The sequence below is a fragment of the Streptomyces sp. NPDC001816 genome (assembly GCF_042892235.1).
Taxonomy (GTDB): domain Bacteria; phylum Actinomycetota; class Actinomycetes; order Streptomycetales; family Streptomycetaceae; genus Streptomyces.
On sequence record NZ_JBIATY010000020.1, the window covers coordinates 1 to 113,360 of the forward strand.

Sequence of the window (113,360 nt, forward strand, 5' to 3'; positions counted from 1 at the left end):
CCCGGACGCCGTGTCATCGGCCCCCCCCCCCCCGTGCCCCGCCGGGACATCCCCCTCTGGCCGCCCCACCCGGGGGGGGGCCCTGCCGACGCGCGTCGGCAGGGCCCCACCGGGCTCCTGAGGGCGGTCTCCCGCCCGTCCTCACACGGCCACGGGGCCGGTGCCGCCGAGCAGCGCGGACGCGGTGTGGAGGAGAGTGGGTCCACCCTCGCCCACGGGCGCGCCCTCGGGGCGGTCGTGGCAGGTGAAGCCGAGACGCGTCATCGCCCGCACGACCTCGCCGGCGGTGAAGTCACGGGGGTCCTGTCGCGTGACGACCCGGCCCACCTGCTTGACGGGGTAGCGGCGGCGGCCGATGGTCACGGACGCCCCCGTGACGAGCTCGGGCCTGACGCCCTTCATCGAGGCCAACACCCCGGTCCTGGTCAGGTCGAACGGGTACCGGGCGATGACACAGCGCATGATGCCTCACAGGGGAGAAGTCGCGGGGAGAAGGAGAACGGGCCGCCCGGGGCGAGACGGATCAGCACGCGAGGGCGGGTACGCCCGGAACCCGGCCGTACTCACCGACGCCGCCCGAGCGGCCGCCAGGTGAGGGCAGTGGTTCGTCGAGGACGTCCCGCAGACGGATCCGGTCCGTGTACGCGGAACTGTCGCGGAGAACGGCGAGCCGGAGCCGGGTGACCAAGCCTGTGCTCTCGTCGTCCCCGTCGCACACGGTCAGGTACTCGACCCGGGCACCCGCCATGACGGCCAGAGCCACCTCGACGGTCATGTCGTCACATACCCGAGGCCAGTGCCCTTCGATGTCCTCGACCGCGGTCACGGGGGCGGGGTCCGGCATACGGCGGTACTGCGTCCACGCTGGCGTCAAGGGTGTCTCCTTCGGTAAGGGATGGTCGGCTTGGCGGCCCTTGCGGCCCCGGGAGACCACGGCGGCTTCCGGGAGGCCAAGGGGGCTCCGGGGACTGCGCCGGCCTAAGCAGCCGAGTCGTTGTCGGGCCGCCGCTGTGCCCTGCGGCGCACCCCCGCGCCGACGGGTCGGCCCTGGCCGGTGCGGCCCCGGCGGCCTGGGGAGGACGAAGACGCGCGGCGGGTGCGTTCCACGGCAGGCACGGTGATGACCACCGGGACGCCGGAGGGCGTCTGGGCGCCGGTGATACGGCTCAGCTCCGCCTCGCCCGAGCGGACCGGGGTGATGTGCGGGGTGATGCCGGCCGAGGCCATCAGCCGGGTCATGCCGCGGCGCTGGCCGGGGGTGACCAGGGTGACGACGCTGCCGGACTCCCCGGCGCGGGCCGTACGGCCGCCCCGGTGCAGGTAGTCCTTGTGGTCATTGGGCGGGTCCACGTTGACGACCAGGTCGAGGCTGTCGACGTGGATGCCGCGGGCCGCGACGTTGGTGGCCACCAGGACGGTGACGTGACCGTCCTTGAACTGCGCCAGGGTCCGGGTGCGCTGCGGTTGGGACCGTCCACCGTGCAGAGCCGCGGCGCGGACACCGCTGCTCAGCAGGTGCTCGGTCAGCCGGTCCACCGCGTGCTTGGTGTCCAGGAACATGATGACCCGGCCGTCCCGGGCCGCGATCTCGGTGGTCGTGCGGTACTTGTCCGCGTCGTGCACGTGGAGTACGTGGTGCTCCATCGTGGTGACGGTACCGGCCGACGGGTCGACGGAGTGAACGACCGGGTCGGTCAGGTAGCGGCGGACCAGCAGGTCGACGTTGCGGTCCAGGGTGGCCGAGAACAACATCCGCTGGCCCCCGGGGCGCACCTGGTCGAGCAGGGCGGTGACCTGGGGCATGAAGCCCATGTCGGTCATCTGGTCGGCCTCGTCGAGCACCGTGATGCCGACGTCGACGAGCTGGCAGTCGCCCCGGTCGATGAGGTCCTTGAGCCGACCGGGCGTCGCGACGACCACCTCCGCACCGGTGCGTAGCGCACCGGCCTGCCTCCCGATGGACATTCCACCGACGACGGTGGCGAGCCGCAGGCTCACCGAGCGGGCGTAGGGAGCGAGCGCGTTGGTGACCTGCTGGGCCAGTTCACGGGTGGGGACGAGGATCAGGACCAGTGGCCGACGCGGCTCGGCGCGCCGGCCCGCCGTACGGGCCAGTGCCGCGAGACCGAAGGCGAGGGTCTTGCCCGAGCCGGTGCGGCCGCGACCGAGTACGTCACGGCCGGCCAGGGAGTTCGGCAGGGTAGCCGCCTGGATGGGGAACGGTACGGTCACGCCCTCGTGGCCGAGCGCGGCCAGCAACGGCGTCGGCATGGCGAGATCGGCGAACGACTCGACGGCGGGCAACGCCGGTGTGGTCGTCTTCGGCAGTGCGAACTCACCTTGTGCAGCCCGCCGGCCACCGTAGCCCTTGGAGCGGCTCTGAACAGCGGAGCGGCCGACGGCAGCGCTTCCTCCGAAGCGGTCGTATGTGCGAGTTGTGCGTGCACGGTTCATGCGGAACCTTCCTCGATGCGGGCGCGTATTCAAGGAATTTCCGCAGTGAAATGAACGGCGCAGAGAATCTCGAGAACGAGCCGGAAAAAGCAGGGTTGAATCACCCTGAAAATGAAGCGAGCTGGGGCCCGCACCCCAAGGTGCGGGCCCCAGCTGCGAAGTATGTGTCAGTGCGACGCGTCAGGCGGGAACGATGTTCTCGGCCGTCGGGCCCTTCTGGCCCTGCGCGATGTCGAACGACACCTTCTGGCCTTCCAGCAGCTCGCGGAAGCCCTGGGTGGCGATGTTGGAGTAGTGGGCGAAGACGTCGGGGCCGCCGCCGTCCTGCTCGATGAAGCCGAAGCCCTTTTCCGCGTTGAACCACTTCACGGTGCCAGTAGCCATTTTGTTTCTCCTTCGGAGGCGGTGTCAGGAATGCACCCTGTGCGCATTCCGTGTCGCCGTGATGATCAGCCGTCGGAAAAACCTTCTGGCAACCACACCTGCAACTGACACCGACAGTAGCACGTCGTGAGCGACCTCGCGGGGTGGATAATTCCTGGCCGTCTGCCGTCTCAGGAATATTTCTCGTGCGCCGTGTCGATTTCTCACTTCACGACCACAGAAATTGCTCTCCCGGGCCGCACTGTTGCCGTCGAGTCTTTCCGGTCACAGCGCTGTGACCTCCGTCGACGGCTTGGGCGCGGCTGCCGTCGTCATCGGCGGGCGACCGTGCCGACGAGCGCGCCGAGACCCCAGCAGCGAGACGAAGGCCACCCGGCGGTTCCGGCGGGGCGACCGCGGCGCCCGCGCCCGGGGCGGTCCGGGACCTGGCGATCATCAAGGAGGCGGCCAAGCGCCGGGGCATGAGCGAGGCCGAGATCATCCGGGACCCCTGGTCTGCTGTACGCGACCGCGCCCACCATGGCTGTGGTGGGCATGGCGCGCATCGCTTCAGTCCACGTCGCCCTCCAAAGGAGGTGTGGTCCGCCCACCGCCCCCAGACAGGCATCACTCGGCGCGAGTACGACGCCTGCATGAGTGGCGCGACTCAGGCGAGCGGCCTCACGCTGGAGGATCCCGCCTCCTTCGACGAGCCGGTGACGCTCAGCGTGCTTCGCTCTGCGGGAGCTTTCCACCCTCCGCAGAGCTATCGCCCTTCGTGAAGCGCTGGTCGAGGACGGGCCCAGGAAACGGCCCAGGCGCTACTGCGCGGGCGGCTTGCTCGGCGGCTCCCAGCCGTGGGTGAGGATGTCGAAGACTGCCTCGACGGCGGCCCGGCGGTCCTGCCGGCCGCGAGCGAGCACCGGGATCTCGAGTACGAATCGGGCAAGAGCCACACATGCGAGGTTGTCGTGGTCCACGCCGAACTCGTCGGCGATGACTGCGCTGAGGCTGTCGGTGTACCGGGTCCACATGCGTTCGGCGTAGGCGCGCAGCACCGGCGTGGAGTTCACCAGGTTGGTGAACTCGGCCGCCTGGGGATGCGTCTCGATCGACGGCCAGGTGTCCAGGACGTGCTGCCGAAGGGCATCGAGGATGCTTTGGTCGGAGGGTCGCTGGCGCACCGCGGCGATCAATTGTGACTCTCGGTCTTCGTCCTGGTCGAATACCAGCGCTTCCTTGCCGCTGAAGTGCTTGAACACCGTCGCGGTCGACACGTCGGCGGCGTCGGCGATGTCACGGATGCTCACCTGGTCGTAGCCGCGCTCCAGGAAGAGTTGCAGTGCGGCGTCGGCGATCGCCTGCCGGGTGGCCGCCTTCTTGCGGTCGCGGCGGCTGGCAGAGGGCACGGTCATGGCTACAGCGTACTCGATAGTCGAATCAGTCGCTAAGTAGAGTCGTTGCACTTTTCTACTCGCTCTGATTTTATGGGTTATCGCGAGTACCTGATGAGCGGCACATCCCTCGTCAGCCTGGTCATCGTCTGCCCTGCGCCGACCTGTTCACCTGAGAGGCCCCTCTGCGTGGCACATCCGGTGCCGGGGTCGACAACGCCCGGCCTGCTCGCCCCTCTTCTCCGACTGAAAGGGACAACCATGAACTCCCCAGAACCCGCCCGGGCACGCATCAGCATCATCGGTGCCGGCCCCGGCGGACTGACCTGCGCCCGCATCCTTCAGCAGCACGGCATAACTGTCACCGTCTACGACCGCGACCGGGGCCCCGACGCGCGCAACCAGGGCGGCACCCTCGATCTGCACGCCGACAGCGGCCAGATCGCCCTGCGCGAAGCCGGTCTGCTCGACGAGTTCTTCAAGCTCGCCCGCCCCGAAGGGCAGGAAATGCGCCAGATGGACCCGACCGGCACGATCACGTCCCATCAAGTCCCGGCGGCCCACGAACTCTTCAAGCCGGAAATCGACCGTGGCCAGCTGCGTAACCTGTTGCTCGACTCCCTGCAACCGGGAACCGTGCACTGGGGCCGCGCCCTCGACATGATCAGTGGACCCGACGACGGGCCACGGCAACTGCACTTCACCGACGGCACGACCGTCCAGACCGATCTGGTCATCGGCGCCGACGGCGCCTCCTCCCGGGTACGCCCGGCCGTGTCCCCCGCCGTCCCCGAGTACACCGGCGTGAGCTTCCTGGAAGCATGGTTCTCAGACGTCGAGAACCGGCACCCGGACATGGCCGAGCTGGTCGGCCAGGGCAGCGCCCACGCAGCCGACGGCGAGCGCGGCCTGTTCGCCCAGCGCAACAGCGGAAACCACATCCGCGTCTACATCATCCAACGAGTCCCCCTCGACTGGATCAGCACGAGCGGCCTGACAGTCGAGGACACCGAAGGCATCCGCGCCCTGCTCCTGGGCGAGTACGCCCACTGGTCGCCCCGCATGCGCCGGATGATCACGGAAAACGACGGCCCCTACGTCGACCGCCCGATCTTCGCCCTCCCGGTCCCGCATACCTGGGAACACAACCCGACGGTGACCCTGCTCGGAGATGCCGCCCACCTCATGCCCCCGCTCGGCGTCGGCGTCAACCTCGCCATGCTCGACGCCGGCGAAATCGCCCTCGCTCTCGCGAACGCCGCCACCGTCGCCGACGCCATCCGCACCTACGAGAAGACCATGCTCCCCCGCTCGACCGAGACGGCCAAGGCCCTCGAAGGCGGCGCCGAACACCTGCTGTCCGCCGACGTACCCGACCTCGGCAGCAACAACGACGCCCGGCACTAGGGGCTGACTGGTCTTCAGCCGTCACCAGCAGATGATGGCGCAGCCGAGGGCGATGAAGGCTTGGCGGATGCCGTCGCGGATCTCCCAGCGGATGCGCACGCGCCAAAACCAGTGCGGCAGCGCGATGGCGCCTTCTACGACCCAGCGGCGGACTCCGAGGCCGGAGCCGTGTTCGGGGCCGCGTCGGGCGATGACCGTGGGGATCTCGAGCGGGTGGACCTTGTCGCGTCAGGGCACGCAGAGGGCAGGCCGCCCTCAAATTGGTCTAGGCAACAAACAAACCCCAGGCCGCTGACCTGGGGTTTCTCTCTGGAGCGGGTGACGAGAATCGAACTCGCGCTCTCAGCTTGGGAAGCTGATGTTCTACCATTAAACTACACCCGCGTAATACGGACATTCGGCTCCGCGGAGTCGAATGTCCGAACGCTCGCTCACTGTACCTCATCGCAGACCCCCGGTGCTCGGACCGCGGGGGTCCGCGTGCGTTGGGGGTGTGGAGCAGGTGGGTTGCAGGGGCGGGATCCCGGTGCGGGGCACGCGAGTTGGGGCGTACCGTGGAGAGGTGGGAGAGGGTCCGGGTGGGGCCGGAGTGCCGCCTGGAGAGTCGTCTCTTTGATCCCGTAATGTGGCTTTTGTCGTCAGGGCAGTAAGCCGGACGCGGCTCTTGGGGAAGGGACTTGAGGGATTTGATGGAACGCACCGTCGTTCGCTGTGCGGACGGGCACGTGTTCAGCACCGCTTCGTTCCCGATGCAGCAGGCCGAGCGGCTCGGCCCCGGCCGGCTGGTGAGGTGTCCGCGGTGTGCCCGGCTCCGCAGTGCGGTACCGGTCACGCTGCAGAAGCGATAGCGGGCAGGGCGCTGCAAGATCGAAAGGCGCGCGGAGCCGTCACGATTGTCACGGCTCCGCGCGCCTTGCGTATCCTCGGGACGTGCTTCTCTCAGACAAGGACATCCGGGCCGAGATCGACGCCGGGCGGGTGCGCATCGATCCCTACGACGAATCCATGGTGCAGCCGTCGAGCATCGACGTGCGTCTCGACCGTTTTTTCCGGGTGTTCGAGAATCACCGGTACCCCCACATCGACCCGGCCATCGAGCAGGCCGACCTGACGCGACTGGTCGAGCCCGACGGCGACGAGCCGTTCATCCTGCATCCCGGTGAGTTCGTGCTGGCCAGCACGTACGAGGTCATCACGCTGCCGGACGATCTCGCCTCGCGGCTCGAGGGCAAGAGCTCGCTCGGGCGGCTGGGGCTCGTCACGCACTCCACCGCCGGGTTCATCGACCCGGGGTTCAGCGGTCACGTCACCCTGGAGCTGTCCAACCTCGCCACCCTGCCGATCAAGCTCTGGCCGGGGATGAAGATCGGCCAGCTGTGCATGTTCCGGCTCAGCTCGCCCGCCGAGTTCCCGTACGGCAGCGAGCGCTACGGCTCCCGGTACCAGGGGCAGCGCGGGCCGACCGCCTCGCGGTCCTTCCAGAACTTCCATCGGACCCAGGTGTGAGGGCGACGACGACATGAGTGACGTACGGGAGAACCTGACCTACGAGCGGTTCGGTGCCGCTATCCGTGAGCTGGCGCAGACCATCGCCGACGACGGGTACGAGCCCGACATCGTGCTCAGCATCGCGCGCGGGGGTGTCTTCGTCGCCGGCGGGCTCGCCTACGCCCTCGACTGCAAGAACATCCACCTGGTGAACGTCGAGTTCTACACCGGCGTGGGGACGACCCTCGAGATGCCCGTCATGCTCGCGCCGGTTCCCAACGCCATCGACTTCTCCGACAAGAAGGTGCTGATCACCGACGACGTCGCCGACACCGGGAAGACGCTGAAGCTCGTCCACGACTTCTGCCTCGACCACGTCGCCGAGGTGCGCTCCGCCGTGATCTATGAGAAGTCCCACTCCCTCGTGAAGTGCGAGTACGTCTGGAAGCGCACCGACGAGTGGATCAACTTCCCGTGGAGCGTCGAGCCGCCCGTGGTGAAGCGGGCCGGGCAGGTCCTTGACGCCTAGACGGCAACAACAGCAGCAGTAGCAGCAGCAACAGCAGTAACGAGAGAAGGGCCCCCAGCAGCGCCGGGGGCCCTTCTCTCGTCACTACGTCTAGAACGTGCCCAGCTTCACGATCGACAGCAGCGCGATCAGCTGGATCGCCGACGCGCCCAGCGCCTTGGGCCAGGGCAGGTCGTGGGAGCGGGAGACCATCAGGGTCAGCAGGGCGCCCGCGCCGATCCAGGTGGCCCAGCCGAGCACCTGGACGAAGCCCGCGTCGCCGCCGAAGAACATGGCGAAGACCAGGCGGGGGGCGTCCGTGAGGGACATGATCAGCATGGACAGGCCGACCGTGGGCTGCCAGGCGCCGTCACCGCCGAGCTGGCGGGCCAGGGTGTGGGTGACCACGCCCAGGACGAAGGCGCTCACGACCAGCGCGACGGCGGTGATCAGGACGATCGGGATCGCGTTGGAGAGCGTCGCGTTGATCGCGTCCGAGCGGGCGCCGTCGAAGCCGAAGACGGCGAGCAGGCCGTAGAGGAACGTGACGATCAGGGCCGGGGCCCACATCGTGTAGTCCCGCATCCGCAGGAAGGTCTGGTCGGGGGAGAAGATGATCCCCTTCAGCAGCTCCTTCCAGTGCAGCGGCGGGCCGGTCGGTCCGGACGGGGCGGCCGCGCCGGCGTGGTAGGTCGCGCCCTGGGTGTAGCCGGCGGCCTCGTCGACCGAGAAGGCCTGGGTGTGGCCCGGGTTGTTCGCGGCGTACGGATCGTGGCCGCCGTGCGCCTGGCCCGGGTAGCCGCCGTCGCCGAAGTACTCCGGTCCGTCGTCGGCCTGGCCCGGGTAGCCGTACTGCCCCTGCGGCGGGTACGACGGCTGCGGCGCCGAGGGGTAGCCGTACGACGGGCCCTGGGGCCGGCCTCCGGGCTGTCCGTAGCCCTGTCCCCGGCCGCCGGGTGTGCGTCCCTGTCCGTGCCCGTACGACGGTCCCTGCGGGGCCTGTTGTCCTTGGGGGGTGCGGTTGTCCCGGCCCCCGCGTCCGTTCCTGAATCCAGCCACGTCATCGAACGTACCTGGTCCCGGAGAGTGACGTGGCGGGCCCGGGGGTACGGGCCCGGCTTTGCTGCCGACCTGTGACATCCCCTAAGGGACCGTCAGGGGACGTGCCAGGGATTCCCCCGGTTCCACCGGCCCCTCACCGAGCCCTTCGCGAGCCCTTCGCAGAGCCTCATCGGGCCCTTCACTGGCCCATCAGGCGGCCCGGACTCGGGTAGCCCGTGGCGGGGACGCCGGTCGCAGCCGGGCCGAAGGACACCGCGCCCGTGGTCCGGATGCCGGAGGCCGAGCCGCGCAGGCTCCATACCGCGCCGTCGGAGTCGTTCTCCCCGTGGGCGCCGACGGACAGGTCCGCCCTGCCGTCGCCGTTCAGGTCCGACAGCCGGACCGCCGAGCCGAAGAAGTCGTTGTCCTCGGCGGAGCCGGGGACGCCGACCGTGTCCTGGGCGAAGGACTGGGCTCCGGTGCCGGTCAGGCCTGCGGCCGAGCCGCGCAGTACGGTGACGGCGCCGGCCTGCCAGTCGGGACCGATGGCCTCGTAGATCGCGCCGACGGCCACGTCCGCGTACCCGTCGCCGTTGACGTCGCCGACGGAGAGGGAGTGACCGAACCAGTCCTCGGGCTCGTCGGTGCCGGGGAGGCCGGGGCTGTTCTGGGTGATCGTCGCCTGGGGAGTGGTGCGCAGGCCGCTCGCGCTGCCCAGGTAGGCGCGGACCGAGCCGCCGTCGTTCGCGGAGACCGAGCCGGGGGCGGTGGCCGTGACCACGTCGTCGTAGCCGTCGCCGTTGAGGTCGCCGACGGCGGCCGTGCGCCAGGCGCCGCTGTGCACGAAGGTCTGCAGGGACAGTGGCGTGGCGGGGTCGGCGGAGCCCGTGTACACCAGCTGGCCGTCGTCGTACGTCCGCTCGTCGGTGCCGCTGATCACCAGGTCGTCGACGTGGTCCCCGTTGACGTCGGCGGTGGCCAGGCCCTGGGCGCCGTGGATGACACCGGCCTCCAGCTCGGTCCGCAGCACGAACCGGGACACGGCGCCGGAGGCTTTGGTGAAGCCGCCCTCGAGGATCCAGACGTCCTTGCCGAGGCTGCCCACGGCGAGGTCGGCGCGCCCGTCGCCCGTGAAGTCGCCGACCGCCAGGGTGAGGCCGTATTCGTCGTGTGCCGAGGACCCGGGGTTGGGTACGGTCCAGGCGCCGGAGAGGCCGTTCTTCCCGCCCCAGACGACGACCGCGGTGCCGACGCCGTCGTTCTCGTCCGGGGTACCGACGACGAGGTCGGCGTAGCCGTCGCGGTTGAGGTCGCCGGAGGCGAGGGCCGCGCCGAACTCGTCGTTCGTCTCGGCGGTGCCCGGGATGCCCGCGGTGTTCTGGGTGATCACCGTGTGCCGGGAGGCGCTGATCCCGGACTTGGAGCCGTAGTTCACGACCACCGCACCCGCCCGGGCCTTTCCGCCGACCGTGGCCGACGGGGCGGCGGTGACCAGGTCGCGGTAGCCGTCGCCGTTGAAGTCGTCCGAGAAGCGGGCGGGGGCGGCGGTGGCCGTCGTGGCCGGCAGGGCGGTGAGCAGGCCTGTGGTCAGGGTGGCGGCCGCGAGGAGGGTGCGGGTGCGCAAGGCGGGGCTCCGGGACGAAGGAGGGGGCCGGGCCCACGGGGGTGGGCCCGGCGGAAGGGTTGCTCAGTCGGCGAAGTTGGCGCCGAAGTACGGCGTGCCCGTCGTGGAGACGCCCGAGGTGCTCGGGGAGACGGTGCGGGAGCCTGAGGTGATGATCTTCGTGCCGTCGGAGGGCAGGTAGGTCACCGCGCCGTTGCCGGCGTTCTCCGCGGAGCCGACGAGCAGGTCGGCCTTGCCGTCGCCGGTGACGTCGTCGAGCTTGACGTCCTGGCCGAACAAGTCGTCGTCCTCGTCGTTGCCGGGCACGCCCGCGGTGGACTGGGCGAAGGACTGGGCGCCGGAGTCGGTGTTCAGGCCGCTTGCGGTGCCGTAGAGGACGGTGACGGCGCCGGTGTCCGTCGCAGTGCCGATGTTCTCGCCCGCCACGCCGATCGCGAGGTCGAGGAAGCCGTCGCCGTTGACGTCGCCCAGGTCGAGCTCGTAGCCGAAGAAGTCGTTGCCCTCGGCCGTGCCGGGGACATTGCCCGTGTCCTGGGTGATGCCCGTGGCGCTGGTGGTGAGGGGGCCGCCGTCGGAGCCGTACGTCACCCAGACCTTGCCGCCCTTGCCGGAGTCGGGCATGGGGGTGCCGTCCCCGGCGGTGGGGTTCCAGTAGGCGCCGCTGACGACGTCGCCGTAGCCGTCGTGGTCGATGTCGCCGATCGCGGTGATCACGCCGGGCTTGAGGGTCATGGCCTCGGACATGTGGAGGCCGTTCACCCCGCCGGGGATGTAGTAGTTGCGGTTCCAGCCCTCGGCGCTGGCGGTCTCGAAACCGTCGACCACCAGGTCCGTCTCCTGGCCGCCGTTGATGTTGCCGGCGGTCAGGTTGAGCGGGCCGTTCGCGTCGCTGCCCATGATCGGGGGCTTGATCGTGTACTTGCCGCCGGGGGTGCCCGAGCTGTTGATGCCGCCCTTGAGGACGTAGATGGTGGCGGCGGAGCTGCCGACGGCCAGGTCGGCCTTGCCGTCGCCGTCGAAGTCACCGGCGGCGAGGTTCTTGCCCCAGTAGTCGTGCGCGGTGGGGGCCGGGTCGGCGACCGTGACGCCCTTGCCGGTGATGCCGGAGGCCGAGCCCCACAGGATGGCGATGGTGCCGCCGTCGGTGTCGCTGCCCACGTCCTCACCGGGGGAGCCGACCGCGAGGTCGTCGTAGCCGTCGCTGTTGAAGTCGGCGTACGCGGTCTCCGAGCCGAAGTGGTCGCCGGTCTCGGCGGTGCCGGGGCTGCCGGCGGTGTCCTGGCTGATCGTGGAGCGCTTGGCGGACGAGACGCCGGCGGCGGAGCCGTAGAGGACGACCACCTGGCCGGCCGCCTTCTTGCCGCCCACGTAGGCGCCGTCGGCGGAGAAGGCCGTGTCGCCGATCCCGTCGTTGTTGAAGTCGGCCTGCGGGACGCTTGTGGAGTCAGCGGCCGTGGCGATCACGGTCGAGAACGTGAGCAGACCGCCCGTCAGCGCGGCGGCGGTGGCCGTCGCGAGGGCGAGTCGCAGAGGCTTGTGCATGCGTGATTCTCCTGCGGCATGCGGGAATGCCTGGCGGGGCATCCCCAGTCGATGGGGTGCGGACGTCCGTGTTCGTCGCGAGTTGTCCTGCGGTTCACGGAGCGTTCGGCGATCAGGAGACCGGCGTCGGGGCGTAAGGGTTGTACAGGAGTTAAGTAAATTTCTGAGGCTGTCGTGGCCTGAGGGAAAACGGTTACGGCGCGAGGGCGAGGACACGGGTCGTGCCGGGCGCGGGCGGTACGACGGCCTTTCCGCTGCCCGGCACGAGCCCTCCCGTCTGAGCTGGACCGGGTGGGCCGGGGCAGGATGGACCCATGAGCGTAGTGAAGATCAACGTGCTGACCGTTCCCGCCGAGCAGCGGGAGGTGCTGGAGAAGCGGTTCGCCTCCCGCGCCCACGCCGTGGAGAACTCCGACGGCTTCGAGTGGTTCGAGCTGCTGCGCCCCGTCGAGGGCACCGACCAGTACCTCGTCTACACGCGATGGCGGGACGAGGAGTCGTTCCAGGCGTGGATGGAGGGTCCGATGAAGGCCGCGCACCAGGGCGGCGGCGAGGGCGCCGAGCGTCCCAAGCCTGCTGCCTCCGGCTCCACCCTGTGGTCCTTCGATGTGGTGCAGCAGGCGGGGCCGAAGGGCGCCTAGTCGGAGAACTGAGCGTGTGACGCCCCGTCGCCGGACTGCCCTATGCGGGCGGTTCGGGTTCTTCGGCGGGGCGCTTTGCTACGAAGGAGCCGAGGCCGGGTTCCGTGTAGGTCAGCCCTTCTGCGCGCAGGGCCCGCAGCACCTTGTGTGCTGTCGCGTTGGCAATCCCGAACTCCGCCGTGAGTTGCACGACGGACGGCACCCTCGTGCGCGGTGCGTACGTGCCGTCTGTGATACGGCGCCGGACGATCTCGGCGACCTGGCGCCAGCGGGGGATGTCGGGAGCGAATTCCATCACCGCACCATCATCCGCATGCCTGTACATCCGTGCGATACAGGGAATCCCTGTGATCCCTAGCATGCCTAGATTCCCTCCGCTATGGTAGGGGTACGAAGGACCCCCGCGACGGGTGGAGCCGTCCGGGGGCGTGGCCACCAGCTGAACTGGAGCTGATGACGTGACCGACCTTATCCGCCGCCTTGCCGCCTGGGTGAGTCTCTTGCTCTTCCCGCCCGGCAGGGCACCCGTACCGGACCCCACACCTCCCGCCGCCCCCTGGCGGGTCCAGCCCCTGTCCCTCCCGCGCTACCGCAGCCCGTACGGACTCGACACGCCCCTCGACGCCACCGCCGCCAGGGCCGTACGCCCGTACGTGACCGATCCGTACTGCACCCACGGGCTGGAGGTCGCGTGAGCCAGCCGCCGCGTCTGCTGCCCTGGAAGGGTTCCGGGGGTAAGCCCTGCTACCTGATCACCGACGATCGCGATGGGCCGCTCTCTCGACTGGCCGACGCAACGGAGTCTGTTCAGCTCGGCATGGGCAGCCAACTCCTGGACCACGCACGCGAGATCCTGCCGAACACCCCGCCCGGCGAACTCCGCTTCCTCGCCGAGTGCTTGACCCAGGCCCTCGACGACGCCCTCCGTGTCGCGGAGGGCCGGGGCCGGCGGCTCGTCGAGCTGAACTGAGCCGAGTTGTCAGTGGCCGCAGGGCCGTGATTCATCAGTGCAGGACTTCGATGGCCCGAAGGATCAGGGCGCGGGCATCGGCGCCATATACAGCCATGCTGCGCAGCTGCTCGAACGCCTTCAGATACAGCGCGACTTCGGACGGTTGCGTGATCCGTACGCGGGCAGAGACCAGCTCGACACTGATGAGGCGGTCGTCGTACACGTGGAACGTCTCGCGCGGCCACTGTTCCCTTCCGGCCGTCGCCATGGGGACGATGCCGAGGGACACCTGCGGGAGCGCTCCGGCGGTGAGCAGGTACCCGAGCTGTGCAGCCATCGCGTCGGCATCGCACACCTGATGGCGCAGTGCCGCCTCCTCGATGACGGCGACCAGTCGGTGCCCGGGCTCGTGGATGATTCGGCTGCGTTCGACACGGGCCCGGGCTGCCTCCGCACTGTCGTCCACAGGTACGTCTCGGAAACGGGCGCTGATGCCGAGGACGCCGGCGGCGTAGCCCTCGGTCTGAAGGAGGCCGGGCACCAGGGACGAGGAGTAGACGCGGAAGAGCTGCGTGTCCTGGAACAAGCGGGGCTCGCTGCCCTGCAGCGCCTTGAGGCCGGAGCGGACTTGGGTGCGCCACTCCGTGTACATCGATTCGGCGTGCAGGGACTGAGCGATGATGCCGTCAGCCTGGTCGGCTGCGTCAGTGGCTCGGCACCACAGGCGGATATCCGTGGCGGTCGGCGCTGTCCTGGCGTTTTCTATACGGCTGGTCTTGGAATGATGCCAGTCGCAGCGGCCGGCCAGCTCAGTCACCGAAAGCCCCGCACCCTTGCGTAGGTCGCGCAGTCGGTGGGCGACGACCTCGCGCGCCGCCTGGGCGGACGAGGACGGGGAGATGGGCATGAGCTGGCCTGTTCAGTGCTTGTTCGGGTTAGCGGATCTTGTACTGGTCGTGCGGGGTGGCTCGGTCCCAGACTGCCTCGAAGGCTTCGCTGCACAGCTTGGCAGCCGCGGGGTCGTGGGAGACCTCACCTCCGGCGGATGCGCCGTCGCCGGTGAAGTGGTTCCAGTAGACCGTCTGGTTGTCGAACAGCCAGAAGTCGTTGCCGGGCAGGCAGAGGTCTGACGCTTGGCGGCGGGGGAGCCATCTGATGTGCTCGCCTGCGGCGATGTTGGTGAAGGTGAAGCTGTGCAGGAAGTGGGTGTACTCGCTGACCGGTTCGGACACGATGCGCGCCCGCCGGATCACCACGCCCCGCGTGGTCGTCTCCGCCACCAAGCTGAGCCAGTCCCTCCACCAGGAGGCGCGGTCGTCCGGGTCGTATTGGAACCCGGCGCGCCAGTCGGCGAAGGGGCCGCTCTCGTAGTCGACGGCGTAGGTGTCGCGCATCTCCAGGTGGACTGCGGACCTGGTGGCGCTCGCCAGGAGGTCAGCGAACGCGGTCGGTGTCGAGGGCATCGCAGGCCTCCCTGATCATCGGCACCATGCGGGCGGGTACACGGATCACCGCCTCGTTCTCGGGGATCCCGATAGCGTGCCCAGGCACCTCGAACGCCGCTGCTTCGGCTTCGAGTTCGGGGCCTGCCTTCCATCCCTGGAGCACGAGTTCCTGCCTCTCCTGGTCGACCCAGACCGTTGGCGATTCGTGATCTCCGGTGTTCGGGTCGATCCCGATGAACTTTAAGGACACAGCTGCCTCCGTCGACGGGATGTGCATGGCTGTGCACAACAGTCGTTCCGTAGACCGGCAGGGTCAAGGGCCTTTGTCAGCCGAAATGCTGGGCAGCGGCAGCATGTGCACAGATCTGCACATTGCTGGAAGCGCGGCGCAGCACACTCCTAGCGTCGGCATGGACGACGAAACCCCGGCGAGGCGGCGGAGCCTCCGGGGGCGTGACCGACTGCAAGGAGTCGACATGACGCACGCCGCCGCAGCGCCCGACACGGCAGGGCATGCCCTCACAGGACCGCCCGACATCGAGGCGATGCGTGCCAACGTGCGACGTGGCCTCGTAGACGCCCCCTCCGAGATCGAGACGAGCCAGATGGACGCGCTCGTTCTTGCGCTGCGCAGCCACATGGAGTTGCTCATCCCCGAGGTCGAGGCGATGGCCGGACGGCAGCCGAAGGACAGCATCCTGCGGCACTGCGCCCTGGCGTGCGTGGGGGAGGCGCGCAGGAAGTTGCGCCTCGGGAACGGCCTGACGATGCCGGTCCGGGGCGCCGTGGTGCAGAAGCTTGCTCGGTCGGTGAATGCCCTGACCGACCACTACGAGAACCTCGGCGGCACGCGGGCGTGACTGCGCTCTGAATTTTCGCGCGAAACGGTAGCTCGTGCGCGCCGAGCCGGGCGAGCCAGTGTCCCCCATCGGGAGGGCACCCATCCAGCAAGGGAGGGAACCATGTCCGTCACGCTCGACAGTCCCACCGCGACCCTCACCCGGGACCCGCAAGCGCTGCTGAACGCAGTCGCACCGCACATCACCGAACTGACCGTCAACGTCTTCGACTCCGGGATGAGCCTGTGGGACCGGGAGATCGCCCTGCTCCTGCGTGACCACACCATGGTGCGCGACATGGCGGAACGGATCCTTGGCAACGCCGTCATGTACGTCATGGGCTCCATCGAGAACCCCGACCAGCACCTCGGGGTCGGCAAGCTCGTCGACATCGGCGTTCACCAGCTCATCCTCGACACACCTGTCTGGTGGGGCATCTGTCGCCTCTACAACTGCGGCCGGTTCAAGCACCACGCCCCGTTCATCCAGCGCCGCCGCGACGGCCTGTGCCTGCGCACGGGTGAGTTCCTCCGCTCCCAGGGCTGGCCCATCGACGACGAACTGTGGGCCATCGACGGCGCGGACTGCTCCCCGTGCGACGACAAGGTCCCCGACAGTCACTGACCCCACTACAGTCGCCCCCGTCCTCACGTTCCCCCCGGAGGGCGGGGGTTGCCCGCGCACCAGTCCGAGACCCTGAGGAACACGCTGTGCCCGTACCGCACGACATCGCCGCCGAGACCGAACTGTGGGACGCCTACGCCGAGTCCGCCTTCAAGGACGATGCCGAGCCGACGTTCTGCTGGACCCAGTACGCCGGGCACGGGCCCGGGCCCGAACTGCTTGGCAGCCCGCGACGCGTCCTGGAGATCGGCTGCGGCACCGGCCGGGCGCTCGCGTTCCTGGCACAGCAGGGCATCGAGGCGCACGGCGTGGACCTCTCTCCGGTCATGGTGAAGAAGACCAGCGAGCGGTGGGCGGACACCGGTGCCACATTCGAGTGCGGGGAGGTCCTGGAGTGGCTGGCGGCCTCCGTCGGCATGTTCGACGCGGTCTACTCGATCTTCGGGGCGGCCTGGTTCGCCGACCCCAGCCGTCTGTTCCCGCTCGTGCGGGCTCGACTCAACCCGAGCGGCGCGTTCGTCTTCTCCCAGCCGCCGGCGATTCCTGGCGCGTATGGCCCCCAAGGCATGTACAAGGGCGGATTCGCGGGCAAGGCCATGTTCACCTACCGCTACAGCTACCGCCCAGCAGTCTGGGAACGCTTCCTGACCCGCGCCGGGTTCACGGCCGCCGAGGCCCGAACCGTGGACGCTCCCAAGCCGGGACACATCGGCACGCTGATCGTTCGTGCCGAAGCCCGACCCTGACGTCTAGGACAGCAGCCCCAGCAACCTGATCAGCCAGAGCACAGCCGGGATTCCGCAGGCGACGCCCCAGATGCCCGTCCCCAGGAAGGCGACCAGGGTTTCCCCCAGCCAGGCCACGCGGGTCGGTGCAAGCACGCGCGAGGGGTCCTGTGGGTCGTACCGGATCTCGTCCCGGAACCCTCGCATGTGCGCGTGCTCCGTGACCTCCTGGCCATCGAGCGTGCGGAAGTGAACGATGTAGCTGCTGCCGCTCTCGCTGGACCAGTCGGACTCGTACCGCGCCCGCACGGTGATGCCTCGCCGCCACAGCACCCACCGCGTGTCCAGCCCGGCCATGCCGACCCACAGACGCAGCAAGGCCACGCTCGCCGGCAGCAAGAACCAGGCGAAGACCCCCAGGGAGGGTTCCGGGGGCAGCCACACCACCAGGGGCAACCCCAGGACCACGTACCAGAAGGCACGCCGCCACCACGGGCTGCCGTGCAGTACCCGGTCCCGCAGGCCGGCCAACACCCGCAAGGGCCATACGCGTTCCGACCGGCGTTGGACGGGCTTCCGCTGCTCTGCGGGGCCCGTGTCGCGCATGATCGCCTCGATTTCGGCGCCGACCGCGGCAACCATGGCCTCGTTGCGATGCCGGAGGGTCATGACACCCTCGAAGAGAGCCACGGTCAGAGACTGCCCCGCGACCTCTACCCGGCGGATCTGCGCCCCCGGCACGGTGACGGTCGTACGCCCCCGCATCCAGTGCAGGGCCTCCCGCTCCACCCACACCCTGGTACGGCCCTTGGACAGGACGACTCCGGCCGAGGCCTTGCTGCTCGAATCCCCCATGGCAGCGGATGCTAGTCCCGCCACGCATACGACGGCACCCCCTGCCTGTGCGGGTCAGGGGGCGCCGTCGGGTCCTGCAGCCGGTGTTACTTCACCGGCTCCGGCTCGCTCTCGGGCTCCGGCTCGCCCGCCGGGTCGACCGGCGTCTTGACGGACTCCAGGAGCAGCTGGGCCACGTCCACGACCTGGATGGACTCCTTGGCCTTGCCCTCGTTCTTCTTGCCGTTGACCGAGTCGGTCAGCATGACGAGGCAGAACGGGCAGGCGGTCGAGACGATGTCGGGGTTGAGGGAGAGGGCCTCGTCGACGCGCTCGTTGTTGATGCGCTTGCCGATCCGCTCCTCCATCCACATCCGCGCGCCACCGGCACCACAGCAGAAGCCGCGCTCCTTGTGGCGGTGCATCTCCTCGTTCCGCAGGCCCGGGACCTTGCCGATGATCTCGCGCGGGGGCGTGTAGATCTTGTTGTGGCGGCCCAGGTAGCACGGGTCGTGGTAGGTGATGATGCCCTCGACCGGGGTGACGGGGATGAGCTTGCCCTCGTCGACCAGGTGCTGCAGCAGCTGGGTGTGGTGGATGACCTCGTAGTCGCCGCCGAGCTGCGGGTACTCGTTGCCGATCGTGTTGAGGCAGTGCGGGCAGGTCGCGACGATCTTCTTCGCCGACTTCGGCTTCCTGGACTCCGGGGTGATGTTGCCCTCGTCGTCCATCTCCTCGCCGAAGGCCATGTTCAGCGCGGCCACGTTCTCCATGCCGAGCTCCTGGAACAGGGGCTCGTTGCCGAGGCGGCGGGCGGAGTCACCGGTGCACTTCTCGTCGCCGCCCATGATCGCGAACTTCACGCCCGCGATGTGGAGCAGCTCGGCGAAGGCCTTCGTGGTCTTCTTGGCGCGGTCCTCGAGGGCGCCGGCGCAGCCGACCCAGTACAGGTACTCGACCTCGGTGAGGTCCTCGATGTCCTTGCCGACGACCGGGACCTCGAAGTCGACCTCCTTGGTCCACTCCAGGCGCTGCTTCTTGGCCAGGCCCCAGGGGTTGCCCTTCTTCTCCAGGTTCTTGAGCATCGTGCCCGCCTCGGAGGGGAAGGCCGACTCGATCATGACCTGGTAGCGGCGCATGTCCACGATGTGGTCGACGTGCTCGATGTCGACGGGGCACTGCTCGACGCAGGCGCCGCAGGTGGTGCAGGACCACAGGACGTCCGGGTCGATGACGCCGTTCTCCTCGGCGGTGCCGATCAGCGGGCGCTCGGCCTCGGCGAGAGCGGCGGCGGGCACCCCGGCCAGCTGCTCCTCGGATGCCTTCTCCTCGCCCTCCATGGTCTTGCCGCCGCCGGCCAGCAGGTACGGCGCCTTGGCGTGCGCGTTGTCCCGCAGGGACATGATCAGCAGCTTGGGGGAGAGGGGCTTGCCGGTGTTCCAGGCCGGGCACTGCGACTGGCAGCGGCCGCACTCGGTGCAGGTGGAGAAGTCCAGCAGGCCCTTCCAGGAGAACTGCTCGACCTGGGAGACACCGAAGACGTCGTCGTCACCCGGGTCGGTGAAGTCGATCGGCTTGCCGCCGGAGGTCATCGGGAGCAGGGCGCCGAGCGAGGTCTCACCGGTGGCGTTCCGCTTGAAGAAGATGTTCGGGAAGGCCAGGAAGCGGTGCCAGGCGACACCCATGTCGGTCTTCAGGGCGACCGTGATCATCCAGATGAAGGAGGTCGCGATCTTCAGGCCCGCGAAGAAGTAGGTGAGGTTCTGGAGCGTGGAGAGGTCCAGGCCCTTCAGCCACGACACCACCGGGTACGAGATGAAGAAGGACGCCTCGTAGCTGTCGACGTGGTGCTGTGCGCCCTCCAGCGCGTGCAGCATGAAGATGCAGACGCCGACGATCAGGATGACGCTCTCGACGAAGTACGCCTGGCCGAAGTTGGAGCCGGCGAAGCGGGACTTGCGGCCCGGATTGCGCGGGTGGCTCAGCTGGCGGATGACGATCAGGGCCAGGATGCCGACCACCGTCATCGTGCCGATGAACTCGACGTAGACGTTGTACGGCGCCCATTCGCCGATGACCGGCAGGATCCAGTCGGCCTGGAACAGCTCGCCGATGGCGTTGACGATCGTCAGCAGCAGGGTGAAGAAGCCCACAGCGACGAACCAGTGCGCCACGCCGACGATGCCCCAGCGGTTCATCCTGGTGTGGCCGAGGAACTCCCTGACCACGGTGAGGGTGCGCTGCACGGGCTCGTCGGTCCGGGTACCCGCGGGCACGCTCTGACCGAGCCGCATGAAGTTGTAGATCTGGAGGAGGGCGCGGGCGAACAAGGCCACGCCGACCACGATCAGAACCAGCGACACGATGATCGCGGCGAGTTGCATTTCGGGGCTCCTCGGGCCTGCGAGGGACATTACTAAGCGGTAACTTATGCAGTCCGTTCGAGACTACCCGCATCCTTACTCGCACTGTAGCCAGGAGCGAGGTGATCTGGGTCGCTGAGGGGAGCCTGAGCAGGCCAGGCAATCAGATCGTGTTATTCGTACCGAATTGCTACTTTCGCGCCTAACTTAGATCCGTGCTGTACGGGATCGCCGCGGCCTCCGCCGCCCTACTCCTCACCGCCGTGCTCGCGGCGCTGCTCCGGGTGCCCGCCCTGCGTGCGGGCATCGTCGACCGGCGGCGCCAGCGGCCCCTGCCGGTGCCCGGAGGGGTGGCGGTCGTGGTCGTCACCTGTCTGGTCGCATGGGCGGGGGTGTGGACGAAGGTCGCGCCGCTGGGGCAGGGGGTCGGCGAGCTGCTCGTCGCCGGGGCCGGGGTCGCCGTGCTGGGGCTGGTCGCCGACGTGTGGCGACTGCGCCTGCGGGTGCTGGTCGCCGGTACGGCCGTGGCGGCGGCCTGCGTGGTGCCGTACGACGAGACGGGCCTGTGGGGCGGGATCCTGGCCGTGGGCTGGATCGTCTTCGCCTCCCTCGCCTTCAAGGGGCTCGACCACGCCGACGGGCTGGCGGGCACGGTCGGGGTGATCACCGCCTTCGGGGCGGGTGTCTGTGCCGCCGTCGAGGTGATGGACGGGCTCGCGGTGCTGCTCAGCGTCTTCGCGGCCGCCCTCACCGGCTTCCTGATGCACAACTGGCATCCCGCGCGGGTGGGAATGGGGGCCTGCGGTTCGCTGTTCACCGGGTTCCTGCTCTCCTCGGCCGCCGTCTTCACGCGCGCGGGCTACGCGCTCGGGCCGACCGCGGGCGTGCTGTTCTGCCTCGGTGCCGTGGCCGCCGCCGACTTCCTGCTCGTGGTCCTCGCGCGCGGGACGAGCCGCCGGCCGCTGCTCAGGCGGGGCCCGGACCATCTCGCGCACCGGCTGCGGCGGCTCGGGCTCACCACGCCGGGGGTCGTCGTGCTGCTCGGCGTCGGAACCTTCTCCACGGTGCTCGTGGGGGTGCTCGTGGATGCCGGGTGGACGGGGGAGACAGTCGTGCTGTGGGTGGCCGGCGGGGTGGTCCTCGCGGTTCTCGTACTCCTTCGCATCTCTGTCCAGCAACCCCAGCGGACGGAATCGACGCAGGTCAGAGGGCAGTTGCGTGTAAGGAGCGGATAAGAGTTGAGTCTGGCTGGCTCAGGTCTGTTGACCCGGAGGACCCGCTCGTGCACACTTGAGCCTGTTCCACTCAAGTCAGCTGGAGGAATCAACCATGGCACGTGCGGTCGGCATCGACCTGGGCACGACTAACTCCGTCGTCAGCGTTCTTGAAGGCGGCGAGCCCACCGTCATCACCAACGCCGAGGGTGCCCGGACCACGCCGTCCGTCGTCGCCTTCGCGAAGAACGGCGAGGTGCTCGTCGGCGAGGTCGCCAAGCGCCAGGCGGTCACCAACGTCGACCGGACCATCCGGTCCGTGAAGCGCCACATGGGCACCGACTGGAAGATCCAGCTGGACGGGAAGGACTTCAACCCGCAGCAGATCTCCGCCTTCATCCTGCAGAAGCTGAAGCGCGACGCCGAGGCCTACCTGGGCGAGAAGGTGACCGACGCGGTCATCACCGTCCCGGCCTACTTCAACGACTCCGAGCGCCAGGCGACGAAGGAGGCCGGCGAGATCGCCGGTCTGAACGTCCTGCGTATCGTCAACGAGCCCACCGCGGCCGCGCTCGCCTACGGCCTCGACAAGGACGAGCAGATCATCCTGGTCTTCGACCTCGGTGGCGGCACGTTCGACGTCTCGCTGCTGGAGATCGGCGACGGCGTCGTCGAGGTGAAGGCCACCAACGGTGACAACCACCTCGGTGGTGACGACTGGGACCAGCGCGTCGTCGACTACCTGGTGCAGCAGTTCAAGGCCGGCCACGGCGTGGACCTCGCCAAGGACAAGATGGCTCTGCAGCGTCTGCGCGAGGCTGCCGAGAAGGCGAAGATCGAGCTGTCCTCGTCCACCGAGACCACGATCAACCTGCCCTACATCACCGCGTCCGCCGAGGGCCCGCTGCACCTGGACGAGAAGCTCACCCGGGCGCAGTTCCAGCAGCTGACGGCCGACCTGCTGGAGCGCTGCAAGACGCCGTTCCACAACGTCATCAAGGACGCCGGCATCTCCCTCGGCGAGATCGACCACGTCGTCCTCGTCGGTGGCTCCACCCGTATGCCCGCCGTCGCCGAGCTGGTCAAGGAGCTGACCGGCGGCAAGGACGCCAACAAGGGCGTGAACCCGGACGAGGTCGTCGCCATCGGCGCCTCGCTCCAGGCCGGTGTCCTCAAGGGCGAGGTCAAGGACGTCCTGCTCCTCGACGTCACCCCGCTGTCCCTCGGTATCGAGACCAAGGGCGGCATCATGACCAAGCTGATCGAGCGCAACACCACGATCCCGACCAAGCGCTCCGAGATCTTCACGACGGCCGAGGACAACCAGCCGTCCGTGCAGATCCAGGTCTACCAGGGCGAGCGCGAGATCGCGGCGTACAACAAGAAGCTCGGCATGTTCGAGCTGACTGGTCTGCCGCCGGCGCCGCGTGGCGTCCCGCAGATCGAGGTCTCCTTCGACATCGACGCCAACGGCATCATGCACGTCACGGCCAAGGACCTTGGCACGGGCAAGGAGCAGAAGATGACCGTCACCGGCGGCTCCTCGCTGCCGAAGGACGAGGTCGACCGCATGCGCCAGGAGGCCGAGCAGTACGCGGACGAGGACCACCGCCGCCGCGAGGCCGCCGAGACCCGCAACCAGGGCGAGCAGCTCGTCTACCAGACCGAGAAGTTCCTCAAGGACAACGAGGACAAGGTCCCGGGCGAGATCAAGACCGAGGTCGAGGCCTCCGTCGAGGAGCTGAAGGCCGCGCTCAAGGGCGAGGACACCGCCGAGATCCGCACCGCCACGGAGAAGGTCGCGGCCGTCTCGCAGAAGCTGGGCCAGGCCATGTACGCCGACGCCCAGGCCGCGCAGGCCGCGGGCGGTCCCGAGGGTGCCACCGCCGGTGGCGCCAGGCTCGCCGACGACGACGTGGTCGACGCCGAGATCGTGGACGACGAGCGCAAGGACGGTGCCGCGTGACGGAGGAGACCCCGGGCTTCGAGGAGAAGCCCGACGTCCCCTCCGGCGCGACCCCCGAAGACGCCGAGTCGAAGGCCGCTCCCAATGAGGGGGCGGCCCCGGCCGGGGACGTAGCAGCAGACGCGGGTCTGGTGGCCCAGCTGGACCAGGTGCGCATGGCTCTGAACGAGCGCACCCTGGACCTCCAGCGGCTCCAGGCCGAGTACCAGAACTACCGCCGCCGAGTGGAGCGCGACCGGGTCGCGGTCCGGGAGGTCGCCATCGCGAACCTTCTGACCGAACTCCTGCCCGTGCTCGACGACATCGGCCGCGCGCGGGAACACGGCGAACTGGTCGGCGGCTTCAAGTCGGTGGCCGAGTCGCTGGAGACCGTCGCGGCCAAGATGGGCCTGCAGCAGTTCGGCAAGGAGGGCGAGCCCTTCGACCCGACGATCCACGAGGCCCTGATGCACAGCTACGCACCGGACGTCACCGAGACGACGTGCGTGGCCATCCTGCAGCCCGGGTATCGCATCGGCGAACGCACCATCCGCCCCGCGCGGGTGGCCGTCGCCGAGCCGCAGCCGGGCGCGCAGGCCGTCAAGGCGGAGGGCACCGAGGAGACCACCGAGGCGCCCGCGGCCGACGACAAGGAGAACGGTGGCCCGGAGGAGGGCTGACGTAATCACCGAAGACAGGAAGGAGGGGCGTCGGGGATGAGCACCAAGGACTTCATCGAGAAGGACTACTACAAGGTCCTCGGCGTCCCCAAGGACGCCACCGAGGCCGAGATCAAGAAGGCGTACCGGAAGCTCGCCCGCGAGTTCCACCCGGACGCCAACAAGGGCAACGCCAAGGCCGAGGAGCGCTTCAAGGAGATCTCCGAGGCGAACGACGTCCTCGGCGACGCCAAGAAGCGCAAGGAGTACGACGAGGCACGCGCCCTGTTCGGCAACGGCGGCTTCCGCCCCGGGCCGGGCGCCGGCGGCGGCTCCTTCAACTTCGACCTGGGCGACCTCTTCGGGGGCAACGCACAGAGCGGGGGCGGCTTCGGCGGCGGCATCGGTGACGTCTTCGGGGGCCTGTTCAACCGCGGCGGGACCACGGGCACCCGTACCCAGCCGCGGCGCGGCCAGGACATCGAGTCCGAGGTCACGCTGAGCTTCACGGAGGCCATCGAGGGCGCCACGGTGCCCCTGAGGATGTCCTCCCAGGCGCCGTGCAAGGCCTGCTCCGGCACCGGCGACAAGAACGGCACACCGCGGGTGTGCCCGACCTGTGTCGGCACCGGGCAGGTCGCCCGGGGTTCGGGCGGCGGCTTCTCGCTGACCGATCCCTGCCCCGACTGCAAGGGCCGCGGCCTGATCGCCGAGCACCCCTGCCTGGAGTGCAAGGGCAGCGGCCGCGCCAAGTCGTCGCGCACGATGCAGGTCCGCATCCCGGCGGGCGTCACCGACGGGCAGCGGATCCGGCTGCGCGGCAAGGGCGCGCCCGGCGAGCGGGGCGGACCGGCGGGCGACCTGTATGTGATGGTCCATGTCGGCGAGCACCCGGTGTTCGGGCGCAAGGGCGACAACCTCACCGTCAGCGTGCCGGTCACGTTCGCCGAGGCGGCCCTCGGCGGGGAGGTGCGGGTCCCCACCCTCGGCGGCCCCGCCGTCACCCTGAAGCTGCCGCCCGGCACCCCCAACGGCCGCACCATGCGCGCCCGGGGCAAGGGCGCGGTCCGCAAGGACGGCACCCGTGGCGACCTTCTGGTCACCGTCGAGGTGAGTGTCCCGAAGGACGTCTCGGGGAAGGCTCGTGACGCACTGGAGGCGTATCGCGAGGCGACCGCGGACGAGGACCCGCGGGCGGAGCTGTTCGAGGCCGCGAAGGGAGATTGAGGGTGATGGACGGCCGTCGGCGTAACCCGTACGAACTGACCGAGGAGAGCCCGGTCTACGTCATCTCGGTCGCGGCCCAGCTCTCCGGACTCCACCCGCAGACGCTGCGCCAGTACGACCGCCTGGGTCTGGTCTCCCCCGACCGCACCGCCGGCCGGGGCCGCCGCTACTCGGCCCGTGACATCGAGCTGCTCCGCCAGGTGCAGGCGCTGTCCCAGGACGAGGGCATCAACCTGGCCGGTATCAAGCGGATCATCGAACTGGAGAACCAGGTCGCCGCGCTCCAGTCCCGCGTCGCGGAGCTGCAGTCGGCCCTGGACGGCGCGGCGGCCGCGATGCAGCAGCGCGAGGCCGCCGTCCACGCCTCCTACCGCCGCGACCTGGTCCCGTACCAGGAGGTCCAGCAGACCAGCGCGCTGGTGGTGTGGCGGCCGAAGCGGCAGCAGAACGACTGAGCGTCTGTGACAGCTGAAAGGGGCCCGGCTTCCGGGCCCCTTTTGCGTGCGAGAAGTGGGTGGCTGGGTTCATTCGGTCCTCTGCTCGAGTCGGAGAGACGGTGCGCGGCCGCCGGTGATCACGACTCGCGGGGATTGCCGATGATTGTGCGGATCTTTGCCTTCCCATGAACTCCGTTTGGATGGAGGGTCCGTAAAGGGTGTTTGGAGGTGATTCCGTTCCTCCTTCACAGGTGCAGCGGAGCGTGGTGTTGCGGACTCGTTAAGTAGTTCGGCTTGACGCCGGGTAGCGGCTCCGCGTTGGCTTTTCGGACACCTGGGTCGTAAAGCAGCACCCTCGTCCGGAACACACCTGAAGTGAGCCCTCGTATGCGTCGTATCGCCATAGCCGTGGCTGCATCCACGATGACCCTTTCGCTTGCCGGCTGCGGCGTGCTGGACGCGACGGGGGACGGCGCGAGCGCGAGCCCGACGAAGGGCGACGACGTCACCATCGGGCTGCTGCTGCCGGAGAAGGCGAACAGCCGCTACGACAAGTTCGACTACCCGATCATCAAGAGCAAGGTCGAGGAGCTGACCGACAAGAAGGGGACGGTCAAGTACGCCAACGCCGACGCGGACGCCGCCCGGCAGGCCGGCCAGATGCAGACGATGATCGACGACAAGGTCGACGTCATCATGGTCGACGCGGTCGACTCGCACGCCATCGCGGGCCAGGTGAAGAAGGCCAAGGACGCAGGCATCCCGGTCATCGCCTACGACCGGCTGGCCGAGGGCCCGATCGACGCCTACATCTCCTTCGACAACGAGCTGGTCGGCGAGGTGCAGGCCCGCACGCTGCTGGAGGCGCTGGGCTCGAACGTCGACACCTCCGACAAGGTCGTCATGGTGAACGGCTCGCCCACCGACCCGAACGCCAAGCAGTTCAAGCAGGGCGCGCTGTCCGAGCTGAACGGCAAGGTGACGATCGCGGAGACCTACGACACCACGGACTGGAAGCCCGAGAACGCCCAGGCCGAGATGACCGAGGCGATCAGCAAGATCGGCAAGAACAACATCGCCGGGGTCTACGCCGCCAACGACGGCATGGCGGGCGGTGTCATCAAGGCGCTGAAGGCGGCCGGTGTCACCAGCCTGCCCCCGATCACCGGCCAGGACGCCGAACTGGACGCGGTGCAGCGGGTCGTCGCCGGCGAGCAGTACATGAGCGTCTACAAGTCCTACCCCGACGAGGCCGAGGCCGCTGCCCAGATGGCCGTCACCAAGGTGCAGGGCAAGGACATCCAGTTCGACGCCCTCACCCAGGACAAGGTGGACAGCCCCACCGCCAAGGCCATCCCGTCCAAGCTGGTCCAGGTGAGCCCCCTGATCAAGAGCAGCATCAAGGACACGGTCATCGCCGACGGGATCTACACGATCGACGAGATCTGCACCCCCAAGTACAAGGCGGCCTGCGCGGCCATCGGCCTGAAGTAGGGCCCGGGGCGGTAGCCCCTCGGCCCGGAGCCGGGCAGGGGCAGAGGGCTCGCACGTGACGCGGCGGGCGCCGGAAGGTCTCGGCGCCTGCCGCGTCACGTGCTGAGCGGCCCTCCCGTATCGCGCCACCCCCGTGGGCGCGATACGACGGTCCCGGCCGAACGGGGGGAGTCCGACCGGGACCGCTCCGGGTGCTGCTGCACCCGGGGGAAGCGAGATCAACGATGCCCCCGGTGGGGTGCGGCCCACCACCATCATCTTGTTGCAATGCGACGGGCGGAGGCCGGTTGAAAACGGGTCGTAACGTCGGTTTTCGCCTCCCGTGGTGCGTGGAGCCGTGTTGCGGACCCGGTCCGGGCCGCGCATAGTTGCGCTGCGGAAGAGGCAGCAAGCCGGGGGTGGAATGGGCGATGGCCAGGCACGGGACGGAGAAGCATCCCCACGGTGCCGACCGACTGTGCGAGGCCGGGGATCGCGTGTATTCCCGGGCCGTACGTCGGGGACGGGTGCCGCGCACGGACGCGGAACAGGTGCCCTGCCTGCTGGAGCTGGCCCTGCTGCACCCCGATCCGGACGACATGGACTGGCTGGTGCCGACCTCCCCGCAGGAGGTCATGACCCGGCTGCTGCGCGGGGTCTACGACGAGGTCAGGGAGAGCCAGCAGCGGGTGGGTTCGGCGGTGGCCGCGGTCGAGCGGTACGCCGGTCTGGGCCGGCAGCTGCAGGCGCCGGCGGCACCGGGCGAGGGCACCGCCATCCGCGTGCTGGACGGGCTGTCCCGCATCCAGGCCGCGATGGACGAGGCGACCGAGGCGTGCACCACCGAGGTGCTCACCGTGCAGCCAGGTGGCATCCGGCGCGAGGCCGAGCTGACCGAGGGACTGCACCGGGCGCTGGCGCTGCGCGGCCGGGGCGTGCGCATGCGCGACCTGTACACGCATGTGGCCCGGCACGGGCAGGGGCTGCTCAACTACCTGGAGCTGATGGGTGACACGGTGGAGGCCCGCACCCTGGACGAGGTCATCGACCGGCTGATCGTCTTCGACCGCACGGTCGTCTTCATCCCCGCCAACGCCGAGCGCACGATGGCCCTGGAGCTGCGCCACCCGGCGCTGGTCGAGTACTTCGTCACCGTCTTCGAGCGGCTGTGGCGGCTCGCCCTGCCGCTGACGGCTCCGCTCCCCGACACCGGCATCGAGGGCATCTCACACCGCGAGCGCTCCATCGCCGCACTGCTCGCCGAGGGCCACCAGGACGCGGTGATCGCCGAGCGGCTCGGCATAAGCGTCCGCACCTGCCGGGCCCACATCGCCCGCCTGTCGGACACCCTCGGCGCGGCCAGCCGTACCCAACTGGGCGTGCGCATCGCCCAGGTCGGCCTGAACGGCCCCCCGCACCCCGGCCCGCCGGCCGCGCTCACGCTTCCCGGTCAAGGATCCCCGAGCGCGCGATGAGGTAGCCGAGCTGGGCGCGGCTGTCGCTGCCGAGGGTGGTGGCGAGTTTGGCGATGTGGACGCGGGCGGTGCGGACGTTCATGCCGAGGCGGTCGGCGATGACGGTGTCGGTGTGGCCTTCCACGAGGAGGGCGGCGATGGCCCGTTGGCGCGGGGTGACGCCGCCCAGTGTGGGGCGCTGGACGGCCTCGGGGTACATGGGGGTGGCCAGCCGCCACAGCCGCTCGAAGGTCGTGACGAAGTACGTCAGCAGGGCCGGGTGGCGCACCTCCAGCGCGAGCCGGCCGTCGTCGCCCGCGGGGATGAACGCCACCGTGCGGTCGACGACGATGAGCCGGTCCGGCAGCTCGTCGAGACCGCGCGCCATGGTGTCGCCCCGCAACCGCTCGAAACCGGCCTGCACGGCGGGCAGATGACGCACGGCGTGCTGGTAGAGGGCGCGGATACGGCCGCCCCGGTCGAGCAGTGCCTGGTCGCGGGAGTAGGCGGCCGCGCTGGCGGCCTCGCCGCGCGGGCCGCTGAGCCCGGCGTGCGACTGGATGCAGAGCACCTCCTCGGCGGCCTCGGCCATCGTCTCGGTGATGGCCCGGTTGATCCGCTCGGTGCCGCTGTGCAGCCGCAGCAGGGGGGTGCCCGGCCCGCTGCCGTGCGGGGTGTCGATCCGCATCAGCGACGCGAACTGCTCCACCAGCCGTTCCTCCCGCCGCCGTTCGTCGGCGACACGCGCCGCTGAGGTGCTCAGCAGCCGGTGCAGGGCCGCGGCCGGGGAGACCGGCTCCAGCAGCTCCGGATCGTCCAGGACCGGGTGCAGCAGCCCCAGGTCGGTCAGACAGGGGGCGTCCGCCGCGTCCACGGCCCGTACGTGGCCGTCCAGCAGGGCCTGCTCGTACAGCTTGGCGCCGACGGCGCACAGCTCCTCTATCCCGTGCTCGAGGTGGGTCATCGGACCGCCTCCTCCCGCTCCAGGATCCCCGAGCGTGCGATGAGGTAGCCGAGCTGGGCGCGGCTGTCGCTGCCGAGGGTGGTGGCGAGTTTGGCGATGTGGACGCGGGCGGTGCGGACGTTCATGCCGAGGCGGTCGGCGATGACGGTGTCGGTGTGGCCTTCCACGAGGAGGGCGGCGATGGCCCGTTGGCGCGGGGTGACGCCGCCCAGTGTGGGGCGCTGGACGGCCTCGGGGTACATGGGGGTGGCCAGCCGCCAGAGGCGGTCGAAGGCGGTTACGAAGAAGCGGAGCAGGGCCGGGTGGCGCACCTCCAGGGCGAGCAGGCCGTCGTCGCCGGCCGGGATGAACGCCACCGTCCGGTCGACGACGATGAGCCGGTCCGGCAGCTCGTCCAGCGTGCGCGCCTCCGCCTCCCCGCGCAGCTCCTCGTAGCGGGCGAGGACGAGCGGCACATGGCGCTGGGTGTGCTGGTAGAGGGTGCGGATACGGCCGCCCCGGTCGAGCAGCGCCTGGTCGCGGTCCATGGCCACCGCCTGCGCGGCCCGGCCGCGGTCGGTGTTGTAGTGCACGTTGGGCTGGATGCAGAGCACCTCGTCGGCCGCCTGGGCCATGGCGTCGCTGATGGCGCCGTTGATGCGTTCCGTGCCGCTGAGGATCCGCAGGGTGGGGGTGTCGGTGTGCGTCCCGTGCCGGGGCGCGACGCGCATCAGCGGCTCGAACAGCTTCGTCAGCCGCTCCTCGCGGCGGCGTTCCTCGGCGATACGGACGCGGGAGCCGCGCAGCAGATGGTTCAGCAGGGCGGCGGGGGCTACGGGTTCGAGCCGGCCGAGGTCGTCGACGGACGGGTGCAGCAGCCCGAGGTCGGTCAGGCAGGGGGTGTCCGCCGCGTCCGCGGTGCGGATGTGGCCGGCCCGCAGGGCCCGCTCGTACAGCTCGGCGCCCGCGTCGCACAGCTCGTCGATCCCGTGCTCAAGGTGGGTCACCGGACCGCCTCCTCCAGCTCGAGTATCCCGGACGTCGCTATCAGATAGCCGAGTTGGGCCCGGCTCTCGCTGCCGAGGGTGGCGGCGAGCTTGGCGATGTGGTCCCGGGTGGTGCGGACGTTCATGCCGAGCCGCTCGGCGATGACGGCGTCGGTGTGGCCCTCGGTCAGCAGCCGGGCGATGGCGCGCCGGCGTGGGGTGACGCCGCCCAGCGTGGGGCGCCGGACCGGTTGCGGGTACATGGGCGTGGCCAGCTGCCACAGCCGCTCGAAGGTGGTCACGAAGTACGCGACCAGCGCCGGGTGGCGGACCTCCAGCGCGAGGGTGCCGTCGTCGTCCGCGGGGAGGTAGGCCACCTGGCGGTCCATGACGATGAGCCGGTCGGTCAGCTCGTCCAGGCAGCGGCCCTCGACGTCGCCGACGAGCCGCTCGTTGTAGGCGTGCACGGCCGGCAGATGGACCACCGTGTGCTGGAAGAGGGTGCGGATACGGCCGCCACGGTCGAGCAACCGCTGGTCGCGGTGGTAGGCGACGTCATGGGCGACCTCGCCGCGCGGGCCGGCGAGGCCGGTGTGCGGCTGGATGCACAGGACCTCCTTGCGCGCCTGCTCCATCGCCTCGGTGAGGGCCTGGTTGATCCGCTGGGTGCCGCTGTGCAGCCGCAGCAGCGGGGATTCGGCTCCGGTGTCGGCGGCCCGCGGCCCGTCCGTCCGCATCAGCGGCTCGAACTGCTCCACCAGCCGGTCCTCGCGCCGGTACTCGTCCGCGATCCGGGCCCGGGAGCCGCGCAGCAACCGGATCAGGGCGGCGGCGGGGGCCACGGGTTCGAGGCGGACGGGGTCGTCGTGGGCCGGGTGCAGCAGCCCGAAGCGGGTGAGGCAGGGTGCCTCGACGGCCTCCTGCGCGCACAACCAGCCGTCACGCAGGGCCTGTTCGTACAGCTTCACCCCGGCGGCGCACAGCTCTTCGGCTCCGTGGTCCCGGTGTGGTGCCGCGCTCACTCCGATGTCTCCTCCTGCTTCAGGATCCCCGACTCGCCGATCAGATAGCCCAGTTGGGCCCGGCTCTCGCTGCCGAGGGTGGCGGCGAGCTTGGCGATGTGGAGGCGGGCGGTACGGACGTTCATGCCGAGGCGGTCGGCGATGGCCGTGTCGGTGTGGCCTTCGACGAGGAGGGCGGCGATGGCGCGCTGGCGCGGGGTGATGTCGCCCTGCGCCGGCGGCTGGGCGACCTCGGGGTACATGGGCGTGGCCAGGTGCCAGAGCCGGTCGAAGACCGTGACGAGGTAGTCGACCATGGCCGGGTGGCGGATCTCCAGGGCGAGCGTGCGCTCCTTGTTCGCGGGGATGAAGGCCACGGCCCGGTCGAAGACGAGCAGCCGCTCGGTGACCTCGTTCAGCGTGCGCGCCTCCACGTCGCCGTGCAGCCGTTCGTAGCGGGACTGCACGGTGGGGGCGTGTCGCAGCGTGTGCTGGTAGAGGGTGCGAATGCGTCCGCCGCGGTCCAGCAGCGCCTGGTCGCGGTCGTAGGCGAGCTGGTGGATCTCGGGCGGCGTACGGGTGTGGGTGTGGTGGGGGTGGATCGCGAGGCACTCGGTCTGGGCGTCCGCCATGACGTGGGAGATGGCCTGGTTGATCCGGTCGTTGCCGCTGTGCACCCGCAGCGTCGGCGTCTCGCCGGAGGCCTCGGTGAGGCCGGCGCTCGCCCGCAGCAACGGCTCGAAGGCCTGGGCGAGGCGGGCTTCGCGCCGCCGTTCCTCGGCGACGCGCTCCGCGGAGGTGCGCAGCAGCTGTTGCAGGGCGACGGCGGCGGCGACGGGCTCCAGCACATCCATGTCCGTGACGGTCGGCTGCAGCAGCCCGAACCGCAGCAGGCAGGGAGCCTCTGCGGCCTCCGCGCCGCTGATCCGCCCCTCGTGCAGGGCGCGTTCGTACAGCGCCGTCCCCGCCGGGCACAGCTCCTCCAAGCCGTGCTCAGGGTGCGGGGCCGCGCTCACTCGTGTTCCTCCTCCAGGTCGAGTATCCCCGACTGCCCTATGAGGTAGCCGAGTTGGGTCCGGCTCTGGCTGCCGAGGGTGGCGGCGAGCTTGGCGATGTGGAGGCGGGCGGTGCGGACGTTCATGCCCAGTCGGTCCGCGATGGCGGTGTCGGTGTGGCCCTCGGTCAGCAGCCGGGCGATGGCGCGCTGGCGCGGGGTGAAGCCGTTCAGGGACGGGCGCTGGGCGACCTCGGGGTACATGGGGCTGGCCAGGTGCCAGAGGCGGTCGAAGATGATCGCGAAGTAGTCGAGCAGCGCCGGGTGGCGGATCTCCAGGGCGAGGGTGCGGTCTTTGTTCGCGGGGATGAAGGCCACCTGGCGGTCGATGATGAGCAGCCGCTCGGTGACCTCGTCCAGGGTGCGGGCCTCCACGTCGCCGCGCAGCTGCTCGTAGCGGGAGGCGACCCTCGGCACGTGGCGCTGGGTGTGCTGGTAGAGGGTGCGGATACGGCCGCCGCGGTCGAGCAGCGCCTGGTCGCGGATCAGGGAGGCCTTCCGTACGGCGTCGTTCCCGCGGCTGTGGGGCTGGATGGCGAGGATCTCCCCGCAGACGCGCTCCATGGCCTCGGAGATGGCGACGTTGATGCGGTCGAGTCCGCTCAGCATCCGGATGCCCGCGACCTCCGCCGGGGCCGGATCCGGTGCCGCGAGGACGAGGAGCGGTTCCAGCGCCTCGGCGAGCCGGGCGCCCTGCCGGCGCCGGTGGGCGATGTCCTCGTCCATGGTGCGCAGCAGCCGGGGGAGGGCGACGGCGGGCGCCACGGGTCGCAGCCGCCGCGGGTCCGTCACGTCCGGCTGCAGAAGTCCCGCGTCGAGGAGACAGGGCAGCGCTTCGGCATCGTCGGCCGGGACCTGGCCCTCACGCAGCGCGCGGGTGTAGAGCTGCAGACCCGCCTCGCACAGTTCCTCCGGTCCGTGGTCGTGCGCTGTTGCGGTCAAAGATGGCTCTCCCCGTGTGGTTCAGGGCTCCTGCTTCAGGATTCCGGACTGGGCTATGAGGAATCCGAGCTGGGCCCGGCTGCCGCTGCCCAGGGCCTGGGCGAGCTTGGCGATGTGGGCGCGGCAGGTGCGGACGTTCATGCCCAGGCGGCGGGCGATGGCCTCGTCGACATGGCCCTCGACCAGGAGCTTGGCGATGGAGTGCTGGATGTCGGTGATTCCGTCGGGGGCGGTCTCGTAGGGCGCGCCGGCGCTCAGCGGTACCGCCCGGTTCCACATGAACTCGAACACCTTGATCAGGTAGCCCACCAGGCCGGGGTGACGCAGTTCCAGGGCCACCTGACGGTCGTCCCGGATGGGGATGAACGCCACGGTCTCGTCGCAGATGATGAGCCGCTCCACCAGTTCGTCGATGGTGCGGTACTCCACTTTGCCGTTGGCGAACTGGTCCACGTACGCCAGCCGGTCCGGACTGTACCTGGCCGTGTGCTGGTAGAGGGTCCGGATCCGGACCCCGCGTTCGATCAGCGGCTTGTCGCGTTCGAGGCCCTCGATGAGCCGGTGTTCGGGGCGGCGCCGGCCGCTGGGCTGCACCGTGAGCATCTCCGTACGGCACTGGGCCGTGGCCAGATCCAGCGCCGCGTTGATCCGGTCGAGCCCCTCGAGGACGGTGATCGAGTGGGTCGGCGCGCTCTCCTGGGCACTGAGTGCCATGAACGGCTCGAAGGCGTCGGCGAGGGCCACGGACATCCGCCGCCGGTCGCTGATCTCCTGCTCCAGGGGGTGGAGGCGCTGGGCCAGGGCCACCGTCGGCAGGACGGGGCGCAGCCAGTTCGCATCGTCCGGATCCGGGTGAAGGAGGGCGAACTCCATCAGACATGGAGCAGCCTCGGCATCCGCCCGCGCGATGCGACCGGTGCGCAGGGCCGTCGCGTAGAGCCGGTTGCCTTCGTCACACAGCTCGGTCACCGCATGGGGATGTGTCGCCTTAGTCCCATTTGTTGCCAAATCTCCACCCCCCAGGGTCCTGAACGTGCAGGAACATGATGCACCGATCGTGTGGTCATGACGTGCCCGAATGAGCCATCGTCTTACTCGACGGGGGAAGAGGGGACCTTCAAGTGAGGACGAAGCCGACTATGCGTAAGAGAATGCTTCGCTCGGTGCTTGTCGCCGCCTTCTCCGCCGTTGTGGCCTTCGGAACACTGGCCGGCCTCTCCGGTGCGCAGGGGGACGGTCACAAGGCGAGTGGTACTCGGACCACGGGGACGGTGGCTGTCGGCGTCGAGACTCCGGTCAGCATGGACGACAGTGTCTGGGACTGACTGACTATGACTACTCCACCGGACGACCGCTCCTTCCGGCGCGAAATGGCCACCGCCTACCGCTCGGGCTGGCACTTCATCGACCTGGTCACCGCCATCCCCCACAGCGGTGACTCGCTGATGGTGACCGTGTTCGGAGAGCCGGTCGTCGTCACCCGTGACGAGGAAGAGGACGTACGGGCGTACCGGTGTCTGCGCAAGCCCCGCGGGGCGCCGCAGCCGGTCCGGTGTGCCATCCGGTACGGCATGATCTTTGTGAACCTGGACCAACGCGACCACCGGCTGGCAGAACCGGAGGTCGTGGACTTGAGGACCATTTCGGCCACCCCCCGCAGTGCCTGACGCGATTCCCCCGTCGTAAAAGATCGCTCAGGTGCTTCCCCCCGCAGCGGCGTCACCGTGACCTGAACACGGTGACGCCGCTGCAGTTTGTGCCGACATTTCGGGTTATGGGAGCGATCCCAGGCGGCTGAAACCGACCGGTTGACCGCCTCGCCTCAGCCCCTCCCGAGCGCCCGCTCCAACTCGATCTCGATCACCACTCGGGAGGGGTTCTCCCCGGGCTCCCGGTGGTACCGCTCGGCGTACCGCCGCTCCGCCTCGGCCACCCGCTCCGGCTCGGTGCGCACGCGCGCCCGGCCCTCCAGCGTGGCCCAGCGCCGGCCGTCCACCTGGCACACGGCGACCCGGGCGCCCTCGGGTCCGGCCGCGAGGACGTGGGACACCTTCGCGCTCGTCTTGTTCGTGATCACCCTGGCCAGCCGCGCCTCGGGGTCGTAGGTCACCCCGACCGGCACCACGTGCGGGCTGCCGTCGGGGCGCAGCGTGGTCAGGGTGCACAGGTGCCGTTCCCGCCAGAAGGCGAGATACGGCTCGTCCGGCGTGGCCGGGTCCTGGGAGTAGGTGGACATGCGTCGAAACCTAAGTGCAGGAAGCTGCAATCCCCAAGGGAGCCACATCCCGCACCTTGAGTGGAATAGACTCAACTTTGTGTACGCTGGTTAAGTCAGCAGTGGGAGAGTGACAGCGGAGACACGGCCTGCGAGCCGACGCCGAGGAGGAGAACGCGAACGTGGACGCCGAGCTGACCAACAGGAGCCGGGACGCGATCAACGCGGCCGGCAACCGGGCCGTTACCGAGGGGCATGCGGACCTCACGCCTGCCCACCTCCTCCTCGCGCTGCTCGCGGGGCAGGACAACGAGAACATCACCGACCTGCTGGCCGCCGTGGAGGCCGACCAGGTGGCGGTACGCTCCGGGGCCGAGCGGGTGCTCGCCTCGCTGCCCAGCGTGACCGGCTCCACCGTGGCGCCCCCGCAGCCCAACCGTGAGCTGCTCGCGGTCCTCGCGGACGCCGCCGAGCGGGCGAAGGCACTCGGTGACGAGTACCTGTCCACCGAGCACCTGCTGATCGGCATCGCCGCGAAGGGCGGCGCGGCCGGTGAGGTGCTCCAGGGGCAAGGGGCGGACGCAAAGAAGCTGGAAGAGGCCTTTCGGAAGGCCAGGGGAGGACGCCGCGTGACCACCGCCGACCCCGAGGGCCAGTACAAGGCCCTGGAGAAGTTCGGCACCGACTTCACCGCCGCCGCCCGCGAGGGCCGGCTCGACCCGGTCATCGGGCGGGACCAGGAGATCCGCCGGGTCGTGCAGGTGCTGTCGCGTCGTACGAAGAACAACCCCGTCCTCATCGGCGAGCCCGGCGTCGGCAAGACCGCCGTGGTCGAGGGCCTCGCCCAGCGGATCGTGAAGGGGGACGTCCCCGAGTCGCTGAAGGACAAGCGGCTGGTCTCCCTCGACCTCGGCGCGATGGTGGCCGGCGCCAAGTATCGCGGCGAGTTCGAGGAGCGGCTGAAGTCCGTGCTCGCCGAGATCAAGGACTCCGACGGGCAGATCATCACGTTCATCGACGAGCTGCACACGGTCGTGGGCGCCGGCGCCGGCGGGGACTCCGCCATGGACGCGGGCAACATGCTCAAGCCGATGCTGGCCCGCGGCGAGCTGCGCATGGTCGGCGCGACCACCCTCGACGAGTACCGGGAGCGGATCGAGAAGGACCCCGCCCTGGAGCGCCGCTTCCAGCAGGTGCTGGTGGCGGAACCGACCGTCGAGGACACCATCGCCATCCTGCGCGGCCTGAAGGGCCGGTACGAGGCCCACCACAAGGTGCAGATCGCGGACAGCGCGCTGGTGGCCGCGGCCACCCTCTCCGACCGCTACATCACCTCCCGCTTCCTCCCTGACAAGGCCATCGACCTGGTCGACGAGGCGGCCTCCCGCCTTCGCATGGAGATCGACTCGTCCCCGGTCGAGATCGACGAACTCCAGCGCTCCGTCGACCGGTTGAAGATGGAGGAGCTGGCGATCGCCAAGGAGACCGACCCGGCCTCCCGCGAACGCCTGGAGAAGCTGCGCCGCGACCTCGCCGACAAGGAGGAGGAGCTGCGCGGCCTCACCGCCCGCTGGGAGAAGGAGAAGCAGTCCCTCAACCGGGTCGGTGAGCTGAAGGAGCGCCTCGACGACCTGCGCGGCCAGGCCGAACGCGCCCAGCGCGACGGCGACTTCGACACCGCGGCCAAGCTGCTGTACGGCGAGATCCCGCAGCTGGAGAAGGAGCTGGAGGAGGCCTCGGAGGCCGAGGAGGAGGTCGCCAAGGGCACGATGGTCAAGGAGGAGGTCGGCTCCGACGACATCGCCGACGTCGTCGCCGCCTGGACCGGCATCCCGGCCGGCCGCCTGCTGGAGGGCGAGACGCAGAAGCTGCTGCGCATGGAGGAGGAGATCGGCAAGCGGCTGATCGGGCAGAGCGAGGCCGTCCGCGCGGTCAGCGACGCCGTACGACGCTCCCGCGCCGGCATCGCCGACCCCGACCGGCCCACCGGATCCTTCCTCTTCCTCGGCCCGACCGGCGTCGGCAAGACCGAACTCGCCAAGGCGCTCGCCGACTTCCTCTTCGACGACGAGCGGGCCATGGTCCGCATCGACATGTCGGAGTACAGCGAGAAGCACAGCGTGGCCCGCCTGGTCGGCGCGCCCCCCGGGTACGTCGGCTACGAGGAGGGCGGCCAGCTCACCGAGGCCGTCCGCCGCCGCCCCTACACCGTCGTGCTGCTGGACGAGGTGGAGAAGGCCCACCCCGAGGTCTTCGACATCCTCCTGCAGGTGCTGGACGACGGCCGCCTGACGGACGGTCAGGGCCGCACGGTCGACTTCCGCAACACCATCCTGGTGCTCACCTCCAACCTGGGCAGCCAGTACCTGGTCGACCCGGTGCTCGGCGAGGCGGAGAAGAAGGAGCAGGTCCTGGAGGTCGTACGGACCTCCTTCAAGCCGGAGTTCCTCAACCGGCTCGACGACCTGGTGGTCTTCTCGGCCCTGAACAAGGACGAGCTGGCCCGGATCGCCCGGCTGCAGATCGACCGCCTGGCCAAGCGGCTGGCCGAACGCCGGCTCAGCCTGGACATCACCCCCGAGGCCCTGGCCTGGCTGGCGGACGAGGGCAACGACCCGGCCTACGGCGCCCGCCCGCTGCGCCGTCTCGTCCAGACGGCCATCGGCGACCGCCTCGCCAAGGAGATCCTCTCCGGGGAGGTCAAGGACGGCGACACGGTCCGCGTGGACCGCTTCGGCGAGGGCCTGATCGTGGGCCCGGCGACGGGCAAGACGCTGTAGGACGCGCCGGCGTGTGGCCCCTTCCTCCGCTCACCTTCCGGCGGCAGGGGGAGGGGCCGTCGCGTTTCGACGATCGGCTCAGACGCTGGTCATGGCGACGTACAGCGTCCAGAAGAACCAGATCGAGAACCCCAGACAACCCAGCCACAGGGCCCACAACACCCATCGCGCCGATCTTGGTATGCGCATGACCGCATCATCGCTCGCCCGTGTCACACGGTGAAAGCCGAGAAGCGCACCCGCGCGGTGTCCGGGCCCTCGTACGTCACGTTCACGACGACCGCGTTCGCATCGACGCCGGCCGGAGGCTCGTGCTCCTGGGAGTTCAGGTTCAGACACAGGTCCGCCCCCTCGTCGCAGTACTCCGTGCCCGGCGCCGGCCCCTTCGGGTAGGTGTCCTTCAGCCAGTCACGCACGTCGGCCCGCGGCATCCGGAAGCTGGCGTGGTAGTCGGTGTCCAGCCAGGCCTGCACGGTGCACTCGGTGTCGTACGCCCCCTTCGGCAGCTTCGCCCCGCCGAAGTCCAGTGCCTCGGCGCACGGCACCTTCTCCGGGCCCCCGCCCAGCGGATAGTCCGAGGTCGCGAACCGCACCACCACCACGACCAGCCACACCACGACCAAGGCGGGAAGCGCCATGATCAGCGCGAAAAGCCCCCATCTGGTCCACCCTCTTGCCGCCACGCCGACCCCCATCGCCCGCCGATCCTCCACCCGACCAGCCGGATCATGTCAGCCGAGGGCTGACAGGCCCCGTCGGGGCTTGCCACCCCCCTCCCCGCATGAGGGAGGATGACGGAATCCGCATGAAGGGAAAATCACGGTGAGCATCGACCCGTCCTCGATTCCGAACTTCGGGGGCCAGCCCGAACCCCAGTCCCAGGGACCGGCCGGCCCCGTCGTCCCGGATCAGGACCTCGTGAAGCAGCTCCTGGACCAGATGGAGCTGAAGTACGTCGTCGACGAGGAGGGAGACCTCGCGGCGCCCTGGGAGCTGTTCCGCACGTACTTCATGTTCCGCGGGGAGGCCGAACAGGCGGTCTTCTCGGTGCGGACCTTCTACGACCGCCCGCACAAGATCGACGAGCGGCCGCAGCTGCTGGAGTCCATCGACGACTGGAACCGTCGCACGCTGTGGCCCAAGGTGTACACCCACACCCACGACGACGGCACCGTCCGCCTCATCGGTGAGGCCCAGATGCTGATCGGCACCGGCGTCGACATCAACCACTGGGTCTCGTCCACGGTCAGCTGGGTGCGGGCCGCGATCGAGTTCGACAAGTGGCTGGTCGAGCAGCTGGGCCTGGAGCAGGAGATCGACGACGCGGAGAAGCCCGAGGAAGACGGGGAGTAACCAAGTCGGCCGGATCCGGGGGCGACAGCCCCCGGACAGGGCTCACATGGCCCGAAGCCGCCCCGCCGCCTCCCGCAGGACCTCCTCGCGCTTGCAGAACGCGAACCGCACGAAGGGCGCTCCCGCCTCGCGGTCGTCGTAGAAGACCGCGTTGGGGATGGCCACCACGCCCGCCCGCTCCGGCAGGGCGCGGCAGAAGGCGAAGCCGTCCTTCTCGCCGAGGGGGCGGATGTCGGTCGTGATGAAGTAGGTGCCGGCCGGCTTGAAGACCTCGAAGCCGGCCTCCGTCAGTCCGGCCGCCAGGATGTCCCGCTTGGCCAGCATGCCGGCGCGGAACCCCTCGAAGTACGTGTCCGGGAGAGCCAGGGCCTCCGCCACCGCGTACTGGAAGGGGCCGGAGGAGACATAGGTCAGGAACTGCTTCGCCGAGCGGACCGCGGTCACCAGCTCCGGCGCCGCCGTCACCCAGCCGACCTTCCAGCCGGTGAAGGAGAAGGTCTTGCCCGCCGAGCCGATCGTCACCGTCCGCTCGCGCATCCCGGGGAACGCGGCCAGCGGCAGGTGCTCGGCGTCGTCGAAGACCAGGTGCTCGTAGACCTCGTCCGTCACCACCAGCAGGTCCCGCTCCACCGCCAGCTCGGCGATCGCGGCCAGCTCCGCGCGTGTGAGGACCGTACCGGTCGGGTTGTGCGGGGTGTTGATCAGCAGCAGCCGGGTGCGATCCGTGACCGCGGCGCGCAGCTCGTCCAGGTCCAGCCGGAAACGCGCCCCCTCGTCGAAGGACGGCCGCAGCGTCACCGGCACCCGCCGGCCGCCCGCCATCGCGATGCTCGCCGCGTAGGAGTCGTAGTACGGCTCCAGGGCCACGACCTCGTCGCCCGGCTCCAGCAGCGCCAGCAGCGAGGCCGCGATCGCCTCCGTCGCGCCCGCCGTGACCAGTACCTCGGTGTCGGGGTCGTAGGACAGTCCGTAGCGGCGCTGCTGGTGCGCGGCGATCGCGGTGCGCAGCTCGGGGACGCCCGGGCCCGGCGGGTACTGGTTGCCGCGCCCGTCGCGCAGTGCGCGTACGGCGGCCTCCCGGACCTCCTCGGGGCCGTCGGTGTCGGGAAAGCCCTGGCCCAGGTTGATCGACCCGGTCGCCAAGGCGAGGGCGGACATCTCCGCGAAGATCGTCGTTCCGAACTCGGCGAGACGGCGGTTGAGGTGCGGGCGCGCGCTGGACGTCATGCCGGCCATCCTGCGCCCAAGCTCTGGACTTCCTCAACTCTGCTTTGAGGCACAAGCGGGTCGGGCATCCCCCCGTCACCGCACTACGGGGCGGCAAGGACGAGGCGTCCACGGGGGCCGCTTCGGGGGAACGGAAAGAAGGTGACGCCATGGGCACCGTCTTCATCGTCTTGGTGATCGCGCTCATCTGCGTCGGGGTCGTCGCGTCCGCGGTCCGCAAGAGCGGCTGGAGCGGCGGCGGCTCGTCGTCCTCGGCGTCGGGGGACAGTGGCGGCAGCTGGTGGGCTGGCGGGGGAGACGGCGGATCGTCGTCCGGCCACCACTCTGGTGGTCACCACTCCTGCGGGGGCGGTCACTCGTCCTGTGGTGGGGGCTCCTCCTGCGGTGGCGGTTCCTCCTGTGGCGGGGGCGGATGCGGGGGAGGCGGCTGACACGGGGCAGCCGAGCTTCCCCGCCCCCGGGCGCCCGTCGGACGAAGGCATTCCGCGGGCGCCCGACCGTTTTGTCCGCACGCCGGGCGCACGCCGTAGTTGAACAGTTGAACTGTGGAGCCCTCTGAGGGATGGAAACCCCACGAAGTTGGGTAAAAACGCTGTGGTGGAGCCACTCTTCATGATTCCCTCTAAAGCACCAGCGCAGCCCCGCGGACGTCCTGCGGACGTCCTGCAGACCCCCCTCCCCGGCCGGGCAGGCCGGGCTGACCGGGCTGACATGGCCGATCTCCCCCTCTTCTTTGCGCGTTAGCGGAGCCGATCCATGCTCACGACCCTCAACACCTCCTACACCGATACCCGCGCTGCCGATCTCGCCTGGGCCCTGGGGCGCGAGCCGCTGCCCGCCCTGGCCACCCTCGATCTGGAACTGACCGGAACGAAGCTGCAGTTGAGACTGCTGGGCGCATCCCACCAGGTACTCCTGGAGGAGGAGCGGGGCATGTGCTCGGAGACGGTCGCGTGCATTCCCGGGTCAAGTACCCCGCTGCCGCTGGGCGTCGCCAAGCGGGTCGGCGACTGGGAGTACGAGTTCGCGGCGCGCGTCGAGGTGCTCACACCGGGCTCGTTCGCGGGCCGCGCCCAGGAGTTGCTGGCCCTCGTCTCCGAGCATCCGCACGGCCTCGCCGGTGTCTTCCCCGGCAGCCCGCACGCCTTCACCGCGATGCTGGCCCAGCGCCACCAGGGCCAGGTGCACTGGCGCACCTGGCACGCGTACCCGCAGGACGGGCAGTTGGTGGCGACACGGACCCGGGTCGGGTCACGGGAGCCGGTGGCCCCGTCGAGCTAGATCTCGTCGTACACGCTCTCGGCCGACATAAACCGGCAATGCGTCAACGGCCCCGAGTTCCACACGTGTGGGTGACGAAGCGTACCGAGCATGTGACGTAACGTCGCAGCGTGATCGAACCGCACGCCCCCGCGCGCCCGGGCACCTCGCCCTGGCAGCCCGGCCCCGCACGGCTCCCCGTCCGGCCCGGCACCGGGCGGTTCCTGGTCCTCGTGTGCGTCTTCGTCTGCGCGGCCTGCGGACTGGTGTACGAACTCGAACTCGTCGCCTTCGCCTCGTACTTGATCGGCGACACGGTCACCCAGGCGTCCGTCGTGCTGTCCGTGATGGTCTTCGCGATGGGCATCGGCTCCCTCGCCGCCAAGCGGCTGCGCTGGCACGCGGCCGCCTGCTTCGGCGCGATCGAGACCGCCCTCGCCCTGGTCGGCGGCTGCAGCGCGATGGCGTTGTACGCCGTCTTCGCCTGGACCGGCGGCTGGGGCGGGGTGTGGGCCGACGGCCCGCGCTGTCTCCTGGTCGCCTTCTCGCTCGCCATCGGCCTGCTCGTCGGCGCCGAAGTCCCCTTGCTGATGGAGCTGATCCAGCGCATCCGCCGCCAGGACGCGGGCGGCGCGGTGGCCGACCTGTTCGCGGCGGACTACGTCGGCGCACTCGTCGGCGGCCTCGCCTTCCCCTTCCTACTCCTGCCCTTCCTGGGCCAGTTGACCGGCGCCCTGCTCACCGGCAGCGTCAACGTCGTCGCGGGCGGCGCCCTGGTCCTCGGCCTGTTCCACCGCGACCTGACCCGCCGCGCCCGCTGGACGCTGCTGCTCGTCGGCCTCGCCGTCCTCGCCGTGCTCGCCTCCGCCGCCGCCCTCGCCGACGAGTTCGAACGCGCCGCCCGGCACGCGGTGTACGGCAAGGACGTCCGGGTCGCCCTGCAGACGGACGTCCAGGAGGTCGTCCTCGCCGGCGGCACCCACGGCCACCCCCTCGACCTCTTCCTGGACGGCCGGCTGCGGGTCGGCGGCCGCGACGAACGCCGCTACCACGAAGCGCTGGTCCACCCCGCGATGAGCGGCCCGCACACGCGCGTGCTGATCCTCGGCGGCGGCGACGGCCTGGCCGCCCGCGAGGTCCTGCGGTACGGCGGCGTGCGCCGCGTCGACGTCGTAGAACTCGACTCCGGCCTGATCGGCCTCGCCCGCAGCGACCCCGCCCTGTCCGCCCTCAACGGCCACGCCTTCGACGACCCCCGCGTTCATGTCACGACCGCGGACGCGCTCAACTGGCTGCGCGGGGAGCGGCGGCCGGTGTACGACGTCGTGATCGCGGACCTGCCCGACCCCGGCATCACGGCCAGCACCAAGCTGTACTCCCAGGAGTTCTACGGCCTGGCCCGCCGAGTCCTGGCCCCCGGCGGCCGCCTGGTGGTGCACGCCGGCCCCGTCACGGCCCGCCCCCGAGTCTTCTGGACGGTGGCGTCGACCCTTGGCGCAGCCGGCTTCGGCATCTCCCCCTACCGCGTCCTGGGCCACGACTCCGGCTTCCCGGCAGGCCCGGACCGCTCGGCGGGGGCGCCGCGGGCACCGCACGACTGGGGGTTCCTGCTGGCGGCGCCGGGCGGCTCGGCTCCTCGGCTGACCTTGGGCCCGGGGGGTCCGAACCCACGGACCCTGTCCCGGGCCGAGCTGACGGCCGATGCGCGGGCGGCGGCCCGTACGAGGATCGAGGGGCTGCCGGCGTCGACGCTGGTGCATCCGCGTTATTGACGAGGCACCTGTTCACACGAGGGTACGTTCCGCTCACTCCTGGGTAGGCTCGTGCGACATGGAGCACCAGGTCTTCGTCCCGGTTCCGGCCGAGCGACTCAAAGAGGCCCTTGCCGACCCCGCACGGGTGGCGCGGGCGGTCCCCGGACTCCAGCAGGACGCCGGCGCCGAACCCGTCGCAGGGCGCCTGAAGTTGCGCGTGGGCGGGCACTCCGTCACCTACCGCGGAGCGCTCCGCGTCACGCCCCGCGAGAACGGCACGTACGCCGTCGAGGGCGACGCCACCGAGGCCCGCGGCACCGGCGCCGTCAAGATCGCCCTCACCCTGCGCCTCACCGGCACCGAGGACGGCACCACCGTCACGGTCGAAGGCACGGCGAACGCGACCGGTCGCATCGTGGAACTGCCGGCGGACGCGGTCGCCTCGGCGGTGACCCGGCTGCTGAACCGTTTCGTGGAGAGCCTGGCGCAGCCCCCGGAGGAGAAGGAACCGGAGCCGGAGCCGGAGCCCGAGCCGGAACACACCTCGGTCTTCGACACCGAGGTCCCCCCGCCCTCGCTGGACACCGAGGAGACCGAGGAGTCCGAGGAGCCCGAGGCTGACGCATACGAGGCCCCGTCCTCCGACGACCGCATCAGCGAGGACTTCGCCGACCTGGGCGAGCCCCCCGCCGAGGCCGCGCACGCGCGCCGCACGATGATCGGCCGCAGCGCGGAGGAGGTCGACCACGCCCCGCCGCGCGGCCGCTACGCCCCCGTACCGGCTCCCCAGACCGTCGCCGGGAACCCGGTCCTGCGCTGGGCGGCCCCCGCGGCGGCCCTGGCCCTGGCCTCGGCGATCGTCCTGGGCCGCGCCCTGCGCAAGCGTCGCTAGCGTCCGTCGGGCATCAGCTCTCTGATGCCTCGCCCATGCCGAACCAGTCGTGGATCGGCCGTACCTCGACCGCCACGACATGGAAGTCGACTGGCACCGCGCGGACGGCACACGCCCTCTTGATCGCCCCAGTAGGGTCGTCCCGTGAGTAACGAAGACATCACGCTGACCGCGGGCGACGCGGAAGTGGTCGTGCGGCCCGGCAACGGCGGCCGTATCGGTGGGCTCCGGATCGGCGGCGTGGAGCTGCTGCGCCAGGGCGAGCGCTTCGGCTGCTTCCCGATGGTGCCCTGGTGCGGCCGGATCCGCGAGGGCCGTTTCCTGGACGGCGCCACCGTCCGCCAGATGCCCCTGAACTCGCCGCCGCACGCCATCCACGGCACCGCGCGCGACGGCGCCTGGCGCACGGCCCGCGTCGCCGAGCACGAGGCCGTCATCACGCACGACCTGGCCGACCCCTGGCCGCACCGCGGCCGTGTCACGCATGTCGTCACGCTGACCGAGGACAGCCTGACGCTGACGATGTCCGTGGAGGCGTACGACGACTCCTTCCCGGCGCAGATCGGCTGGCACCCCTGGTTCCACCGGAACCTGGGCGGTGAGGACGTCACGCTGGACTTCACCCCCGCCTGGCAGGAGGAGCGCGGCGCCGACCATCTGCCGACCGGCAACCGCATCGACCCGAAGCCCGGCCCCTGGGACGACTGCTTCGGCATGCCCGGCGGCGTCGACGTCACCCTCACCTGGCCCGGACAGCTGGAGCTGAAGGTGACCAGCCGCGAGGAGTGGGTCGTCGTCTACGACGAGCAGGCGGAGGCCGTCTGCGTGGAGCCGCAGACCGGTCCGCCCAACGGCCTGAACACACTGCCCCGCCTGGTCACGCCACTGGAGCCGCTGGAGGCGACGACCACCTGGAGCTGGCGGCGCCTCTAAGCTGTTCGCCATGACGGACGTACGCGGCGCGCTGCTGCAGCAGATCAAGGACAAGGCCGTGGTGCACGGCAAGGTGACCCTGTCGTCGGGCAAGGAAGCCGACTACTACATCGACCTTCGCCGGATCACGCTGGACGGCGAGGCCGCGCCGCTGGTCGGTCAGGTCATGCTCGACCTGACCGCCGACCTGGACTTCGAGGCCGTCGGCGGCCTGACCCTGGGCGCCGACCCGGTGGCCACCGCGATGCTGCACGCCTCCGCCGCGCGCGGGAAGGTCCTGGACGCCTTCGTGGTCCGCAAGGCCGGCAAGGCGCACGGCCTGCAGCGCCGTATCGAGGGTGCCGAGGTCAAGGGCCGCCGCGTCCTCGCCGTCGAGGACACCTCCACCACCGGCGGCTCCGTGCTGACCGCCGTGGAGGCGCTGCGCGAGGCCGGCGCGGAGGTCGTCGCCGTCGCCACGATCGTGGACCGGGCGACCGGCGCGGCCGAGGCGATCGCCGAGCAGGCCGGGGTTCCCTACGTCTTCGCCTTCTCGAAGGATGAACTGGGTCTGGACTGACGCGCCGGTTTGACCTGGACTTGACCGGGGCGCCGACCATCACGTCATGTCTGGAAAGATGGGGACGACGATGACGTCGCCCCCAAGGTCTAGGTCAGGGCCGTAGTACGCAGATCGCCAACCCGCACACCCAAGGAGCGGACAGATGCCCATCGCAACCCCCGAGGTCTACAACGAGATGCTCGACCGGGCGAAGGCAGGCAAGTTCGCCTACCCGGCCATCAACGTCACCTCGACCCAGACCCTGCACGCGGCGCTGCGCGGCTTCGCGGAGGCGGAGAGCGACGGCATCGTCCAGATCTCTACGGGCGGCGCCGAGTTCCTGGGCGGCCAGTACAGCAAGGACATGGTGAGCGGCGCGGTCGCGCTCGCCGAGTTCGCGCACATCGTCGCCGAGAAGTACCCGGTCAACATCGCGCTGCACACCGACCACTGCCCGAAGGACAAGCTCGACGGGTACGTACGTCCGCTGCTCGCGCTCTCCGAGGAGCGCGTCAAGGCCGGCCGCAACCCGCTGTTCCAGTCCCACATGTGGGACGGCTCCGCCGAGACCCTGGCCGACAACCTGGCCATCGCCCAGGAGCTGCTGGAGCAGGCCCGCCGCGCCAACATCATCCTCGAGGTGGAGATCACCCCGACCGGTGGCGAGGAGGACGGCGTCTCCCACGAGATCAACGACTCCCTGTACACCACGGTGGAGGACGCGATCCGCACCGCCGAGGCCCTGGGCCTGGGCGAGAAGGGCCGCTACCTGCTGGCCGCGTCCTTCGGCAACGTGCACGGCGTCTACAAGCCGGGCAACGTCGTGCTCCGCCCCGAGCTGCTGAAGGAGCTGAACGAGGGCGTCGCCGCCAAGTACGGCAAGCAGTCCCCGTTCGACTTCGTCTTCCACGGCGGCTCCGGCTCCACCGAGCAGGAGATCCTGACCGCGCTGGAGAACGGCGTCGTGAAGATGAACCTGGACACGGACACCCAGTACGCCTTCACCCGTCCGGTCGCCGCTCACATGTTCCAGAACTACGACGGCGTCCTGAAGGTCGACGGCGAGGTCGGCAACAAGAAGGCCTACGACCCGCGCACCTGGGGCAAGCTGGCCGAGGCGTCGATGGCGGCCCGTGTCGTCGAGGCCACGCAGAACCTGCGCTCGGCGGGCAACAAGATCAAGTAAGCGCGTCCGACGACGTCTGCTACGACGTCTGCCACGACGTCTGCGACGGACCCGGTGCCATGTCACCGGGTCCGCTGTATATCTGGACGCATGCCCGCCGTCCGGATCGCCTCGTCCCAGGGCAAGTGGATCCTGTTCACCACGGTCCTCGGCTCCAGCATGGCCATGCTGGACTCCACCGTCGTCAACGTGGCGCTCCCGACCATCGGCCGCGACCTCGGCGCGAGCCTCGCCGCCCTGCAGTGGACGGTGAACGCGTACATGGTCACGCTGGCCGGCCTGATCCTGCTGGGCGGCTCGCTCGGGGACCGCTACGGCCGCCGGAAGATCTTCGTGCTGGGGGTCGTCTGGTTCGCGTCGGCGTCCCTGCTGTGCGGCCTGGCCCCCACGTCCGGGGTCCTCATCGCCGCCCGGGCCCTCCAGGGCGTCGGCGGCGCGCTCCTCACCCCCGGCTCCCTCGCCCTCATCCAGGCCTCCTTCCACCCGGACGACCGGAGCCGGGCGGTCGGCCTGTGGTCCGGCTTCGGCGGCATCGGCGCGGCCGTCGGCCCGTTCCTGGGCGGCTGGCTGGTGGACGGCCCCGGCTGGCGCTGGGTGTTCCTCCTCAACGTGCCGCTGGCCCTCCTGTGCGTCCCGGTCGCCCTGCGCCACGTCCCCGAGTCGAGCGACGCACGCACCCACGGCCGCTTCGACGTCCTCGGCGCGACGCTGGGCGCCCTGGCGCTCGCCCTGATCACGTACGCGCTCATCGAGGCCCCCGGCGGCTCCCCGGGCGTGGTGCTCAGCGCGGTCGCGGGCGTGGCCACGGCCGTCGCCTTCGTCCATGTCGAGAAGCACCGCCCCGACCCCATGCTGCCGCCGGACATCTTCGCCTCGCGCCAGTTCACGGCGGTCAACCTGGTCACGCTGTGCGTGTACGCGGCCTTCGGCGGGTTCTTCTTCCTCACGGCGCTCCAGCTGCAGGTGGTGGCCGGCTACTCCGCCCTGCAGGCCGGTACGGCCCTGCTGCCCACGACGGCCATGATGCTGCTGTTCTCGGCCCGCTCCGGCGCGCTGGCCGACCGCACGGGCCCGCGCCTGCCGCTCACCGTCGGCCCTCTGCTGTGCGCCGCGGCGATGCTGCTGATGCTCCGGGTGGGGCCCGACGCGAACTACCTCACGGACGTCCTCCCGCCCCTCCTCGTGATGGGCACGGGCATGGTCGTCCTGGTCGCCCCGCTGACCGCCACGGTCCTCGCCTCCGTCGACACCGCCCGGGCGGGCCTGGCCAGCGGCATCAACAACGCGGCGGCGCGGGCGGCGGGCCTGGTGGCCGTGGCCGGGCTCCCCCTGCTGGCGGGCATGGGTCCGGAGGCGTACCGGTCCGCTGCCGCCTTCGACGCGGCGTTCGACCGGGCGATGCCGATCGTCGCGGGTGTGCTGGTCCTGGGCGCGATCCTGGCCTTCACCCTGGTCCGCCGACTCCCTCCGCACTGCCTCCACCCCGAATGCAAGCGACACGGCTCCGTCACGTCTCCACCACTGGAGCCGGACCACGAGCCCAGGCGCCCTTAGGCGCTGCAGCACCGTCGGCTGAGCCGTCCCGGTCACGGTGCGCCAGACTGAACACATGACGATTCACGAGAACCTCCTCGGCGGCCCCCCTCCCACCCACCTCCCCGACGACCCGGAGCCCCGCGAACTCCTCGCTCAGGGCACCGCGCCGGCGGACGTCGCCGCCAAGTACCCCACCTCCTCCCTCGCCTGGGCCCAGCTGGCCGACGAGGCGTTCGAGCGGGGCGCGGTCGTGGAGTCGTACGCCTACGCCCGTACGGGCTACCACCGCGGCCTGGACGCCCTGCGCCGAGGCGGCTGGAAGGGCCACGGCCCGGTCCCGTGGGAGCACGAGCCGAACCGCGGCTTCCTGCGCGCCCTGCACGCCCTCGCCCGCGCCGCCCAGTCCATCGGCGAGCAGGAGGAGTACGAGCGCTGCTCGCAGTTCCTGAAGGACTCCTCCCCGACAGCCGCCCAGACCCTGGGCTGACCGCAACGGGAGTCCCCGGTGTGGCCCGTCTGGCAGCAGACGGGCCTTGCCGTATCCGGTGGGATTGCGGAGGATTCGGCTTGGGGACCGGGGCCCCCGTGCCGGCATCGGCAGGGGCGGACCGCTACCCGGAGTAACACACAGGAGACAGCGATGTCCCAACCGGCTCGCCCCCTTCGTGAGGCTGCTGAGCCCGAGACCCCGCATCTCGACTTCGCCGGCACGACGCCGTACGAGGACTACGTCAGGGCGGACGTGCTCACCCACCTCCAGCACACCCTCTCCGACGACCCCGGAGAGATGGTCTTCCTGGTCACCACCCAGGTCATGGAGCTGTGGTTCACGGTGATCGTGCACGAGTGGGAGACCGCCGCGAAGGCGCTGCGCTCGGACGACGTCCCCACCGCCGTCGCCGCGCTGAAGCGTTCCGTGCGGGAACTGGAGGCCCTGAACGCCTCCTGGAAGCCGCTCGGCCAGCTGACCCCGGCCCAGTTCAACTCGTACCGCTCCGCCCTCGGCGAAGGCTCCGGTTTCCAGTCGGCGATGTACCGCCGCATGGAGTTCCTGCTCGGCGAGAAGTCCGCGTCCATGCTCGTCCCGCACCGCGGCGCCCCGCGCGTCCACGCGGAACTGGAGAAGGCGCTGCACGAGCCGAGCCTGTACGACGAGGTCGTACGGCTGCTCGCGCGCCGCGGCCACGCGATCCCCGAGTCCGTCCTGCGCCGGGACGTCGCCCTGCGCTACGAGACCTCCGAAGCCGTCGAGGCGGCCTGGACGGAGATCTACTCCGGCGACCAGAACGCCGAACTCGCCCGCCTCGGCGAGGCGCTGTCCGACGTCGCCGAACTGGTCTGGCGCTGGCGCAACGACCACCTGGTCGCCACCCGCCGCGCGATGGGCGCCAAGCCCGGCACGGGCGGCTCCGCGGGCGTGGCCTGGCTGGAGAAGCGCGCCGGCAAGAACGTCTTCCCGGAGCTGTGGACGGCGAGGTCCCATGTCTGAGCCGACTCTGCGCGCGAAGCAGCTGGACGCGGCCGACGAACTGGCCCCGTTGCGCTCCCGTTTCGTCCTCGACGACGTCGTCTACCTGGACGGAAACTCCCTCGGCGCCCTGCCGGCGAACGTGCCGGCCCGGGTCGAGGACGTCGTCCGCCGGCAGTGGGGCGAGCTGCGCATCCGCTCCTGGAACGAGAGCGGCTGGTGGACGGCCCCCGAGCGGATCGGTGACCGCATCGCCCCGCTGGTCGGCGCGGCGCCGGGCCAGATCGTGGCGGGCGACTCCACAAGCGTCAACGTTTTCAAGGCACTTGTGGCGGCGGTCCGCATGGTGGACCCGGCCCGCGACGAGATCCTGGTCGACGCGACCACGTTCCCGACGGACGGCTACATCGCCGAGTCGGCGGCCCGCCTCACCGGCCGCACCCTGCGCCCGGTGGCCCCCGCGGAGGTGCCCTCGGCGCTGGGCGACCGTACGGCGGTGGTGCTGCTGAACCACGTCGACTACCGCAGCGGCCGGCTGCACGACCTGCCGTCGCTGACCGCCGCGATCCACGCGTCGGGCGCGCTCGCGGTCTGGGACCTGTGCCACAGCGCGGGCGCACTGCCGGTGGGCCTGGACGAGCACGGGGTCGACCTGGCGGTCGGCTGCACCTACAAGTACCTGAACGGCGGCCCGGGCGCACCCGCGTACCTCTACGTCCGCCGCGACCTCCAGGACCGCTTCGACTCACCGCTGCCCGGCTGGAACTCGCACGCCGAGCCGTTCGGCATGAGTCAGTCCTACGACCCGGCACCGGGCGCCCTGCGCGGCCGCGTCGGCACCCCGGACATCCTCTCCATGCTGGCCCTGGAAGCGGCTCTGGAGATCTGGGACGACGTCTCCGTCGCCGCGGTCCGCGCCAAGTCCCTGGCCCTGACGGACTTCTTCCTGGAGTGCGTCGCGGCCTACACCGAGCCGGGCCGGGTCACCTCCGTGACCCCGGACCGCCACGAGGAACGCGGCAGCCAGATCGCCCTGCGCTGCCCCGACGCGGGTGACGTGATGAAGCAGCTCATCGACCGGGGCGTGGTCGGCGACTTCCGCAACCCCGACGTCCTCCGCTTCGGCTTCAGCCCGCTGTACGTGAGCTTCGCCGAGACGGAGCGGGCCGCACGGGTGCTGGCGGAGGTGCTCGGCTAGGCCGGTCGCGGCAGCTGGGGGCGGGGTGCGATCGCGCCCCGCCCTCACCGTGCGTGACAACCCCATGTCCGCGCACGTCACCGGCCTGATACCGTCCCCGCCAACGGTCGACGAAGAATCGCCGCCTGGTCTTCAAATCTGTTCCGTCGCTGAGAGGTTGGAGCATGCCGGACGACGCCGCCGCAGCCCGCGCCGCCGCCGAAGAGGAGTCCGCCTTCTCGCACCCCGCGGTCGACCCCGACGTCACCGCCGTATACGGCGACCACCCCGACCAGGTGATCGACTTCTACGCCCCGCGGACCGACACGACGCTCGCCCCCCTGGTCGTCGTCCTGCACGGCGGGGCCTGGCGCGCCCCCTACGACCGCCGCCACATCACCCCCTTCGTGGACTACCTGGCCCGTAAGGGTTTCGCCGTGGCCAACGTGGAGTACCGGCGCGGCGGCGACCCCCAGATCCCCGCACAGAACACGGGATCGGGATCCGGACCCGGATCCGGACCCGGATCCGGACCTGGGCTTGGCGCCGGAGCCCCGCCCGCGCCCGTGGCGGGCCGCTGGCCCGACACCTTCGACGACGTGGCCGCCGCCATGGACGTCCTCCCCTCCCTGGTCCACGGGGCGCTTCCGCAGGCCGACCCCCGCCGCATGGTCCTCACCGGCCACTCGGCGGGCGGCCACCTCGCCCTGTGGGCAGCGGCCCGCCACGTCCTGCCCGCCGACGCCCCCTGGCGCACGGACGGCCCTGCCCCGCTGCGGGGCGTGGTCGCTCTCGCCCCCATCGCGGACTTCGCGGTGTCGGAGAAGCTGGACGTCTGTGGCAACGCCGCCCTGCAACTCCTGGGCGGCCAGGACAACTTCGCCGAGCGCCAGCCGTACGCCGACCCCGCGCTGCTGCTCCCGACAGGCATCGCGACGACCCTGGTCCAGGGCCGCGCGGACCTCGTCGTACCGCAGGCGGTCGCCGAGTCCTACGCGGACGCGGCGGCGAAGGCGGGCGAGGTGGTGGGCCTGACGCTGCTGGAGGATGTCGGCCACTTCCCGCTGATCGACCCGGTGGCGGACGCGTGCGCGGTGGTGGCGGAGGAGATCGCCCAACTGGCGTGGTGACCGCTGCCCTGCGCCCCCGTCATACCCGTAGTACCTGAGAGCTACCTCGCAGAACAGCTCCCTGGCGGGACGCCGACGACACCCCCTGATTCCTAACTTCCCTCTCGGACAAGCCCGATGGCCGGGCACTCCGAGAGGAACCGAACCATGGGGCATAATCCGCCGCTGCCGCTCCAGACCGACAAGCTGCAGCCGCCGACGGCGAATCCGCCCCACGAGGGCCACCCGCACCTGACGGCGAAAGCAGTACGGGTGGTGCGGGTGGGAACCCAGACCCGACCGAAGGCCGGATGGTGGCGGCAAGCCCTCCTCACGGCCACCACAGTCGCAGCCCTCACCGCGGCCGCCCACCCCCAGATCCCGGCCCCCACCCCTCCCACGCTCCCGGCCCCCACCGCGGCCACCCTCCAGTCGACCTACGAGGCGAACCGCGAGAACGCCACCCACGCAGCGGACATGGCCGCCACCCACGGCGACCTCCACCGAGCCGCAGCCGACCGCACCCTCGCCACCCGCAACCTCCTCACCTTCGACGGCAGAGGCGCAGGCCAGGCAGTAGAAGTCCTCGGCGACCCAACCCGCGCGGACCACATCGCCGTCCTGGTCCCCGGCTCCGACACCACCCTCGACACCTACGCCCGCTTCCACAGAACAGCAGCGGCCCTCTACCAGGAAGCGCACCGCACCAACCCGCGCACAGCAGTCATCGCCTGGCTCGGCTACAAGGCGCCCGCCACGATCAGCACCACGGTGACGACGACAACCCGAGCCGACGAAGCGACCCCGGAACTCCGCGCGTTCATAGCCCAGTTGCACAGGCTCACCCCCACCTCCACCCCCACCCACATCTCCCTCCTCTGCCACTCCTACGGCTCCGTCGTCTGCGCCCGCTCCGCCCCCGCCCTGCCCGTGGACGACATGGTCCTGCTCGGCAGCCCCGGCACAGCAGCGGACACCGTCGCCGGCCTGCACACCCCCGCCCGAGTCTGGGCGGCCCGTGGCAGCAGGGACTGGGTGGCGCACGTACCCCACGTCCGTGCCGGCCTCCTCCTCGCCACCGTCGGCTTCGGCACCGACCCCGTCTCCCGCGCCTTCGGCGCCCGGGTCTTCGACGCGGCCGACGCCGACCACAGCGGCTACTTCACCCCGGGCTCGGTCTCCCTCGCCAACCTGGCCCGCATCACCCTCGGCGAGACCTCGGAGGTGACCCGTGCCTGAGCCGACCCTGCGCGCTCCCCGCCGCGCACTGCACGCGATCCGTCAGGGCGCCCACTGCGTGGACGCCGCCACACCCGTCTCCCGGGACCGAGCGGTGGACGCCCTGCGCGCTTTCGCGATACTCGGTGTCGTGCTCGGCCACTGGCTGGTCACGGCACTGGTCGCGCAGGACGGCGGCCTGCACACGGCGAGCCCGCTGCAGCACATGCCCTGGCTGGCCCCGGTCTCCTGGGTCTTCCAGACCCTGGCGGTGTTCTTCCTGGTGGGCGGCCATGTGGCGACCCGCAGCCTGGCCTCGGCACAGGCGCGCGGCACGTCGTACCGCGACTGGCTGCGCACCCGCCTCACCCGCCTCCTGCGCCCGGTCGCAGCCCTGCTCGCCCTGTGGACGGTGGCCGCACTCGCCCTCCTGCTCACCGGCGCCCAGCTCGCCACCCTCCACACGCTCCTCAAACTCGCCCTGTCCCCCCTCTGGTTCCTCCTGGTCTTCGCGGCCCTGACGGCCGCGACCCCCCTCCTCACCCGCCTCAACCCCCTCTGGCCCCTGGCCGTCGTCCTGCACGTGGACGTCCTGCGCTTCGGCCTGCACACCGGCCCGTCCTGGCTCGGCTGGGTGAACCTGGCGGCGGGCTGGCTGGTCCCGTACACCCTGGGCGCGGCCTGGACCCGAGGCGAACTGGACAGCCGCCGAGCAGCCTGGGTCCTGCTCATATCCGGTACGACGGCGACGGCGTCCCTGATCCTCTGGGCGGGCTACCCGGCCTCGATGGTCGGAGTCCCCGGCACCCCGACCTCCAACCTCAACCCCCCGACCCTGGCGGCCGTCACCTTCGGCCTGGCCCAATGCGGCCTGGCCCTGCTCCTCCGGGACCGCCTGCACCGGGCAATGACCCGCCCCCTCGCCTGGTCGGCGGTCACCCTGACCAACCTCTCGGCGATGACGATCTTCCTCTGGCACCAGACGGCCCTGATGGCCACCACGGCCACCGCCCTCCTGGCCGGCCGCCTCCCCGGCCTCCACACCCGCCCCGACTCCCTGACCTGGGTGGCGTCCCGCCTCGCCTACCTCCCTCTCTTCGCCCTGACCCTGGCCCTCTTCTGGCTGACGTTCCGCCACCACGAGCAGGGCCCCCGCCGCCCCCGAAACCGCCGTTCCCGCCTCATCCACCACCACACCCCCCGAGCAAAGACCCCACACAATGCCTAAAGTTGACCAAGTGACCCCAGAGGCCCCCAACGGCAACCCAGCCCCCCAGGGCCACCCCGAGGCCACCGACGGCGCCTTCGCCCCACAGGGGCCACCCGCACCTGACACCGAAAGCCGCACTCCCCACCCACCCCGTGCGGCCGCCGACGGCGGTTCCGCCCCACAGGGGCCACCCGCACCCGACGACGAAAGCAGTACGGGTGGTGCGGGTGGGAACCCAGACCCGGCCGAAGGCCGGGTGCCCCCCAACGCACCCGCACCCGAAAACGCACCCGCACCCAGAACACCCGCACCCAAACCCACACCCCCCAGATCCCGCCTACGCACCTGGCTAGGAGAAACCCCCTCCCCCCACTCACCCCCTTTCTCCAAGTACCGCTGGCTCCGCCTCCTCACCTACCTCCTCACCGCCTACACAGCACTGGGCATCGCCCTCGCCGGCGGAGACGAACTGCACACCTCCTATGGCCTCACCACAGCCGTAGCCCTCCTCACCGCCTCCCTCCAGGCCACCGCCGTCGTCCTGGCCCTGTGGCGCCCCACCCCCGCCTGGGCCCTCTCCCTCACCGCCGCCACCCTCACCGCACTGCTGGCCCGCCCCCACCTGGAGCCGTCCTCCACCCCCGGCCCCAACTGGCCCTGGACCACGCCCACTCTGCTCGCCCACATGGCCGTGCTCCTCCTCCTCGCCCTGCGCGTCCGCATACGCCTCACCCTTGCCGCCCTGGCCGTGACGACCCTGGCGACCTACGTCGTGCAAGGCCTGATCGGCGCCCAGAGCTACTCCTCGACCGGCGTCACAGCGGTAGCCCTCTTCGCCGTCTCCGTCCTCATCGGCACCGCCCTGCGCGGCCGCAGCGAGGCCCGCACCCAGCTGATCGAGCAGACGACGATCACCGCGGAGGAACGCGCCCGCCGCACCCTCCTGGAGGAACGCAGCCGTATCGCCCGCGAGCTGCACGACGTGGTCGCCCACCACATGTCGGTGATCTCCATCCAGGCCCAGGTGGCCCCCCACCTCGTGGAGAACCCCTCGGAGGAGCTGAAGGAGAACCTCGCCGGGATCCGCAACAACGCCCTGGAGGCCCTCACCGAGCTGCGCCGCGTCCTCGGCGTCCTGCGCTCCGAGTCCAACGACGACCCCGAGGCGACCGAGGACCCGTACCGGCTGACGGCACCCGGCACCGGCCCGGCCCCCGACGCCCCGCAGCCGAACCTCGCCCGTCTGGGCGCCCTGATCGAGAACACCAGGGCGGCCGGCCTGGACGTCGTCATCGACTACCGCGGCACGTCCCGCGCCTATCCACAGGGTGTGGAACTGTCGGCGTACAGGATCGTCCAGGAGGCGCTCAGCAACGCCCTGCGGCACGCCCCGGGTTCGTGGGTCCGGGTGGAGGTCGACCACCAGTCCGACGGCATCTTCCTGTGCGTGACCAACTCCCGCCCCCGCCGCCCGGTCCAGCCCTCCCCGGGCTCCGGCCATGGCCTGCTGGGCATGCGGGAGCGCGCGGCGATGCTCGGCGGGCACCTCACCGCGACCCCGAACCTGCACGGCGGCTTCATGGTGACGGCGTTCCTCCCCAAGACGGGCACCCGCCGTCCGCCCCGGCCGCTGCGCCCGGACTTCCCTCGCCCCGAGATCTACTTCCCGCCCCTGTCCGACGACGACCCGCACCACCCCCAGCCCCCGACAGGAGAACCGACCCCATGACGAGCGGCGCCGGCACCATCCGCGTACTCATCGCCGACGACCAGCAGATGGTCCGCCAGGGCTTCACCGTGCTGCTCAACACCAAGCCCGACATCGAGGTGATCGGGCAGGCGGTGCACGGACGCGACGCGATCGCCAAGGTTGCCGAACTGGCCCCGGACGTGGTCCTCATGGACATCCGGATGCCCGAACTCGGCGGCATCGAGGCGACCGACCGCATCACCGCCGACCACCCGGGCGTCAAGGTCCTGGTCCTCACCACCTTCGACCTGGACGAGTACGTGTACGACGCGCTGCGCGCCGGGGCCTCCGGGTTCCTGCTCAAGGACGCCTCCGCCGACCAGCTCGCCGAGGCGGTGCGCGTGGTGGCGGCCGGGGACGCGCTGCTCGCCCCGGGCATCACCCGCCGTCTGATCGCCGAGTTCGCCCGCCTGGACGGCTCGCCCCGGGGCCCGCTCAAGCAGCGCGTGGGCGACCTGACGGAGCGCGAGACGGAGGTGCTCGCACTGATCGCGCAGGGCCTGTCGAACGCCGAGATCGCCGAGCATCTGGTCGTCGCCGAGCAGACCGTGAAGACCCACGTGGGCCGCATCCTGGTGAAGCTGGGCCTGCGCGACCGCACCCAGGCGGCGATCTTCGCCTACGAGTCCGGTCTGGTCCGCCCCGGCGGCCGCTGACCCCGTCCGCCCGGCACCCGTAGGTACCGTCCCGCCCCCTACCTGTAGTACCTGAGAAGGATCCCCGAGGACCCCTCTCCGAGGGGACGACCGCGACCCCGCCCGGGCCCTACCGTTTTCCACGTGACCGAGACGACGCACACCCAGCCGACACCGCCGGGCGGAGCCGCGAGGCCGCGCAGCCCGGAGTTCCGGCTCGCCGCGGACGCCCTGCGCGGGCTGCGGCAGGACCTGTTCCACGACGCCTTTGCCTACCGACCGCTGCCCCGCAGGGTCGCCGACGGCCGGCTCGCCCGCCGCGGCGGCCGGATGAGGGAGTACGCGGGCTGGTCACGGCACACGGTCGTGGCCGGCCTCGGCACGCTGGCGGGATTCCTGGCCGTGGCGAGCACGGACGACTCCGGACTGCTGCCGTTGCTGTGCGGGCTGCTGGCCTTGGGGCCGGTCCTGCTGACCCTGGCGCGTCCGGTGGGAGCGTTCTGGTTCTCGCTCGCCGCGACCACGGCCACCGCCGCCCTGACAGGCGGCGGCTGGAGCGACTGGCCGTGGATGCCGGGCAGCTTCCTGTCCCACCTGCTGGTGCTCACGGTCGTGGCGCTGCGCACCCGACCGCGCACGGCGGCCTGGATGTGGGTGCTGACCGCGGCCTACGGCTTCGTCGCCGAGAGCGCCTTCGGCTGGAACCACTACGACACCAACGTCGGCCCGATGCTGATCCTCTCCGCGTTGATCCTGCTGGTCGTCTCCGTCCGTCAGATACGCAGGGAGGCCCAGCAGGAGGTGACCGCCCAGCAGACGGTGACCGCCGTGGAGCGTTCGCGGCGCACGCTGCTGGAGGAGCGCACGACCATCGCCCGCGAGCTGCACGACGTGGTCGCCCACCACATGTCGGTGGTCGCCATCCAGGCGGAGGCGGCGCCCTACCGGGTGGAGAACCCGCCGCCGGAGCTGGAGAAGGCGTTCGCCACCATCCGGGAGAACGCGGTGGCGGCCCTGACCGAGCTGCGCCGGGTCCTGGGCGTGGTCCGCGCGGAGGACTACGAGGCGCCGGACGCCCCGCAGCCCACCCTCGCCGACCTGGACGGGTTGCTCGCCAATGTGCGGGAGGCCGGGCTGGAGGTGGAGAAGGTGGTGACCGGCGCGGTGCGTGAAATGCCGCAGGGCGTCGAGCTGTCGGCGTACCGGATCGTGCAGGAGGCGCTGAGCAACACGCTGCGGCATGCTCCGGGTGCGGGGGCACGGGTCGAGATCGGGTACGTGCTCGGTGGCCTGGGCCTGCGCATAGTCAACGGCCCGCCGCCTGCTTCGGCCCAGCTGAGGCCCTCGCCGGGCGCCGGGCACGGCATCACGGGGATGCGGGAGCGCGTCTCGATGCTGAACGGGGAGATGACGACGGGCCCGACGGCCGACGGAGGATATGAGGTGACCGTGTTCCTGCCGGTGCCGGCGGCGGACACCGCGAGCGAGGGTGAGGCATGACGATCCGCGTACTGATCGCGGACGACCAGATGATGGTGCGCGAGGGCTTCTCGGTCCTGCTGAACGCGATGCCGGACATCGAGGTCGTCGGCGAGGCCGTCAACGGCCGCCAGGCGGTCGAGCGGGTGCGGGAACTCGCGCCGGACGTGGTGCTGATGGACATCCGCATGCCGGAGCTGAACGGCATCGAGGCGACCCGGGAGATCGTCGCGGCGGACGACACGGCGAAGGTGCTGGTACTGACCACGTTCGACCTGGACGAGTACGTGTACCAGGCGCTGCGTGCGGGGGCCTCCGGGTTCCTCCTGAAGGACGCCTCGGCCCGCCAGCTCGCCGACGGCGTACGGGTGGTGGCCTCCGGCGAGGCGCTGCTCGCCCCCTCGGTGACCAGGCGGCTGATAACCGAGTTCTCCCGGCTGTCGGAGACACCGCGCATGATGCCGTCGGCGCAGGCGGCGTACGGAGAGCTGACGGAGCGGGAGACGGAGGTGCTGGTCCTGATCGCACAGGGCCTGTCGAACGCGGAGATCGCCGAGCGGCTGGTGGTGGCGGAGTCGACGATCAAGACCCACGTGAGCCGGATCCTGGTGAAGCTGGGCCTGCGCGACCGCACCCAGGCGGCGGTGTTCGCGTACGAGGCGCGGCTGGTGACACCGGGCTGACGGACCTGGGAGGGGACCCGGCTGCACCGAACACCGACCAGCAAGGAGTACACATGGAGATCGAGATCCGGCCGCACGACGGCGTGGGGCCGTTCCGGCTCGGCATGTCGGTCGAGGAAGCACGTGGCACCGTCCAGGAGCGGGGGCTTTTCCGAACCGTCGCGAGTGACGCGGAGCCGGGACAGATCACGCTCACGCACGACGCGTCCCGGCTGAGCGTCGTGCTCGGGTTCACCAAGGGCGCGCTGAGCGATGTGGAGCTGTTCCGGTTCCGGAACGAGGACGCCGACGTGCGGGTGCTGCTCGACGGGCTCGACGTCTTCCGCACGCCGAGCGAGGACCTCGTCGGACAGTTCGCGGAACGGGGCCACGCCATCGGGGAGAGCGACCTGGGCTTCGACGCCCTGCCGGAGCTCAAGGTGATCCTCGCGAACGAGAGCAGCTACGAGTACCCGGTGGACGAAGAGGGCGACCCGGTCTACTACGACTACGTCCTGGTCGCCCACCAGATCTGAGCGGACACCTGAAGCGTGAAAACCCTGGTCACACACCAGGCCGACGCGTTAGCGTCCCCGCATGGCAGGCCCTGACGACCTCGTGTTCGACCCCTGGGACCCCGCGTTCCTCGCCGACCCGTACCCGGCCTACGCCGAGCTGCGTGCCCGCGGCCGGGTGATGCGGTACGAGCCGACCGACCAGTGGCTGGTCCCGCACCACGCCGACGTCTCGGCGCTGTTGCGGGACCGGCGCCTCGGCCGGACGTACCAGCACAGGTTCACGCACGAGGACTTCGGGCGCACGGCACCTTCGCCGGAGCACGAACCGTTCCACACGCTCAACGACCACGGCATGCTCGACCTCGAACCGCCGGACCACACCCGCATCCGGCGGCTGGTGTCGAAGGCGTTCACCCCGCGCACGGTCGAGCAGTTGAAGCCGTACGTGGCGAACCTGGCGGGCGAGCTGGTGGACCGGCTGGTCGAGGCGGGCGGCGGGGATCTGCTCACGGACGTCGCCGAGCCGCTCCCCGTGGCCGTCATCGCCGAGATGCTGGGCATCCCGGAGTCCGACCGGGCCCCGCTGCGCCCCTGGTCGGCGGACATCTGCGGGATGTACGAGCTGAACCCGTCCGAGGAGACGGCAGCGCGGGCCGTCCGGGCATCGACCGAGTTCTCGGACTACCTCCGCGAGCTGATCGCCGAGCGCCGCAAGGAGCCGGGCGACGACCTGATCTCCGGGCTCATCGCCGCGCACGACGAGGGCGACCGGCTGACCGAGCAGGAGATGATCTCGACGGCCGTCCTGCTCCTCAACGCGGGGCACGAGGCGACGGTCAACGCCACGGTCAACGGTTGGTACGCCTTGTTCCGCAACCCGGACCAGCTGGCCGCCCTCCGCGCCGACCACTCCCTGATCCCCTCGGCGATCGAGGAGCTGATGCGCTACGACACCCCGCTCCAGCTCTTCGAACGCTGGGTCCTGGACGACATCGAGATCGACGGCACGACGATCCCGAGGGGCGCGGAGATCGCCATGCTCTTCGGCTCCGCCAACCACGACCCCGAGGTCTTCCAGAACCCCGAGAACCTCGACCTCACCCGCAGGGACAACCCCCACATCTCCTTCAGCGCCGGCATCCACTACTGCATCGGCGCCCCCCTGGCCCGCATCGAGCTGGCGGCATCGATGACCGCCCTGCTGCAGAAGGCCCCGACCCTGACCCTGGCGGCAGAACCGGAGCGCAAGCCGAACTTCGTGATCCGGGGGTTGGAGGGGCTGGGCGTCGAGGTGGGCTGATCACCCGTTCGACTGATCGCGCGACGATCCTGCTCGGCGTCCACCGGCGCCTCGGCACACTGGCCCTGACCCGAGAGGGGGTGCACCATGACGGTTATGGCAGAGCGCACGCCGCAGACGTCCCAAATGTCGGTGGAGGAGTTCGAGAGGATCGCCGAATTCGCGGCCAAGGAGACCGACGACGCCGTCAGGTTCGAGTTCATCAACGGACGGATCGGGGTCAAGAAGGTGCCTGACGGCGACCACAACACCATCGTGCTGTGGCTGATGCGGCGGTGCATGCAGACGAGGCCCGAGCTGGATCTCTACCAGGGGCAGGGACTCCGGGTGGAAAAGTACCGCGAGGGGCGCGCCCGTCCCGACGCCGTGCTGGTGCCCGAGGAGCATTTCGCCGGTCACGGGGAATGGGCCGACCCGAGCGGTGCGCTCCTGGTCTTCGAGGTGACCTCCTACGACTCGGATACCGACCGGCGCGATCGTAAGGACAAGCCCATGGCATACGGCGCGGCCGGCATTCCGTTCTATCTGCTGGTCGACCGTGACGACTGCACCGTCACGCTCTACAGCGATCCGGACCCGAGCGTCGGGTACCGCAGTATCCGCAAGGAAGCCTTTGGCGCCAAGCTGCTGATCCCTGAGCCTCTGGGCATCGAACTCGACACCGAGAAGCTCAAGCAGTTCGTCGACTGACCGTCAGGCGACCATGTCCCGCCGCCTCAGCCCCGCCAGCCCTGCTCCCGCGAGCACCACCGCCAGCCCCGCAAGGGCCAGTACCGGCCCCCACTCCATCCCCCCACCCGGCAGCCTCGGCAGGTGGCCGAACGGGGACAGGTCCAGCACGATCTGGGGGGCGTTCAGGGCCGGGCCCACCCAGCCGATCAGGAGGATGGCCACGGCGATGCCCCAGGCGGCCGGGGCCAGGCGGGGGGCCAGGCCGTAGAGCAGGAGGGTCAGCGCGCCGATCAGCCAGACCGCCGGGAGCTGGACCAGGCAGGCGCCCAGGATCGGGGCGATCTCCTTGCCGTAGCCCACCGCGAAGCCCAGGCCTGCCAGGAGCATGATCAGGGCCGAGCCGGCGAAGGCGATGGTCAGGTGGCTCGCGGCCCAGCGGAGGCGGCCGACCGCGCAGGCCAGTACCGGTTCGGCGCGGCCGGAGGTCTCCTCGCCGTGCAGGCGCAGGACCGATCCGACCACGTAGAGCGCCGCGATCAGGCCGAGCATGCCGACCATCGCCGCCAGGAACGCGTCCGTGAGACCGCTCTGGCCGCCCATCCGCTCGACGATCTGCCGGGCCTGCTCGTTGTCGCCGACCAGGTCGGCCGCGCCGTCCGTGAGACCGCCGTAGACGACTCCGGCGAGGAAGAAGCCGAGGGACCAGCCGAGGACGCTGCCGCGTTGCAGGCGCCAGGCCAGGGCGGCGGCTGTGCCGAGGCGGCCGAAGGGGGGTCCCGGGCGGGTGGGCAGGAAGCTCATGCCGACGTCGCGGCGGCCCGCCAGCTCGTAGGCGATCAGGGCCTGCACGGCCACCGCCGCCGCGAACAGCAGCAGCACCCACCAGCGTTCGGCGGCGAAGGAGCGCTGGTTCTCCAGCCAGCCCAGCGGGGACAGCCAGGTCAGGAGGGACGAGCCGTCGTTCGTCGTCGAATCGCCCGCCGCGCGCAGGACGAAGGCCGCACCGAGGACCGCCGCCGTCAGGCCGCGGGCGAGGCGCGCGCTCTCCGTCAGCTGGGCGACGATCGCCGCCATCGTGGCGAAGACCATGCCGACCCCGGCGAGACCGAGCCCGAAGGACAGCGCGCCCGTGGCGCCCTGCGCGGACAGGCCCACCGTGATCAGCAGGGCCAGTACGGCGTTGGCCGTTGCCGCCGCCAGCAGCGCCGCCGTGAGGGAGGCCCGGCGGCCCACCATCCCGGACGCCACCAGCTCCTGGCGGCCGCTCTCCTCCTCGTCCCGGGTGTGCCGTACGACGATCAGCAGGCTCATCGCGGCCGCGAGCGCGGCGGCGTACACCCCCACGCGCCAGGCCGTCAGCGCGCCGATCGAGGTGTCGAAGACCGGGCCGATCAGGGCGCGGAAGGAGGCGTTGGTCTGCAACTGGCTCACCAGGTCGGCACGTTCGGCCGCGGTGCCGTACAGGGTCTTCAGGGTGTTCGGCATGGAGAGGACCATCAGCGCGTTCACCGCGATCCACACCGGGATCAGCAGTCGGTCGCGGCGCAGCGAGAAACGCAGCAGCACTCCCGTGCCCGTGAAGGTCGTCATCGCGCAGCCGCCTCGTCGGGATCCTGGTAGTGGCGCAGGAACAGCTCCTCCAGCGTCGGCGGGGTCGAGGTCAGGGACCGCACGCCCGACTCGCTCAACTGGCGCAGGACCGCGTCCAGTTGGTCGGTGTCCACCTGGAGGCGCACCCGGTGGCCCTGGATGTCCAGGTCATGGACGCCGGGCAGGTGCGCCAACCCGTTGGGCGGGCCCGCGAGTTCGGCACTCACGCTCGTCCGCGTCAGGTGGCGCAGGTCGGCCAGGGAGCCGGTCTCCACGGTCCGGCCCTTGCGGATGATGCTGACGCGGTCGCACAGCTCCTCGACCTCGCTGAGGATGTGGGAGGACAGCAGGATCGTCCGGCCGCGCTCCCGCTCCTCCTCCACGCAGCGCTGGAAGACCTCCTCCATCAGCGGGTCCAGACCCGAGGTCGGCTCGTCCAGGATCAGCAGGTCCACGTCCGAGGCGAAGGCGGCGACCAGGGCGACCTTCTGCCGGTTGCCCTTGGAGTAGGTGCGCCCCTTCTTGGTGGGGTCCAGCTCGAAGCGGTCGATCAGGTCCGCGCGGCGCCGCGCGTCCAGCCCCCCGCGCAGCCTGCCGTACAGGTCGATGACCTCGCCGCCGGAGAGGTTGCGCCACAGGGTCACGTCGCCGGGGACGTAGGCGATCCGGCGGTGCACCTCCACCGCGTCCTTCCACGGGTCGCGGCCCAGTACCTGCGCCGCGCCCGCGTCCGCGCGCAGCAGGCCGAGCAGGACCCGGATGGTGGTCGACTTGCCGGAGCCGTTGGGGCCGAGGAAGCCGTGGACCTCACCGGTGTCGACGTCGAGGTCGAGGCCGTCCAGCGCGTGGGTACGGCCGAAGGACTTGTGGAGTCCGAAGACCGTGATTGCCTTGGTCATGCCTCCGAACGTACGCTTCCTTCAGAAATTTGTGAAGTTAAGGAAGTGCATGAACCCCGGATAGGGTGAGGGGCATGACGGAGCCGAGTACTGAGCGGGACCCGGAGTCGGTCTCGAGGTTCGTGGAGCACTTCGCGGCTCAGCTGGTCGAGGCGGGGATGCCGCGCATGCCCTCCCGGGTCTTCGCCGCGCTGCTCGCCTCCGACACCGGCGCCCTGACCTCGGCCGAGCTGGGCGAACAGCTGAGGATCAGCCCCGCGGCCGTCTCCGGTGCCGTGCGCTACCTCGCCCAGGTCCACATGGTGTCCCGTGAGCGGGAGCCCGGCTCGCGCCGGGAGCGGTACCGGGTGCACAGCGACCAGTGGTACGAGGCGCTCACCAACCGCGAGGCGATCATCAAGCGCTGGGAGGACGCCCTCAGGGACGGCGTGGCCGGCCTGGGCCCGGACACACCGGCCGGGCGCAGGCTGGCCGAGACGCTCGCCTTCTTCGAGTTCATCGAGCAGGACATCGCCGAGATGATGGAACGCTGGCGTGCGTACCGGGAGGAGAGGTTCGGGAGCTGAGGCCGACGGCGCTGCAACTCCCCAGGGGCGCGGGGCTGTGTTTGACATGCGGCGACCGCCGCGTGGGCGCGACCGGCCACGACGGCGCCGCAGCCGATCGACAACATGCAGCGCCCCCCCAGCGGAGCGTCAGCGTTCCTTCGTCTCCTCCAGCACCGTCCGCCCCAGCAGCGCGTACCGCTCCGGCGAGCGCCGCTTGAGGTACTGCGCGTAGCCGATCCCCGCCGCCGCGATCAGCGCGACCAGCCACGGCGTCGCTTTCAGGACCAGTGAGCCGGACTCCGGGCCGGCCGCCGCGCCCATGTTGGACACCAGCAGCGCGACCACCGCGAGCATCGCGATCCCGCCGATCAGCGGGGCGGCGGTGGTCCGGAACCAGTGCCGGCTCTCCGGGTGGTGGCCGCGGAAGTAGACCAGCACCGCGAACGAGCACACGGCCTGGACGACGAGGATCGCCATGGTGCCGAGGATGGCGAGCAGGACGTACGTGCCGCTGTACGGGTCCTTGCCCGCGGCCCAGAACGCGCCCACCAGCAGCCCGCTCACCACCGTCTGCACCAGGCCCGCGATGTGAGGGGAGCCGTGCCGGGCGTGGGTGCGGCCGACGGTGTTCTTCAGGGACGGCAGGACGCCCTCGCGGCCCAGCGCGTACATGTAGCGGGCGGCGCAGTTGTGGAAGGCCATGCCGCAGGCCAGCGAGCCGGTGATCATCAGCCACTGCATGACGTCGACCGCCCAGTGGCCGACGTAGCGCTCGGTGGGGTTGAAGAAGAGGCCCATCGGGTCCTTGGTCGCCACCTCCACGGCGCTTGACGTGCCGGTGCCCGAGATGGCCATCCAGGAGACGAAGACGTAGAAGACTCCGACGCCCAGGACGCTGATCATCGTCGCCTTGGGGATGATCTTCTTCGGGTCGCGGGACTCCTCGCCGTACATCGCGGTCGACTCGAAGCCGACCCAGGACCAGAAGGCGAAGAAGAGCCCGAGCCCGGCGGACGTGCCCTTGAAGGCGTTGACCGGGTTGACCGGCGCGAAGGTGAAGCCGTGCGGTCCGCCGCCGTGGAAGGCGACCGAGACGGCCATCGCGGCCAGCACGGTCACCTCGGTCGCCAGCAGCACCACCAGCAGCTTCTCGGCCACGCTCACCCCGAACCAGGTGCCGGTGGCGTTGATCGCCAGCATCAGGATCGCGAAGGCCCACCACGGGACGTCGAGCCCCGACTGGTCCTTGAGGGTGGTCGTGGCAAAGGTGGAGAAGATCCCGATCAGCGCGGGCTCGAAGACGACGTACGCGAAGGTCGCGAGCAGTCCCGAGGCGAGGCCGACAGTGCGGCCGAGTCCGTAGGAGATGAAGCCGTAGAAGGCGCCCGTGGACGTGATGTGCTTCGCCATGGACGTGAAACCCACGGAAAAGATTGCCAGGACGACCATTGCGACGAGATAGCTTGCGGGCGCCCCGATGCCGTTCCCGGCGGACACCATGAAGGGCACGTTGCCGGTCATCGCGGTGATCGGCGCGGCCGTGGCGACGGCCATGAACACCACGCCGAGCAGGCCGACAGCGTTGGGTTTCAGCCGATGAACCACTCCGTCGCCGTCCGTCTTCGCCGCCGCGGCGACGCCCTCGTCCACTGCCATCGGGTGGCCCCTCTCCTGATCGCCACGCGCGGACGCACCACGCCTTGATGGAGCAGGATGGTGGAGGGAGAACCGGTCCCTCAAGGGGTCGGCACGGTTAAATATTTGTCACCAGACCTTTAGGGCCGGTCCGGGGGGCCCGCAGGACGTCAGTGCTGGGCGGGCAGCGTCAGCGCCCAGGCCGCCTCGCGCACGGTCCACGTCCGGCGTCGTACGGGCCCCGAGACCTGCGCGTCGGCCCGGTAGCGGAAGTCCGACCCGATCACCGTCACCGCGCGGCCACGGGCCCGCAGCGGGGTCGCTTCGGCGCCCACCGACAGCGGCCGGACCTCCACCTCGGCCATCCCGCAGGAGCCCGGCGTCACCGACACCGCCTCCACGGGCTGGTCCAGGTCCACGAGCGTCTCGCCGTCCAGCTCGACCCGGAGCCGGGACGGGCCCGGGGCCGGTACGGCCGGCAGCCGGGGCGGGCGCGCGGCCAGGGTGCGCACCAGGGAGCGGTACGTCGTGCGCAGCCAGGGACGCCCGGAGGGGACGCCCACCGGCTCGGTGGCGCCCGAGGCCGCCCGCACCGGCGCCGGCGGGATGCCCAGCGCGCCCAGGACGACCCCGTCGCTGTCGTCCACGAGCAGGTCCAGGCGCCGCTCCGCGCCGTCCAGCACGGCCCGAGCGGCCGCGACCGCACCGGCGGGCACGCCGAGGGACTCCGCCAGGGCCGCACCCCCGACCGGGACCACCGACAGTGCACATCCGGCCAGCTCGCGATGGCGGTGCAGCAGGGTCACCGCGCGGACCAGCGCCCGGTCGTCGCCGACCACGACCGGGCGCCGGGACCCTCGCCGGCCGAGCGCCCGGGCGAATTCCTCGGGGCCGTCCGGCAGGCACACCTTGGTGGTCGCACCCGCGCTGAGCACGTCTTTCGCGATCCGTACGGACTCTCCGTCGGTCTGCCGTGCTGCCGGATCGATGATCACCAGCAGCTGTTCGGACATCGCGAAAGTCGCCACCTCGGTCCTGCCTCGCTTCCTCGGGTAGCATCTTTGTGCAAGAGCCCCTTGCGCTATTGCGCCAGGGGCTTCGTCTATTCCGGGGCATCCGGTCCGACGGTTGTGCGACCAAAGGCGGTCGCGGTGGTACGCGGCGGTGAACCTTACGCCCCTGCCCCCGACCTTGGACATGCCCCGCCCGGAAGGGGTGTACGCGCGTGCCCGCACTTGTGCTGCTCGGTGCTCAGTGGGGTGACGAAGGCAAGGGGAAGGCCACCGACCTGCTCGGTGGCTCGGTGGACTATGTAGTGCGTTACCAGGGCGGCAACAACGCCGGCCACACGGTGGTCGTCGGCGACCAGAAGTATGCACTCCACCTCCTCCCTTCCGGAATCCTCTCTCCCGGTTGTACGCCGGTCATCGGCAACGGTGTCGTCGTCGACCCGTCGGTCCTGCTCTCCGAGCTGAGCGGTCTGAACGAGCGTGGCGTCGACACGTCCAAGCTCCTGCTCAGCGGTAACGCGCACATCATCACGCCGTACAACGTGACCGTCGACAAGGTGACGGAACGCTTCCTCGGCAAGCGCAAGATCGGTACGACCGGCCGCGGCATCGGCCCGACCTACGCCGACAAGATCAACCGCGTCGGCATCCGGGTCCAGGACCTGTACGACGAGTCGATCCTGCAGCAGAAGGTCGAGGCGGCCCTCGACGTCAAGAACCAGCTGCTCACCAAGCTGTACAACCGGCGCGCCATCTCCGCCGACCAGGTGGTCGAGGAGCTGCTGGGCTACGCCGAGCAGATCAAGCCGTACGTCACCGACACCGTGCTGGTCATCAACCAGGCGCTGGAGGAGGACAAGGTCGTCCTGTTCGAGGGCGGTCAGGGCACCCTGCTCGACATCGACCACGGCACGTACCCCTTCGTCACCTCCTCGAACCCGACCGCGGGCGGCGCCTGCACCGGCGCCGGCGTGGGCCCGACGAAGATCAGCCGTGTGATCGGCATCCTCAAGGCCTACACGACCCGTGTCGGCGCCGGTCCCTTCCCGACCGAGCTGTTCGACGAGGACGGCGAGGCGCTGCGCCGCATCGGCGGCGAGCGGGGCGTCACCACCGGCCGTGACCGCCGCTGCGGCTGGTTCGACGCGGTCATCGCCCGCTACGCGACCCGTGTGAACGGCCTGACCGACTTCTTCCTCACCAAGCTGGACGTCCTGACCGGCTGGGAGGAGATCCCGGTCTGCGTGGCGTACGAGATCGACGGCAAGCGCGTCGAGGAGCTGCCGTACTCGCAGACCGACTTCCACCACGCGAAGCCGGTCTACGAGACCCTGCCCGGCTGGTCCGAGGACATCACCAAGGCGAAGTCCTTCTCCGACCTCCCGAAGAACGCCCAGAACTACGTCAAGGCGCTGGAGGAGATGTCCGGCGCCCCGATCTCCGCGATCGGCGTGGGCCCGGGCCGGGACGAGACGATCGAGATCAACTCGTTCCTCTGATCCGGATCAGGCACTGACACGCCCCCGTTCGGCTCCGGCCGGCGGGGGCGTCGTGCCGCGTCCGGCATTCAGGGTATTTCGCGTTACTTAGTCCCCTCCTGCGGTATTCCTCCTTCCGCGTTGAAGATCCAAAACAGCAAAAGAGGAGGAGAAGTACATGCGACGCATCGCGCTCGGGCTCGCTTCGGCTGCGTGCAGCACCGTGCTGGCCGCAACGCCGGCACTCGCCCAGAACCCGCACTTCAGTACGCGAACAACGAGATCAACGACAACGGGACCCTCACGACCTCGTTCAAGGAGGTCGGCCTGGGTACCGGAACCGACAGCGTCCGGATCACGCTCACGGCGAACGCGACCGCTGTCTACCAGTGCTTCAACAATGGCGGCCACCACCCCAAGGCAGGAAACAAGGAGACCCTGCAGAGCGACGTGATCACGTCCGGCGACTTCCCCGTGCGCAACGGGCAGACAACCGGGAGCTTGATCGTGGGCCCGCTCGACCCGGGTGGCTTCAGCTGCCCGTCGGGACAGACGCTGTTCCTGGAGAGCGTGAAGTACTCCAACACCTTCGTCAGCGATGCGGCCGGTAACACGCTGAAGGCCACGCCCGACCCGATCTCGCGTGAGCTTCACATCCAAGTCTGACGGCTGCGACACCAGCCCCACGCGCAGGGGCACGAGGGAGCGCCCCTGCGCGGTCTGCGTACTGCGGTTCCTGCTCAACCCCTCCGACCGGCAGGCCCGTCCCTGCTGACCCATCCTTGACCCGGACATGACCCACTCCTGGTTTCCGGAGGACTGGACTGACGACACGATCTACGCGTGTAGTCACAGCACGGATCGTCCAGTTGCTCGCATCACTCAGCCCTCCCAGGAGCCCCGAATGCCCGTCAACCCCATGAACCGCCGGGAGTTCGTGAAGAAGTCGGCCGTCACCGGGGCGGCGGTGGCAGCCGCCGGTTCCGTCGGGGCCGGCACCGCGCAGGCGGCCGAGCAGAAGCCCGAACAGGCGCCCCGCACCTGGTCGTTCTCCATCCTCGGCACCACCGACCTGCACAGCCACGTCTTCGACTGGGACTACTACAAGGACGCCGCCTACACCGACAAGGCGGGCAACTCCGTGGGTGTGGCCCGGGTGGCCACCCTGATCAAGCAGCAGCGGGAGGCGAAGGGCGAGCACCGTGTGCTGCTCGTCGACGCCGGCGACATCATCCAGGGCACCTCGCTGGCCTACTACTTCGCGCGCGTCGACCCGATCACCGGCACCGACGGCAAGCGCGGCCCAAAGCACCCGATGGCCGTCGCCATGAACCACATGCGCTACGACGCCGCCGCCCTCGGCAACCACGAGTTCAACTACGGCATCGACACGCTGCGCAAGTTCGAGAGCCAGTGTCGCTTCCCGCTGCTCGGCGCCAACGCGCTGGACGCGAAGACGCTGCGCCCCGCCTTCCAGCCGTACACCGTGAAGCGGATCTGCGTGCCGGGCGCCCCGGACATCAAGGTCGGCATCCTGGGCCTCACCAACCCCGGTATCGCGCTGTGGGACAAGGACAACGTCAGCGGCAAGATGGTGTTCCCGGGCCTGGTCGAGCAGGCGAAGAAGTACGTGCCGCGGATGCGCGCGCTCGGCTGTGACGTGGTGTTCCTGACGGACCACTCGGGCCTGGACGGCTCCTCGTCCTGGGGCGACTCGCTCCCGTACGTCGAGAACGCCTCGAACCTGGTGGCCGAGCAGGTGCCGGGCATCGACGCGATCCTGGTGGGCCACACGCACGTCGAGGTGCCCTCGTACACGGTGAAGAACGCGGAGACCGGCGAGGAGGTCCTCCTCTCCGAGCCGTACTGCTGGGGCTACCGCCTGAGCGTCTTCGACTTCGAACTCGAACTCCACCACGGCCAGTGGAAGGTGACGAGCAAGACGGCGCAGACCCTCAACCCCAAGGACGTGGACGAGGACCCGGAGATCAAGAAGCTCCTGGAGGCCGACCACGAGCTGGTCGTGAAGTACGTGAACACGGCGGTCGGCACCTGCACGCAGGACCTCTCCGCGGCGGAGTCCTGCTGGAAGGACGTGCCGATCATGGACTTCATCCACAAGGTCCAGATGGAGACGGTGAAGGCCGGACTCTCGGCCTCGGACGCGGCGCTCCCGCTGATCTCGGTCGCCGCGCCCTTCAGCCGCACGGCCGACATCCCCCAGGGCAACGTCACCATCAAGGACATCGCCGGGCTCTACATCTACGACAACACCCTGTACGGCAAGAAGCTGACGGGTGCCCAGCTCAGGAACTACCTGGAGTTCGGGGCGAAGTACTACCACCAGGTCCCGTCCGGCACGAAGGTCGACACCGCGACCCTCACCAACGCCAACAAGTTCTGGGACTACATGTACGACACGGCGGCGGGCGTCGACTACGAGATCGACATCGCGCAGCCCGAGGGCTCCCGGATCAAGAACCTCACCTACAACGGCGCCCCGGTCGCCGACGACCAGGTCTTCGTCGTGGCGGTCAACAACTACCGGGCGAACGGCGGTTCGGGCTACCCGCACATCGCCTCGGCGCCGATCGCCTACAGCTCCACCAACGAGATCCGCCAGCTGATGATCGACTACGTGACGGCGAAGAAGACGCTCGACCCGGCGGACTTCGCGGTCACCAACTGGAAGCTGACGCAGGACGGGACACCGGTGTTCTGAGCAGGCCGTCAGCCGTGGATCTGTCCCACGCCGCCGCTGGGACAGATCCACCCGTTGCAGCCTGCCGGGGTGGAGAGGCTGGGCCGGGCGGCGGGCTGTCGCGTGTCGGTCGGGCGGGATGCGGGGCGGTTGTGCTCAGAGTGGCGTTCGGGACGGGGGTCTGCCTGGCCTCGGGTCCTTGAGGGAGCGTCATGTGGGTGCGTCTGATCAAGTCGCTGGTCGCGGCTGCCGTGGTGCTGGCGAGTGTGGTCGCCGGGTCTCCGGCTGCTCAGTCGCGGACCTCGGCCCAGCCTGTCTGCGTGGACACGCGCGCTCCTGATCGGGCGTTCTGCCAGTCGCTGGTCCGTACCGACGTGCCCGCGATCCGGGTCCTTCAGCCGCGCCAGCTGCCGGCCGGCTACGGGCCGCAGGAGATTCACAGCGCCTACGGGCTGCCTTATGCCGGTCCAGGCGCGACGGTCGCCATCACCATCGCCTACCACAACCCGAACCTGGAGAGCGATCTGGCGGTCTACCGCAGCCAGTTCGGCCTGGCGCCGTGCACGAAGGCCAACGGGTGCCTGCGCGTGGTCAACCAGTCCGGTCAGCCCTCGCCGCTCCCGGCCACCGTCGACCCCGGCTGGGCCATGGAAGAGGCCCTGGACGTGGACGCGGTCAGCGCGGCCTGCCCACAGTGCAGGATTCTGGTCGTCGAGGCCGCCAGCAATCTCACCAGCAGCCTGCTCGCGGCGGTCGACCAGGCCGTCGCACAGGGCGCGAAGTTCGTGGCCAACAGCTGGGGTGCCAGTGAGTACTCGGGCGAGGGCTCGCTCGACTTCCACTTCCGGAACCGTCCGGGTGTCGCCTTCACCTTCGCCTCGGGCGACACCGGAGGCCAAACCCTCTACCCCTCCGCCTCGCCCTACGTCACCTCGGTGGGCGGCACCACGCTGAGCAGGAGCTCCACCGGGCGCTTCGCCGAAAGCGCCTGGAGCGGCAGCGGCAACGGCTGCTCCGCGTTCGAACCCAAGCCGCTCTTCCAGCACGACGGGTTCTGCCCCAGCAAGCGCACCACCGCCGATGTCTCCGCAGACGCGAATCCCGCTACCGGCCTGGCGGTATACGACACGGTCCCCTTCAACGGCCGCTCCGGCTGGATGATCGTCGGAGGCACCAGTCTCGCCGCGCCGCTGATCGCCGGCATGTACGCCCTGGCCGGCACGCCCGCCGCCGGCACTTACCCCAACTCCTACCCCTACGCGCACCCCCAGAACTTCTACGACATCGTCACCGGCTGTGCCGGCACGTTCTGCGCGGGCACGGGATACGACCCGCCCACGGGCATCGGCGCGCCCCGCGGCCTCCTTGGCCTGCGCGCCTCCTGACGGTCACTTCGTAGCGTGCGTGAGGATATTTGTGACTTCGGCGTCGTCGGCTTTGTCGGCCTCGTCAGCTGAACACGATCATCGATCCCTGCGCCAGGGACCGCGTCGCCGCCGCGTGCAGACCGAGCCACACGTGGCGCTCGCGGGCGAAGGGGCTGGGGTCGTAGGGCGCCGGTACCGCGGGCTCCTCCAGTTCGGTGGGGGCCGCCGGCGGTGCCGGTGCCGCCGGCGGGTTGGCCGGGTCGATGCCGATCGTCGGGGCGACGAGTTCGAGTTCCCTGAGCAGGGACTGGGAGGAGCCCAAGGGGCCGCCGCCGGCGAGGAGTTCGTCGCTGGACAGCGGGTGCGGGAAGTCGACCGGGACGTAGGCGCCCGCGTGGTCGTAGTGCCACACCAGGTGGGACTGCTGGGCCGTCGACTCGAACATCTCCAGCAACTGCTCGTAGTCACCGCCCAGCTCGCCCACCGGGGTCACCGGCAGCCCGCACACCTGGAGCAGGTAGGCCCGGCGCAGGAAGTGCAGCGCGTCGTAGTCGAAGCCGGCCACCGGGGCGACGTCGCCGGACAGGCCCGGCATGTACTGGTACACCGGCACCGGTGGGAGACCGGCTGCGGCCAGCGCGTTGTTGTAGTGCGCGAGTTCCTCGGCGAACGGGTTGTCCGGGGTGTGGCACAACACGTCGACGAGCGGGACCAGCCACAGGTCACAGGCCAAAGGACAGCTCCTAGTGTGGGTCGATCAGAGGCCGCACTCCGCGGGGCAGGGCGTTCAGGAAGCGTAATCGCTGAGGGCCATGCCGAGGCCCCCTGGTGCGACTTCTACCCTCTGTCCGGCTTGTTCGCACGGCACGTGACGTAGCCGATCAGGGCTGCTCGGCCAGGCTCTCGATGAGCGCGAGGGAGTGGGTGTTGGCCGCGGCCACGATGGCCTGGGCCGCCTCGGCGTCGCGGCGGGCCAGGGCGTCGACCAGTTCGGTGTGGTCGGCCCACAGGTGGTGGCGCACGTCGGGGAGGCGGCGCAGGTGCTGGACCGCGCAGACCCAGGACTGGACCCGCAGGCGGTGCAGGAAGTCGGACAGGTAGGGGTTGCCGAACAGGCCGCTCAGTTCGCGCCAGAAGCGCAGGTCGTAGCCGATCAGCACGGTCAGGTCACCGGCCGCCGCGGCCCGCTGGGCCTCCTCCCCGCGCCGGCGCACCGTCGCCAGGGCCGCCGCCGTCCGCGGGTCCTCCGCGGCGGTGAAGGCCGGGTGGTGGGTGGTGAGAGCCTGGAACATGCCGTCGGTGACCAGGCTGCGGGCCTCGATCATGCCCCGGTAGTCGGCCAGCGAGTACTCGGGGACGCGGAAGCCGCGGTGCTGGTCGGCCTCCAGGATGCCCTGCGCGGACAGGTCGACCAGCGCCTCGCGGACCGGGGTCGCCGAGACGCCGTACTGGTCGGCGATCTCCTTGACCGTGACCGCCCGGCCCGGCTGCAGCCGCCCCGCCAGCACCTCGTCACGCAGCGCGTCCGCGATCTGCTGGCGCAGGGTGTTGCGCGTCACGGCGCCGTTGCCGGGCATCGTCCGGGCCTCTCCTCACACGTATGGGTGACGCACTCGTAGGTGCTCGTCATCTCTTACGAGCACGTCACCTTACGCGTTCGGGTCGCCCCGGCGGCAGCTGCCGTTCGGTTACGCGGTGTACTCGTCGGCGACGCCCAGCGCCGCGTCCAGGGCCGCCAGGCCCTCCTTCAGCTCGGCCTCGGAGACGTTGCAGGGCGGGACGATGTGGGTCCGGTTCATGTTGATGAAGGGCCACAGTCCGTGCTGCTTGGCGGCGGCACCGAACGCGGCCATGGGTGCGTTCGCCTCGCCGGCCGCGTTGTAGGGCACCAGCGGCTCCCGGGTCTCCCGGTTCTTCACCAGGTCCAGCGCCCAGAACATGCCGACGCCTCGGACCTCGCCGACGCTCGGGTGCCGCTCGGCCAGCTCGGCCAGGGCGGGACCGACGACGCTCTCGCCGAGCCGCTTGGCGTTCTCGACGACGCCCTCCTCCGCCATCACGTTGATCGTGGCGACGGCGGCGGCGCAGGCCAGCGGGTGCCCGGAGTAGGTGAGCCCGCCCGGGTAGGGCCGCTTGCCGAAGGTCTCGGCGATCTTCTCGGAGATGGCCACACCGCCGAGGGGCACGTAACCCGAGTTCACACCCTTGGCGAAGGTCATCAGGTCCGGCACGACACCGAACAGGTCCGCCGCGAACCACTCACCGGTCCGCCCGAACCCGGCCATGACCTCGTCCAGGATGAACACGATCCCGTACTTGTCACAGATCTCCCGGACGCCGGCCAGATAGCCCGGCGGCGGGACCATGATCCCGGCGGTGCCGGGCACGGTCTCCAGGATGATCGCGGCGACCGTCCCCGGCCCCTCGAAGGCGATCGTCGTCTCCAGGTGCTCCAGCGCCCGCGCGGTCTCCTGCTCCTCGGTCTCGGAGTAGAAGCGGGAGCGGTAGAGGTAGGGCGCCCAGAAGTGGAGGACACCGGCGCTGCCGGTGTCGGAGGGCCAGCGGCGCGGGTCACCGGTGATGTTCACGGCCTGCTGGGTGCCGCCGTGGTACGAGCGGTATGCCGAGAGCACCTTCGGGCGGCCCGTGTGCAGCCGGGCCATGCGCACCGCGTGCTCGACGGCGTCGGCGCCACCGTTGGTGAAGAAGATCTTGTCCAGGTCGCCGGGGGTCCGCTCGGCGATCAGCCGGGCCGCCTCCGAGCGCGCCTCGACGGCGAACGCGGGCGCGAACGTCGTCATCTTCGCCGCCTGCTCCTGGATCGCGGCGACGACCTTGGGGTGCTGGTAGCCGATGTTGGTGAAGACGAGTCCGCTGGTGAAGTCCAGGTACCGCCTGCCGTCGTAGTCCCAGAAGTACGACCCCTCGGCGCCGGCGACGGCGAGCGGGTCGATGAGGTCCTGGGCGGACCAGGAGTGGAAGACATGCGCACGGTCCGCGGCCTTCACCGCGGCGCCGGCTTCGGGGCTGAGCTGAGGGGTCATGCGGGCGAGCGTAAATGTCCGGGATGCGGACGCGACATCGGCGTCCTGTTCCGTGGGCGGGGCTTTTCCGCGACAGGTTGTCGACGTGGTCGACGTGGTCGACGTGCGACGGCACCGCTGTTACTGAAACGTAGACCCAGGTCCGCGCGGCTCCCCGTGCGATCGCACTATTCTCGGTCCGTTGCAGACCTATGGGGGGAAGGCGGCGCGGATGGACAAGCTGGGTCCGGGGGATCCGCAGCGGATCGGGGCGTACCGGCTGCTCGCGCGGCTCGGCGCGGGCGGTATGGGGCATGTGTACCTGGCCCGGTCGGACCGGGGCCGTACCGTCGCCGTGAAGCTGGTCCGCGAGGAGCTGGCCGAGCAGGAGGAGTTCCGGGCGCGGTTCCGGCAGGAGGTGACGGCCGCACGGCGGGTCGGCGGGCACTGGACCGCGCCCGTGCTGGACGCGGACACCGAGGCCGCGGTGCCCTGGGTGGCCACCGGGTACGTCGCCGGGCCCAGCCTGCAGCAGGTCGTCTCACACGATCACGGGGCGCTGCCCGAGCGGTCGGTACGGATCCTCGCGGCGGGGCTCGCGCACGCGCTCAAGGACATCCATGCGGCGGGGATCGTGCACCGGGATCTGAAGCCGTCCAACGTGCTCGTCACCATCGACGGGCCGCGGGTGATCGACTTCGGGATCGCGCGGGCGATGGAGACCATGGCGGGGGACGGGCTGACCCGTACCGGGTCGCTGGTGGGGTCGCCCGGGTTCATGGCGCCCGAGCAGGTGCGGGGGGACCGGATCACGCCCGCGTGCGACGTCTTCTGCCTGGGGTCCGTGCTCGCCTATGCCTCCACCGGTGTGCTGCCCTTCGGCGGTGCCAACAGTGGGGTGCATGCCCTGATGTTCCGGATCGCTCAGGAGGAGCCGGATCTGGAGGGGGTGCCGGAGGGGATCGCGGATCTGGTGCGGGACTGCTTGAAGAAGGATCCCGCTGCTCGGCCTTCGCTGGACCGGATTCTGGAGCGGACGGGGGCGGAGGACACGGTGTCCGGGGGGCGGTCCCGGGATCCGTGGCTGCCGGGGGCGTTGGTGGCGCAGCTGGGGCGGCATGCGGTGCAGTTGTTGGATGCGGAGGATCCGGCGTCCGATTCGTCGTCGGGTGCGGGTGGCCCCGGTGGGGCGGACTCGCCGTCGGCGGGTGCGGGTGCGCCTGGCGGTCCGGCTGCGGCTGCGGGTGTCGGTGCGCCGGGTAGTCCGGGGGTGCCTGCTCCTGCCTGGGTGCATCAGCAAGGGGGCGGTGGGTCGTCGCCTGAGCATGCTTCTGCTGCTGATGATGGTTCTGCGGCGCCGCCCTCGCCCTCGATGCCGGGTGGTGGGGCCGTCAATCATCTGCCGACCGTGGTCTCCGGGCAGACCCCGCCGCCCGGTCCGCCTCCCGCCGCCCCGGGGTACGGTGCGGCGGCCGGGCCGTATGCCTCGCCGGGGCAGTACGGGTATCCGCAGCAGCCCCAGCAGCATCCTCAGCTCCATGCCGCCGCCTACGGCTACCCGCAGCAGCCGTACAACCCCTACGGCGGGGGCGGGCTCGGTTCCACCCCGCCCTACGGGCCGCCGCCGGTCGGGGTTCCGCAGGAGCCCGAGCGGAGGAACGGGCGGTCCACCGCGTTGCTCGTCGTGATCGCGTTGGTGGTTGCGCTCGGTGCGGGTGGGTCGGTGTATGCGCTGATGAATCGTGGCGGGGACGACGGCAAGGCCGGGGGGACTACCAGTCCTGCGCCCACCGTCACCACCACCGCGCCGGGCGGTACCTCGCCGGCGCCCACTCCCACGACCTCGGCGCCGTCCTCCTCCGCGCCCGCGGACGGGGTGATCCCGGCCGGGTACCTCGGCACCTGGGAGACCACGATCGACAACTCCAGCGGGACCAACACCCGGCAACTGACCATCCAGCAGGGGAAGGTGGGCGACACCGTCCTCACGCTCGTCGCGGACGGGCCCACCGAGGGCGGTGGCACGTACCACTGCGTGTTCGAGGCGGAGCTGACCGAACAGCCGGGCAGCAACGGGCCGTTGGAGATCGGGCCGTCGAGCGTCAGCTCCGGCGAGCCGCTGTCCTCCTGCTCGCCGGGTGAGGCCACCGAGGTCACGCTGCTGTCGGACGGGCGGCTGAAGCGGGTGAAGAGGAGCGGCGGGGAGAGCCTGACGTACACCAAGCAGTGAGGTGAACCCGCCTTCCTGTCACGGCTGTTGAACGCTGGGCGAACTTCGGCCCACGCGTCCGGTTCGTCCCCTTCCTTGCGCGTACCGTGACCTCACCATCCGACTCCGGGGAGTGGCGGGGGCACCCACATGGAGTGGCTGAGCGCGGAGAACGTCGTCGCCATCGGCACGGCGGTGCTGGGCATCGTCGCGTCCGCGGGCATGGTCTGGTACGAGCGCCGGGTGCCGCGCCGCAAGCGTGTCGGCTACCGCGTGCAGATGGACAACCCCATCATCGGCGACGACGTCCGTTCGGGCCGGGCCAACCGCCGGCTCGGCCTCTTCCTCTTCGACGGGGCGCCGGACATGAGCGACGCCACCCTCGTGCTGCTCCGCATCGAGAACGACGGCTCGCAGGGCATCGACCGCGACGACTACACCAGCCCCGAGCGCCATGGGCTGACCGCGGTGTTCACGGACCGTACGGTGCGCGGTGTCTCGGTCACCCAGCCGACCGACACCGACCACCTGATGGACCACTTCACCGCCGAGCGCGGCTTCGGGTACGAGGGCAACACCCTGCGCATCCCGCGCGTCCCGCTGAACCGGGGTGACCACTTCAAGCTGCTCGTGCTGCTGTCCGGCGGGGATGTCGGCCGGGAGATCCGGATCGTCGGCGGGATCAGGGAGGGCGAGGTCCATCCCAACCGCAGCGCCACGCCCGACGACAAGCCGCCGCTGTTCAGCCGGGCCTCCCGGATGATCACCATCATGCTCACGGTGTGCGTGGTGACCCTGGCGGCGATCGTCGTGGCGCGCGACGACGCGCCACCGCCGATCGGCTGCGAGAAGGGGACGCTGACCCTCACGGGGTCGACCGCGTTCGAGCCGGTGATGCGGGAGGTGGCGAAGAAGTACGAGGAGGACTGTGCGGGGGCGACGGTCACGGTGGATCCGCATGGATCGACCGCGGGGACAAGGGAGTTGGCCACAGCCGGCACCCAGGCCAAGGGGCACGGCTCACCGCCGTTGATCGCCCTGTCCGACGGGCCCAAACCCGCCGACATGCCGGAGCTGCGCGAGAACCGCGTCGCGCTGTCGGTCTTCGCACTGGTCGTGAACGACGACGTGGGTCTGACGAACCTCTCCACGGCGGACGTACGGCGCCTCTACCAGGGCGAGATCACCAACTGGCGGCAGCTGGGCGGGCGTTCGCTGCCCGTGCACCTGGTCAGCCGGGACGCCAACTCCGGTACCCGGCAGGTCTTCCAGCGGCGTGTGCTGGGGCGGGGCGAGATGGCGAACTCCTCCGTCGACTGCGTCAACAAGGACTATCCGACGGCCCCGGTGACGCGGTGCGAACTCGACTCCACTGACCAGGTGCTGACCCAGGTGGCCAGGCTTCCCGGCGCGATCGGCTACAGCGAACTCAACCTGGCCGGCCGGGCGAACAGCCTCCACGTCCTCTTCCTGGACGGCAACGCCCCCTCGGTGGACGCCATCGAACACGGCCACAGCCCCTACCCGTACCGAGAGATCGAGTACGCCTACACCTACGGCCGGCCGCCCGCGGACTCGCTGGCGTCGAGCTTCCTGACGTACCTGTCCAGAGGAAACGGCCAGAACATCGTCCGCACGCACGGCCACGTCCCGTGCTGGACCCCAGAGGGCATGAAACTGTGCGCGTAGCCGGTTGACGCACCAGGTGTCTGACGCACCAGGTGTCTATCGAGGCTCAGGCGGTCGCTGGCGGGGCATGTTCGGGCGGGTGCCGTTCGCCGGTGGCAGCGGAAACCGTCCCACAGGGCTGCCCGAATCCACCCGCGCCCCGGACGCCACCGCCGCCTGGATGCCCAGCGGTGCCGAACCCGTGCGGAACTCCACCATCCAGTCGGCCGTCTCCGTGCGCACCAGCTCCATCACGTCCTCGGAGAACCGCCGCAGCACCCCCAGGCACCGCTCGGCCGCCTCGCCGGCCGTCCCCTCGGCCGGTCCCAGAACCTCCCGCACGCTCTCCGACGCCCAGTCGAACTGCAACGCCTGCAACCGCCGCTGCACAGCCTGCGCGGTCGCCACGTCCCTTATCCAGCCGGACGTGACCCCGAAGAACCGGTCGACCGCGACACACGCCACCGCGAGCATCAGCGCCAGATACCCCCAGGGCGCCACCCCGCCGACCACCCCGGTCAGGTCCAGCAACGGCAGCGCGGCCCCGCACACCGCCCCCGCCGCCGCCCCGGCCCGCAGCGCCCGCGCCCCGCGCCGCTTCCACACCCGGTCCGCGAGATACCAGGACGCCGTCTGCAGTGCCCCTCGCTCCACCCACCGGTACAGCTCGTCGAGCCGCTCGGCGGGCTCCCCCCAGTCCCCGAGCGGGAACGACCGCCCGGTCAGATCGCCCGGCCGCAGCCCGGCCGCACCCTCGCCCCACCCGTCCTGAGGCGGACCCTCGGGCTGCATCTCCGGCTGAGCCACCCGGCACTCCCTACTGAACACGACAACACGACACTGAACACGGCCCGTCACACTGCGTGACATTGCATGCCGACGCGCGCCACTCTTCCTACCGCCCAATGGGTGGCGGGAACGTAGCTTTCCCCTCTTTTCCGCCCGGAAGAGGGCCTTGATCAGGTATACGTCTGCCACTGCTATCACTCGAAAGAGTGGCGGGGCGATGGTCGCGTAGACCACGTAGGCTCGTGCACAACGGAGAATCGACAGAATCGACGCCGCAGGCGAAGACGAGGAACCAGGAGCTGATCGTGATCCCCGGTGGTGGCCAGCCCAACATGCAGCAGTTGCTCCAGCAGGCCCAGAAGATGCAGCAGGACCTGCAGCGGGCGCAGGAGGAACTGGCGAACACGGAGGTCGACGGGCAGGCGGGCGGCGGACTGGTACGGGCCACCGTCACCGGTTCCGGCGAGCTGCGCGCCCTGAAGATCGACCCGAAGGCCGTGGACCCGGAGGACACCGAGACCCTCGCCGACCTCATCGTGGCGGCCGTCCAGGCGGCCAACGAGAACGCGCAGACGCTCCAGCAGCAGAAGCTGGGCCCCCTGGCGCAGGGCCTGGGCGGCGGCAGCGGCATCCCCGGCCTGCCTTTCTAAGACGGGCCGTGGCCAACTACCGTACGTACTGAAAGACTCCAGGAAGGGCAGTCCGTTGTACGAAGGCGTGGTTCAGGACCTCATCGACGAGCTGGGGCGGCTGCCCGGCGTCGGTCCCAAGAGCGCGCAGCGGATCGCCTTCCACATCCTGCAGGCGGAGCCGACGGACGTCCGCCGGCTCGCCCAGGCCCTCCTCGAGGTGAAGGCGAAGGTCCGCTTCTGCGCGACCTGCGGCAACGTGGCACAGGAGGAGCTGTGCAACATCTGCCGCGATCCTCGCCGCGACGCCTCGGTCATCTGTGTCGTGGAGGAGCCCAAGGACGTCGTCGCCATCGAGCGCACCCGCGAGTTCCGCGGCCGTTACCACGTGCTCGGCGGCGCGATCAGCCCGATCGAGGGCGTCGGCCCCGACGACCTGCGTATACGAGAACTTCTCGCACGGTTGGCCGACGGGACGGTCACGGAGTTGATCCTGGCCACGGACCCGAATCTGGAAGGCGAGGCCACGGCCACGTACCTCGCCCGCATGATCAAGCCCATGGGCCTCAAGGTCACCCGCCTGGCCAGCGGCCTCCCGGTGGGTGGCGACCTGGAATACGCGGACGAGGTCACCCTCGGCCGCGCCTTCGAGGGGAGACGACTCCTAGATGTCTGACGCCACGCTGCACGCGACCGGTCACAACCCGGACGACTTCGCGGTCCAGATCGCGGACCAGGTCGAGAGTTTCCTGGTGGCCGTCACAGAGGTGGCGAAGGGCGACGAACCCGACTCGGCCGTCCCCTTCCTGCTTCTGGAGGTCTCCCAGCTCCTCCTGGCCGGCGGTCGCCTCGGCGCGCACGAGGACATCGTCCCCGACGAGCGCTACGAGCCCGACCTCGGCCCCGAGGCGGACGTGGACGGGCTCCGTGAGAACCTGGCCCGGCTCCTCGACCCCATCGACGTCTACTCCGAGGTCTTCGACCCCTACGAGCCCCGCAAGGCGCCGGTCCCGGCTCGTATCTCCGACGACCTCGCCGACATGATCACCGACCTCCGCCACGGCATGGCCCACTACCGCGCGGGCCGCACCACGGAGGCCCTGTGGTGGTGGCAGTTCTCCTACTTCTCCAACTGGGGCCCCACGGCCTCCGCCGTCCTGCGCGCCCTCCAGTCGATCCTCATCCACGTCCGCCTCAACCAGCCCCTGGAGGAGCTGGACGGCCTCGACACCGACCAGGCCACCATGGGCGACGAGACCCTGGAGTTCGAGGCGGGCCGGGTCATGGCACAGGAGATCGGCGGACCGCTGGGGATGCGGCCGGCGAGGCAGAAGCAGAAGTAGGGGCGAGTTTCGCGACGCCCACTGGACGGGCTCGTTTCACTCGTTGAGCTGAAGAGCCGGCGGGACTGGTACCGCGAGTCGATCCCCCTTGCCGAGGCCCGCTACGACGAGTACCGGGCCGCCGGCTCAGGTGGCCGAGTCGATGGGGATCTCCCACGCCCGCGTGTCTCAGATCGAGCGGGGGGAGATCCACAACTTGGAGACGATGCGCGCGTACGCGGAGGCGCTCGGGGCCGCGTGTACGGCGTCGAAGTGGACGCCGATGAGGTGGAGTTGGTGGCCGGAGTCGGTGATCCAGCCGAGGCGGTGAATTGCGTTCGTCATGGTCACACGATGGCGTCGGCAGGGCTACGCTCGGTAGCGGCTGAGGTGGTACTCGCTGTGGTGTATCGACCGGAGGTGGGCGCGATGTCGGGCCAGAACAACTCCCAGCCGCCAGTGGCATGGCGCTACAGCGGTGACCAAATGAAGCGCTGGCGCACGAAGGCGGACGTCAGCCGGGAGAAGCTGGCCTCCGCCGCCAACTACTCCCCGGCCACCATCGAGTCGATGGAGCGCGGGGTGCGCAGACCGACATCGCGCGTACTGGACGTGGCGGACGACCTGTGCGGTGCGCAGGGGATGCTGAGCGCGGCGAAGGAGTTCCTGAACCGGGAGCGGTTCCCTGCGCGGGCGCAGGACTTCATGGAGCGGGAGAAGGAGGCTACGAGTCTCTGGACGTACGAAAACTCGCTTGTGCCGGGGCTGTTGCAGACGAGGGGATACGCCCGCGCCCTCATCGACAACCGCATCCCGCCGCTGGACGAGGAGACGGTGGAGGAGCGTGTCACGGCCCGCATGGAGCGGCAGTCCATCCTCACCGCACGGAAACCGCCGGTGGGGCTGAGCTTCGTGCTGTACGAGGCGGTGTTGCGCGCCCCGCAGGTGGACGCCGAGCAACTGCACCGGCTGCTGGAGGCGGCGGCGCTGCGGAACGTCGTGCTTCAGGTGCTTCCTTTCGAACGGGCCATCCCTGCCGCGCTCCTGGGGTCCATGGTCCTGTTGGAGACCCGTGACCACGAGCGGTTCGCCTTCATGGAGGGCCAGTTCGCCAGCGAGCTTTCGGCCGATCCAGGGGTTGTCAGCCGGGTCACCGAGCGGCTTAGCATGATCCGCACGCAGGCTCTGGGGCCCGAAGAGTCGGCCCGGTTTATCGAGCGGATGGTGGGCAGTCGTGAGTGACCGGTTGAAGTGGTTCAAGTCGAGCTACAGCGACGACGAGGGCGGTGCCTGCGTGGAGGTCGCGCTGGACTGGTTCAAGTCGAGCTACAGCGACGACGAGGGCGGCAACTGCGTCGAAGTAGCTCTCTCCGCCGCCGTCCACGTCCGCGACTCCAAGGTCTCCGCAGGCCCCGAACTCCGCGTTGCCGCACCCGCCTGGGCGGCGTTCATCTCCGCAGTTCAGCCCGGGGCTTGAGCCTCGGGCATCTGCACCACGTTGGACACCGAGCCGCTGAAGGAGTACGTCGACTGATGCGTGGTGCCGAGGAGATCAACGCCGAGACATGGCACTCCTACGGGATCCATCACATCCGGCGCGGTACGCCCCTGCCCGACGTGGACCGGATCGCCTGGGGGCCCGGGGGAACCGGGCCGGGAGACGAGGCGCTCGGGGAGCTGACGGGGCGGCGTGTGCTGGACCTCGGCTGCGGGACGGCTCGGCATGCCGCACATCTCGTGCGCACGTACGGGGCGGTGCTGGACGCGGTCGACGCCTCGCGCAGCCAGATCGAGCGAGCCCGCACCCGCTACCCGGATCTGCCCGGACTCCGACTGGTCCACGCGGACGCCGTCGAGCACCTGCGCACGGCGGCGTCGTACGACGTCATCTACTCCCTCAGCGCGCTCCACTTCCTCGACCCCCACCGGCTGCTCCCCGCCCTGGCCCCGGCCCTCAAACCGGCCGGCCGGCTGTGCTTCACCGTGCTGCACACCAACTCCCAAGGAGACGGCCCTGATTCGGCCGTCGCTCCCCGCCCCGAGATCCTGCGGCTGGCCGGCGGCGGAGAGCTGACCGGCCAGATGTGGGTGCTCACCCCGGAACTTTGGGAGGACCTGCTCGTGCAGCATGGGCTGCGCGTGGAGGACGTCACCGTCCTCGACGCGCCGGAAGAGGGCAACCACGCTTCCTACCGGCTCTTCCAGGTCCGTCGGCCCGCCCGTGTCACCTCCCGCCCGCGTACCGTCGAGCCGCCCGTCGCCCATGCGGCGGTCGGTGTCGGCGCCGTGCTGCTCGGACCCCGTGGCGTGCTGCTGGGCCGACACCGGCGCGGGACGTTCGAGCTGCCCGGCGGGACCGTGGAGCCGGGCGAGTCGCTGCAGGAGACGGTGGTCCGCGAACTCGCCGAGGAGACCGGTCTGCACGCCGGCCCGACCGACGTCCGCCTTCTGGGAACGCTCGTCGACCAGGTCGGCGGGGTCGTCCGGATCACCGTCGGCGCGATCGTCACCGCTTGGCGCGGCGAACCGGCCGACCAGCCGAACGAGAGCGTCGGCGACTGGCGCTGGTGGCCCCTGGACGCGCTGCCACCGGGCCTCTTCGAATGCAGCGCCCAGATCCTCACCGCCTGGCGCCCCGACCTCCCGATCGACCACCCTCCGGCCCACTTCACCGGCTTTGCTTGAAACTTAATTCACAGTGGCCACTGTGACCCGGGGCACGTTTCGCGTGGTGTGCCGTGTGCTGGGCAGGTTCCCGGTCGCGAGCGCGTCGACCCCCACGCCTCCCGACGTCTCACCATGCGGGAGCAGGACGGTGGATTTCGGACGCTCGTTAGACTGAGCCGACACAAACGAACCGAGCGAGGAGCGCACGTGGGCCTTGTCGTGCAGAAGTACGGAGGCTCCTCCGTAGCCGATGCCGAAGGCATCAAGCGCGTCGCCAAGCGGATCGTGGAAGCGAAGAAGAACGGCAACCAGGTGGTTGTCGTCGTTTCCGCGATGGGCGACACGACGGACGAGCTGATCGATCTCGCCGGGCAGGTTTCTCCGATGCCTGCCGGGCGCGAATTCGACATGCTGCTGACCGCCGGAGAGCGGATCTCCATGGCTCTGCTGGCGATGGCGATCAAAAACCTGGGCCACGAGGCCCAGTCGTTCACCGGCAGCCAGGCAGGCGTCATCACCGACTCGGTCCACAACAAAGCCCGGATCATCGACGTCACGCCCGGCCGTATCCGGGACTCCCTGAACAAGGGCAACATCGCGATCGTCGCCGGGTTCCAGGGCGTCAGCCAGGACAAGAAGGACATCACCACGCTGGGTCGCGGTGGGTCCGACACCACGGCCGTGGCGCTGGCCGCCGCGCTCGACGCCGAGGTCTGCGAGATCTACACCGACGTCGACGGCGTGTTCACCGCCGACCCGCGTGTGGTGAAGAAGGCGAAGAAGATCGAATGGATCTCCTTCGAGGACATGCTGGAGCTCGCCGCCTCCGGCTCCAAGGTGCTGCTCCACCGCTGTGTGGAGTACGCCCGCCGATACAACATCCCGATCCATGTCCGGTCCAGCTTCAGCGGGCTGCAGGGCACGTGGGTCAGCAGTGAGCCGATTGGGGACAAGAAGGTGGAGCAGGCCATCATCTCCGGTGTCGCGCACGACACCTCCGAGGCCAAGATCACGGTCGTCGGCGTGCCGGACAAGCCGGGTGAGGCTGCCGCGATCTTCCGGACCATCGCCGATGCCGAGATCAACATCGACATGGTCGTGCAGAACGTGTCGGCGGCCTCCACGGGCCTGACCGACATCTCCTTCACGCTGCCGAAGACCGAGGGCCGCAAGGCCATCGATGCGCTGGAGAAGAACCGCGCGGGCATCGGCTTCGACTCGCTGCGCTACGACGACCAGATCGGCAAGATCTCCCTCGTCGGCGCCGGTATGAAGACCAACCCGGGCGTCACGGCCTCCTTCTTCGAGGCGCTGAGCAACGCGGGCGTGAACATCGAGCTGATCTCGACGTCGGAGATCCGTATCTCGGTCGTCACCCGTGCCGACGACGTGCAGGAGGCCGTGTGCGCCGTGCACACCGCCTTCGGTCTCGACTCCGACACCGACGAGGCCGTCGTCTACGGAGGCACGGGCCGGTAATGGCGCCGACCGGGAAGCCGACGCTCGCGGTCGTGGGTGCGACCGGAGCCGTCGGCGCGGTCATGCTCCAGATCCTGTCCCAGCGCGCGGACGTCTGGGGCGAGATCCGTCTGATCGCCTCCCGGCGCTCGGCCGGCCGCAAGCTGGCCGTGCGCGGGGAGGAGGTCGAGGTGGTGGCCCTCACGGAGGACGCCTTCGACGGGGTCGACATCGCCATGTTCGACGTGCCCGACGAGGTCTCCGCCGAGTGGGCGCCGATCGCCGCCGCGCGCGGTGCGGTCGTCGTCGACAACTCGGGCGCCTTCCGGATGGACCCGGACGTACCCCTCGTCGTCCCCGAGGTCAATCCGCACGCGGTGCGCAGCAGGCCGCGCGGGATCGTCGCCAACCCCAACTGCACGACCCTGTCGATGATCGTCGCCCTGGGCGCGCTGCACGCCGAGTTCGGGCTGCGCGAGCTGGTGGTGTCGTCGTACCAGGCGGTGAGCGGGGCGGGCCGGGCCGGGGTCGAGACGCTGCGGGCCCAGCTGTCCCTGGTCGCCGGGACCGAGCTGGGGACCAAGCCCGGCGACGTACGGCGGGCCGTCGGGGACGACACCGGGCCCTTCCCGGAGCCGGTCGCGCTGAACGTCGTCCCGTGGGCCGGATCGCTCAGGGAGGACGGCTGGTCGTCGGAGGAGATGAAGGTGCGGGACGAGTCCCGCAAGATCCTCGGACTGCCGCAGCTGCCGGTCGCCGTGACCTGTGTCCGGGTGCCGGTGATCACCACGCACTCGCTCACCGTCCACGCCCGCTTCCAGGGCGAGGTGACCGTCGACGGCGCCCGCGAGATCCTCGCCACGGCGCCCGGTGTCGTGCTCTACGACGACCCCGCCGCCGGTGAGTTCCCCACCCCCGCCGACGTGGTGGGCACCGACCCGACCTGGGTCGGGCGGGTGCGCCGGGCCCTCGACGACCCGACCGCGCTCGAACTCTTCGTCTGCGGCGACAACCTGCGCAAGGGCGCCGCGCTCAACACCGCGCAGATCGCCGAGCTGGTCGCCGCGGAATTCCGGGGAGAGACACCCGCCCGCGGATAAGACGTTTGTAGTATCCAGTTAAGAAATGTGGCCGGGAGCATGGTCAAAAAACCTTGAACCGCGCTCCCCGGCGACAGAGGATTTTCCTCCCCGCTCCTCGCAACCATGCGAAGGGCGGGGAGCGTCTTTGCGGTCACCTTTGCGGGGCGTGAGACGTGAGGATCCTGGCGTGGGGACGCCGTGATCGGGGCGTGGGGACGCCCGTTCAAATGGGACATAGGGGAAGAGCGGGACGCATGACGGCACTTGGGACACCGTCGGTTGTCGGACATGTGACGCCCGGCACGTACAACCCTGGCGGGGGGAGACGTGTCCAACTGGCGTGGCAGAGGTACTCGAACTCAGTGCGGCCCGCGGCACCGCCGCGCTCCGGCCGCCCCGCGCGGCGCTCCGGCCGCGCATTCCCGGCGGCATGCCGGTGATCGCGCCCATGCCCGCAGCGCGGCCCGCCCGCATACCCAGTCAGCGTGACGGCTCCGACGACACGGCGGCCGCCACCGCCACCGCGGACACCGCGGTCGCCGGCACGACCGTCGACCACCTCACCGAGACCTACCGGGCGCACTACCGCTCCCTGCTGGGCCTCGCCGCGCTCCTCCTCGACGACACCGCCTCCTGCGAGGACGTCGTGCAGGAGGCCTTCATCCGCGTCCACTCGGCCCGCAAGCGCGTCCGCGACCCCGAGAAGACCCTGGCCTACCTGCGGCAGACGGTCGTCAACCTGTCCCGCTCCGCCCTGCGCCGGCGCATCCTCGGCCTGAAGCTCCTCTCCAAGCCGATGCCGGACATGGCGAGCGCGGAGGAGGGCGCCTACGACTCGCTGGAGCGGCGCGACCTCATCAAGGCGATGAAGGGTCTGCAGCGCCGCCAGCGCGAGGTCCTCGTCCTGCGCTACTTCGCGGATATGACGGAGGCCCAGGTCGCCGAGACGCTCGGCATCTCGCTGGGCTCGGTGAAGGCGTACGGCTCGCGGGGCATCGCCGCGCTGCGGGTAGCCATGGAGACACCGGCATGAGCGAGCACGCCGAAGGGGGCGATTCCCATGAAGGTCCTTCCGGTGAAGGCCACTGTGAGGGACGCCATGAGCCCTACGCCTGGCTCGACCCGACGAAGCACCACGAGCAAGAGCACACGCAATCGCACGCTGGGAACGGAACTGTGAACCACGGCCCCGAAGAAAAGGGCCCCGAGGGGCTTGGCCCGGGCCCGGACGGGCTCGGCTCGGACGAGCTGGACCTGCGCCGGCTGCTGCACTCCGCGGTCGACGACCTGGAACCGCGCACCGGCACGCTGGACCATCTGCGCAAGGCGGTGCCCGCCCGACGGGCCCGCAAGCGCCAGGCCGCCGTCGGCATGGCGGCCGCCGCGCTGTTCGTGGGCACAGCGGTCCCCGCGCTGATCCACGTCTCGAACTCCGCGGGCACCGACACCAACACCGCCATGGCCGGGCAGTCCTCCCAGGCCCAGGGCGGCGCCACCCAGGGCAAGGACCCGGACGGCGGCTCCAGCAGCGTCGGCGGCTCCCACGGCAAGACCCCCGGGCACGGCAAGGACGGCACCAAGGGCGGTGAGCCGGGCAAGACCGGCGGCAACGGCACCGGCTCGACCACCGGCGCCAACCCGTCCGCCACCGTCGCCGCGGGCACCCCGGTGTGCACGGCGGCCCAGCTCGGCTCCGCCACCCAGACCGTCAACGCCCCCGACTCCGCGGGTGTCGTCTACGGCACCTTCCGCGTCACCAACATCTCCACCGCCGGCTGTGTCGTCGGCGGCCCCGGCACGATCGGCGCCTCGGCGCAGGGGGCCGCGGATCCCGCCAAGGTCCTCAGCGCCCGGCATGTGGCCGGGGACGCGGCGGCCTCCCTGCCCGACCCCTCCCTGGAGGTCGCGGGTCTTGTCCTGCAGCCGGGTGCGGCCTACGAGGAGAAGTTCGCCTTCGTGCCCTCCGAGACCTGCCCCGCCACCGGTGGCACCCCCACCACCGGCGGCTCGGACACCGGCGGCCCCTCGCCCGACCCGACGCCCAGCCAGGACGCCGGCGCCACCGGGAGCACGGACACCGGCACCACGTCCTCCGGCACCACCACCCAGCTCGTCACCGAGGACGGCGCGACGGCCGACGGCAGCGTCCTGGTCACCCACACCGCGCAGGTGGGCTCGCCCACCATCTCGGCGACCGTGCCGAACGCGTGCGCCGGGACGGTGTACTACACCGAGGTGCTCGCGGGGGCGTAGTCAGGAGCTGCGTGGTCAGGAGCCGCGTGGTCCGAGGCCGTGGTCAGACCGTGGCGGCCGGGGCGGAGGTGTCCTCCTGCCCCTCCTGCCCGTCCTGCTCCTCCTGCTCCTGCGGCACCAGGCCGAGCGCCGCGTCCCGCTGGAACTCCACCTCGCGGCGCAGCAGCCGGAACCACATGAAGACCACGAAGCCCGCGAAGACGAACCACTCCCCGGTGTAGCCGAGGTTCTGGAACGCCTTCAGGTCGAGACCGGTGCCGGCCGGCGCGGTCGCGGGCACGGCCTTCATCCCCGCGTCGGCCTTGTCGAGCGTGACCCACGCGTCGTAGACCTTGTCCGGCACCAGGTTCACCAGCGAGGCCGCGCTGATCGCCGCCGTCTGCCCGGCGGGCAGCCCGCCCTGGGCACCGACCCCGTTGTCCCCCGGGGTCTCGGAGGCCTGCAGCGCGCCGGTGACGGTGACCTCGCCGGCCGGCGCGGCGGGGGCCTTCGCCGGATCCGCCTTGCCGGGCAGCCAGCCCCGCACCACGGGCAGCGCCCTGCCGGAGTCGGTGCGCAGCAGCGTCAATACGTAGAAGCCCTGCTTGCCGTCCAGCTCCCGGCCCGGCACGAGCAGCTGCCTGCCGTACCGGCCGCTCGCGGTGGCCCGGCGTCCCGAGGTGCTCTTGTCGACGGGCAGCATCTCGGCCAGCGGACGGGCCGCCTCGTGTCTGCCGGAGGCGGCCTGCTCGGTCGCGGCGCGGTGGTCCTGCACCCGCCCCTCGAACCGGCTCAGCTGCCACGACCCCATGAAGACGCAGAACGGGATGGCGAGCAGCACGAAGACGTTGATGCCCCACCAGCGGGGTGTCAGCAGAAACCGGTACACGCCCTCAACGGTACGGCGCCGTTCCGGGGGCTCGGGCGGGGGGTTCGGCTCGGACGTGTGTGCGGAGTGGGTGGGCGCGAGGTGCGGAGGCGGTGGCGTGGTCGGGAAGTTATCCACAGGCTGGGTACACCTGCCAGCGCATTGTGGGTGGGGCCAGGCAATATGGGCGCATGACTGGGGCCATGAGTGAGAGCAGGACGCCGGACACGCCGGACATGCCGGACTGGGAGAAGCGCTTCAGGGCGCCGCGGGTCTCGCTGCCCGACTGGGCGGAGGACGCGCCGGACCGCTCCCTGTTCGTGTCGAACGCGACGGGCACGTACGAGCTGTACGCCTGGGACCGGGCGACGGGCGAGCAACGGCAGGCGACGAACCGGCCGAACGGCACGACGGACGGCGTGCTCTCCCCGGACGGCACGTGGATCTGGTGGTTCGACGACAAGGACGGCGACGAGTTCGGCATCTGGCGCCGCCAGCCCTTCGCGGGCGGGGCGGACGAGACCGCCGTGCCCGGCCTGGAGCCCTCCTACCCGGCCGGCCTGGGCCTCGCCCGTGACGGGCGCACGGCGGTGGTCGGCCGCTCGACGGACGAGGACGGCACGACCATCCACCTCGCGCGCCAGGGCGAGGACCCGGTCGAGATCTACCGGCACCGCGAGTCGGCGGGCGTCGGCGACCTCTCCTACGACGGCTCCCTGATCGCGATCGAGCACACCGAGCACGGCGACGCCATGCACGCGGCCCTCCGTGTGCTGCGCCCGGACGGCACGACGGTCGCCGAGCTGGACGACACCAAGGGCGGCAGCGAGGAGCTGGGCCTGGAGATCCTCGGCTTCGCACCCGTGGACGGCGACACCCGCCTCCTCATCGGCCACCAGCGCCGGGGCCGCTGGGAACCGCTGGTGTGGAACGTGGCGACGGGCGAGGAGAGCGACCTCGCCCTCGACCTGCCCGGCGACGTCGCCGCCGAGTGGTACCCGGACGGCAGCGCCCTGCTCATCGCCCACAGCTTCGAGGCCCGCAGCGAGCTGTTCCGCTACGACCCGGCGGCGCGCGAGCTGACCCGCATCCCCACCCCGCCCGGCACGGTCTCCGGGGCGACCGCCCGCCCCGACGGCAGCGTGGAGTACCTGTGGTCGTCGGCCGCCGAGCCGCCCGCGGTCCGCTCCACCACCGGCGAGGTCGTCCTGGACCCGCCCGGCATGAAGTGCCCGCCGTCCGTGCCGGTCGAGGACGCGTGGGTGGAGGGCCCCGGCGGCCGCATCCACGCCCTGATCCAGAAGCCCGCCGGTGCCACCGGCCCCCTCCCCACGGTCGTCGACCTGCACGGCGGCCCGACCTGGCACGACAGCGACTCCTTCGCCGCCGGCCCGGCCGCCTGGGTGGACCGGGGCTACGCGGTGATCCGCATCAACTACCGCGGCTCCACGGGATACGGCCGCGCCTGGACGGACGCCCTGAAGCACCGGGTCGGCCTGATCGAGCTGGAGGACGTGGCCGCCGTCCGCGAGTGGGCGATCGGCTCCGGCCTCGCCGACCCCGAGCGCATGGTCCTCACCGGCGGCTCCTGGGGCGGCTACCTCACCCTCCTCGGCGTCGGCACCCAGCCTCAGGCGTGGGCGGTGGGCATCGCGGTCGTGCCGGTCGCGGACTACGTCACCGCGTACCACGACGAGATGGAGTCCCTGAAAGCCATGGACCGCACCCTGCTGGGCGGCACCCCCGAGGAGGTCCCGGAGCGCTTCGAGGCGTCCTCCCCGCTGACCTACGTCGACCAGGTCAAGGCCCCGGTCTACATCTCCGCCGGCGTCAACGACCCCCGCTGCCCGATCCGCCAGATCGACAACTACGTCAAGCGCCTGGAGGCCCGCGGCGCGGTCCACGAGGTGTACCGCTACGACGCCGGGCACGGCTCACTGGTGGTGGACGAGCGGATCAAGCAGCTGAGACTGGAGATGGAGTTCGCGGGGAGGCACTTGGGCGGGGTGTGAGCCGACTTCTTGACTGTCCAGGGGGCGGAGCCCCCTGGACAGGGTCAGCCCAGCTCGGCCAGCCCCCGGCGAGTAGCGGCAACGACGACCCGGTCTCCCTTGCGGAGCACATAGTCGCCGGGAACGTCGGCGCGGCCCTCCAGCGCCAGCACCCGGAACGCCCCCGCCCGGAACGCCTCGGCCATGCTGTGCCCCTCCAGCTCCGGGTGCCCGGCCACCTCGACCGCGGCGAGCAGCAGCACCCGCCGCTCCACCGGAATCGCCCCCAGCACCTGACGCCCCAGCATCGCCCCGGCGAACGCGGGTGCGGCCAGATGCGACACGCTCCGGCTGCGTGTGGACGCCTGCGGATGGGCGGCCCGCAGCGTCCGGTACACCGCGGTCGCGAAGTCGTCGTCGTACAGCCGCAGCACCACCCGCAGATCCGGCCGCACCGACCGCGCGTACAGCACGGCCTCCAGATTCGTCGTGTCCGCGCTGGTCACCGAGAGCAGCGCGTGCGCCCGGTGGATCTTCGCGGCCTCCAGCACCCCCTCCTGGGTGACATCGCCCAGCACCACCGGTACCCGCAGCCGCCGCGCGGTCGCGAGCCCCCGCGCCTCCGGGTCGGACTCCACGCACACCACGGGAATGTGCAGCTCCCGCAGCCGGGTCAGCACCCGCGTACCGATCTTCCCGAGGCCCAGCAGCACCACATGCCCGCCGAGCCCGCGGGGCGGCTTGCGCAGCGCGGACGCGGTCCGGAAGGTGCCCAGCGCCTCCAGCACCGCCGCCAGCAGCACCGGCAGCAACAGCAACCCGACCAGCCCGGAGAGGAGTTGGAGGATCTGCCGCCCGAGGGACGCGCCGAGCGCCGGATCGTCGATCGCGAACAGGTCCAGCAGCGTCAGGTAGAAGGCCCTCAACGGATGGATCCCGGTGACCACCCACAGCGCGACGGCGAGCGCGACCACACACCCCACCAGCCCGGCCAGCGACCACCGCAGCCGCCGCGAGAAGAGGGAGGCGAGCGGCGGTACGACCCCCATCCCGCGCCCCGTCGCGGCCGCCTCGGGACCGCCGAAGGAGGACACCTGCTCCAGCACCACGGCGGCCCGCCCGGCGGCCTGCCGCACCTCCTCGTCGTCCGGCAGCAGCACGGGTTCCTGCTCCCTGCCGCCGTCGGACCCGTCCGCCCCGGCCGGATCCCTGCCGGGCGCCGAGAGCAGGGCCAGGGTGCACAGCCCCGGAGCGGCGATCTGCCCGTCCCCGGACGGCGCCCGCTCCACGGCCCGCAGCAGCAGACCCTCGGTCTGGACGACCTTGGTCGTGCCGGCGACGGCGGCCGCGGCCAGCGCGGGCGCGGCGGTGTCGGCGTCGGACAGCACGGTCGTGGACGCCTCCGCACCATCGGCCGCCGTCGCGCCGGACGCCAACGCGGCGGCCTGGTCGAGGAGTTCCTCGATGTGCTGGCCCAGCCGACGGTTGTACAGCCGCAGGACGAGCCGCAGGCGCGGGTTGAGCCGACGGGCGGTCAGCGCGGCCCGGATGTTGGTCTCGTCGTCGTCATGGACGAGCGCCAGCGCGGCGGCCCGCTCCACACCGGCCTCGGCGAGCACGGCCTCCGTCAGCTCGAAGGCCTCCAACACCCGCTCGCCGTCGGCCCGGTGGGCGTTGCCGCCGTTACCGCCGTTGCCACCGCTCCCCGTCGTCCCGTTGCCGCCGTTGCCACCGCCCAGTCCGACGGCGGCGCTGACCACCCGGTCGAGCAGCGCGGCCGACGCGGCCCGGGCCCGCCCCACCACCGGGGGCCGTGCCGTGCGCTCGCTCGGCGGCACCACGAGGGTGACCTGCTCGCCGTGGACTCCGCGCAACTCGGCCGCCAGCCGGTGCGCGAGCCCGTCGTCACCGCAGACCACCATGTGCGCCGCCGGGGCGCCGGACCCACCTTGATACGGAACGCTCGCCACGAGGGAAAAGACTGCCCCAAGGAGACAGGTGGTTCCAGCAACGAAGTGAACACCCGTGCCCGCCCTCGCGTATTGATGGGGAGGGAGAGGCAGCGCACAGCCGGAGGTACTCGCCCGTGGCCATCACCGAAGACGCCCCGCCCGGCGCCACCGGACGCGACCCGGCGCGCCCGTCCGACGACGGACCGGGCGAACGGCCGGGCCAGGCAGGCCGGGAGGGCCACGCAGGTCAGGACGGACCGGAGAGCCGGCGCCTCAGCTCCCCGCTGATCCTCACCATGACCCTGCTGCTGGCGGTGCTCGCCCAGTCCCCGATCCGCGGGGTCCTCGGGACCCCGCTGATGCAGAGCTGGATGACGGTGTTCGTGGCCGTGACGGTCCAGGCGCTGCCCTTCCTCGTCCTCGGGGTCCTCCTCTCGGCGGCGATCGCGGTCTTCGTACCCCCGTCCTTCTTCGCCCGTGCCCTGCCGAGCCGGCCCGCCCTGGCCGTACCGGTCGCCGGGATGGCGGGCGCGGTGCTGCCGGGCTGCGAGTGCGCCTCGGTGCCGGTGGCGGGAGCGCTGGTCCGCCGGGGCGTGACCCCCGCGGCGGCCCTGGCCTTCCTCCTCTCGGCCCCCGCGATCAACCCGATCGTCCTGACCGCCACGGCCGTCGCCTTCCCGCGCAACCCGGAGATGGTCCTGGCCCGGTTCGTCGCCAGCCTCCTGGTGGCCTGCGCGATGGGCTGGCTGTGGCAGCGGCTGGGCCGCACGGACTGGCTGCGCCCGCCGGCCCACGGCGCGCACGAGGGCGCGACCAGGGGCGAGACGTTCTGGAACTCGGTCCGGCACGACACCGTGCACGCGGGCGGCTTCCTGGTCCTGGGCGCGATGGCTGCGGCCACGCTGAAGGCGGCGACCCCGGCGACCTGGCTGCGCACGGCGGCCGACAACCCCCTGGTCTCCGTCCTGGCCCTCGCCGTACTGGCCGTACTCCTGTCCATCTGCTCGGAGGCGGACGCGTTCGTCGCGGCCTCCCTCACCCAGTTCTCCCTGACGGCCAAGCTGGTGTTCCTGGTGGTGGGCCCGATGATCGACCTCAAGCTCTTCGCGATGCAGGCGGGCACCTTCGGCCGCGCCTTCGCACTGCGCTTCGCCCCCGCCACGTTCGCGCTGGCGGTCGCGGGCGCCGTGGTGACCGGGACGGTGCTGCTGTGAACCGACAGGCCCAGGCGGCAGTGATGTTCCTGCTGGGCGCCGCCCTTGTGCACGCGGGCGCCACCGACCTCTACCTGCGCTACGTCAAGGCGGGCCTGCAGCCGATGCTGCTCGCCTCGGGCGCGGTCCTGATCGCGGCGGCCCTGGCGACGGCGTGGTACGAACGCAAGCGGAACAGGGCGGCGAAGGCCACCGCCCACGCCGGCCATGCGCACCCGGAGCCGCGTATCTCCTGGCTCCTCGTGCTCCCCCTGCTCTCCCTCATCCTCGTCGCCCCGCCGGCCCTGGGCTCCTACAGCGCCCTGCGCACCGGCACCGCACTGCAACAGCCGTACGGATACGGCAAGTTGCCCGCCGGTGATCCGGTCCCGCTCAGCGTGGTCGACTACGCGTCCCGCGCGGCCTACGACCACGGCCGCTCCCTGCACGGCCGCCCGGTCCGCGTCACCGGCTTCCTGGCCCTGGACCACAGCGGTGCGCCCTACCTCGTCCGCATGGCCCTCAACTGCTGCGCGGCGGACGCCCAGCCGGTGAAGATCGCCCTCACCGGCAAGCTGCCCCCGGTCCTGCAACCGGACGCCTGGCTGGAGGTCACGGGCACCTACACCGCCAAGCTGACCCACGACCCCGTCAACAACGGCCCGATCCCGTACCTGTCGGTCACCTCGGCGAAGCCGGTACCGACGCCGCAGGATCCGTACGACGAGACCTGGAACAACTGACGGGCCGGGCGGTCAGCCCAGGCACACCACGAGCAGGCAGAGCTGGGACGGGGAGGTCGCGGCCGGGGAGGGGCTCGTCCGGGGCGTGCCCGAGTCCGTGCCGCTGCTGGTCGAGGGCGCGGGAGTGGGGGTGGACGGCTGCTGGGCAACGGTGCCGGTGCCGCTGCCGTTGGAGGCCGGGGCGGGGACCTGCTGATGCGCGGCCGGTGTCTGTGCGGGGACCGGAGCGGCCGCGGCGTCCGGGTGGGTGTTCACCACGGTGATCCGGGGTGCGGTGGCGGCGGTCTGCCGGTGCGGGGCGGCGGCCGCGGGCTGCTGGGTGTGGGCCGGGGTCGTGGTGCGCGGGGACCGGTGGTGGCCGGGGGGTGTCGAAACCGGAGGAGTGCCGGCGTCGGTCTCCCCGTCGGTGGCGCCCATGGGCCGGTTGTCCGGGGCCGAGGCCGCCTGGGCCCGGTCGGCGGACTGGCGGTCCATCGAGGCCAGGGTGAGCCCGCCGCCGACGAGCGCGACGGCCGACGCGACCGCGGCCCGGCGCTTGTTCTTCTTCCACCGGGCCAGCTGGCGGCGCCGGGCGGCCCGTCCCTGCGAGGCGGCGGGCGCGTCCTCCACGTCGTCGGACGCGGCCTCGTCCATCGCGGACGGCGTGGGCCCGACAGCGAGATCGTCGTCGTACCAGGCGGCGGGAGTGGTGGCAGGGGCGGCTGCTCGCGCCGCGGGGACGGCCGGCGGCGTCCGCGGGGCTATGTCCGGGGCGTACGCGCCGCAGCCGGGACACACCAGGGCGCCGTTCAGATGCCGACGGCACGAGGAGCAGTAGTCCATGTGAGGTCTTTCTGAGTCGACGCGTTCGCACGCGGGATCGAGCGGCCTGCAAACGCTAACGAGGCTTTCGGAAGACCGTGTGCGGCCCATGTGGGCCTCCTGCACACATTCACAGAGGATTCGTGGGGTGACTCGTGCCCCTCGTGAAACGGGATGCGCACGCGGACGGCCGATCCCGAGGAGCCGTACGGCCGTCGCGCGCGGAGACTGGTCCGGACCGTCCTGCCGTCCGTGGTGAGGTCCCGATGGCGTATGGCCTGGCACGTCGTGAGCTGGAACCGCGGGTCCCGCTGCGCCCGGGCGAGGGGGAGAAGCACCACCTCACCAGTCTGGAAGGGCTGGCCGCGCTGTCGCTGGACGCGCTCAGCTCGGTCGCGTACGGCCCCGAGGCCATCGTGCTGGTGCTGGTGGCGGCCGGGACCGCGGCGCTGGCCGCCACCCTGCCGGTGACGCTGGCGATCACCTTCCTGCTCGCGGCGCTCGTCGTGTCGTACGCCCAGGTCATCGCCGTACACCCGGACGGCGGAGGCGCCTACGCGGTGGCCAAGAAGGACCTGGGCGCGGCCTCCAGCCTGCTGGCCGCGGCCAGTCTGGTCGTCGACTACGTCCTCACGGTCTGCGTCAGCCTCACCGCGGGCGCGGACGCCCTGGCCTCTGCGTTCCCCGACCTGGCCCGGGACAAGCTGCTGGTGTGTCTGGTGGGCCTCGCGCTGCTGACGGTCGTGAACCTGCGTGGTGTGGCCGACAGCGCCCGGGTGCTGATGCTGCCGACGGTGCTGTTCATCGTGGCCATCCTCGGGGTCGTGGTCGGCGGCCTGCTCCGCTCCCATCCGGCGGCGATGGTGGGCACCGAGCAGCCCGTCCAGGCGCACGAAACCCTGGGTCTTCTCCTCCTCCTCAAGGCGTTCTCGTCCGGCTGCTCGGCGCTGACGGGCGTGGAAGCCATCGCCAACGCCGTGCCGACCTTCCGCACCCCGCGGGTCAGGCGCGCCCAGCGCACCGAGTTCATGCTGGGCGGGCTGCTGGGCCTGATGCTGATCGGCCTGGCCGTGCTGATCCGCCGTGACCACGTGGCCCCGCGTGGCGGCGTCACCGTCCTGGCCCAGCTCACCGCAGGCGCCTACGGCGACGGCTGGGCGTACTACGCCACCAACCTGATCGTCACCCTGGTCCTGCTGCTCGCGGCGAACACCAGTTTCGGCGGGCTGCCGGTGCTGATGAGCCTGCTGGCCCGCGACCACCGGCTGCCCCACCTGTTCGGGCTGCGCGCCGAACGGCCCGTCTACCGCTACGGCGTGGTGGCGCTCGCCCTGCTGGCCGCGCTGCTGCTCATCGCGTCGGACGCCGACACCCACCGGCTGATCCCGCTGTTCGCGATCGGGGTGTTCATCGGGTTCACGCTCAGCCAGCTCGGTCTCGTCCGGCACTGGGCCACCGAGCGACCCCCGCGCTGGAAGCACCGCGCGCTCATCAACGGCACCGGGGCGGTGCTCACCACCCTGGCCACGCTGATCCTCCTCTTCACCAAGTTCCTGGAGGGCGCCTGGGTGGTCGTGATCGCCGTACCGCTGCTGATGCTGCTGTTCTCCCGCATCCAGCGCTACTACACGGAAGTCGGCGAGGAACTCGGCCTCGGCCGCATCCCCGACCCGCCCGCCCCGCGCCCTGGGAGCCTGGTCATCGTCCCGCTCGGCGATGTCAGCAGACTCGCCCGACACGCCATCGGCGCCGCCCTCGCGCTGGGCGACGAGGTGGTCGCCGTCGCCGTCCACAACGACCCCGACAAGACCCGCGCCCTCCAGGAGACGTGGGCACGCTGGAACCCGGGGGTACGCCTCGACATCATCGACAGCCCGCACCGCTCCCTGGTTCAGCCGATGGTCGAGTACGTACGGAACGCGGCCCGCGACGGCCGGCAGATCGCAGTCCTGATCCCCGAGGTCGAACCCCGCCACCGCCGCTACGAGATCCTGCAGAACCAGCGGGGCCTGCTACTGGCGACCGTACTGCGGGCCCGCACGGACGTGGTGGTGTGCATGCTGCCGTACCGGCTGCGGATGTGAGGGGGGCGGACGGTGGTGGTCCGTTTGGAGGGTTCTTCAAGCGGTGCGGCCGACCAGCAGGTCCGCCAGCTTGCCGAGGCGCCTGACGGTGCGGTCCTCGGTCGCGGCCGGAGCCGGGTCGACGCGCTCGTCGCGGTCGTAGTAGGCGCCGTTGACGATCTCGACGGCCGGGTCGCACAGCCGGATCACGTGCGCGGCTCCCTCGGCGGGGGAGCCGCCCTCGTGGGCGTAGAGGGGAAGCAGGGCGGTGTCACATACGCCCGGGTGGACGGACACGGCGGTGACGCGCGGGTCGGCCGCGAAGACCGTGAGGGCGAGCTGGGACTGGGCGTACGCGGCGAGGCGGGAGTAGCGGCGGGCGCGGTTGGGGTCGGCCCACTGGATGGAGGCCGTGCGGTGCAGGGAGGACGAGACGTTCACGACCCGGCCGCCCGGGTCGCTCGTCAGGGCCGGCTCCAGCAGGCACGTGAGCAGGTAGTGGGCGAGGAAGTTGACCTGGAAGGCGATCTCGTTGCCGTCGGCGGTGACGGTGTGCCGCTCGGGGGCCGCCATGCCCGCGTTGTTGACCAGGACGTCCAGGTGCGGGTGGGCGGAGACGATCGCGCCGGCGAGGGTCTCCACCTCTTCCAGGTGGGTGAAGTCCGCGCCATACGGGTGTAGTTGGGTTGTCTGGGCTCCTGTCGTGGCGATGAGGCGGTCGGCCGCAGCCCGCGCCTCCTCGGCGGTACGGCCGTGCAGCAGCACGGTGGCGCCGCGCTCGGCCAGCCGGCGGGCGGTCTCGTAGCCGATGCCGGAGGTGGCGCCGGTGACCAGGACTGTGCGGGAGGAAAGGGTGGAGTTGGACATCGTCCCATCCGGGCTTTGCGGGCACGCCGGCACGGCCCGGTAAGGGGCGGTGGGCGTGCGGTGGAGAAGGAGGAGCGAGGGGCGCCGGAGCCGATCACGGCGCCCCTCGGGTCACGGAAAGCGGCGTCGGCGGACGCGCGTCGGCGGGACGCGGGCGCTTCCGTTCAGCGCGGCTGACGACGCGACGGCCGAGCGGGACTCGGCGGCCGGTCGAAGAGAAGCCAGGCGCTGTTCACAGGCTCCATGGAAGCCGTCCCGCATCCGCCGGGCAAGCCGGAACGCCCATCTCTGACGGGGCTCTGACGTGCACATACGCGTCCTTGACGGGGAGCCTGGCGGGCTTCAGCCAAGGCCCGGCACCCCCGACACGAGCAGGTCGATCAGCTTGATGCCCACGAAGGGCAGCACGAGCCCGCCGAGCCCGTACACGAGCAGGTTGCGGCGCAGCAGGTCGTGGGCCGAGGACGGGGTGTAGCGCACCCCGCGCAGGGCCAGCGGGATCAGCGCGACGATGATCAGCGCGTTGAAGATGATCGCCGAGGTGATGGCCGAGGTCGGGCTGTGCAGGCCCATGACGTTCAGCGACTCCAGGCCGGGGTACGAGCCCGCGAACATCGCCGGGATGATCGCGAAGTACTTCGCGACGTCGTTCGTGATGGAGAACGTCGTCAACGCACCCCGGGTGATGAGGAGTTGTTTGCCGATCTCGACGATATCGATGAGCTTGGTCGGGTTGGAGTCGAGGTCGACCATGTTGCCGGCCTCCTTGGCGGCCGACGTACCGGTGTTCATCGCCACGCCGACGTCCGCCTGGGCGAGGGCCGGGGCGTCGTTGGTGCCGTCGCCGGTCATGGCGACCAGCTTGCCGCCGGCCTGCTCCCGCCGGATCAGCGCGAGCTTGTCCTCAGGGGTCGCCTCGGCCAGGTAGTCGTCCAGGCCCGCCTCCTCGGCGATGGCACGGGCGGTGAGCGGGTTGTCGCCGGTGACCATGACCGTGCGGATGCCCATCCGGCGCAGTTCGGCGAAGCGTTCGCGGATGCCGTCCTTGACGACGTCCTTGAGGTGGATCAGGCCGAGGACGCGCGGCCCGTCCCAGTCGTGCACGGCGACCAGCAGCGGGGTGCCGCCGGACGCGGCCACGGCGTCGGCGTACATCCGTGCCTCGGGCGGCACTTGGCCGCCGTACATCTGCACCCACTCGATCACCTGCTGGGCCGCGCCCTTGCGGATGGCGCACACGGCTCCGTTGTCCCAGCGCAGGTCGACGCCGCTCATCCGGCTGCGGGCGCTGAAGGCGACCCAGCGGGCGTTCGTCAACTCGCCCTCGGCGGGCGCCCGCAGCCCGTACCGCTCCTTGGCGAGGACGACGACCGAGCGGCCCTCCGGGGTCTCGTCGGCCAGCGAGGAGAGCTGGGCGGCGTCGGCGAGCCGCCCTTCGTCGACGCCGGGCAGCGGGACGAAGGCGGCGGCCTCGCGGTTGCCGAGGGTGATGGTGCCGGTCTTGTCGAGCAGCAGGGTGTTCACGTCGCCCGCCGCCTCGACCGCGCGGCCGGACAGGGCGACGACGTTGCGCTGCACCAGCCGGTCCATGCCGGCGATGCCGATCGCGGAGAGCAGGGCGCCGATCGTGGTCGGGATGAGGGTGACGAGGAGCGCGACCAGCACCGCCGTCGACTGGGCGGCTCCGGCGTACTCGCCCATCGGCTGGAGGGTGACCACGACCAGCAGGAAGATGATCGTGAGCGAGGCCAGCAGGATGTTCAGCGCTATCTCGTTCGGTGTCTTCTGCCGGGACGCGCCCTCCACCAGGGCGATCATCCGGTCCAGGAAGCTGTGGCCCGGGCGGGCGCTGACCCGTACGACGATCCGGTCGGACAGGACCGTCGTACCGCCCGTGACCCCGCTGCGGTCCCCGCCCGACTCCCGGATCACCGGCGCCGACTCACCGGTGACGGCGGACTCGTCCACCGCGGCGGCCCCGTCGACCACGTCACCGTCCGCCGGGATCATCTCGCCCGCCTCGACCACCACCACGTCCAACGGCTTCAGCGCGCTCGCGGCCACCGCCTCGGTGCGGGCGGTGCGCGGATCGGTGCCGTAGCGCCAGTCGAGCACGCGTAGCGCCACCGTGTCCGTACGGGCCCTGCGCAGCGACTCGGCCTGCGCCCTGCCGCGGCCCTCGGCGACCGCCTCGGCGAGGTTGGCGAAGACCACCGTCAGCCACAGCCAGAGGCTGATGACCCAGGTGAAGACGGCGGGGTGGAGGAGGGCGGACAGGGTGGTCAGGGCCGCGCCGACGGAGACGACGAAGAGCACCGGGTTGCGGACCAGGGCGCGTGGGTGCAGTTTGCGCAGCGCCTCGGGGAAGGAGCGGACGAGCTGGACGGGTTCGAACAGCCCGCTCGGGGCCCGGCGTCTCCCCCTTCGTTCCGGTAAGGGCCTGATGGTGCGCCGGGGACGTGACGGTCGAGCCTGCTCGGGGGCGGCGGGAAGCATGGACACCTTCGTGCCTTGAGGGCGGACAGGGACTGTGGCCACGGTCCGTGCGGTGCCGGGGCCCCGGCACCGCACGGGGCGCACCGACGTCAGCGATGGGATGAAGGACGTCGGTGCGCGGGTGCCTGTCCTCGGGACACGCACCGGACCGCCTTCGCGCCACTGCGGAGTGGGGACTCCACCGGTCGGGTGGGGCCGCTGACGCCTGCGGCCCCAGTGGCGGCCGACAGCGAATCTAACGCCGCATGCGGCACCAACCCGCCCGAAGCGTGCGGAATTTGCGGCACTCATACGGCGACTCCGGAGCCGCCGTCAAAGGGCCGTCAAACCGAGCTGAGTAGCCATCAGGAAACCGTCAACATCAGCCATCCATGGCCGGATCCGGTCGCAGACTGATCGGCAACGGGGGACGGGAGACCGTCCGTGGCGTGACGTTGGAGGGACCGTGACTCTCACGGCCGAAACAGCGCAGGGTCCTCGGACCGAGGGGGGCACTCCGTCAGGACGGGATCCGTCAGGGGGCAGCCCCGGACCGCGGAGACGAGGGGGGTCGCGGACGGGCGATCCGGGTCCGGGGCTGCGCCCTCAGCAGCAGGTCGTGGCCGCGCGGGCCGCTCTGCGCCGCCGTTTTTGGGCCACCGTGCCCGCACGGCTGCGTCTTCTGCGCGCGGCCACGCTCCTGCTCGCCGCCGCCGTGGCCGTACTGCTGACCGTCGCCGGGCTGGCCGCGAACGGCACCTGGGACAGCGTGGCCGGACGGGACGCGCCGCGCACCACCAGCGCCGCCGACCTCAACCTCGCCCTCAACGACATGGACGCCCAGGCCGCCAACATGCTGCTGTCCAGCGGCGATGCGGGCAAGGGCCGCCTGCGGACGCCGTACGAGAAGGCGGTCGGCTTCTACGGCGACGCCCGGCGCGAGATCGGGCACGACCTGCGGACGCTCGCCGTCGCGGCACAGGGGGACCGGTCCGACGAGAAGACCGTGGAGAACCTGACCGACGACTTCGCCGAGTACCAGGAGCTGATCGGCCGCGCCCTGGAGAACGACGGGCACGCCGGCGGCAAGGCGTCCGCCCTGGTCGACTACCGGCGGGCGACGGACCTGCTGCAGAGCAGGCTGCTCCCCGAGTCCCGCACGCTGGTCTCCTCCAACGACCGCGTCTTCGACGGCGAGTACGGCGCCGCCCGCTCCGCCCTCGCCGGCCGGCTCGCCGCCGTCGTCGCGCTCGGCGTCCTCCTGCTCGCCGTGCTCGGCCTTCTGCAGTGGTACCTGGCCCGCCGCTTCCACCGGATCCTGAACCCCGCCGTCCTGGCCGCCACCGTGTGCACGCTGCTCGCGGTGGTCCTCGGCGCGCAGCTGCTGACCTCGTCGTCGGAGAACCTGCGCGGCGCCCGCCGCGACGCCTTCGACTCCGTCGTCGCGCTCTCCCGGGCCCGGGCCATCGCCTACGACGCCAACGCCGACGAGAGCCGCTACCTGCTCGACCCGCAGCGCCGGGACCAGTACCAGCGGGCGTTCCTCGCCAAGTCCCAGAAGTTGTACGGCATCCGGGGCGCCACCCTCGCCACCTACGACCGCGAGCTGGCCAACACCTGGCAGGCCTACGAGACCGACCGCCACGACCTGCGCTTCACCGGCGAGTTCCGGCGTGAGCTGGACAACATCACCTTTCCCGGGGAGCGCACCGCGGCGGAGCGGACCGTGCGGGCGTACGTCGTCTACGAGCACGACGACCGCAAGATCCGCTCGCTGGTCGCGACCGGGCAGGAGCGGGCGGCCACCGAGTTCTGCATGGGCTGGGAGCCCGGCACCTCCAACGCCCACTTCGGTGCGTGGATGGCGGCGCTGGACAAGGTGAAGGGCATCAACCAGGCCCACTTCGACTCGTCCGTGCGCGACGGCCGTTCGGCGGTGGACACGCTCCTGCCGTGGGCGGTCGCGCTGCTGCTTGCGTCGATGGCGCTCACGGCGCTCGGGCTGCGGCCTAGGTTGGCGGAGTTCCGCTGATCCCGGGACGCCCCTCACGCGTCCGCCAGCCGCGCCTCCTCCAGGTCCAGCGAGCGCTGGAGCCGGCGGCGGGTGGTGTCGCTGATGCGGTGGCCGTCGTAGAGGCGCTGGAGTTCCTCGGTCTCCACGGCGATCAGGTCGCGGCGGAGCTGGCGGTAGACCAGGTCGGCGGATTCGGTGGCCGCGGCGGTGCCGTTGCTCTCGGCGAGGCGGTCGCGGGCGTCATCGAGGCGGGCGTTGAGGCCGCGGCGCAGGCGGTCGAGGACGACGTCCGGTACGGCCTCCAGCTCGGCCAGTTCCTCCAGCCGGGCGAGTCCGGCGTGGGCGAGGCGGGAGCGGGCCTCGACCTCCTCGCGTTCCGTGTGGGCGGGCTCCAGGGCGATGCCGGAGCGCCGGACGACCGGGGCCAGGGTGAAGCCCTGGACGACGAGGGTGACCACCACGACCGAGGTGGTCAGGACGAGGACCAGGGGGCGGTCCGTGAGAGGGGAGCCGCTCTTAGTCATCTCCGGGATGGACAGGGCAGCCGCCAGCGGCATCACGCCCCGGGTGCCCGCCCAGGTCAGGACCACCGGCACCCGCCAGTTCAGGCGGCCGATGCCGCCCTTGCGCTGGACCACCGCCGACAGCGGCGCGAGCCACAGCAGGCGTACGGCGATGAGCGTGGCGGCGACGGCGAGGGCGTACAGCGGCCAGGCCCGGTCGCCGTCGGCCAGCGCCCGCACCTGCGCGGGCAGCGCCAGCCCTATCAGCGAGAAGACCACGCTCTCCAGCAGGAACACGACCGTGCCGTACACGGCGTGCAGTTGGAGTCTTATGCGCGCGTTGGTGAGCCGGTCGCCGCGGCCGCCCAGGACCACCCCGGCCACCACGCACGACGTCACCCCGGAGGTGTGCGCGGCCTCCGCCAGGAGATACGCGGCGTACGGGGTGACCAGGGCTATCACGGTCTCCAGGACCGGTTCCTCGGTGCGCCGCCGGATCAGGGCCACCACCCCGGCCACCGCGGCGCCGATCACCGTGCCGCCGCCGGCCAGCACCAGGAACTTGCCGCCCGCCGAGCCCCAGTTCGCCGCCGCCGACGCGACCGCGATGCCCGCGGCCACCCGGACCAGCACCAGGGAGGTCGCGTCGTTGAACAGGCTCTCCGCCTGGACGAGGACCTGCACCCTCGGCGGCAGGGCGAGCCTGCGGCCGAGCGCGGTCACCGCCACCGGGTCGGTGCTGGCCAGCACCGCGCCCAGCACCAGCGCCATCTGCCAGGACAGCGGTGTCACCGTGGCGGCCACCGCGCCCACGGCCGCGGCCGAGGCGAGGACCAGGCCGATGGCGAGGATCCCGACCGGCTTCCACACCGCCCGCAGCTCCCGCCAGGGCATGTCCTCGGCGCTCGCGTACAGCAGCGGCGGCAGCACGACGAGCCCGATGATCTCGGGGCTGATCTCGATCTGCGGGGTGCCCGGCAGCAGGGCCACGGCGAGGCCGGCGACGACGAGCAGGGAGGGCGCGGGGATGCGCCAACGGCGCGCGAAGGTCGCTACGACGGTGGCCAGTACCACCAGTGCGAGAACCGTCCCGACGCTGCGCATGCCGTCCCCCTGGGGCTACACAGGAGCCACCTTGGCTCCCGGCCGACCAGACTTCCCGGCACACCGCCTTCACCCTATCCGGCCGCAGCACGTCAAAACAGTGTCAAGGTCCCCGGGACCGGTGCCAAGGAATCGCTAACACGGGCACCCCTCGGAGCCCGGAAGCGCTTCCTTGAGAGCAGTGACCCGCCCTCCCGAGGGAGTTGAGCCAGTGAGCGGAGTGCGTCGGCGGCGATGAGTGACGTACGGCCCGGACGACTGAAGGTCTACCTCGGGGCGGCCCCGGGGGTCGGCAAGACCTACCGGATGCTCGACGAGGGGCGGCGCCGTGCCGCCCGCGGGGCGGACGTGGTGGTGGGCTTCGCCGAGTGCCACGGGCGGCCGAGCACGGAAGCCATGCTGGACGGCCTGGAGGTCGTCCAGCGGGCCCGGTGCGGCTACCGGGGCGGTGAGTTCGAGGAGATGGACCTGGCCGCGGTGCTCGCCCGGCGCCCGCAGGTCGCGATCGTGGACGAGTTCGCCCACAGCAACGTCCCGGGCGGCGGCCGCAACCCCAAGCGGTGGCAGGACATCGAGGAACTCCTCGCGGCCGGCATCGACGTGATCACCGCGCTGAACATCCAGCACCTGGAGTCACTGAACGACGTGGTCGAGAAGATCACGCATGTGCCCCAGCACGAGACGGTCCCCGACGACGTCGTCCGCCGGGCCCACCAGGTGGAACTGGTCGACATGCCGCCGGAGGGGCTGCGCCGGCGTATGGCGCACGGCAACATCTACGCGCCCGAGAAGATCGACGCGGCCCTCGCCAACTACTTCCGGCCCGGCAACCTGACCGCGCTGCGCCAGCTGGCGCTGCTGTGGGTGGCCGACCGGGTCGAGGCGGCGCTGCAGGAGTACCGCACCGAGCACGGCATAGGCCGGGTGTGGGAGACCCGGGAGCGGGTGGTTGTCGCGCTCACCGGCGGGCCGGAGGGGGACACGCTGGTCCGGCGGGCCGCGCGGATCGCCGCCCGATCGGCCGGGGGCGACCTGCTGGCCGTGCACGTGGCCCGCAGCGACGGCCTGGCCGCCGGCGTCTCGCACGCCTCGCTGGCCCGGCAGCGCCGGCTGGTGGAGGACCTGGGCGGCAGCTACCACTCGGTGGTCGGCGACGACATCGCGACGACGCTGGTGGAGTTCGCCCGCGCCGAGAACGCCACCCAGCTGGTCCTCGGCACCAGCCGCCGGGGACGGCTGGAACGGTTCGTCACCGGCCCCGGCACCGGCGAGACCGTCACCGAGCTGTCCGGGGACATCGACGTCCACCGCGTCACCCACGAGCGCGCCGGACGCGGCACCCTGCTGCCCTCCCGGCGGCGCACCCTGTCCACCGCGCGGCTGATCGCCGGACCGGTGGCCGGGCTCGTGCTCCCGGTGCTGCTGACGATCGGCCTCGCCCAGGTGCGCGGGACGCTGAACCTGACCAGCGAGGCGCTGCTGTTCCTGCTCGCCGTGGTGGGCGTGGCCTGCATAGGCGGGGTCACCTCGGCGGTGATCGCGTCGATCACGGCGTCCCTGCTGCTCAACTACTGGTTCATCCCGCCCATAGGACAGTTCACGCTGAACGACCCGAACGCGCTGCTCGCCCTGGCGGTGTTCATGGTCGTCGCGGCCACAGTGGCCGCAGTCGTCGACCGCTCCCTCAGGCTGTCCCGCCGCTCGGCGCGGGCCACCGCCGAGGCCGAGACCATGTCGTCCCTGGCCGGCACCATCGTGCGCGGCGGCGCGACCATCCCTGCGCTGCTGGAGCGCACCCGGGAGACCTTCGGCATGGAGTCGGCGGAGTTGGTGGACGAGCCGCCCGATGCCGGGGAGGTGACGGCCGTACCGGCCGGTCCCGGGGAGCATCTGGTGCTGCGCGGGCGGACCCTGTCGTCCTCCGAGCGGCGGGTGCTGGCCGCGTTCGCCGCGCACGTCGGCTCCGCGGTCGAGCGGGCCCGGCTGGCCGAGGCGGCGGCCGAGGTCGAGCCCGTCAAGGCCGCCGACCGGATGCGTACGGCACTGCTGCGGGCCGTCGGCCACGACCTGCGTACCCCGCTCGCCGCGGGCTGGGCCGCCGTCACCTCCCTGCGCAGCAGCGAGGTCGAGTTCTCCGCCGCCGACCGCGAGGAACTCCTCGCCACCGCCGACGAGTCCATGGCCAAGCTCAACCGCCTGGTGGAGAACCTCCTCGACCTGAGCCGCCTGGAGGCGGGCGCCCTCACCCTGAACCTGCGCGCGACCTCCCTGGAGGAGGTACTGCCCACGGCGCTGGCGGACGTCCCCGGCGTCGAGGTGGCGGACACCGAGGCGATCCCGGCGGTGCTGGCCGACCCGCCACTGCTGGAGCGCGTGATCGCCAACCTCGCCGGCAACGCCGCCCGGCACACCCCGCCCGGCCGGAAGGTGCTGGTCACCGCCAGCGCGCTGGCGGGCCGGGTGGAGCTGCGGGTCGTCGACCGGGGGCCCGGGCTTCCCCAGGCCGGCCGGGAGCGCCTCTTCGAGCCGTTCCAGCGGCTCGGCGACACCGACAACACCACCGGCCTCGGCCTCGGGCTGGCCCTCGCCCGCGGCCTGACCGAGGCCATGAGCGGCACCCTCACCCCCGAGGACACCCCGGGCGGCGGCCTGACCATGGTCGTGTCGCTGCCCTTCGCACAACAGCACGCGCACCCTCAGAGTGCGCAGAGCGTAGGAGGTGCCTGATGAGCACCGAGACCAGCACATTCCGACTGCACCGCACCGCCCGGGCACGCCGGGGGCCGGCCGCGTGGCCGCTGCGGGACCGTCTCGCCCTCGCGGCGGGCGCGGTGGCCCCGCTCGTGGTGGCGGCCGCTCTCGTGCCGCTGCGCACGGACCTGTCGCGGACGAACGCCGCGCTGATCCTCGTGGTCGTGGTCGTCGCGGTGGCCGCGCTGGGCAGTCGTACAGCGGGAGTTGTGGCTTCGCTGTCGGCGGTGGCTTGGTTTGACTTCTTCTTGACTCGGCCGTACGAGACGTTCGACATCACGGCGTCCGGGGACGTGGCGACGGCGGTCCTGCTGCTCGTCGTCGGTCTGATCGTCTCCCAGCTCGCCGCCCGTGCCCGCCGCCTGGAGGTCGTCGCCGTGGCCGACGCGGCCCACCTGGACCGGATCCATCGCACGGCCGCCCTCGCCCAGTCCGCCAACTCCGCGGACGTCGTGGTCGGCCACGTGCGCCAGGAGCTGACCGAGCTGCTGGGCCTGCGTGCCTGCCGCTTCGAGTACGGCAGCCTCATCGGGCGTCCGCCGCGGCTGGAGAAGGACGGCAGCGTGACGGTGGGCCGGCGCAGCTGGGACGTGGGCGGCGCCGGCTGGCCCGAGGGCGAGACCGAGCTGCGGGCGTACGGCAACGGGCACTACCTCGGCCGGTTCATGCTCACCCCCGGCCCGGGGCCCGTACCGCCACTCCAGGCGCGGCTGGTCGCGGTGACCCTGGCCGACCAGACCGGGGCCGCGCTGGACACCTCGGGGCCGGTCACCTGAGTCAGTGAGTGACTCAGTCGAGCCCGGAGGCCCTGAACACGGCCTGGGCCGTCTCGGAGTCGATGCGCCGGGCCAGGCGCCGCAGGGCGGTCGCCCCGCACAGCAGCAGGCCCTCGTCGGCCGCTCTGCGCGCGCCCTCGTCCAGGCGGCGCCACAACTCCGGGTTGTTCACGAGGACTTCGGGATCGATCTCCACCCGGCCGCCGAGCGCGTCCTTCAGCACGAGGCGCTGGGCGACGCCGTCCAGGAAGCGGACGGACACCAGCAGGTCCGTGCGGACCCGGCGTTCGCGCAGCAGCCGCCGCGAGGCCAGCCAGTCCTCGCCGGCCGAGACCCGGGCGGGATACAGCACGAGGAACAGCAGCAGGGCGAGGGCGCACCACAGCGCGAAACGCCACAGCGTCAACCGGCCCGAGCCCCGGTCGACGAGCACGAGCAGGGCGAGCAGGACCCCGGCGCAACGGACGGAATCCCGCACGTCCTTGGGCCGGCGGCGGTCGTGTGCTGCCTGTTCCATGGTGGTGACGGTAGGGAGCCGAGCAGCCGGACAGAACCGTTTTAATGCGATCTTGATGGATATCGGGTGATTCCCGATGTCACCCGTCAAGATCCCGTCAAAGTCGGACGGTTGGGCGCGAAGAAGCCGCAAGGAGCAGTCGGACCCGGCCGCGAACGGACACAACCTGGGTGCACTCGCGCACCGTTCGGACCTGGTGCGCGGTTGAACGAAGAAGGAGCACGCACCCATGTCCGTCCTGACCCTCCAGCCGGGCGCCGCCCCCGCCGACGAAGAGCCGCCTGATACCGGGGAGCGGCATCGCCTCACCGCCGTCACCGGCCTCGCCGCGCTGTCACTGGACGCCATGGCGTCGGTGGCGTACGGCCCGGAGGCGATCGTGCTGGTGCTGGCCGCCGCGGGCGCCCACGGCCTCGGCTTCACCGTGCCGGTCACCCTGGCCATCGCCGGACTCCTCGCGGTGCTGGTGGCGTCGTACCGGCAGGTCATCGCGGCTTTCCCGGACGGCGGCGGCTCCTATGCGGTGGCCAGGACGCACCTGGGTGCGCGGACCAGCCTGGTGGCGGCGGCCTCGCTGATCTTGGACTACGTACTCAACGTCGCCGTCGCGGTCACCGCGGGCGTGGCCGCTCTGACCTCCGCCTTCCCGGGCCTGTACGACGACCGGCTGTGGCTGTGCCTGGCGGTGCTGGTGCTGATCACGGGCGTCAACCTGCGGGGCATCGTGGAGTCGGCGAAGGCGTTCATCGTGCCGACGGTCGTGTTCGTGGGCTCCATTTTTGTGCTCATCGTCGTCGGCCTGTTCCGGTCGGCTCCGGTGAGCACAGTGACCGCGGCCGGGCATGCCTCGGTCGTCGCGGGCAACGCCACCACCGTGGGCACCCTGCTCCTGCTGAAGGCGTTCGCCTCCGGGTGCAGCGCGCTGACCGGTGTCGAGGCCATCGCCAACGCCGTCCCCTCCTTCCGCGTCCCGCGGGCCCGGCGGGCCCAGCGTGCGGAGGTCGCGCTCGGCGCGGTGCTCGGCCTGATGCTGATCGGCCTGTCGGTGCTGATCTCCCGCTTCCACCTCCAGCCGGTCGAGGGCGTCACCGTCCTCGCCCAGCTCGCGGACGCCTCGCTCGGCCACAACTGGGCGTTCTACGTCATCCAGTTCGCCACGATGATCCTGCTGGCGCTGTCCGCGAACACCTCCTTCGGCGGCCTGCCGGTGCTGCTGAAGCTGCTCGCCCGCGACAACTACCTGCCGCACGTCTTCGCCCTGAAGGCCGACCGCCAGGTCCACCGGCACGGTGTGCTCGCGCTCGCCCTGGTCTCCGCGGCCCTGCTGGTCTTCTCGGGCGGCGACACCAACACCCTGGTGCCGCTGTTCGCCATCGGGGTGTTCGTCGGCTTCACCATCGCCCAGGTGGGCATGGTCCGGCACTGGCGCCTGGAGCGCGGCAGGGGCTGGCGCGGCAAGGCGCTGCTGAACGGCTTCGGCGCGCTGCTCACCGGTGTCTCGACGGTCGTCGTCACCGCGAGCAAGTTCACCGAGGGCGCCTGGCTGATCGTGGTGGCGCTGCCCCTGCTCGTCGCCGCCTTCGGCGCCGTGCACCGCGCCTACGGCCGGATCGGCGAGCGACTCGGACTCGGCCGCATACCCGAGGCCCCGCACCGCGACCGCTCGCTGGTGATCGTCCCCGTCTCGACCCTGTCCCGGCTCACCTCCGAGGCCCTGACGGCCGCCGCCTCCCTGGGCGACGAGGTCCGCGCGGTCACCGTCTGCTACCCGGACCCGGAGGACCGCACCCAGCTGCACGCCCTGGAGCGCGCCTGGGGCGAGTGGGACCCGGGAGTGCCCCTGGTGCGGCTGTCCTGCGAGCGGCGCAGCCTGGGCCGCCCCATCGCCGCGTACGTCCGCGAGGTGACCGCCGTCGAGCCGGCCACGCGGGTCACCGTCCTGATCCCGGAGACGGAGCCCGAGCGGCTGTGGCAGCGGCTG

General features: G+C 70.9%; 103 protein-coding genes and 1 tRNA gene (1 of these 104 running past the window's edge). 65 read left to right on the plus strand and 39 right to left on the minus strand.

The features are described from left to right. Nucleotides 1-141 precede the first annotated feature (141 nt). The 5 genes from ACFYZZ_RS42930 to ACFYZZ_RS42950 form a co-directional block, all read right to left on the minus strand. Nucleotides 142-462, minus strand: a complete 321-nt coding sequence (locus ACFYZZ_RS42930) for an SCO5918 family protein (protein ID WP_389188785.1) — start codon at nucleotides 460-462, stop codon at nucleotides 142-144. Between the two features lie 61 nt (nucleotides 463-523). Continuing rightward, nucleotides 524-844 (minus strand): CBS domain-containing protein, encoded by a 321-nt coding sequence (locus ACFYZZ_RS42935; RefSeq protein WP_389189084.1) that lies wholly within the window; start codon nucleotides 842-844, stop codon nucleotides 524-526. Nucleotides 845-978: 134 nt separating this feature from the next. After that, the gene (locus ACFYZZ_RS42940) at nucleotides 979-2,454 is read right to left on the minus strand and encodes a DEAD/DEAH box helicase (protein ID WP_389188788.1); all 1,476 of its coding nucleotides are present in this window, start codon (nucleotides 2,452-2,454) and stop codon (nucleotides 979-981) included. 180 nt (nucleotides 2,455-2,634) lie between these two features. Next, the gene (locus tag ACFYZZ_RS42945) at nucleotides 2,635-2,838 is read right to left on the minus strand and encodes a cold-shock protein (protein WP_030648194.1); all 204 of its coding nucleotides are present in this window, start codon (nucleotides 2,836-2,838) and stop codon (nucleotides 2,635-2,637) included. A gap of 800 nt (nucleotides 2,839-3,638) precedes the next feature. Continuing rightward, a complete protein-coding gene (locus tag ACFYZZ_RS42950; protein WP_389188791.1) occupies nucleotides 3,639-4,232 on the minus strand; it encodes a TetR/AcrR family transcriptional regulator in 594 nt (197 codons plus the stop codon). 240 nt (nucleotides 4,233-4,472) lie between these two features. Here ACFYZZ_RS42950 and ACFYZZ_RS42955 point away from each other — a divergent pair, with 240 nt between their 5' ends. Continuing rightward, complete coding sequence (locus ACFYZZ_RS42955; protein WP_389188794.1) at nucleotides 4,473-5,618, plus strand: FAD-dependent oxidoreductase; 1,146 nt, start codon at nucleotides 4,473-4,475, stop codon at nucleotides 5,616-5,618. 310 nt (nucleotides 5,619-5,928) lie between these two features. Here ACFYZZ_RS42955 and ACFYZZ_RS42960 read toward each other — a convergent pair. Further along, nucleotides 5,929-6,002: transfer RNA gene (locus ACFYZZ_RS42960), tRNA-Gly, on the minus strand. Between the two features lie 546 nt (nucleotides 6,003-6,548). On the opposite strand from ACFYZZ_RS42960, the gene dcd reads away from it, so the two are divergent. After that, the gene (dcd, locus tag ACFYZZ_RS42965; protein ID WP_386572966.1) at nucleotides 6,549-7,124 is read left to right on the plus strand and encodes a dCTP deaminase; all 576 of its coding nucleotides are present in this window, start codon (nucleotides 6,549-6,551) and stop codon (nucleotides 7,122-7,124) included. Between the two features lie 13 nt (nucleotides 7,125-7,137). After that, nucleotides 7,138-7,635: a phosphoribosyltransferase gene (locus tag ACFYZZ_RS42970; RefSeq protein ID WP_389188797.1), complete on the plus strand. Its 498-nt coding sequence runs from the start codon at nucleotides 7,138-7,140 to the stop codon at nucleotides 7,633-7,635. Between the two features lie 90 nt (nucleotides 7,636-7,725). Here the strand turns inward: ACFYZZ_RS42970 and ACFYZZ_RS42975 are convergent, their stop codons facing one another. From ACFYZZ_RS42975 to ACFYZZ_RS42985, 3 genes are all read right to left on the minus strand, one after another. Beyond that, the gene (locus tag ACFYZZ_RS42975; protein WP_389188799.1) at nucleotides 7,726-8,754 is read right to left on the minus strand and encodes a YIP1 family protein; all 1,029 of its coding nucleotides are present in this window, start codon (nucleotides 8,752-8,754) and stop codon (nucleotides 7,726-7,728) included. 100 nt (nucleotides 8,755-8,854) lie between these two features. Continuing rightward, entirely contained in the window at nucleotides 8,855-10,279 is a 1,425-nt protein-coding gene (locus ACFYZZ_RS42980) for an FG-GAP-like repeat-containing protein (RefSeq protein WP_389188802.1), read from the minus strand. 63 nt (nucleotides 10,280-10,342) lie between these two features. Further along, nucleotides 10,343-11,821 (minus strand): VCBS repeat-containing protein, encoded by a 1,479-nt coding sequence (locus ACFYZZ_RS42985; protein WP_389188805.1) that lies wholly within the window; start codon nucleotides 11,819-11,821, stop codon nucleotides 10,343-10,345. Between the two features lie 314 nt (nucleotides 11,822-12,135). Between ACFYZZ_RS42985 and ACFYZZ_RS42990 the strand changes: the two genes are divergently transcribed. Next, entirely contained in the window at nucleotides 12,136-12,462 is a 327-nt protein-coding gene (locus ACFYZZ_RS42990) for an antibiotic biosynthesis monooxygenase family protein (protein ID WP_389188808.1), read from the plus strand. Nucleotides 12,463-12,502: 40 nt separating this feature from the next. On the opposite strand, the gene ACFYZZ_RS42995 is transcribed toward ACFYZZ_RS42990, so the two are convergent. Next, nucleotides 12,503-12,757, minus strand: coding sequence for a GntR family transcriptional regulator (locus tag ACFYZZ_RS42995; protein ID WP_389188811.1), 255 nt, complete (start codon nucleotides 12,755-12,757; stop codon nucleotides 12,503-12,505). Between the two features lie 163 nt (nucleotides 12,758-12,920). Here ACFYZZ_RS42995 and ACFYZZ_RS43000 point away from each other — a divergent pair, with 163 nt between their 5' ends. Together ACFYZZ_RS43000 and ACFYZZ_RS43005 are read left to right on the plus strand one after the other, a co-directional pair. Continuing rightward, nucleotides 12,921-13,157: a hypothetical protein gene (locus ACFYZZ_RS43000; protein WP_389188814.1), complete on the plus strand. Its 237-nt coding sequence runs from the start codon at nucleotides 12,921-12,923 to the stop codon at nucleotides 13,155-13,157. Continuing rightward, nucleotides 13,154-13,432 (plus strand): hypothetical protein, encoded by a 279-nt coding sequence (locus tag ACFYZZ_RS43005; RefSeq protein ID WP_389188817.1) that lies wholly within the window; start codon nucleotides 13,154-13,156, stop codon nucleotides 13,430-13,432. The genes ACFYZZ_RS43000 and ACFYZZ_RS43005 overlap by 4 nt, the downstream gene beginning before the upstream one ends. Nucleotides 13,433-13,466: 34 nt before the next feature. Here ACFYZZ_RS43005 and ACFYZZ_RS43010 read toward each other — a convergent pair whose 3' ends face one another. From ACFYZZ_RS43010 to ACFYZZ_RS43020, 3 genes are read right to left on the minus strand one after another with little or no spacing between them, the layout of a single operon-like run. Next, a complete protein-coding gene (locus tag ACFYZZ_RS43010; protein ID WP_389188820.1) occupies nucleotides 13,467-14,321 on the minus strand; it encodes a helix-turn-helix domain-containing protein in 855 nt (284 codons plus the stop codon). Between the two features lie 28 nt (nucleotides 14,322-14,349). Further along, nucleotides 14,350-14,877: a DUF6879 family protein gene (locus ACFYZZ_RS43015; RefSeq protein ID WP_389188823.1), complete on the minus strand. Its 528-nt coding sequence runs from the start codon at nucleotides 14,875-14,877 to the stop codon at nucleotides 14,350-14,352. Further along, nucleotides 14,849-15,109, minus strand: a complete 261-nt coding sequence (locus ACFYZZ_RS43020; protein ID WP_389189087.1) for a hypothetical protein — start codon at nucleotides 15,107-15,109, stop codon at nucleotides 14,849-14,851. Before ACFYZZ_RS43020 ends, ACFYZZ_RS43015 begins: the two co-directional genes overlap by 29 nt. A 226-nt stretch (nucleotides 15,110-15,335) precedes the next feature. On the opposite strand from ACFYZZ_RS43020, the gene ACFYZZ_RS43025 reads away from it, so the two are divergent. From ACFYZZ_RS43025 to ACFYZZ_RS43035, 3 genes are all read left to right on the plus strand, one after another. Next, nucleotides 15,336-15,719, plus strand: a complete 384-nt coding sequence (locus ACFYZZ_RS43025) for a DUF6415 family natural product biosynthesis protein (protein ID WP_389188826.1) — start codon at nucleotides 15,336-15,338, stop codon at nucleotides 15,717-15,719. Nucleotides 15,720-15,821: 102 nt separating this feature from the next. Next, nucleotides 15,822-16,322, plus strand: coding sequence for a hypothetical protein (locus ACFYZZ_RS43030; RefSeq protein ID WP_389188829.1), 501 nt, complete (start codon nucleotides 15,822-15,824; stop codon nucleotides 16,320-16,322). A gap of 86 nt (nucleotides 16,323-16,408) precedes the next feature. Further along, nucleotides 16,409-17,068 (plus strand): class I SAM-dependent methyltransferase, encoded by a 660-nt coding sequence (locus ACFYZZ_RS43035; protein WP_389188832.1) that lies wholly within the window; start codon nucleotides 16,409-16,411, stop codon nucleotides 17,066-17,068. A 3-nt stretch (nucleotides 17,069-17,071) separates the two neighbouring features. On the opposite strand, the gene ACFYZZ_RS43040 is transcribed toward ACFYZZ_RS43035, so the two are convergent. Next, nucleotides 17,072-17,902: a hypothetical protein gene (locus ACFYZZ_RS43040; protein WP_389188835.1), complete on the minus strand. Its 831-nt coding sequence runs from the start codon at nucleotides 17,900-17,902 to the stop codon at nucleotides 17,072-17,074. An 86-nt stretch (nucleotides 17,903-17,988) separates the two neighbouring features. Beyond that, nucleotides 17,989-20,265, minus strand: coding sequence for a (Fe-S)-binding protein (locus tag ACFYZZ_RS43045; RefSeq protein WP_389188838.1), 2,277 nt, complete (start codon nucleotides 20,263-20,265; stop codon nucleotides 17,989-17,991). Between the two features lie 194 nt (nucleotides 20,266-20,459). Here ACFYZZ_RS43045 and ACFYZZ_RS43050 point away from each other — a divergent pair, with 194 nt between their 5' ends. The 7 genes from ACFYZZ_RS43050 (at nucleotide 20,460) to ACFYZZ_RS43080 (ending at nucleotide 28,674) form a co-directional block, all read left to right on the plus strand. After that, complete coding sequence (locus ACFYZZ_RS43050) at nucleotides 20,460-21,479, plus strand: MraY family glycosyltransferase (protein WP_389188840.1); 1,020 nt, start codon at nucleotides 20,460-20,462, stop codon at nucleotides 21,477-21,479. A 94-nt stretch (nucleotides 21,480-21,573) separates the two neighbouring features. Next, on the plus strand, nucleotides 21,574-23,424 hold the full coding sequence (gene dnaK, locus ACFYZZ_RS43055; protein ID WP_389188842.1) for a molecular chaperone DnaK: 1,851 nt from the start codon (nucleotides 21,574-21,576) through the stop codon (nucleotides 23,422-23,424). Further along, entirely contained in the window at nucleotides 23,421-24,083 is a 663-nt protein-coding gene (grpE, locus tag ACFYZZ_RS43060; protein ID WP_389188844.1) for a nucleotide exchange factor GrpE, read from the plus strand. Before dnaK ends, grpE begins: the two co-directional genes overlap by 4 nt. 36 nt (nucleotides 24,084-24,119) lie before the next feature. Beyond that, entirely contained in the window at nucleotides 24,120-25,289 is a 1,170-nt protein-coding gene (gene dnaJ, locus ACFYZZ_RS43065; protein WP_389188847.1) for a molecular chaperone DnaJ, read from the plus strand. 5 nt (nucleotides 25,290-25,294) lie between these two features. Further along, nucleotides 25,295-25,744, plus strand: a complete 450-nt coding sequence (locus tag ACFYZZ_RS43070) for a heat shock protein transcriptional repressor HspR (RefSeq protein ID WP_389188850.1) — start codon at nucleotides 25,295-25,297, stop codon at nucleotides 25,742-25,744. A gap of 369 nt (nucleotides 25,745-26,113) precedes the next feature. Beyond that, the gene (locus tag ACFYZZ_RS43075) at nucleotides 26,114-27,220 is read left to right on the plus strand and encodes a sugar ABC transporter substrate-binding protein (protein WP_389188853.1); all 1,107 of its coding nucleotides are present in this window, start codon (nucleotides 26,114-26,116) and stop codon (nucleotides 27,218-27,220) included. Nucleotides 27,221-27,630: 410 nt separating this feature from the next. Continuing rightward, nucleotides 27,631-28,674, plus strand: coding sequence for a LuxR C-terminal-related transcriptional regulator (locus ACFYZZ_RS43080; RefSeq protein WP_389188856.1), 1,044 nt, complete (start codon nucleotides 27,631-27,633; stop codon nucleotides 28,672-28,674). Here the strand turns inward: ACFYZZ_RS43080 and ACFYZZ_RS43085 are convergent. The 6 genes from ACFYZZ_RS43085 to ACFYZZ_RS43110 are packed head-to-tail and all read right to left on the minus strand — an operon-like array spanning nucleotide 28,637 to nucleotide 34,587. Continuing rightward, on the minus strand, nucleotides 28,637-29,617 hold the full coding sequence (locus ACFYZZ_RS43085; RefSeq protein ID WP_389188859.1) for a LuxR C-terminal-related transcriptional regulator: 981 nt from the start codon (nucleotides 29,615-29,617) through the stop codon (nucleotides 28,637-28,639). The genes ACFYZZ_RS43080 and ACFYZZ_RS43085 overlap by 38 nt on opposite strands. Further along, nucleotides 29,614-30,603, minus strand: coding sequence for a LuxR C-terminal-related transcriptional regulator (locus tag ACFYZZ_RS43090; protein WP_389188862.1), 990 nt, complete (start codon nucleotides 30,601-30,603; stop codon nucleotides 29,614-29,616). The genes ACFYZZ_RS43085 and ACFYZZ_RS43090 overlap by 4 nt, the downstream gene beginning before the upstream one ends. Then, nucleotides 30,600-31,604, minus strand: coding sequence for a helix-turn-helix transcriptional regulator (locus tag ACFYZZ_RS43095; protein WP_389188865.1), 1,005 nt, complete (start codon nucleotides 31,602-31,604; stop codon nucleotides 30,600-30,602). Before ACFYZZ_RS43095 ends, ACFYZZ_RS43090 begins: the two co-directional genes overlap by 4 nt. Beyond that, entirely contained in the window at nucleotides 31,601-32,599 is a 999-nt protein-coding gene (locus ACFYZZ_RS43100) for a helix-turn-helix transcriptional regulator (protein WP_389188868.1), read from the minus strand. Before ACFYZZ_RS43100 ends, ACFYZZ_RS43095 begins: the two co-directional genes overlap by 4 nt. After that, a complete protein-coding gene (locus tag ACFYZZ_RS43105; protein WP_389188870.1) occupies nucleotides 32,596-33,579 on the minus strand; it encodes a LuxR C-terminal-related transcriptional regulator in 984 nt (327 codons plus the stop codon). The genes ACFYZZ_RS43100 and ACFYZZ_RS43105 overlap by 4 nt, the downstream gene beginning before the upstream one ends. Nucleotides 33,580-33,600: 21 nt before the next feature. Beyond that, nucleotides 33,601-34,587: a helix-turn-helix transcriptional regulator gene (locus ACFYZZ_RS43110; RefSeq protein WP_389188873.1), complete on the minus strand. Its 987-nt coding sequence runs from the start codon at nucleotides 34,585-34,587 to the stop codon at nucleotides 33,601-33,603. 323 nt (nucleotides 34,588-34,910) lie between these two features. Between ACFYZZ_RS43110 and ACFYZZ_RS43115 the strand changes: the two genes are divergently transcribed. Beyond that, the gene (locus ACFYZZ_RS43115) at nucleotides 34,911-35,246 is read left to right on the plus strand and encodes a hypothetical protein (RefSeq protein WP_386573014.1); all 336 of its coding nucleotides are present in this window, start codon (nucleotides 34,911-34,913) and stop codon (nucleotides 35,244-35,246) included. Nucleotides 35,247-35,401: 155 nt separating this feature from the next. Here ACFYZZ_RS43115 and ACFYZZ_RS43120 read toward each other — a convergent pair whose 3' ends face one another. Further along, the gene (locus ACFYZZ_RS43120; protein ID WP_389188875.1) at nucleotides 35,402-35,815 is read right to left on the minus strand and encodes a pyridoxamine 5'-phosphate oxidase family protein; all 414 of its coding nucleotides are present in this window, start codon (nucleotides 35,813-35,815) and stop codon (nucleotides 35,402-35,404) included. Between the two features lie 161 nt (nucleotides 35,816-35,976). Between ACFYZZ_RS43120 and clpB the strand changes: the two genes are divergently transcribed. Further along, nucleotides 35,977-38,574 carry an ATP-dependent chaperone ClpB gene (clpB, locus tag ACFYZZ_RS43125; protein WP_386573016.1) on the plus strand — a complete coding sequence of 866 codons (2,598 nt, stop codon included), beginning with the start codon at nucleotides 35,977-35,979 and terminating at the stop codon, nucleotides 38,572-38,574. Between the two features lie 212 nt (nucleotides 38,575-38,786). Here clpB and ACFYZZ_RS43130 read toward each other — a convergent pair whose 3' ends face one another. Beyond that, complete coding sequence (locus ACFYZZ_RS43130; RefSeq protein ID WP_389188878.1) at nucleotides 38,787-39,212, minus strand: hypothetical protein; 426 nt, start codon at nucleotides 39,210-39,212, stop codon at nucleotides 38,787-38,789. Nucleotides 39,213-39,396: 184 nt separating this feature from the next. Between ACFYZZ_RS43130 and ACFYZZ_RS43135 the strand changes: the two genes are divergently transcribed. Beyond that, a complete protein-coding gene (locus ACFYZZ_RS43135; protein ID WP_386573018.1) occupies nucleotides 39,397-39,927 on the plus strand; it encodes a YbjN domain-containing protein in 531 nt (176 codons plus the stop codon). Between the two features lie 42 nt (nucleotides 39,928-39,969). On the opposite strand, the gene ACFYZZ_RS43140 is transcribed toward ACFYZZ_RS43135, so the two are convergent. Then, nucleotides 39,970-41,163 (minus strand): pyridoxal phosphate-dependent aminotransferase, encoded by a 1,194-nt coding sequence (locus ACFYZZ_RS43140; RefSeq protein ID WP_389188882.1) that lies wholly within the window; start codon nucleotides 41,161-41,163, stop codon nucleotides 39,970-39,972. Nucleotides 41,164-41,910: 747 nt separating this feature from the next. Here ACFYZZ_RS43140 and ACFYZZ_RS43145 point away from each other — a divergent pair. The 20 genes from ACFYZZ_RS43145 (at nucleotide 41,911) to ACFYZZ_RS43240 (ending at nucleotide 62,472) form a co-directional block, all read left to right on the plus strand. Further along, nucleotides 41,911-42,435, plus strand: coding sequence for a DUF2617 family protein (locus ACFYZZ_RS43145; RefSeq protein ID WP_389188885.1), 525 nt, complete (start codon nucleotides 41,911-41,913; stop codon nucleotides 42,433-42,435). A gap of 110 nt (nucleotides 42,436-42,545) precedes the next feature. After that, nucleotides 42,546-44,186, plus strand: a complete 1,641-nt coding sequence (locus tag ACFYZZ_RS43150) for a polyamine aminopropyltransferase (RefSeq protein WP_389188888.1) — start codon at nucleotides 42,546-42,548, stop codon at nucleotides 44,184-44,186. Between the two features lie 58 nt (nucleotides 44,187-44,244). Then, on the plus strand, nucleotides 44,245-45,060 hold the full coding sequence (locus tag ACFYZZ_RS43155) for an SRPBCC family protein (RefSeq protein WP_389188891.1): 816 nt from the start codon (nucleotides 44,245-44,247) through the stop codon (nucleotides 45,058-45,060). Between the two features lie 144 nt (nucleotides 45,061-45,204). Beyond that, nucleotides 45,205-45,993: an aldose 1-epimerase gene (locus ACFYZZ_RS43160; RefSeq protein ID WP_389188894.1), complete on the plus strand. Its 789-nt coding sequence runs from the start codon at nucleotides 45,205-45,207 to the stop codon at nucleotides 45,991-45,993. Between the two features lie 10 nt (nucleotides 45,994-46,003). Continuing rightward, a complete protein-coding gene (pyrE, locus tag ACFYZZ_RS43165) occupies nucleotides 46,004-46,552 on the plus strand; it encodes an orotate phosphoribosyltransferase (protein ID WP_389188897.1) in 549 nt (182 codons plus the stop codon). A gap of 145 nt (nucleotides 46,553-46,697) precedes the next feature. Further along, complete coding sequence (fbaA, locus tag ACFYZZ_RS43170; RefSeq protein ID WP_389188900.1) at nucleotides 46,698-47,720, plus strand: class II fructose-bisphosphate aldolase; 1,023 nt, start codon at nucleotides 46,698-46,700, stop codon at nucleotides 47,718-47,720. Between the two features lie 90 nt (nucleotides 47,721-47,810). Continuing rightward, nucleotides 47,811-49,274 carry an MFS transporter gene (locus ACFYZZ_RS43175; protein ID WP_389188903.1) on the plus strand — a complete coding sequence of 488 codons (1,464 nt, stop codon included), beginning with the start codon at nucleotides 47,811-47,813 and terminating at the stop codon, nucleotides 49,272-49,274. Between the two features lie 55 nt (nucleotides 49,275-49,329). Continuing rightward, nucleotides 49,330-49,743: a DUF3151 domain-containing protein gene (locus tag ACFYZZ_RS43180; RefSeq protein WP_389188906.1), complete on the plus strand. Its 414-nt coding sequence runs from the start codon at nucleotides 49,330-49,332 to the stop codon at nucleotides 49,741-49,743. Nucleotides 49,744-49,896: 153 nt separating this feature from the next. Beyond that, entirely contained in the window at nucleotides 49,897-50,745 is an 849-nt protein-coding gene (locus ACFYZZ_RS43185) for a tryptophan 2,3-dioxygenase family protein (RefSeq protein ID WP_389188909.1), read from the plus strand. Then, nucleotides 50,738-51,922: a kynureninase gene (kynU, locus tag ACFYZZ_RS43190; RefSeq protein ID WP_389188911.1), complete on the plus strand. Its 1,185-nt coding sequence runs from the start codon at nucleotides 50,738-50,740 to the stop codon at nucleotides 51,920-51,922. The genes ACFYZZ_RS43185 and kynU overlap by 8 nt, the downstream gene beginning before the upstream one ends. A gap of 164 nt (nucleotides 51,923-52,086) precedes the next feature. Beyond that, nucleotides 52,087-53,031 (plus strand): alpha/beta hydrolase, encoded by a 945-nt coding sequence (locus ACFYZZ_RS43195; RefSeq protein WP_389188913.1) that lies wholly within the window; start codon nucleotides 52,087-52,089, stop codon nucleotides 53,029-53,031. Nucleotides 53,032-53,178: 147 nt separating this feature from the next. Further along, the gene (locus ACFYZZ_RS43200) at nucleotides 53,179-54,249 is read left to right on the plus strand and encodes an alpha/beta hydrolase (RefSeq protein WP_389188916.1); all 1,071 of its coding nucleotides are present in this window, start codon (nucleotides 53,179-53,181) and stop codon (nucleotides 54,247-54,249) included. Next, nucleotides 54,242-55,456 (plus strand): acyltransferase, encoded by a 1,215-nt coding sequence (locus ACFYZZ_RS43205; protein ID WP_389188919.1) that lies wholly within the window; start codon nucleotides 54,242-54,244, stop codon nucleotides 55,454-55,456. Before ACFYZZ_RS43200 ends, ACFYZZ_RS43205 begins: the two co-directional genes overlap by 8 nt. Nucleotides 55,457-55,694: 238 nt before the next feature. Continuing rightward, nucleotides 55,695-57,167 carry a sensor histidine kinase gene (locus ACFYZZ_RS43210; protein WP_389188922.1) on the plus strand — a complete coding sequence of 491 codons (1,473 nt, stop codon included), beginning with the start codon at nucleotides 55,695-55,697 and terminating at the stop codon, nucleotides 57,165-57,167. Then, a complete protein-coding gene (locus tag ACFYZZ_RS43215) occupies nucleotides 57,164-57,844 on the plus strand; it encodes a response regulator (RefSeq protein WP_389188925.1) in 681 nt (226 codons plus the stop codon). Before ACFYZZ_RS43210 ends, ACFYZZ_RS43215 begins: the two co-directional genes overlap by 4 nt. A 123-nt stretch (nucleotides 57,845-57,967) precedes the next feature. Further along, nucleotides 57,968-59,323, plus strand: a complete 1,356-nt coding sequence (locus tag ACFYZZ_RS43220; RefSeq protein WP_389188928.1) for a sensor histidine kinase — start codon at nucleotides 57,968-57,970, stop codon at nucleotides 59,321-59,323. Then, nucleotides 59,320-59,985, plus strand: a complete 666-nt coding sequence (locus ACFYZZ_RS43225) for a response regulator (RefSeq protein ID WP_386573042.1) — start codon at nucleotides 59,320-59,322, stop codon at nucleotides 59,983-59,985. Before ACFYZZ_RS43220 ends, ACFYZZ_RS43225 begins: the two co-directional genes overlap by 4 nt. Nucleotides 59,986-60,038: 53 nt before the next feature. After that, on the plus strand, nucleotides 60,039-60,500 hold the full coding sequence (locus tag ACFYZZ_RS43230; protein ID WP_389188931.1) for a hypothetical protein: 462 nt from the start codon (nucleotides 60,039-60,041) through the stop codon (nucleotides 60,498-60,500). Between the two features lie 61 nt (nucleotides 60,501-60,561). Continuing rightward, the gene (locus tag ACFYZZ_RS43235; protein ID WP_389188934.1) at nucleotides 60,562-61,782 is read left to right on the plus strand and encodes a cytochrome P450; all 1,221 of its coding nucleotides are present in this window, start codon (nucleotides 60,562-60,564) and stop codon (nucleotides 61,780-61,782) included. Nucleotides 61,783-61,869: 87 nt separating this feature from the next. Continuing rightward, entirely contained in the window at nucleotides 61,870-62,472 is a 603-nt protein-coding gene (locus ACFYZZ_RS43240) for a Uma2 family endonuclease (protein WP_389188937.1), read from the plus strand. A gap of 3 nt (nucleotides 62,473-62,475) precedes the next feature. On the opposite strand, the gene ACFYZZ_RS43245 is transcribed toward ACFYZZ_RS43240, so the two are convergent. Together ACFYZZ_RS43245 and ACFYZZ_RS43250 are read right to left on the minus strand one after the other, a co-directional pair. Then, nucleotides 62,476-64,044, minus strand: coding sequence for an ABC transporter permease (locus tag ACFYZZ_RS43245; protein WP_389188939.1), 1,569 nt, complete (start codon nucleotides 64,042-64,044; stop codon nucleotides 62,476-62,478). Next, entirely contained in the window at nucleotides 64,041-64,943 is a 903-nt protein-coding gene (locus ACFYZZ_RS43250) for an ATP-binding cassette domain-containing protein (RefSeq protein WP_389188942.1), read from the minus strand. Before ACFYZZ_RS43250 ends, ACFYZZ_RS43245 begins: the two co-directional genes overlap by 4 nt. Before the next feature lie 74 nt (nucleotides 64,944-65,017). Here ACFYZZ_RS43250 and ACFYZZ_RS43255 point away from each other — a divergent pair, with 74 nt between their 5' ends. Continuing rightward, nucleotides 65,018-65,509, plus strand: coding sequence for a GbsR/MarR family transcriptional regulator (locus tag ACFYZZ_RS43255; RefSeq protein WP_389188945.1), 492 nt, complete (start codon nucleotides 65,018-65,020; stop codon nucleotides 65,507-65,509). 129 nt (nucleotides 65,510-65,638) lie between these two features. Here ACFYZZ_RS43255 and ACFYZZ_RS43260 read toward each other — a convergent pair whose 3' ends face one another. Beyond that, the gene (locus ACFYZZ_RS43260; RefSeq protein ID WP_389188948.1) at nucleotides 65,639-67,147 is read right to left on the minus strand and encodes an APC family permease; all 1,509 of its coding nucleotides are present in this window, start codon (nucleotides 67,145-67,147) and stop codon (nucleotides 65,639-65,641) included. 149 nt (nucleotides 67,148-67,296) lie between these two features. Beyond that, complete coding sequence (locus tag ACFYZZ_RS43265; RefSeq protein ID WP_389188951.1) at nucleotides 67,297-68,139, minus strand: diacylglycerol kinase; 843 nt, start codon at nucleotides 68,137-68,139, stop codon at nucleotides 67,297-67,299. Nucleotides 68,140-68,351: 212 nt separating this feature from the next. Here ACFYZZ_RS43265 and ACFYZZ_RS43270 point away from each other — a divergent pair, with 212 nt between their 5' ends. The 4 genes from ACFYZZ_RS43270 (at nucleotide 68,352) to ACFYZZ_RS43285 (ending at nucleotide 73,700) form a co-directional block, all read left to right on the plus strand. Further along, nucleotides 68,352-69,635, plus strand: a complete 1,284-nt coding sequence (locus tag ACFYZZ_RS43270) for an adenylosuccinate synthase (protein WP_389188954.1) — start codon at nucleotides 68,352-68,354, stop codon at nucleotides 69,633-69,635. Nucleotides 69,636-69,755: 120 nt separating this feature from the next. After that, nucleotides 69,756-70,280, plus strand: a complete 525-nt coding sequence (locus ACFYZZ_RS43275; protein WP_389188958.1) for a hypothetical protein — start codon at nucleotides 69,756-69,758, stop codon at nucleotides 70,278-70,280. 238 nt (nucleotides 70,281-70,518) lie between these two features. Next, nucleotides 70,519-72,336, plus strand: a complete 1,818-nt coding sequence (locus ACFYZZ_RS43280) for a bifunctional metallophosphatase/5'-nucleotidase (protein ID WP_389188961.1) — start codon at nucleotides 70,519-70,521, stop codon at nucleotides 72,334-72,336. A 191-nt stretch (nucleotides 72,337-72,527) separates the two neighbouring features. After that, nucleotides 72,528-73,700, plus strand: coding sequence for a S8 family serine peptidase (locus ACFYZZ_RS43285; RefSeq protein WP_389188964.1), 1,173 nt, complete (start codon nucleotides 72,528-72,530; stop codon nucleotides 73,698-73,700). 64 nt (nucleotides 73,701-73,764) lie between these two features. On the opposite strand, the gene ACFYZZ_RS43290 is transcribed toward ACFYZZ_RS43285, so the two are convergent. From ACFYZZ_RS43290 to ACFYZZ_RS43300, 3 genes are all read right to left on the minus strand, one after another. Then, entirely contained in the window at nucleotides 73,765-74,415 is a 651-nt protein-coding gene (locus ACFYZZ_RS43290) for a hypothetical protein (protein ID WP_389188967.1), read from the minus strand. A 148-nt stretch (nucleotides 74,416-74,563) separates the two neighbouring features. Continuing rightward, entirely contained in the window at nucleotides 74,564-75,259 is a 696-nt protein-coding gene (locus tag ACFYZZ_RS43295; protein WP_389188970.1) for a GntR family transcriptional regulator, read from the minus strand. Between the two features lie 111 nt (nucleotides 75,260-75,370). Continuing rightward, nucleotides 75,371-76,726, minus strand: coding sequence for an aspartate aminotransferase family protein (locus ACFYZZ_RS43300; RefSeq protein ID WP_389188973.1), 1,356 nt, complete (start codon nucleotides 76,724-76,726; stop codon nucleotides 75,371-75,373). A 211-nt stretch (nucleotides 76,727-76,937) separates the two neighbouring features. On the opposite strand from ACFYZZ_RS43300, the gene ACFYZZ_RS43305 reads away from it, so the two are divergent. Both ACFYZZ_RS43305 and ACFYZZ_RS43310 read left to right on the plus strand, forming a co-directional pair. After that, a complete protein-coding gene (locus ACFYZZ_RS43305) occupies nucleotides 76,938-78,935 on the plus strand; it encodes a protein kinase (protein ID WP_389189090.1) in 1,998 nt (665 codons plus the stop codon). A 129-nt stretch (nucleotides 78,936-79,064) separates the two neighbouring features. Next, nucleotides 79,065-80,603: a substrate-binding domain-containing protein gene (locus ACFYZZ_RS43310; protein ID WP_389188976.1), complete on the plus strand. Its 1,539-nt coding sequence runs from the start codon at nucleotides 79,065-79,067 to the stop codon at nucleotides 80,601-80,603. A gap of 36 nt (nucleotides 80,604-80,639) precedes the next feature. On the opposite strand, the gene ACFYZZ_RS43315 is transcribed toward ACFYZZ_RS43310, so the two are convergent. Continuing rightward, nucleotides 80,640-81,389: an SLATT domain-containing protein gene (locus ACFYZZ_RS43315; RefSeq protein ID WP_386573065.1), complete on the minus strand. Its 750-nt coding sequence runs from the start codon at nucleotides 81,387-81,389 to the stop codon at nucleotides 80,640-80,642. Nucleotides 81,390-81,676: 287 nt separating this feature from the next. Between ACFYZZ_RS43315 and ACFYZZ_RS43320 the strand changes: the two genes are divergently transcribed. From ACFYZZ_RS43320 to ACFYZZ_RS43370, 11 genes are all read left to right on the plus strand, one after another. Then, nucleotides 81,677-82,021 (plus strand): YbaB/EbfC family nucleoid-associated protein, encoded by a 345-nt coding sequence (locus ACFYZZ_RS43320; protein ID WP_359070508.1) that lies wholly within the window; start codon nucleotides 81,677-81,679, stop codon nucleotides 82,019-82,021. Between the two features lie 55 nt (nucleotides 82,022-82,076). Beyond that, nucleotides 82,077-82,676 carry a recombination mediator RecR gene (gene recR, locus ACFYZZ_RS43325; protein WP_386573066.1) on the plus strand — a complete coding sequence of 200 codons (600 nt, stop codon included), beginning with the start codon at nucleotides 82,077-82,079 and terminating at the stop codon, nucleotides 82,674-82,676. Beyond that, the gene (locus tag ACFYZZ_RS43330; RefSeq protein ID WP_389188981.1) at nucleotides 82,669-83,343 is read left to right on the plus strand and encodes a DUF5063 domain-containing protein; all 675 of its coding nucleotides are present in this window, start codon (nucleotides 82,669-82,671) and stop codon (nucleotides 83,341-83,343) included. Before recR ends, ACFYZZ_RS43330 begins: the two co-directional genes overlap by 8 nt. A 142-nt stretch (nucleotides 83,344-83,485) precedes the next feature. After that, the gene (locus ACFYZZ_RS43335; RefSeq protein ID WP_389188984.1) at nucleotides 83,486-83,653 is read left to right on the plus strand and encodes a hypothetical protein; all 168 of its coding nucleotides are present in this window, start codon (nucleotides 83,486-83,488) and stop codon (nucleotides 83,651-83,653) included. Between the two features lie 98 nt (nucleotides 83,654-83,751). Beyond that, complete coding sequence (locus tag ACFYZZ_RS43340) at nucleotides 83,752-84,564, plus strand: helix-turn-helix domain-containing protein (protein WP_389188987.1); 813 nt, start codon at nucleotides 83,752-83,754, stop codon at nucleotides 84,562-84,564. Next, on the plus strand, nucleotides 84,557-84,799 hold the full coding sequence (locus ACFYZZ_RS43345) for a DUF397 domain-containing protein (protein ID WP_389188989.1): 243 nt from the start codon (nucleotides 84,557-84,559) through the stop codon (nucleotides 84,797-84,799). Before ACFYZZ_RS43340 ends, ACFYZZ_RS43345 begins: the two co-directional genes overlap by 8 nt. Before the next feature lie 56 nt (nucleotides 84,800-84,855). After that, nucleotides 84,856-86,007, plus strand: coding sequence for an NUDIX domain-containing protein (locus ACFYZZ_RS43350; protein WP_389188992.1), 1,152 nt, complete (start codon nucleotides 84,856-84,858; stop codon nucleotides 86,005-86,007). Between the two features lie 189 nt (nucleotides 86,008-86,196). Continuing rightward, nucleotides 86,197-87,468: an aspartate kinase gene (locus tag ACFYZZ_RS43355; protein WP_389188995.1), complete on the plus strand. Its 1,272-nt coding sequence runs from the start codon at nucleotides 86,197-86,199 to the stop codon at nucleotides 87,466-87,468. Beyond that, nucleotides 87,468-88,547, plus strand: coding sequence for an aspartate-semialdehyde dehydrogenase (locus tag ACFYZZ_RS43360; protein WP_389188998.1), 1,080 nt, complete (start codon nucleotides 87,468-87,470; stop codon nucleotides 88,545-88,547). Before ACFYZZ_RS43355 ends, ACFYZZ_RS43360 begins: the two co-directional genes overlap by 1 nt. Before the next feature lie 322 nt (nucleotides 88,548-88,869). Further along, a complete protein-coding gene (locus ACFYZZ_RS43365; protein ID WP_389189001.1) occupies nucleotides 88,870-89,562 on the plus strand; it encodes a SigE family RNA polymerase sigma factor in 693 nt (230 codons plus the stop codon). A 143-nt stretch (nucleotides 89,563-89,705) separates the two neighbouring features. Continuing rightward, the gene (locus ACFYZZ_RS43370; RefSeq protein ID WP_389189004.1) at nucleotides 89,706-90,782 is read left to right on the plus strand and encodes a hypothetical protein; all 1,077 of its coding nucleotides are present in this window, start codon (nucleotides 89,706-89,708) and stop codon (nucleotides 90,780-90,782) included. Nucleotides 90,783-90,825: 43 nt separating this feature from the next. Here ACFYZZ_RS43370 and ACFYZZ_RS43375 read toward each other — a convergent pair whose 3' ends face one another. Then, nucleotides 90,826-91,650, minus strand: coding sequence for an SURF1 family protein (locus ACFYZZ_RS43375; RefSeq protein ID WP_389189007.1), 825 nt, complete (start codon nucleotides 91,648-91,650; stop codon nucleotides 90,826-90,828). A gap of 182 nt (nucleotides 91,651-91,832) precedes the next feature. Here ACFYZZ_RS43375 and ACFYZZ_RS43380 point away from each other — a divergent pair, with 182 nt between their 5' ends. Further along, nucleotides 91,833-93,641, plus strand: a complete 1,809-nt coding sequence (locus ACFYZZ_RS43380) for a prolyl oligopeptidase family serine peptidase (RefSeq protein WP_389189010.1) — start codon at nucleotides 91,833-91,835, stop codon at nucleotides 93,639-93,641. Between the two features lie 44 nt (nucleotides 93,642-93,685). Here the strand turns inward: ACFYZZ_RS43380 and ACFYZZ_RS43385 are convergent, their stop codons facing one another. Further along, nucleotides 93,686-95,542: an NAD-binding protein gene (locus ACFYZZ_RS43385; protein ID WP_389189095.1), complete on the minus strand. Its 1,857-nt coding sequence runs from the start codon at nucleotides 95,540-95,542 to the stop codon at nucleotides 93,686-93,688. 164 nt (nucleotides 95,543-95,706) lie between these two features. Here ACFYZZ_RS43385 and ACFYZZ_RS43390 point away from each other — a divergent pair, with 164 nt between their 5' ends. Then, nucleotides 95,707-96,786 carry a permease gene (locus ACFYZZ_RS43390; protein ID WP_389189013.1) on the plus strand — a complete coding sequence of 360 codons (1,080 nt, stop codon included), beginning with the start codon at nucleotides 95,707-95,709 and terminating at the stop codon, nucleotides 96,784-96,786. Next, nucleotides 96,783-97,508: a TIGR03943 family putative permease subunit gene (locus tag ACFYZZ_RS43395; protein ID WP_389189016.1), complete on the plus strand. Its 726-nt coding sequence runs from the start codon at nucleotides 96,783-96,785 to the stop codon at nucleotides 97,506-97,508. The genes ACFYZZ_RS43390 and ACFYZZ_RS43395 overlap by 4 nt, the downstream gene beginning before the upstream one ends. 12 nt (nucleotides 97,509-97,520) lie before the next feature. On the opposite strand, the gene ACFYZZ_RS43400 is transcribed toward ACFYZZ_RS43395, so the two are convergent. Beyond that, nucleotides 97,521-98,330 (minus strand): hypothetical protein, encoded by an 810-nt coding sequence (locus tag ACFYZZ_RS43400; protein WP_389189019.1) that lies wholly within the window; start codon nucleotides 98,328-98,330, stop codon nucleotides 97,521-97,523. Nucleotides 98,331-98,575: 245 nt separating this feature from the next. Between ACFYZZ_RS43400 and ACFYZZ_RS43405 the strand changes: the two genes are divergently transcribed. Continuing rightward, on the plus strand, nucleotides 98,576-100,393 hold the full coding sequence (locus ACFYZZ_RS43405; protein ID WP_389189022.1) for an APC family permease: 1,818 nt from the start codon (nucleotides 98,576-98,578) through the stop codon (nucleotides 100,391-100,393). Between the two features lie 36 nt (nucleotides 100,394-100,429). On the opposite strand, the gene ACFYZZ_RS43410 is transcribed toward ACFYZZ_RS43405, so the two are convergent. Together ACFYZZ_RS43410 and kdpB are read right to left on the minus strand one after the other, a co-directional pair. Further along, nucleotides 100,430-101,239 carry an SDR family NAD(P)-dependent oxidoreductase gene (locus ACFYZZ_RS43410; RefSeq protein ID WP_389189025.1) on the minus strand — a complete coding sequence of 270 codons (810 nt, stop codon included), beginning with the start codon at nucleotides 101,237-101,239 and terminating at the stop codon, nucleotides 100,430-100,432. Nucleotides 101,240-101,581: 342 nt separating this feature from the next. Further along, nucleotides 101,582-103,735 (minus strand): potassium-transporting ATPase subunit KdpB, encoded by a 2,154-nt coding sequence (kdpB, locus tag ACFYZZ_RS43415; RefSeq protein ID WP_389189098.1) that lies wholly within the window; start codon nucleotides 103,733-103,735, stop codon nucleotides 101,582-101,584. A gap of 598 nt (nucleotides 103,736-104,333) precedes the next feature. On the opposite strand from kdpB, the gene ACFYZZ_RS43420 reads away from it, so the two are divergent. Further along, on the plus strand, nucleotides 104,334-105,746 hold the full coding sequence (locus tag ACFYZZ_RS43420) for a hypothetical protein (protein WP_389189028.1): 1,413 nt from the start codon (nucleotides 104,334-104,336) through the stop codon (nucleotides 105,744-105,746). Between the two features lie 14 nt (nucleotides 105,747-105,760). On the opposite strand, the gene ACFYZZ_RS43425 is transcribed toward ACFYZZ_RS43420, so the two are convergent. Then, the gene (locus tag ACFYZZ_RS43425) at nucleotides 105,761-107,335 is read right to left on the minus strand and encodes a Na+/H+ antiporter (RefSeq protein ID WP_389189031.1); all 1,575 of its coding nucleotides are present in this window, start codon (nucleotides 107,333-107,335) and stop codon (nucleotides 105,761-105,763) included. Between the two features lie 234 nt (nucleotides 107,336-107,569). Here ACFYZZ_RS43425 and ACFYZZ_RS43430 point away from each other — a divergent pair, with 234 nt between their 5' ends. Both ACFYZZ_RS43430 and ACFYZZ_RS43435 read left to right on the plus strand, forming a co-directional pair. Continuing rightward, the gene (locus ACFYZZ_RS43430; RefSeq protein WP_389189034.1) at nucleotides 107,570-110,062 is read left to right on the plus strand and encodes an ATP-binding protein; all 2,493 of its coding nucleotides are present in this window, start codon (nucleotides 107,570-107,572) and stop codon (nucleotides 110,060-110,062) included. Beyond that, nucleotides 110,062-110,862, plus strand: a complete 801-nt coding sequence (locus tag ACFYZZ_RS43435; protein ID WP_389189037.1) for a DUF4118 domain-containing protein — start codon at nucleotides 110,062-110,064, stop codon at nucleotides 110,860-110,862. The genes ACFYZZ_RS43430 and ACFYZZ_RS43435 overlap by 1 nt, the downstream gene beginning before the upstream one ends. A 13-nt stretch (nucleotides 110,863-110,875) precedes the next feature. Here ACFYZZ_RS43435 and ACFYZZ_RS43440 read toward each other — a convergent pair whose 3' ends face one another. Beyond that, entirely contained in the window at nucleotides 110,876-111,379 is a 504-nt protein-coding gene (locus tag ACFYZZ_RS43440) for a hypothetical protein (RefSeq protein ID WP_389189040.1), read from the minus strand. A gap of 229 nt (nucleotides 111,380-111,608) precedes the next feature. Here ACFYZZ_RS43440 and ACFYZZ_RS43445 point away from each other — a divergent pair, with 229 nt between their 5' ends. Beyond that, a protein-coding gene (locus tag ACFYZZ_RS43445) for an APC family permease (protein ID WP_389189043.1) crosses the window boundary here: on the plus strand, nucleotides 111,609-113,360 show its 5' portion. It continues 90 nt past the right edge of the window; only the first 1,752 of its 1,842 coding nucleotides appear in the window; the start codon lies at nucleotides 111,609-111,611; the stop codon falls past the right edge of the window.

Coding starts and splice junctions, on each gene's coding strand:
- ACFYZZ_RS42930 (WP_389188785.1), bottom strand. CDS start 462: ATGCGCTGTGTCATCGCCCGGTACCCGTTCGACCTGACCAGGACCGGG.
- ACFYZZ_RS42935 (WP_389189084.1), bottom strand. CDS start 844: ATGCCGGACCCCGCCCCCGTGACCGCGGTCGAGGACATCGAAGGGCAC.
- ACFYZZ_RS42940 (WP_389188788.1), bottom strand. CDS start 2,454: ATGAACCGTGCACGCACAACTCGCACATACGACCGCTTCGGAGGAAGC.
- ACFYZZ_RS42945 (WP_030648194.1), bottom strand. CDS start 2,838: ATGGCTACTGGCACCGTGAAGTGGTTCAACGCGGAAAAGGGCTTCGGC.
- ACFYZZ_RS42950 (WP_389188791.1), bottom strand. CDS start 4,232: ATGACCGTGCCCTCTGCCAGCCGCCGCGACCGCAAGAAGGCGGCCACC.
- ACFYZZ_RS42955 (WP_389188794.1), top strand. CDS start 4,473: ATGAACTCCCCAGAACCCGCCCGGGCACGCATCAGCATCATCGGTGCC.
- ACFYZZ_RS42970 (WP_389188797.1), top strand. CDS start 7,138: ATGAGTGACGTACGGGAGAACCTGACCTACGAGCGGTTCGGTGCCGCT.
- ACFYZZ_RS42975 (WP_389188799.1), bottom strand. CDS start 8,754: ATGTCACAGGTCGGCAGCAAAGCCGGGCCCGTACCCCCGGGCCCGCCA.
- ACFYZZ_RS42985 (WP_389188805.1), bottom strand. CDS start 11,821: ATGCACAAGCCTCTGCGACTCGCCCTCGCGACGGCCACCGCCGCCGCG.
- ACFYZZ_RS42990 (WP_389188808.1), top strand. CDS start 12,136: ATGAGCGTAGTGAAGATCAACGTGCTGACCGTTCCCGCCGAGCAGCGG.
- ACFYZZ_RS42995 (WP_389188811.1), bottom strand. CDS start 12,757: ATGGAATTCGCTCCCGACATCCCCCGCTGGCGCCAGGTCGCCGAGATC.
- ACFYZZ_RS43010 (WP_389188820.1), bottom strand. CDS start 14,321: ATGCCCATCTCCCCGTCCTCGTCCGCCCAGGCGGCGCGCGAGGTCGTC.
- ACFYZZ_RS43015 (WP_389188823.1), bottom strand. CDS start 14,877: ATGCCCTCGACACCGACCGCGTTCGCTGACCTCCTGGCGAGCGCCACC.
- ACFYZZ_RS43025 (WP_389188826.1), top strand. CDS start 15,336: ATGACGCACGCCGCCGCAGCGCCCGACACGGCAGGGCATGCCCTCACA.
- ACFYZZ_RS43030 (WP_389188829.1), top strand. CDS start 15,822: ATGTCCGTCACGCTCGACAGTCCCACCGCGACCCTCACCCGGGACCCG.
- ACFYZZ_RS43040 (WP_389188835.1), bottom strand. CDS start 17,902: ATGGGGGATTCGAGCAGCAAGGCCTCGGCCGGAGTCGTCCTGTCCAAG.
- ACFYZZ_RS43045 (WP_389188838.1), bottom strand. CDS start 20,265: ATGCAACTCGCCGCGATCATCGTGTCGCTGGTTCTGATCGTGGTCGGC.
- dnaK (WP_389188842.1), top strand. CDS start 21,574: ATGGCACGTGCGGTCGGCATCGACCTGGGCACGACTAACTCCGTCGTC.
- dnaJ (WP_389188847.1), top strand. CDS start 24,120: ATGAGCACCAAGGACTTCATCGAGAAGGACTACTACAAGGTCCTCGGC.
- ACFYZZ_RS43070 (WP_389188850.1), top strand. CDS start 25,295: ATGGACGGCCGTCGGCGTAACCCGTACGAACTGACCGAGGAGAGCCCG.
- ACFYZZ_RS43075 (WP_389188853.1), top strand. CDS start 26,114: ATGCGTCGTATCGCCATAGCCGTGGCTGCATCCACGATGACCCTTTCG.
- ACFYZZ_RS43080 (WP_389188856.1), top strand. CDS start 27,631: ATGGCCAGGCACGGGACGGAGAAGCATCCCCACGGTGCCGACCGACTG.
- ACFYZZ_RS43085 (WP_389188859.1), bottom strand. CDS start 29,617: ATGACCCACCTCGAGCACGGGATAGAGGAGCTGTGCGCCGTCGGCGCC.
- ACFYZZ_RS43115 (WP_386573014.1), top strand. CDS start 34,911: ATGACTACTCCACCGGACGACCGCTCCTTCCGGCGCGAAATGGCCACC.
- ACFYZZ_RS43120 (WP_389188875.1), bottom strand. CDS start 35,815: ATGTCCACCTACTCCCAGGACCCGGCCACGCCGGACGAGCCGTATCTC.
- ACFYZZ_RS43130 (WP_389188878.1), bottom strand. CDS start 39,212: ATGGCGCTTCCCGCCTTGGTCGTGGTGTGGCTGGTCGTGGTGGTGGTG.
- ACFYZZ_RS43140 (WP_389188882.1), bottom strand. CDS start 41,163: ATGGCCGGCATGACGTCCAGCGCGCGCCCGCACCTCAACCGCCGTCTC.
- ACFYZZ_RS43145 (WP_389188885.1), top strand. CDS start 41,911: ATGCTCACGACCCTCAACACCTCCTACACCGATACCCGCGCTGCCGAT.
- ACFYZZ_RS43155 (WP_389188891.1), top strand. CDS start 44,245: ATGGAGCACCAGGTCTTCGTCCCGGTTCCGGCCGAGCGACTCAAAGAG.
- pyrE (WP_389188897.1), top strand. CDS start 46,004: ATGACGGACGTACGCGGCGCGCTGCTGCAGCAGATCAAGGACAAGGCC.
- fbaA (WP_389188900.1), top strand. CDS start 46,698: ATGCCCATCGCAACCCCCGAGGTCTACAACGAGATGCTCGACCGGGCG.
- ACFYZZ_RS43175 (WP_389188903.1), top strand. CDS start 47,811: ATGCCCGCCGTCCGGATCGCCTCGTCCCAGGGCAAGTGGATCCTGTTC.
- ACFYZZ_RS43180 (WP_389188906.1), top strand. CDS start 49,330: ATGACGATTCACGAGAACCTCCTCGGCGGCCCCCCTCCCACCCACCTC.
- ACFYZZ_RS43185 (WP_389188909.1), top strand. CDS start 49,897: ATGTCCCAACCGGCTCGCCCCCTTCGTGAGGCTGCTGAGCCCGAGACC.
- kynU (WP_389188911.1), top strand. CDS start 50,738: ATGTCTGAGCCGACTCTGCGCGCGAAGCAGCTGGACGCGGCCGACGAA.
- ACFYZZ_RS43195 (WP_389188913.1), top strand. CDS start 52,087: ATGCCGGACGACGCCGCCGCAGCCCGCGCCGCCGCCGAAGAGGAGTCC.
- ACFYZZ_RS43200 (WP_389188916.1), top strand. CDS start 53,179: ATGGGGCATAATCCGCCGCTGCCGCTCCAGACCGACAAGCTGCAGCCG.
- ACFYZZ_RS43215 (WP_389188925.1), top strand. CDS start 57,164: ATGACGAGCGGCGCCGGCACCATCCGCGTACTCATCGCCGACGACCAG.
- ACFYZZ_RS43225 (WP_386573042.1), top strand. CDS start 59,320: ATGACGATCCGCGTACTGATCGCGGACGACCAGATGATGGTGCGCGAG.
- ACFYZZ_RS43230 (WP_389188931.1), top strand. CDS start 60,039: ATGGAGATCGAGATCCGGCCGCACGACGGCGTGGGGCCGTTCCGGCTC.
- ACFYZZ_RS43235 (WP_389188934.1), top strand. CDS start 60,562: ATGGCAGGCCCTGACGACCTCGTGTTCGACCCCTGGGACCCCGCGTTC.
- ACFYZZ_RS43240 (WP_389188937.1), top strand. CDS start 61,870: ATGACGGTTATGGCAGAGCGCACGCCGCAGACGTCCCAAATGTCGGTG.
- ACFYZZ_RS43245 (WP_389188939.1), bottom strand. CDS start 64,044: ATGACGACCTTCACGGGCACGGGAGTGCTGCTGCGTTTCTCGCTGCGC.
- ACFYZZ_RS43250 (WP_389188942.1), bottom strand. CDS start 64,943: ATGACCAAGGCAATCACGGTCTTCGGACTCCACAAGTCCTTCGGCCGT.
- ACFYZZ_RS43255 (WP_389188945.1), top strand. CDS start 65,018: ATGACGGAGCCGAGTACTGAGCGGGACCCGGAGTCGGTCTCGAGGTTC.
- ACFYZZ_RS43260 (WP_389188948.1), bottom strand. CDS start 67,147: ATGGCAGTGGACGAGGGCGTCGCCGCGGCGGCGAAGACGGACGGCGAC.
- ACFYZZ_RS43265 (WP_389188951.1), bottom strand. CDS start 68,139: ATGTCCGAACAGCTGCTGGTGATCATCGATCCGGCAGCACGGCAGACC.
- ACFYZZ_RS43280 (WP_389188961.1), top strand. CDS start 70,519: ATGCCCGTCAACCCCATGAACCGCCGGGAGTTCGTGAAGAAGTCGGCC.
- ACFYZZ_RS43285 (WP_389188964.1), top strand. CDS start 72,528: ATGTGGGTGCGTCTGATCAAGTCGCTGGTCGCGGCTGCCGTGGTGCTG.
- ACFYZZ_RS43295 (WP_389188970.1), bottom strand. CDS start 75,259: ATGCCCGGCAACGGCGCCGTGACGCGCAACACCCTGCGCCAGCAGATC.
- ACFYZZ_RS43300 (WP_389188973.1), bottom strand. CDS start 76,726: ATGACCCCTCAGCTCAGCCCCGAAGCCGGCGCCGCGGTGAAGGCCGCG.
- ACFYZZ_RS43305 (WP_389189090.1), top strand. CDS start 76,938: ATGGACAAGCTGGGTCCGGGGGATCCGCAGCGGATCGGGGCGTACCGG.
- ACFYZZ_RS43310 (WP_389188976.1), top strand. CDS start 79,065: ATGGAGTGGCTGAGCGCGGAGAACGTCGTCGCCATCGGCACGGCGGTG.
- ACFYZZ_RS43330 (WP_389188981.1), top strand. CDS start 82,669: ATGTCTGACGCCACGCTGCACGCGACCGGTCACAACCCGGACGACTTC.
- ACFYZZ_RS43335 (WP_389188984.1), top strand. CDS start 83,486: ATGGGGATCTCCCACGCCCGCGTGTCTCAGATCGAGCGGGGGGAGATC.
- ACFYZZ_RS43340 (WP_389188987.1), top strand. CDS start 83,752: ATGTCGGGCCAGAACAACTCCCAGCCGCCAGTGGCATGGCGCTACAGC.
- ACFYZZ_RS43350 (WP_389188992.1), top strand. CDS start 84,856: ATGCGTGGTGCCGAGGAGATCAACGCCGAGACATGGCACTCCTACGGG.
- ACFYZZ_RS43360 (WP_389188998.1), top strand. CDS start 87,468: ATGGCGCCGACCGGGAAGCCGACGCTCGCGGTCGTGGGTGCGACCGGA.
- ACFYZZ_RS43380 (WP_389189010.1), top strand. CDS start 91,833: ATGAGTGAGAGCAGGACGCCGGACACGCCGGACATGCCGGACTGGGAG.
- ACFYZZ_RS43385 (WP_389189095.1), bottom strand. CDS start 95,542: ATGGTGGTCTGCGGTGACGACGGGCTCGCGCACCGGCTGGCGGCCGAG.
- ACFYZZ_RS43400 (WP_389189019.1), bottom strand. CDS start 98,330: ATGGACTACTGCTCCTCGTGCCGTCGGCATCTGAACGGCGCCCTGGTG.
- ACFYZZ_RS43405 (WP_389189022.1), top strand. CDS start 98,576: ATGGCGTATGGCCTGGCACGTCGTGAGCTGGAACCGCGGGTCCCGCTG.
- ACFYZZ_RS43410 (WP_389189025.1), bottom strand. CDS start 101,239: ATGTCCAACTCCACCCTTTCCTCCCGCACAGTCCTGGTCACCGGCGCC.
- kdpB (WP_389189098.1), bottom strand. CDS start 103,735: ATGCTTCCCGCCGCCCCCGAGCAGGCTCGACCGTCACGTCCCCGGCGC.
- ACFYZZ_RS43425 (WP_389189031.1), bottom strand. CDS start 107,335: ATGCGCAGCGTCGGGACGGTTCTCGCACTGGTGGTACTGGCCACCGTC.
- ACFYZZ_RS43430 (WP_389189034.1), top strand. CDS start 107,570: ATGAGTGACGTACGGCCCGGACGACTGAAGGTCTACCTCGGGGCGGCC.
- ACFYZZ_RS43435 (WP_389189037.1), top strand. CDS start 110,062: ATGAGCACCGAGACCAGCACATTCCGACTGCACCGCACCGCCCGGGCA.
- ACFYZZ_RS43440 (WP_389189040.1), bottom strand. CDS start 111,379: ATGGAACAGGCAGCACACGACCGCCGCCGGCCCAAGGACGTGCGGGAT.